113 protein-coding genes and 1 pseudogene (2 of these 114 running past the window's edge) are annotated in these 113629 nt (G+C 61.5%); 26 read left to right on the top strand and 88 right to left on the bottom strand.

The features are described 5' to 3' along the window. From HNQ36_RS02145 to coxB, 5 genes are all read right to left on the bottom strand, one after another. A protein-coding gene (locus HNQ36_RS02145; RefSeq protein ID WP_184082303.1) for a cytochrome C oxidase subunit IV family protein crosses the window boundary here: on the bottom strand, positions 1-96 show its 5' end (the start). Its footprint begins 285 nt before the window's first position; only the first 96 of its 381 coding nucleotides appear in the window; the start codon lies at positions 94-96; its stop codon lies beyond the left edge, outside the window. Between the two features lie 9 nt (positions 97-105). After that, positions 106-831: a heme-copper oxidase subunit III family protein gene (locus tag HNQ36_RS02150; RefSeq protein WP_184082304.1), complete on the bottom strand. Its 726-nt coding sequence runs from the start codon at positions 829-831 to the stop codon at positions 106-108. A gap of 9 nt (positions 832-840) precedes the next feature. Continuing rightward, positions 841-1545 (bottom strand): cytochrome c oxidase subunit 3, encoded by a 705-nt coding sequence (locus HNQ36_RS02155; RefSeq protein ID WP_184082305.1) that lies wholly within the window; start codon positions 1543-1545, stop codon positions 841-843. Next, the gene (ctaD, locus tag HNQ36_RS02160) at positions 1542-3317 is read right to left on the bottom strand and encodes a cytochrome c oxidase subunit I (protein ID WP_184082306.1); all 1776 of its coding nucleotides are present in this window, start codon (positions 3315-3317) and stop codon (positions 1542-1544) included. The genes HNQ36_RS02155 and ctaD overlap by 4 nt, the downstream gene beginning before the upstream one ends. 77 nt (positions 3318-3394) lie before the next feature. Beyond that, positions 3395-4228, bottom strand: a complete 834-nt coding sequence (gene coxB, locus HNQ36_RS02165) for a cytochrome c oxidase subunit II (protein ID WP_184082307.1) — start codon at positions 4226-4228, stop codon at positions 3395-3397. A gap of 572 nt (positions 4229-4800) precedes the next feature. On the opposite strand from coxB, the gene HNQ36_RS02170 reads away from it, so the two are divergent. After that, positions 4801-5703, top strand: a complete 903-nt coding sequence (locus tag HNQ36_RS02170) for a DUF2189 domain-containing protein (RefSeq protein ID WP_046830141.1) — start codon at positions 4801-4803, stop codon at positions 5701-5703. A gap of 118 nt (positions 5704-5821) precedes the next feature. Here the strand turns inward: HNQ36_RS02170 and HNQ36_RS02175 are convergent, their stop codons facing one another. Then, positions 5822-6364: a TetR/AcrR family transcriptional regulator gene (locus HNQ36_RS02175; RefSeq protein WP_184082308.1), complete on the bottom strand. Its 543-nt coding sequence runs from the start codon at positions 6362-6364 to the stop codon at positions 5822-5824. A 158-nt stretch (positions 6365-6522) separates the two neighbouring features. Here HNQ36_RS02175 and HNQ36_RS02180 point away from each other — a divergent pair, with 158 nt between their 5' ends. Beyond that, the gene (locus tag HNQ36_RS02180) at positions 6523-7758 is read left to right on the top strand and encodes an MFS transporter (protein WP_184082309.1); all 1236 of its coding nucleotides are present in this window, start codon (positions 6523-6525) and stop codon (positions 7756-7758) included. A gap of 29 nt (positions 7759-7787) precedes the next feature. Here the strand turns inward: HNQ36_RS02180 and HNQ36_RS02185 are convergent, their stop codons facing one another. The 8 genes from HNQ36_RS02185 to HNQ36_RS02220 all read right to left on the bottom strand — a co-directional run bounded on the left by HNQ36_RS02185 (position 7788) and on the right by HNQ36_RS02220 (position 21360). Next, positions 7788-9410, bottom strand: a complete 1623-nt coding sequence (locus HNQ36_RS02185; protein ID WP_184082310.1) for an ABC-F family ATP-binding cassette domain-containing protein — start codon at positions 9408-9410, stop codon at positions 7788-7790. 103 nt (positions 9411-9513) lie between these two features. After that, positions 9514-12087: a putative Ig domain-containing protein gene (locus HNQ36_RS02190; protein WP_184082311.1), complete on the bottom strand. Its 2574-nt coding sequence runs from the start codon at positions 12085-12087 to the stop codon at positions 9514-9516. 33 nt (positions 12088-12120) lie between these two features. Next, entirely contained in the window at positions 12121-13689 is a 1569-nt protein-coding gene (locus HNQ36_RS02195) for a GNAT family N-acetyltransferase (protein ID WP_184082312.1), read from the bottom strand. Between the two features lie 82 nt (positions 13690-13771). Then, entirely contained in the window at positions 13772-15130 is a 1359-nt protein-coding gene (locus tag HNQ36_RS02200) for an HlyD family type I secretion periplasmic adaptor subunit (protein WP_184082313.1), read from the bottom strand. A gap of 65 nt (positions 15131-15195) precedes the next feature. After that, entirely contained in the window at positions 15196-17376 is a 2181-nt protein-coding gene (locus tag HNQ36_RS02205) for a type I secretion system permease/ATPase (protein ID WP_184082314.1), read from the bottom strand. 61 nt (positions 17377-17437) lie between these two features. Further along, complete coding sequence (locus tag HNQ36_RS02210) at positions 17438-19375, bottom strand: hypothetical protein (RefSeq protein WP_184082315.1); 1938 nt, start codon at positions 19373-19375, stop codon at positions 17438-17440. Positions 19376-19491: 116 nt separating this feature from the next. Then, the gene (locus HNQ36_RS02215) at positions 19492-20301 is read right to left on the bottom strand and encodes a hypothetical protein (RefSeq protein WP_184082316.1); all 810 of its coding nucleotides are present in this window, start codon (positions 20299-20301) and stop codon (positions 19492-19494) included. A 489-nt stretch (positions 20302-20790) separates the two neighbouring features. Further along, on the bottom strand, positions 20791-21360 hold the full coding sequence (locus HNQ36_RS02220) for a hypothetical protein (RefSeq protein WP_184082317.1): 570 nt from the start codon (positions 21358-21360) through the stop codon (positions 20791-20793). Positions 21361-21380: 20 nt separating this feature from the next. Between HNQ36_RS02220 and HNQ36_RS02225 the strand changes: the two genes are divergently transcribed. Beyond that, entirely contained in the window at positions 21381-22043 is a 663-nt protein-coding gene (locus HNQ36_RS02225; RefSeq protein WP_246395205.1) for a hypothetical protein, read from the top strand. 241 nt (positions 22044-22284) lie between these two features. Further along, positions 22285-23343: a LuxR C-terminal-related transcriptional regulator gene (locus HNQ36_RS02230; RefSeq protein ID WP_184082318.1), complete on the top strand. Its 1059-nt coding sequence runs from the start codon at positions 22285-22287 to the stop codon at positions 23341-23343. A 55-nt stretch (positions 23344-23398) separates the two neighbouring features. Here HNQ36_RS02230 and HNQ36_RS02235 read toward each other — a convergent pair whose 3' ends face one another. The 7 genes from HNQ36_RS02235 to HNQ36_RS02265 all read right to left on the bottom strand — a co-directional run bounded on the left by HNQ36_RS02235 (position 23399) and on the right by HNQ36_RS02265 (position 34082). Further along, entirely contained in the window at positions 23399-26719 is a 3321-nt protein-coding gene (locus HNQ36_RS02235) for a carboxyl transferase domain-containing protein (protein ID WP_184082319.1), read from the bottom strand. Positions 26720-26798: 79 nt separating this feature from the next. Next, positions 26799-28517, bottom strand: a complete 1719-nt coding sequence (locus tag HNQ36_RS02240; protein ID WP_184082320.1) for an AMP-binding protein — start codon at positions 28515-28517, stop codon at positions 26799-26801. A 34-nt stretch (positions 28518-28551) separates the two neighbouring features. After that, positions 28552-29427: an ABC transporter permease gene (locus HNQ36_RS02245; RefSeq protein ID WP_184082321.1), complete on the bottom strand. Its 876-nt coding sequence runs from the start codon at positions 29425-29427 to the stop codon at positions 28552-28554. 1 nt (position 29428) lies between these two features. Next, on the bottom strand, positions 29429-30382 hold the full coding sequence (locus HNQ36_RS02250; RefSeq protein WP_046830155.1) for an ABC transporter permease: 954 nt from the start codon (positions 30380-30382) through the stop codon (positions 29429-29431). Positions 30383-30450: 68 nt separating this feature from the next. Beyond that, positions 30451-32004, bottom strand: a complete 1554-nt coding sequence (locus HNQ36_RS02255; protein ID WP_046830156.1) for an ABC transporter substrate-binding protein — start codon at positions 32002-32004, stop codon at positions 30451-30453. 18 nt (positions 32005-32022) lie between these two features. Further along, on the bottom strand, positions 32023-33045 hold the full coding sequence (locus tag HNQ36_RS02260; RefSeq protein ID WP_184082322.1) for an ABC transporter ATP-binding protein: 1023 nt from the start codon (positions 33043-33045) through the stop codon (positions 32023-32025). After that, entirely contained in the window at positions 33045-34082 is a 1038-nt protein-coding gene (locus HNQ36_RS02265; protein ID WP_246395207.1) for an ABC transporter ATP-binding protein, read from the bottom strand. Before HNQ36_RS02265 ends, HNQ36_RS02260 begins: the two co-directional genes overlap by 1 nt. A gap of 369 nt (positions 34083-34451) precedes the next feature. Between HNQ36_RS02265 and HNQ36_RS02270 the strand changes: the two genes are divergently transcribed. Beyond that, positions 34452-35243: a GntR family transcriptional regulator gene (locus HNQ36_RS02270; protein WP_347339936.1), complete on the top strand. Its 792-nt coding sequence runs from the start codon at positions 34452-34454 to the stop codon at positions 35241-35243. 89 nt (positions 35244-35332) lie between these two features. Here HNQ36_RS02270 and HNQ36_RS02275 read toward each other — a convergent pair whose 3' ends face one another. From HNQ36_RS02275 to HNQ36_RS02290, 4 genes are all read right to left on the bottom strand, one after another. Next, complete coding sequence (locus tag HNQ36_RS02275; RefSeq protein WP_184082323.1) at positions 35333-35791, bottom strand: carboxymuconolactone decarboxylase family protein; 459 nt, start codon at positions 35789-35791, stop codon at positions 35333-35335. 54 nt (positions 35792-35845) lie between these two features. Continuing rightward, complete coding sequence (locus HNQ36_RS02280) at positions 35846-36643, bottom strand: enoyl-CoA hydratase/isomerase family protein (protein WP_184082324.1); 798 nt, start codon at positions 36641-36643, stop codon at positions 35846-35848. 210 nt (positions 36644-36853) lie between these two features. After that, the gene (locus HNQ36_RS02285) at positions 36854-38227 is read right to left on the bottom strand and encodes an MFS transporter (RefSeq protein WP_184082325.1); all 1374 of its coding nucleotides are present in this window, start codon (positions 38225-38227) and stop codon (positions 36854-36856) included. A gap of 162 nt (positions 38228-38389) precedes the next feature. Next, the gene (locus tag HNQ36_RS02290; RefSeq protein WP_184082326.1) at positions 38390-39490 is read right to left on the bottom strand and encodes a substrate-binding periplasmic protein; all 1101 of its coding nucleotides are present in this window, start codon (positions 39488-39490) and stop codon (positions 38390-38392) included. 236 nt (positions 39491-39726) lie between these two features. Here HNQ36_RS02290 and HNQ36_RS02295 point away from each other — a divergent pair, with 236 nt between their 5' ends. The 3 genes from HNQ36_RS02295 (at position 39727) to HNQ36_RS02305 (ending at position 44979) form a co-directional block, all read left to right on the top strand. Continuing rightward, complete coding sequence (locus HNQ36_RS02295) at positions 39727-40695, top strand: zinc-binding dehydrogenase (protein WP_184082327.1); 969 nt, start codon at positions 39727-39729, stop codon at positions 40693-40695. 99 nt (positions 40696-40794) lie between these two features. After that, the gene (locus HNQ36_RS02300; RefSeq protein ID WP_184082328.1) at positions 40795-42162 is read left to right on the top strand and encodes a cation diffusion facilitator family transporter; all 1368 of its coding nucleotides are present in this window, start codon (positions 40795-40797) and stop codon (positions 42160-42162) included. Positions 42163-42522: 360 nt separating this feature from the next. Continuing rightward, a complete protein-coding gene (locus tag HNQ36_RS02305; protein WP_246395210.1) occupies positions 42523-44979 on the top strand; it encodes a sensor histidine kinase in 2457 nt (818 codons plus the stop codon). On the opposite strand, the pseudogene HNQ36_RS02310 reads toward HNQ36_RS02305, so the two are convergent. The 19 genes and pseudogenes from HNQ36_RS02310 to HNQ36_RS26395 all read right to left on the bottom strand — a co-directional run. Next, positions 44900-47797: pseudogene (locus HNQ36_RS02310) on the bottom strand (bifunctional [glutamine synthetase] adenylyltransferase/[glutamine synthetase]-adenylyl-L-tyrosine phosphorylase); the annotation flags it as partial. The gene HNQ36_RS02305 and the pseudogene HNQ36_RS02310 sit on opposite strands and share 80 nt — an antisense overlap. Further along, entirely contained in the window at positions 47794-49221 is a 1428-nt protein-coding gene (locus HNQ36_RS02315; RefSeq protein ID WP_184082329.1) for an ATP-binding protein, read from the bottom strand. The gene HNQ36_RS02315 and the pseudogene HNQ36_RS02310, both read right to left, overlap by 4 nt. After that, the gene (locus HNQ36_RS02320; protein ID WP_184082330.1) at positions 49205-49930 is read right to left on the bottom strand and encodes a response regulator transcription factor; all 726 of its coding nucleotides are present in this window, start codon (positions 49928-49930) and stop codon (positions 49205-49207) included. The genes HNQ36_RS02315 and HNQ36_RS02320 overlap by 17 nt, the downstream gene beginning before the upstream one ends. A 321-nt stretch (positions 49931-50251) precedes the next feature. Further along, a complete protein-coding gene (locus tag HNQ36_RS02325) occupies positions 50252-51832 on the bottom strand; it encodes a Do family serine endopeptidase (RefSeq protein ID WP_184082331.1) in 1581 nt (526 codons plus the stop codon). Between the two features lie 193 nt (positions 51833-52025). After that, the gene (locus HNQ36_RS02330; protein WP_184082332.1) at positions 52026-52526 is read right to left on the bottom strand and encodes a cytochrome c-type biogenesis protein; all 501 of its coding nucleotides are present in this window, start codon (positions 52524-52526) and stop codon (positions 52026-52028) included. A 5-nt stretch (positions 52527-52531) separates the two neighbouring features. Beyond that, the gene (locus HNQ36_RS02335) at positions 52532-54523 is read right to left on the bottom strand and encodes a heme lyase CcmF/NrfE family subunit (protein ID WP_184082333.1); all 1992 of its coding nucleotides are present in this window, start codon (positions 54521-54523) and stop codon (positions 52532-52534) included. Continuing rightward, positions 54520-55017 (bottom strand): cytochrome c maturation protein CcmE, encoded by a 498-nt coding sequence (gene ccmE, locus HNQ36_RS02340; protein ID WP_184082334.1) that lies wholly within the window; start codon positions 55015-55017, stop codon positions 54520-54522. The genes HNQ36_RS02335 and ccmE overlap by 4 nt, the downstream gene beginning before the upstream one ends. Positions 55018-55081: 64 nt before the next feature. Then, the gene (gene ccmI / locus HNQ36_RS02345) at positions 55082-56182 is read right to left on the bottom strand and encodes a c-type cytochrome biogenesis protein CcmI (RefSeq protein WP_184082335.1); all 1101 of its coding nucleotides are present in this window, start codon (positions 56180-56182) and stop codon (positions 55082-55084) included. Positions 56183-56467: 285 nt separating this feature from the next. Next, on the bottom strand, positions 56468-57280 hold the full coding sequence (locus HNQ36_RS02350) for a nickel-binding protein (RefSeq protein WP_184082336.1): 813 nt from the start codon (positions 57278-57280) through the stop codon (positions 56468-56470). Positions 57281-57493: 213 nt separating this feature from the next. Next, positions 57494-58909, bottom strand: a complete 1416-nt coding sequence (locus HNQ36_RS02355) for a hypothetical protein (RefSeq protein ID WP_184082337.1) — start codon at positions 58907-58909, stop codon at positions 57494-57496. Positions 58910-59019: 110 nt separating this feature from the next. Then, entirely contained in the window at positions 59020-59454 is a 435-nt protein-coding gene (locus HNQ36_RS02360) for a hypothetical protein (protein ID WP_184082338.1), read from the bottom strand. Next, positions 59432-59905 (bottom strand): hypothetical protein, encoded by a 474-nt coding sequence (locus HNQ36_RS02365; protein WP_184082339.1) that lies wholly within the window; start codon positions 59903-59905, stop codon positions 59432-59434. The genes HNQ36_RS02360 and HNQ36_RS02365 overlap by 23 nt, the downstream gene beginning before the upstream one ends. Continuing rightward, positions 59902-60720, bottom strand: coding sequence for a TIGR04255 family protein (locus HNQ36_RS02370; protein WP_184082340.1), 819 nt, complete (start codon positions 60718-60720; stop codon positions 59902-59904). Before HNQ36_RS02370 ends, HNQ36_RS02365 begins: the two co-directional genes overlap by 4 nt. Before the next feature lie 198 nt (positions 60721-60918). Further along, on the bottom strand, positions 60919-61392 hold the full coding sequence (locus HNQ36_RS02375) for an RT0821/Lpp0805 family surface protein (protein ID WP_184082341.1): 474 nt from the start codon (positions 61390-61392) through the stop codon (positions 60919-60921). Between the two features lie 84 nt (positions 61393-61476). After that, entirely contained in the window at positions 61477-62877 is a 1401-nt protein-coding gene (locus HNQ36_RS02380; protein WP_184082342.1) for a sensor histidine kinase, read from the bottom strand. Between the two features lie 158 nt (positions 62878-63035). Further along, the gene (locus HNQ36_RS02385) at positions 63036-63713 is read right to left on the bottom strand and encodes a response regulator transcription factor (protein ID WP_046830177.1); all 678 of its coding nucleotides are present in this window, start codon (positions 63711-63713) and stop codon (positions 63036-63038) included. 101 nt (positions 63714-63814) lie between these two features. Beyond that, a complete protein-coding gene (locus HNQ36_RS02390) occupies positions 63815-64387 on the bottom strand; it encodes a 3TM-type holin (protein ID WP_184082343.1) in 573 nt (190 codons plus the stop codon). A gap of 159 nt (positions 64388-64546) precedes the next feature. Continuing rightward, positions 64547-65350, bottom strand: coding sequence for a glycoside hydrolase family 108 protein (locus tag HNQ36_RS02395; protein ID WP_184082344.1), 804 nt, complete (start codon positions 65348-65350; stop codon positions 64547-64549). 1 nt (position 65351) lies between these two features. Beyond that, positions 65352-65483: a hypothetical protein gene (locus HNQ36_RS26395; RefSeq protein ID WP_283813982.1), complete on the bottom strand. Its 132-nt coding sequence runs from the start codon at positions 65481-65483 to the stop codon at positions 65352-65354. 66 nt (positions 65484-65549) lie between these two features. Between HNQ36_RS26395 and HNQ36_RS02400 the strand changes: the two genes are divergently transcribed. The 3 genes from HNQ36_RS02400 (at position 65550) to HNQ36_RS02410 (ending at position 69510) form a co-directional block, all read left to right on the top strand. Then, entirely contained in the window at positions 65550-66488 is a 939-nt protein-coding gene (locus HNQ36_RS02400; protein ID WP_210311890.1) for a class I SAM-dependent methyltransferase, read from the top strand. 318 nt (positions 66489-66806) lie between these two features. Continuing rightward, entirely contained in the window at positions 66807-67523 is a 717-nt protein-coding gene (locus HNQ36_RS02405) for a class I SAM-dependent methyltransferase (RefSeq protein WP_184082346.1), read from the top strand. A 178-nt stretch (positions 67524-67701) separates the two neighbouring features. Then, positions 67702-69510, top strand: a complete 1809-nt coding sequence (locus HNQ36_RS02410) for a hypothetical protein (protein ID WP_184082347.1) — start codon at positions 67702-67704, stop codon at positions 69508-69510. Here HNQ36_RS02410 and HNQ36_RS02415 read toward each other — a convergent pair. The 5 genes from HNQ36_RS02415 to HNQ36_RS02435 form a co-directional block, all read right to left on the bottom strand. Then, on the bottom strand, positions 69505-71274 hold the full coding sequence (locus HNQ36_RS02415) for a DUF2793 domain-containing protein (protein ID WP_184082348.1): 1770 nt from the start codon (positions 71272-71274) through the stop codon (positions 69505-69507). The two genes, HNQ36_RS02410 and HNQ36_RS02415, sit on opposite strands and share 6 nt — an antisense overlap. A gap of 6 nt (positions 71275-71280) precedes the next feature. Continuing rightward, positions 71281-75141, bottom strand: coding sequence for a baseplate multidomain protein megatron (locus tag HNQ36_RS02420; protein ID WP_184082349.1), 3861 nt, complete (start codon positions 75139-75141; stop codon positions 71281-71283). A 119-nt stretch (positions 75142-75260) separates the two neighbouring features. Further along, complete coding sequence (locus tag HNQ36_RS02425) at positions 75261-75704, bottom strand: NlpC/P60 family protein (protein WP_184082767.1); 444 nt, start codon at positions 75702-75704, stop codon at positions 75261-75263. Next, positions 75698-76600 carry a DUF2163 domain-containing protein gene (locus tag HNQ36_RS02430; protein WP_184082350.1) on the bottom strand — a complete coding sequence of 301 codons (903 nt, stop codon included), beginning with the start codon at positions 76598-76600 and terminating at the stop codon, positions 75698-75700. Before HNQ36_RS02430 ends, HNQ36_RS02425 begins: the two co-directional genes overlap by 7 nt. A gap of 182 nt (positions 76601-76782) precedes the next feature. After that, entirely contained in the window at positions 76783-77427 is a 645-nt protein-coding gene (locus HNQ36_RS02435; RefSeq protein WP_184082351.1) for a DUF2460 domain-containing protein, read from the bottom strand. Positions 77428-77523: 96 nt separating this feature from the next. On the opposite strand from HNQ36_RS02435, the gene HNQ36_RS02440 reads away from it, so the two are divergent. Next, on the top strand, positions 77524-77760 hold the full coding sequence (locus HNQ36_RS02440; RefSeq protein WP_046830185.1) for a hypothetical protein: 237 nt from the start codon (positions 77524-77526) through the stop codon (positions 77758-77760). 118 nt (positions 77761-77878) lie between these two features. Here HNQ36_RS02440 and HNQ36_RS02445 read toward each other — a convergent pair whose 3' ends face one another. The 7 genes from HNQ36_RS02445 to HNQ36_RS02475 are packed head-to-tail and all read right to left on the bottom strand — an operon-like array spanning position 77879 to position 80716. Continuing rightward, entirely contained in the window at positions 77879-78466 is a 588-nt protein-coding gene (locus tag HNQ36_RS02445; RefSeq protein ID WP_430641338.1) for a phage tail tape measure protein, read from the bottom strand. Continuing rightward, positions 78463-78663 carry a rcc01693 family protein gene (locus HNQ36_RS02450; RefSeq protein WP_184082353.1) on the bottom strand — a complete coding sequence of 67 codons (201 nt, stop codon included), beginning with the start codon at positions 78661-78663 and terminating at the stop codon, positions 78463-78465. Before HNQ36_RS02450 ends, HNQ36_RS02445 begins: the two co-directional genes overlap by 4 nt. Then, the gene (locus HNQ36_RS02455) at positions 78660-78986 is read right to left on the bottom strand and encodes a gene transfer agent family protein (protein WP_184082354.1); all 327 of its coding nucleotides are present in this window, start codon (positions 78984-78986) and stop codon (positions 78660-78662) included. Before HNQ36_RS02455 ends, HNQ36_RS02450 begins: the two co-directional genes overlap by 4 nt. Positions 78987-78988: 2 nt before the next feature. Beyond that, a complete protein-coding gene (locus tag HNQ36_RS02460) occupies positions 78989-79396 on the bottom strand; it encodes a phage major tail protein, TP901-1 family (protein WP_184082355.1) in 408 nt (135 codons plus the stop codon). Between the two features lie 10 nt (positions 79397-79406). Beyond that, on the bottom strand, positions 79407-79817 hold the full coding sequence (locus HNQ36_RS02465; protein WP_184082356.1) for a DUF3168 domain-containing protein: 411 nt from the start codon (positions 79815-79817) through the stop codon (positions 79407-79409). 15 nt (positions 79818-79832) lie between these two features. Beyond that, positions 79833-80153: a phage head closure protein gene (locus HNQ36_RS02470; protein ID WP_184082357.1), complete on the bottom strand. Its 321-nt coding sequence runs from the start codon at positions 80151-80153 to the stop codon at positions 79833-79835. Next, positions 80150-80716 (bottom strand): head-tail connector protein, encoded by a 567-nt coding sequence (locus HNQ36_RS02475; RefSeq protein WP_184082358.1) that lies wholly within the window; start codon positions 80714-80716, stop codon positions 80150-80152. The genes HNQ36_RS02470 and HNQ36_RS02475 overlap by 4 nt, the downstream gene beginning before the upstream one ends. A gap of 235 nt (positions 80717-80951) precedes the next feature. On the opposite strand from HNQ36_RS02475, the gene HNQ36_RS02480 reads away from it, so the two are divergent. From HNQ36_RS02480 to HNQ36_RS02490, 3 genes are all read left to right on the top strand, one after another. After that, positions 80952-81719: a S1 family peptidase gene (locus HNQ36_RS02480; RefSeq protein ID WP_184082359.1), complete on the top strand. Its 768-nt coding sequence runs from the start codon at positions 80952-80954 to the stop codon at positions 81717-81719. 107 nt (positions 81720-81826) lie between these two features. After that, the gene (locus tag HNQ36_RS02485) at positions 81827-82237 is read left to right on the top strand and encodes a YbaY family lipoprotein (protein WP_184082360.1); all 411 of its coding nucleotides are present in this window, start codon (positions 81827-81829) and stop codon (positions 82235-82237) included. Between the two features lie 49 nt (positions 82238-82286). Continuing rightward, complete coding sequence (locus HNQ36_RS02490; RefSeq protein WP_184082361.1) at positions 82287-82568, top strand: hypothetical protein; 282 nt, start codon at positions 82287-82289, stop codon at positions 82566-82568. A gap of 77 nt (positions 82569-82645) precedes the next feature. Here HNQ36_RS02490 and HNQ36_RS02495 read toward each other — a convergent pair whose 3' ends face one another. The 16 genes from HNQ36_RS02495 to HNQ36_RS02570 form a co-directional block, all read right to left on the bottom strand. After that, a complete protein-coding gene (locus HNQ36_RS02495) occupies positions 82646-82888 on the bottom strand; it encodes a hypothetical protein (protein ID WP_184082362.1) in 243 nt (80 codons plus the stop codon). A 125-nt stretch (positions 82889-83013) separates the two neighbouring features. Next, positions 83014-83865 (bottom strand): outer membrane protein, encoded by an 852-nt coding sequence (locus tag HNQ36_RS02500; RefSeq protein WP_184082363.1) that lies wholly within the window; start codon positions 83863-83865, stop codon positions 83014-83016. Positions 83866-84068: 203 nt separating this feature from the next. After that, positions 84069-84212, bottom strand: a complete 144-nt coding sequence (locus HNQ36_RS26625; protein ID WP_184082768.1) for a DUF2019 domain-containing protein — start codon at positions 84210-84212, stop codon at positions 84069-84071. Positions 84213-84215: 3 nt separating this feature from the next. Continuing rightward, positions 84216-84593 carry a DUF2019 domain-containing protein gene (locus HNQ36_RS02510; protein ID WP_184082364.1) on the bottom strand — a complete coding sequence of 126 codons (378 nt, stop codon included), beginning with the start codon at positions 84591-84593 and terminating at the stop codon, positions 84216-84218. After that, the gene (locus HNQ36_RS02515; RefSeq protein ID WP_184082365.1) at positions 84590-84889 is read right to left on the bottom strand and encodes a hypothetical protein; all 300 of its coding nucleotides are present in this window, start codon (positions 84887-84889) and stop codon (positions 84590-84592) included. Before HNQ36_RS02515 ends, HNQ36_RS02510 begins: the two co-directional genes overlap by 4 nt. 214 nt (positions 84890-85103) lie before the next feature. Then, a complete protein-coding gene (locus HNQ36_RS02520) occupies positions 85104-86375 on the bottom strand; it encodes a phage major capsid protein (protein WP_184082769.1) in 1272 nt (423 codons plus the stop codon). Positions 86376-86590: 215 nt separating this feature from the next. Next, positions 86591-86827 carry a hypothetical protein gene (locus HNQ36_RS02525; protein ID WP_184082366.1) on the bottom strand — a complete coding sequence of 79 codons (237 nt, stop codon included), beginning with the start codon at positions 86825-86827 and terminating at the stop codon, positions 86591-86593. A 5-nt stretch (positions 86828-86832) separates the two neighbouring features. Then, positions 86833-87612, bottom strand: a complete 780-nt coding sequence (locus tag HNQ36_RS02530) for an RNase A-like domain-containing protein (RefSeq protein WP_184082367.1) — start codon at positions 87610-87612, stop codon at positions 86833-86835. Further along, positions 87612-88259, bottom strand: coding sequence for an HK97 family phage prohead protease (locus HNQ36_RS02535; RefSeq protein ID WP_184082368.1), 648 nt, complete (start codon positions 88257-88259; stop codon positions 87612-87614). The genes HNQ36_RS02530 and HNQ36_RS02535 overlap by 1 nt, the downstream gene beginning before the upstream one ends. 221 nt (positions 88260-88480) lie before the next feature. After that, positions 88481-88672, bottom strand: coding sequence for a hypothetical protein (locus HNQ36_RS02540; RefSeq protein WP_184082369.1), 192 nt, complete (start codon positions 88670-88672; stop codon positions 88481-88483). Between the two features lie 3 nt (positions 88673-88675). Next, a complete protein-coding gene (locus HNQ36_RS02545) occupies positions 88676-88891 on the bottom strand; it encodes a hypothetical protein (RefSeq protein ID WP_184082370.1) in 216 nt (71 codons plus the stop codon). 121 nt (positions 88892-89012) lie between these two features. Further along, complete coding sequence (locus HNQ36_RS02550) at positions 89013-90185, bottom strand: phage portal protein (RefSeq protein ID WP_184082371.1); 1173 nt, start codon at positions 90183-90185, stop codon at positions 89013-89015. A 199-nt stretch (positions 90186-90384) separates the two neighbouring features. Further along, on the bottom strand, positions 90385-91653 hold the full coding sequence (locus tag HNQ36_RS02555; RefSeq protein ID WP_184082770.1) for a DNA-packaging protein: 1269 nt from the start codon (positions 91651-91653) through the stop codon (positions 90385-90387). Then, on the bottom strand, positions 91640-92299 hold the full coding sequence (locus HNQ36_RS02560) for a hypothetical protein (protein WP_184082372.1): 660 nt from the start codon (positions 92297-92299) through the stop codon (positions 91640-91642). The genes HNQ36_RS02555 and HNQ36_RS02560 overlap by 14 nt, the downstream gene beginning before the upstream one ends. 195 nt (positions 92300-92494) lie before the next feature. Beyond that, complete coding sequence (locus tag HNQ36_RS02565) at positions 92495-92659, bottom strand: hypothetical protein (RefSeq protein WP_184082373.1); 165 nt, start codon at positions 92657-92659, stop codon at positions 92495-92497. Positions 92660-92858: 199 nt separating this feature from the next. Beyond that, on the bottom strand, positions 92859-93236 hold the full coding sequence (locus tag HNQ36_RS02570; protein WP_184082374.1) for a response regulator: 378 nt from the start codon (positions 93234-93236) through the stop codon (positions 92859-92861). Between the two features lie 137 nt (positions 93237-93373). Here HNQ36_RS02570 and HNQ36_RS02575 point away from each other — a divergent pair, with 137 nt between their 5' ends. The 3 genes from HNQ36_RS02575 to HNQ36_RS02585 all read left to right on the top strand — a co-directional run bounded on the left by HNQ36_RS02575 (position 93374) and on the right by HNQ36_RS02585 (position 94362). Then, positions 93374-93541 carry a hypothetical protein gene (locus HNQ36_RS02575; protein WP_246395212.1) on the top strand — a complete coding sequence of 56 codons (168 nt, stop codon included), beginning with the start codon at positions 93374-93376 and terminating at the stop codon, positions 93539-93541. 125 nt (positions 93542-93666) lie between these two features. After that, on the top strand, positions 93667-93912 hold the full coding sequence (locus HNQ36_RS02580; protein ID WP_184082376.1) for a hypothetical protein: 246 nt from the start codon (positions 93667-93669) through the stop codon (positions 93910-93912). Between the two features lie 102 nt (positions 93913-94014). Further along, positions 94015-94362, top strand: coding sequence for an SH3 domain-containing protein (locus tag HNQ36_RS02585; RefSeq protein ID WP_184082377.1), 348 nt, complete (start codon positions 94015-94017; stop codon positions 94360-94362). A gap of 41 nt (positions 94363-94403) precedes the next feature. On the opposite strand, the gene HNQ36_RS02590 is transcribed toward HNQ36_RS02585, so the two are convergent. The 6 genes from HNQ36_RS02590 to HNQ36_RS02615 all read right to left on the bottom strand — a co-directional run bounded on the left by HNQ36_RS02590 (position 94404) and on the right by HNQ36_RS02615 (position 98793). Further along, entirely contained in the window at positions 94404-94787 is a 384-nt protein-coding gene (locus tag HNQ36_RS02590; protein WP_184082378.1) for a PTS sugar transporter subunit IIB, read from the bottom strand. Between the two features lie 64 nt (positions 94788-94851). Next, positions 94852-95568, bottom strand: coding sequence for an RES family NAD+ phosphorylase (locus HNQ36_RS02595; RefSeq protein ID WP_347339937.1), 717 nt, complete (start codon positions 95566-95568; stop codon positions 94852-94854). After that, positions 95559-95957, bottom strand: coding sequence for an MbcA/ParS/Xre antitoxin family protein (locus HNQ36_RS02600; protein ID WP_184082379.1), 399 nt, complete (start codon positions 95955-95957; stop codon positions 95559-95561). The genes HNQ36_RS02595 and HNQ36_RS02600 overlap by 10 nt, the downstream gene beginning before the upstream one ends. A gap of 141 nt (positions 95958-96098) precedes the next feature. After that, positions 96099-96338 (bottom strand): hypothetical protein, encoded by a 240-nt coding sequence (locus HNQ36_RS02605; RefSeq protein WP_184082380.1) that lies wholly within the window; start codon positions 96336-96338, stop codon positions 96099-96101. Positions 96339-96487: 149 nt separating this feature from the next. After that, positions 96488-98068: an MDR family MFS transporter gene (locus HNQ36_RS02610; protein WP_184082381.1), complete on the bottom strand. Its 1581-nt coding sequence runs from the start codon at positions 98066-98068 to the stop codon at positions 96488-96490. Positions 98069-98274: 206 nt separating this feature from the next. Continuing rightward, a complete protein-coding gene (locus tag HNQ36_RS02615) occupies positions 98275-98793 on the bottom strand; it encodes a YcgN family cysteine cluster protein (protein ID WP_184082382.1) in 519 nt (172 codons plus the stop codon). 314 nt (positions 98794-99107) lie between these two features. On the opposite strand from HNQ36_RS02615, the gene HNQ36_RS02620 reads away from it, so the two are divergent. Genes HNQ36_RS02620 through HNQ36_RS02630 form a run of 3 tightly spaced genes read left to right on the top strand, consistent with a single transcriptional unit; the run spans position 99108 to position 102553 of the window. Beyond that, complete coding sequence (locus HNQ36_RS02620) at positions 99108-101387, top strand: PBP1A family penicillin-binding protein (protein ID WP_184082383.1); 2280 nt, start codon at positions 99108-99110, stop codon at positions 101385-101387. Positions 101388-101411: 24 nt separating this feature from the next. Further along, complete coding sequence (locus tag HNQ36_RS02625) at positions 101412-101990, top strand: DUF1214 domain-containing protein (RefSeq protein ID WP_046830209.1); 579 nt, start codon at positions 101412-101414, stop codon at positions 101988-101990. Further along, positions 101987-102553 carry a DUF1254 domain-containing protein gene (locus HNQ36_RS02630; protein ID WP_184082384.1) on the top strand — a complete coding sequence of 189 codons (567 nt, stop codon included), beginning with the start codon at positions 101987-101989 and terminating at the stop codon, positions 102551-102553. Before HNQ36_RS02625 ends, HNQ36_RS02630 begins: the two co-directional genes overlap by 4 nt. A gap of 4 nt (positions 102554-102557) precedes the next feature. Here the strand turns inward: HNQ36_RS02630 and HNQ36_RS02635 are convergent, their stop codons facing one another. Continuing rightward, on the bottom strand, positions 102558-103487 hold the full coding sequence (locus HNQ36_RS02635; protein WP_184082385.1) for a LysR family transcriptional regulator: 930 nt from the start codon (positions 103485-103487) through the stop codon (positions 102558-102560). 108 nt (positions 103488-103595) lie between these two features. Between HNQ36_RS02635 and HNQ36_RS02640 the strand changes: the two genes are divergently transcribed. Further along, positions 103596-104099 (top strand): ester cyclase, encoded by a 504-nt coding sequence (locus HNQ36_RS02640; protein ID WP_184082386.1) that lies wholly within the window; start codon positions 103596-103598, stop codon positions 104097-104099. A gap of 49 nt (positions 104100-104148) precedes the next feature. After that, entirely contained in the window at positions 104149-104754 is a 606-nt protein-coding gene (locus tag HNQ36_RS02645) for an NADPH-dependent F420 reductase (RefSeq protein ID WP_184082387.1), read from the top strand. A 54-nt stretch (positions 104755-104808) separates the two neighbouring features. Here the strand turns inward: HNQ36_RS02645 and HNQ36_RS02650 are convergent, their stop codons facing one another. From HNQ36_RS02650 to HNQ36_RS02665, 4 genes are all read right to left on the bottom strand, one after another. Further along, complete coding sequence (locus HNQ36_RS02650; RefSeq protein WP_184082772.1) at positions 104809-105444, bottom strand: TerC family protein; 636 nt, start codon at positions 105442-105444, stop codon at positions 104809-104811. 238 nt (positions 105445-105682) lie between these two features. Beyond that, positions 105683-106084 carry a hypothetical protein gene (locus HNQ36_RS02655; protein ID WP_246395214.1) on the bottom strand — a complete coding sequence of 134 codons (402 nt, stop codon included), beginning with the start codon at positions 106082-106084 and terminating at the stop codon, positions 105683-105685. Positions 106085-106156: 72 nt separating this feature from the next. After that, the gene (locus HNQ36_RS02660) at positions 106157-106885 is read right to left on the bottom strand and encodes a hypothetical protein (RefSeq protein WP_046830214.1); all 729 of its coding nucleotides are present in this window, start codon (positions 106883-106885) and stop codon (positions 106157-106159) included. A 66-nt stretch (positions 106886-106951) separates the two neighbouring features. Continuing rightward, a complete protein-coding gene (locus tag HNQ36_RS02665; RefSeq protein ID WP_019197873.1) occupies positions 106952-107158 on the bottom strand; it encodes a hypothetical protein in 207 nt (68 codons plus the stop codon). Positions 107159-107302: 144 nt separating this feature from the next. Here HNQ36_RS02665 and HNQ36_RS02670 point away from each other — a divergent pair, with 144 nt between their 5' ends. Then, the gene (locus tag HNQ36_RS02670; protein WP_184082388.1) at positions 107303-108298 is read left to right on the top strand and encodes a DUF2336 domain-containing protein; all 996 of its coding nucleotides are present in this window, start codon (positions 107303-107305) and stop codon (positions 108296-108298) included. 194 nt (positions 108299-108492) lie between these two features. Here HNQ36_RS02670 and HNQ36_RS02675 read toward each other — a convergent pair whose 3' ends face one another. The 3 genes from HNQ36_RS02675 to HNQ36_RS02685 form a co-directional block, all read right to left on the bottom strand. Beyond that, entirely contained in the window at positions 108493-108840 is a 348-nt protein-coding gene (locus tag HNQ36_RS02675) for a DUF1491 family protein (protein WP_184082389.1), read from the bottom strand. A 100-nt stretch (positions 108841-108940) separates the two neighbouring features. After that, positions 108941-109573 carry a peptidoglycan-binding protein gene (locus HNQ36_RS02680; protein WP_184082390.1) on the bottom strand — a complete coding sequence of 211 codons (633 nt, stop codon included), beginning with the start codon at positions 109571-109573 and terminating at the stop codon, positions 108941-108943. Further along, positions 109566-111326, bottom strand: a complete 1761-nt coding sequence (locus HNQ36_RS02685) for a PAS domain-containing sensor histidine kinase (protein WP_246395216.1) — start codon at positions 111324-111326, stop codon at positions 109566-109568. The genes HNQ36_RS02680 and HNQ36_RS02685 overlap by 8 nt, the downstream gene beginning before the upstream one ends. A gap of 522 nt (positions 111327-111848) precedes the next feature. Between HNQ36_RS02685 and HNQ36_RS02690 the strand changes: the two genes are divergently transcribed. Both HNQ36_RS02690 and HNQ36_RS02695 read left to right on the top strand, forming a co-directional pair. After that, positions 111849-112322 (top strand): DUF5330 domain-containing protein, encoded by a 474-nt coding sequence (locus HNQ36_RS02690; RefSeq protein ID WP_184082392.1) that lies wholly within the window; start codon positions 111849-111851, stop codon positions 112320-112322. Positions 112323-112466: 144 nt separating this feature from the next. Further along, entirely contained in the window at positions 112467-112895 is a 429-nt protein-coding gene (locus HNQ36_RS02695) for a SufE family protein (protein ID WP_184082393.1), read from the top strand. A gap of 3 nt (positions 112896-112898) precedes the next feature. Here HNQ36_RS02695 and HNQ36_RS02700 read toward each other — a convergent pair whose 3' ends face one another. Both HNQ36_RS02700 and HNQ36_RS02705 read right to left on the bottom strand, forming a co-directional pair. Continuing rightward, positions 112899-113510, bottom strand: coding sequence for a DUF6456 domain-containing protein (locus tag HNQ36_RS02700; RefSeq protein WP_184082394.1), 612 nt, complete (start codon positions 113508-113510; stop codon positions 112899-112901). Then, positions 113507-113629: the final stretch of a helix-turn-helix domain-containing protein gene (locus tag HNQ36_RS02705; RefSeq protein WP_184082395.1), read on the bottom strand. It continues 255 nt past the right edge of the window; the window shows 123 of its 378 coding nt (coding positions 256-378); its start codon lies beyond the right edge, outside the window — the gene reads right to left on this strand; the stop codon is at positions 113507-113509. The genes HNQ36_RS02700 and HNQ36_RS02705 overlap by 4 nt, the downstream gene beginning before the upstream one ends.

The raw sequence follows: 113629 nt of genomic DNA on the forward strand, positions 1-113629 counted from the left end.
CAGCTTGATAGGATGTTGCTGTCCCTCGGCATGCGAGGTTGCCGACGTGGTCGGATGCGCTGCCTGAGATACTCCGTTCATCGTGACTTCGGCCATGCCGTCACCTCACCAAAGATAGAAGAAGGCAAAGATAAACACCCACACCAGATCGACGAAGTGCCAGTACAGTCCGGTGATTTCGACGATTTCGTATTGTCCCTTCCGGCTCGTGAAAAAGCCGCGCCGCTCAGTATCAAAGTCCCCCCGCCAGACCTTTCGCGCGATGATGATCAAAAAGATCACGCCGATGGTCACGTGAGTGCCGTGGAAACCCGTGATCATGAAGAAGCTCGCGCCGAATTGCGCCGCCCCCCACGGGTTTTCCCACGGCCGGGCGCCTTCTGTGATCAGCTTGGTCCACTCGAAAGCTTGCATGCCAACGAACATTGCACCAAACACAGCGGTCACCAGCATCAGTATCGCAGTTTTGCGGCGATCCCGGCGATAGCCGTAGTTGACCGCCATCGCCATGGTTCCGCTGCTGCTGATCAGGACAAAAGTCATGATCGCTATCAGGATCAGCGGCATGTGATGTCCTGCGATCTCCAGGGCGAACACCTCACTTGGGTTCGGCCAAGGCACCGTCGTCGACATGCGCGCCGTCATATACGACAGCAGGAAGCAGCCGAAAATAAAGGTGTCGCTGAGGAGAAAGATCCACATCATGGCCTTGCCCCACGAGACATCCTTGAACGCGCGCTGATCCGAAGACCAGTCGGCGGCGATGCCTCGCAGCCCTGCAGGCCGCGCTCGGGTTTGTTGTCCGGCGTTTGTCAGCGCAGTTTCAGCCATTGCGCGCTCCTAGGTCAGCAACTGGCGGCAGATGGCGGCAAAATCGTCCGCCCAGCCCGTCAGCAGCGCAAGCAGGATCAGCCAAACCAGAAGCAGGAAGTGCCAGTACATGGTGCACAGTTCCACGCTCAGACGCAGCCGCGAAACTTCCACACCGCGCCATGCCTTCGTGGTGGTTCTGCCCAGCACCGCGAGGCCGCCGAGTACATGCAGCCCATGAACTGCAGTGATGAGATAGAAGAATGCATTGGCCGGATTTGCCGCCAGAAGGTAGCCGGCGGCGTTGAGCTGCTGCCACGCCAGAAGCTGACCAATCACAAATACTACAGAGGAAACACCTCCCGCAAGCAGACCAATCAGCACATTGTCGCTGTCATCCCGGCGTGCGGCGACCTGCGCCCATTGCAGCGCCGCGCTGCTCACGATCAGAACGCCGGTGTTGAACCACAACAGCTTGGGCACGGGCAGCGAGCGCCAATCAGTCAATTCCATGCGCATGGAGTACGCACTGATAAAGAGCGCGAACAGCGAGCCGACGACCGCGAGAAACACACCCAGCCCAATTTTTGCCGGCGGTAGCAACGAAGCGCCTCCACCAGGAAAATCGCCGATAGCCCCTTCCTCCAGCCAGGGCTTCGCCGCCAGCCGTTGCTGCGAGAGCCACCATCCCGCAATGGCCGCCAGTCCAGCCATGAACAGGATGATCGCGGTCATGAATGAACTCCCTGCCCCGTCAACGCGGATGGCGGCTCATTCTGCGGGATGAAATCCCGCGCAGCTCCCGGAACGCTGTAATCGTAAGCCCAGCGATACACGACGGGGAGCTCCTTGCCCCAATTGCCATGCGCCGGCGGAGTTTCCGGTGTTTGCCACTCCAGCGTGGTGGCTTTCCACGGATTCCCGCCCGCCTCTTTCCCTTTGCGCAGGCTCCAGAACATATTGAACACGAACACAAGTTGAGCGAAGCCGACGATCAAGGCCGCCACGCTCATGAACGCGTTCAGGTCGTGCGCGGATGCAGGGACGAAAGCCGTATCGCCAATATCGTGATAGCGGCGCGGTACACCCAACAGGCCGAGATAGTGCATGGGGAAGAAAATTGCATAGGCTCCGAGGAACGTGACCCAGAAATGGAACTTGCCCATCCAATCGTTGAGCATCCGTCCAGTGACTTTCGGATACCAATGATAGATCGCGCCAAACACGACCATGATCGGCGCCACGCCCATCACCATATGGAAATGAGCGACGACAAACATCGTGTCGGATAGCGGAACGTCGACGACGACGTTGCCAAGGAACAGGCCGGTCAACCCGCCGTTGACAAAGGTGACAATGAAGCCCAGCGCGAACAGCATCGGCACTGTCAGATGGATATCGCCGCGCCACAGAGTCAGTACCCAGTTATAGACCTTGATAGCTGTCGGGATGGCGATGATCAGCGTTGTCGTTGCGAAGAAGAATCCGAATTTCGGATTCATGCCGCTGACATACATATGGTGCGCCCACACCACGAAGCTCAGCGCGCCAATTCCGACGATCGCCCACACCATCATGCGATAGCCGAAAATATTCTTTCTCGCATGGGTACTGATGAGATCCGAGACAATTCCAAACGCCGGCAGCGCAACGATATAGACCTCGGGATGGCCGAAGAACCAGAACAGGTGCTGAAACAACAGCGGGCTGCCGCCGCCGTACTTCATCTGCTGGCCCATCTCCACGAGTGTGGGCATGAAGAAGCTGGTGCCGAGAAGCCGGTCCAGAAGCATCATCACGGACGCGACGAACAACGCTGGAAAAGCGAGCAGCGCCATGACTGTCGCCGTGAAAATTCCCCACACCGTCAGCGGCATGCGCATCAGCGTCATTCCGCGCGTGCGAGCCTGCAGCACGGTCACCACGTAGTTCAAACCGCCCATGGTGAATCCGACAATGAACAGGATCAGCGACAACAACATCATGATGATGCCCGCTTCCTGCCCCGGCGTGCCGGAGAGAACTGCCTGCGGCGGGTACAACGTCCATCCGGCGCCGGTCGGACCACCGGGAACGAAGAAAGTCGCAACCAGCACCAGCACAGCAAGCAGATAAATCCAGTAACTCAGCATGTTCGCGTACGGGAACACCATGTCGCGCGCGCCCACCATCAGCGGGATGAGGTAGTTTCCGAAGCCGCCCAGAAACACCGCAGTGAGCAGGTAAATCACCATGATCATGCCGTGCATGGTGATGAACTGGAGATATTGGCTTGGGTCGATAAACGAGAACGTGCCGGGGAATCCGAGCTGCAGCCGCATCAGCCACGAGAGCACCAGCGCGACCATTCCGATCGCCATCGCGGTGAGCGAATACTGTATGGCGATGACTTTGGCATCCTGAGAGAAGACGTACTTCGTCCACCAGCTGTGCGGATGATAAAGATCGACCTCTCCCACCTCAGCCGGCGGAATGCGTGCAATGACGTCAGACGGGACATCAACCATCGAAATGTCCTCCTTGGTCTTCCTCTCGTCGGAGAAGAGTTCGCCTCACGATATGCGGCGTTTCTTCATCGATATTTTCATTCACTGCCTGTCGTGTAAGTCGCCTTCATAATGTTGCGCGGACCAGACAGTTCCGCGAAAGTCTGCTGCTGCTCCAGCCACGCCCGATAGTCTTTCTCTTCCTGAACGATGACCTTGCCCCGCATCTGCGAGTGCGCGAGGCCGCAAAGCTCCGCGCAGAGAACCTCGAACGTTCCCGTCCGCGTGGGGGTGAACCAGAAGTAAGTGACCGAACCAGGCACCATATCCATTTTAGCGCGGAACTCCGGCACATAGAAATTGTGCAGGACATCGATCGATCGCAGCAGCACCTTGACCGGCTTGCCGATTGGCAGGTGCAGGTCGCCGTTCTCGATCACGATGTCGTCCTGTCCGGCGGAGTCTTTGGGATTCAAACCCAAAGGATTTTCAGCGCTGACGTTGCTGGCGTCGGACGTCCCCATGCGGCCGTCCTTGCCTGGCAGCCGGTAGCTCCAGCGCCACTGCTGACCCATGACCTCGATCTCGGTCGCATCCGCAGGGACTGTCACGAACTGATGCCAGACGACAAGACCGGGCGCCAACATCGCTCCGACGCCAACGGCGGTTCCGATTGTGAGCCACCATTCGAGCTTTTTGTTTTCCGGCTCGTAGGCTGCCTTCCTGCCTTCCTTGTGATGAAAGCGGTAAACGCAATAGGCCATGAAGGCGACGACGGCGAAAAAGACGGCACCCGTGATCCAGAAGGTCATGGTGATGGTGTCGTCGATGTAACTCCAGTTTGAGGCAATCGGCGTCCACCACCATGGACTCCACAGATGGAACGCCACCGAGGCGACCGCGACCAAAAGAAATATGAGCGCTACAGCCATCCCTTGTTCATCCTTGCCTCTAGAGGCTACGGACTTTAAGGGGCATGGATCATGTCGACATCGGATGGCATGCCTGAAGCTAGCCACCGCAATGCTGGCCGCCTTGCCCCCTTAACCGGTCGCAACGTTGAACTCGACATTAAGTGGTTCAAGTCGGTCGGGTTCAATTCAGCGAGATGTTGCGATCGCTGGTGTCATCGAACTATGGGCATTACCACTACAGGATGTTCCTCGGTGGGCTTGGTTGTCAATAGACCGGCTTAGGCGAGCGGACGCCGTGAGCAACTTGTTGAGACATTCACGTGTCGTCGCCGCGCGATACCGCATCGCAATCTAGAAGACTACGCCGCATCAGACTCAGACAAGGGAACCCAAGGCTACTGGGAAGATGTTTTGCAGATGCACAATCGATCTAACAGCGCGTGCTATTCTTCCCGGATTGCGTTATACTTGCCCTACAGGTCGCGCCCTGTTTCGGATTCTATCGCGACTTCTGCGCACGAAGGCGATTGAACGCCGCTCCAAAAGTGACGCCCAATCTCGCCGGTGCTAATGCATGGGAGATTGTGACCATGGCCACACCGTACTCCGACAACATTCCGCAGGTTGTATCTGATCTTGTCGCCACCCCTGTTGTTCGCAACATCGGCTTCTCCGATTTACGTGAAGCCTTGCGGCTGGGCTGGGAGGACTTCAAGGCGATTCCAAGCCACGCAATCATCCTGTGCATCATCTATCCCGTACTGGGTCTTGTGATCGCCAGAACGGTGTTGGGCTATTCGGTATTGCCACTCCTGTTTCCGCTGGCGGCGGGCTTCGCATTGATTGGCCCCTTTGCGGCTCTTGGCCTTTATGAACTCAGCCGCCGCCGCGAACGCGGTGAAGAACCCTCTGCCTGGCATGCATTCGGCGTACTGAGATCGCCATCGTTCGGAGCCATGCTCGGACTTGGTGTGATCCTGCTCATCCTGTTCGTGGTTTGGGTCGCCACCGCGGATTCGATTTACGTTGCCATCTTCGGCAATACGCCCGCCGCAAGCATTCCCGACTTCGCCTCACGCATTTTTACGACAAGTGAAGGACTGAAGCTGATGATTGTGGGATGCAGCGTCGGCTTCCTGTTCGCTGTTATCGCCTTGTGTATCAGCGTCGTGGCGTTTCCACTGATGCTCGACCGGCACGCGAATACGACCGATGCAATCCGAACCTCGCTACAGGTCGTTATGAAGAACCCGATTGCCATGGCAACGTGGGGCCTGATTGTTGCGGCGCTGTTGGTGATCGGGTCAATTCCGTTGTTCCTCGGTCTCGCCGTCGTCCTGCCCGTACTCGGTCATGCCACATGGCATCTTTATAGGAAGGTGCTCGAGCCAGACCCACATCCTTGGCAGGAACCTCCGCACCCGCCCAAAGGACGGCGCTATGCGGCAGACTTTCCCGCCTCGCTTCTCCCTTGGGGACGCGACAAGCCGTAGAACGAAGCGAATACTGAGACGAAAATCCATCCTCGCGCGCTAAGCGCTCGCGAGGATGTTCTGTCGAAAAGCCCGTCGCGCAATGCTTCGCCGACAGATTGTGGTGCAGCCTTCCTGACTATGCGTCGGGCAATTTGACGCCCGCATTCACCAGCAAAAGTCGAGCCATATCCTGCGCCGCTTTGGCAACCGAGCGATCACGCAGGACGAGGTTCTGCGCAATCGCACCATCGACAAGGACAGCCAGTTGCGTCGCCAGAAGCTCGGGATTCTCCACCCCAAGTTTGGTGACCTGATCGCAGAACCACTGGCGTCGGCTTTCCTTGAAGGCCTTGGAGATCTTCCTCACCTGCGGATCGGTCGCGCCCACCTCGGTCACGGCGTTGACGAAGGGACAGCCGCGCACGTCCTTGCTGGCAAATCCGCGCTCAAGCCTCTCGAACGAACGCAGGATTTGTTCGGCAGGCGGTCGGTCCGACGGCGGGATCGTCGAGAACCGGCCCTTGAGATAGGCGGCGACAAGCTGATCCTTGGACGGAAAATGGTTATAGAGGGTACGTTTGCTGATGCCGATTTCAGCTGCGATGGTATCCACCCCTACTGCCCGAATCCCCTGCAGATGAAACAACCGATCGGCGGTTTCGAGAATCCGCTGCTTCATCGGCTGTTTCTCGGGCTGTTTCTGAGATGACGGCATATGTCATGGACCGGGGTTTATCGCTGCTTGACAGCGTAAAACTTCGGCCCCAATCTAGTTACACAGGTCGGTGTAATCAACCGGCTTGCAGCGTAAAATAGAACAAGAAAAGGACGCTACCAATGAATGCGCTGCAAGCACTCCGTCCCGCTTTCCCTATCCTGTTCGGCGCATCGTTGATGCTCACCCTGAGTATGGGTATCAGGCAGAGCCTCGGCATTTTCATGCAACCGCTGACACAGGATGTCGGCATCTCGATCTCCGAGTTCACGCTAGCCATCGCAATCCAGAACCTGGCGTGGGGCTTCACTCAGCCGATTGCGGGTGCCTATGCAGCACGCTTCGGATTTCGGCCCATCATGCTGATCGGTGCGGGACTTTACATTGCCGGCCTCATCCTCATGGTGATCGCTCAGGGTTTTCTCAGCATCATGATCGGCGCCGGCATTCTGATCGGCACATCGCTGTCCTGTATCGCTTCGTCGGTGAGCATGGCGGTAGCGGCACGTGCCGTTGCGGCACCATCGCGCAGTCTGGTCCTCGGTATCGTATCTGCTGCAGGATCGCTGGGCGCACTGATCGCCGCGCCGCTTGGTCAGGCACTGAATCAGGAATATGGCTGGCGCTTTGGCGTTGCCGGTTTCGTGATCCTGTCACTGGCGCTGATCCCCGCAACATGGTTTGCCGGAAAAGTGGACAAGGTCCCGCTTCCTGCGGCGACCTCAACGGACATGGACAGTATCTCAGCGAAGACCGCCGTTGGCCGCGCGTTTGGCAACGCTTCCTTCATCGTGATGACGGGGGCCTATTTCGTCTGCGGAATGCAGCTCGTGTTTCTCACGACACACCTTCCAACCTATCTCGCAATCTGTGGCATGGACCCGATGTTGAGCGCCCAGACGCTCGGCGTGATCGGCGGCTTCAATGTGCTCGGCAGCCTGTTCTTCGGCTGGGCAGGCGGCAGATGGAATAAGCTCGCGCTGCTCGGCGGAATCTATTTTTCGCGGTCTCTGATTCTGGCGTGGTACTTCATGCAGACGCCAACGACCACCACGACCCTGATCTTCGCTGCCTTGATGGGCTTTCTGTGGCTTGGCGTCGGCCCGCTGGTTGCGGGTGCAATCGTTGAGATGTTCGGATTGAAATGGCAGGCGATGATTAGCGGCCTTGCATTCATGAGTCATCAGCTCGGCAGCTTCCTCGGCGCGCTTGGCGGCGGCCTGATTTACGACTCGCTTGGCTCCTACACCCTGGCGTGGCAGGTCGGCGTAGCCATAGGCCTGACGGCTGGCATCATCCAGATTGCGTTTGCGCTGATACGACCATCCGAACCACCGCTGGCTCTGCGGACGACATAGTTCGGAGTCGGTGAACGAATCCGGTTAATTCAGCTCCGCAGGCCGGGAGCCTCGTGGCCGGTGCGTGCGACATACTCCGTATATCCGCCGCCATACTGGTGAATGCCCTCGGGCGTCAGTTCCAGCACCCGGTTCGACAGCGCGGCCAGGAAATGCCGGTCGTGCGAGACGAACAGCATGGTGCCCTCGTACTGGGACAGCGCCGTGATGAGCATTTCCTTCGTCGCCATGTCGAGGTGGTTGGTGGGTTCGTCCAGCACCAGGAAGTTCGGCGGGTCAAACAGCATCTTCGCCATGACAAGCCGTGCCTTCTCGCCGCCAGAAAGCACGCGGCATCTCTTCTCGACATCGTCGCCCGAGAATCCGAAGCAGCCGGCCAGCGCTCGCAGCGAACCCTGCCCCGCCTGCGGAAACGAATACTCCAGCTCTTCAAACACGGTGCGTTCGCCGTCGAGCAAATCCATCGCGTGCTGGGCGAAGTAGCCCAGCTTCACGCTGCCTCCCACGGCCACCGTTCCGTCATCCGGCTCGGTCGAGCCAGTCACAAGCTTCAGCAGCGTGGATTTTCCAGCGCCATTTATTCCCATCACGCACCAGCGTTCCCTGCGGCGGATCTGGAAATCCAGCCCGTCGTAGATGCTCCGGCTGCCATAGCCTTTGTGGACGTTCTTCAGGCTGACGACATCCTCGCCCGATCGCGGCGCCGGCAGGAAGTCGAACGCGACCGTCTGGCGCCGCTTGGGCGGTTCGACCCGCTCGATCTTGTCCAGCTTCTTCACGCGGCTCTGAACCTGCGCGGCGTGGGACGCGCGCGCCTTGAACCGCTCGATGAACTTGATTTCCTTGGCAAGCATCGCCTGCTGACGCTCGAACTGGGCCTGCTGCTGCTTTTCGCTCAGCGCACGCTGCTGTTCGTAGAACTCGTAGTTGCCGGAGTAGGACGTCAAGCCGCCGCCGTCGATCTCCACCACCTTGGTGACGATGCGGTTCATGAACTCGCGATCGTGCGACGTCATCAGCAGCACGCCCTCGTAGCCTTTCAGGAATTCCTCCAGCCAGATCAGGCTCTCCAGATCCAGATGGTTGCTCGGTTCGTCGAGCAGCATCGCATCGGGGCGCATCAGGAGAATGCGGGCCAGCGCCACGCGCATCTTCCAGCCGCCCGACAATGCACCGACGTCCCCATCCATCATCTCCTGGCTGAAACTCAGGCCTGAGAGAACTTCGCGCGCCCGGCCCTCGAGCGCATAGCCGTCCAGTTCCTCGAACCGATGCTGCACCTCGCCGTAGCGCTCGATGATGCTGTCCATCTCGTCTGCCCGGTCCGGATCCGCCATGGCGGCTTCCAGTTCCCTCAACTCGGTGGCGACAGCGCTCACCGGGCCGGCCCCATCCATCACCTCGGACACGGCGCTACGGCCGGACATCTCGCCGACATCCTGGCTGAAGTAGCCGATGGTCACCCCGCGGTCGACGGCGACCTGGCCCTCATCGGGCAATTCACGGCCTGTGATCATCCGGAACAGCGTCGTCTTGCCTGCTCCGTTAGGACCCACCAATCCGACCTTCTCTCCCCTCTGGAGCGCTGCGGAAGCCTCAATAAAGAGAATCTGGTGGCCATTTTGCTTGCTGATATTGTCGAGACGAATCATATGCGCACGGGACCCGGAACAAGAAGTTTCGGCCGTGCTTTAAGCCATGTAGCGCATCAACGGAAGAGTGTTCCGGGCCGCCCCAGCGCCCTTAAATACCCGGCTAAACCAGGTGGAAATCGCTCTGATGCTTATGAAGTTCCACCGATGAGCTGAGCCGGGTGGTCCCCTGTTCGTCATGCGTGGTGAAAAAATCAAAGCTCGTCATCACGTGAACGAGAGCAGCCACATCAGGCCCGTCCCCGGACCACGATCTTACGGTCTGTATCAGATCGGAGGTTGAGCGTGCCTCGTGATCCGCGTCGCGGCCAAAATTCGATCTGAAAACGAAATGGTCCCCGCTCGGAGTATCGCGCTGATGTCCGGAACTGCTGTTCCATGAGAACGCCACGTTGTGACTGGTCACAAAGGAGCTATGACTATGGTGTGACGAACTCGTCTGGCTTGAATGTTCGGTGACGGTGCGGGACCAGCCCGTATCCGTAAAGCTCGAACGATCAGAATCAAAGTTCGTCGGAGCAGGTGTATGGGTTGATCCGTGCGCTCGTGCATCGTTCGCGCTGCTGTCGTGGGCACCGTTCGATGATACTTGATATGAAGTGTGCTCGCCGGAAGACGATGCAACTTCTCTTGACGACAACGAGCTTTCATCACTCTCCCGCATGGAGCCGCGGGAGCACTTTTCACCGCAATCGGCGGAATCGGATTTCCTCACTTCGGAATTATGACGGCCCTGACTCTCGTCGTTGGCAGTGTTGTCGCCGGCTTCTGCTGCCGCCGGATCGCGGCTGAGATCAGAGTCATTTGAGGCGATCGCTCCGTTTAAACCGTCATCGTGGTGATGATGATCATGATGGTGGTGGTGGTGATGATGACTGTCTGCAATGACAAGATCGAACTGATCGACGGCCGTGGCATTGTGCTCATCGCTTGCGACGACCTTGATATGAAGAACACATTCCTCGCCCTTGGGCGGTGTTCCCGAAAACGTCATCGTCACCGGATCGAACGTGAGCCAGCCAGGAAGCGGCTCACCATTCGCCAGCATCGCACGGTAGCTCAACGTATCGTTGGCATCGAGATCGGCAAATACACAGGCCGGAATGACATACTCGAATCTGCAGCCTTCCCGTACGCGCTGGTCCGGAATCGCGTGCTCGACAGTTGGCCGGTCGTTCAGCCCGTTGATGGTAAGAGTCAGTGTTTCTGGAACAACAGATGTTCCGGGTTGGCTATCAAAGCCGATCGTATAGATCGCTGATTCCCCAACGCCCAGAAATGCAAATCGGCTCGCGTCATAGGTCACGACGCCGGTTGCGGGATCGATCCGCACCAACTCGTCGAGATTGACCCCCTGAGGTGGCGGCACCGTGCTCTCAACACCGGTAATAGTGCCCGTGCCCGATACATAACGTCCGGTTGGTTCTCCGATAACCTGACCATCGACTGTGACCGTGACCTGATCGCTAATGGCAAAGTTTCGTTCGACAGGCCCCTGCGACGCCTGGACATCAACGACGTTGGCCACTGCGATTGCACGCACCTCTGGAGGTTCGGGAGCCTCCGGAAAAACCAGAAACTCCTGTAACGCCGCGGTGGCCGGTATGACGGAAAATCCGTTTGCGAGAGCGATCAGCGCGGGCACACCGGACTCGCTGCCCAGCGCGGCAAAGCCCCTGGTGGGATTTGCAAGCGGGTTCACACTGGAACCGGTCCGATCGTTTCCGGGGCCGTCCGGATTATAGTTGGGATAGTAAATCTGAAAGACCTGCTGAATAAGGCTCTTCTCACTTTGGATGTCGGCGAGCGTTTTCAGTTGATCGACGGCGGAGACTGGCTGGCCGGCGCCAAGCGGCGAGACAACCGTCACGAGCCCCGCTTGCGACACCACCCGGATCAGATCGCCGGTTACCTTGTCATAGAGATGAAACGATCCGATTTTTCCGTCCGGCTCCTTGAGCACGGAGAATTTGCTCGGTCCATCGTCCGCGGCGATTTCCACCATGACGGCGGTGCCTCGAATGCCCATCGTTGCAACAGGCGTTTCGACTCGCATATTGCCGAATTTGGCCGTGTGTCCGGCAACGAGGGTGATGGCCCCTTGCACCAGACTTAAAAGCGACGAGTTGGACGATCCATTGGGATCATACGTCATCTCGTCCAGAACAATGCGTGCATTGGACGCAAGACCCAAGGCCGTACCATCGACGAAACTGATTCCAATCGTGGTATCAGGCCCCGTCTGGATGACATCACCTTTGAGAAGTCGGTCGCCCTGTTTCAACTCTACAGGAACACCGTTCCGGGTAATCACCGCGCTGCCGCTCATCTTGACGACATTGCCAACGGCGGGCACTGCGCTCGCGATCTGGTCCGCCTGGGCGTACTGGACTCTTGCCGTCATCGCCTCAACGACCCGTCCCGACAGGCTGGCTCCTTCCGGCGACATTAATGTCGGGCGATCTTCGCCTTTGAAGTATTCCGGAACGGTGACGCTTTCGGTATCGTTGCAAATGATCAAATCGACGCCTGCCCGGCTATAGCTTCCGGAAAACAGCAATTCAGCGCCGACGAAGGCGGCCGCCTGACTTGCCGCAGGAGCCTCATCGCTCGTCGCGAATACAAAGCCGTCTACGACTGACAGCCCGACAAAGTCCTGTATGGTAGCGTTACTCATACGGGTTCTGGCCTCGGCTCCACGTTTCAGTAGCTACAGTGACGCTGCTTCGCCCTGGGCCATTGTGCGATCAGCGACACGCCTTGTTTTCAACTCGCTGCCATTCTTCTTGGTAGCCCTCGCCGTTTGTCCAAGAACAGCGACCAAAGCAGCATTGACCTCATCGATACGGCCAAGCTTGATCAGAATACCTGCGAGGTTTTTGAAGGTATCAGGCAGATCCGGCCTCAGCCGGATAACCTCGCGATAGGCGTGGGCTGCATCCAGATACTGTTCCAGCGCTTCGCATGATTGCGCGAGACAGAGCCACGACTTGTAAGCATCTGGCCTGATCGTGCTCAGAGTCCTGAAAAGCCGCTTTGCTGCGATATGATCGCCCTTGTTGGTAAAGAGTTGGCCAAGCCGATGGATCGCATCAGCATTCTTCGGCTGGACGTTAAGCACTTCACGGTATCCGCGTTCGGCTTCCACGATCTTGCCGGCCTGATGGAGTTCGGTTGCTTGCGCGAGCACGTCCGGGATGGTTCGCGGATCAATCTTGCCGCCGAGGTTCAGCCCACTCTTCGTTCCGACCACGGTGCACCGAATCCGACGCTCCTTCACACCGAATGAATACTTGTAAGGCTCGTTGCCGCGAAGGAAATCGTACTCGGTAAAACCATTGACAATGGCGTAACGAATACTGTGCGCGTGTAGGATGACACCCGGAGGCAGACCGTCAAAGGTTTCATCGCGTCCCGTCATGTAGAACAGGAACGAACGCTTGCGCGAATCCATCAGCGTGGCGAGGGCTGCCAGTGGGCGGTCTTCTTTCCAAAGCGTCGGGAGATACAGAAGATCCGCGTGGAAGCTGCGCGTCAGCATCGCCCGATTTGAGCGCACCAGCGTTTGAGTGAGATCGCCTTTCCGCGGCTTCCATTTCGTCTCCCAGAACTGGAGGAGCGTATTGAGATCCCGCTCGACGGTTTCAGGTGTCGCCACAGTGATACGATACTCACCCGTCGCATCGACCTGCCTGAGCAACCGCCTGATTTTCTGCCTGGTATTCGTGCTCAATGTATCGAGATACGAATCCCAGTCCGGCGGGAGCACTGCGAATGGGCACAGACTGTTGTCAATGCCATCGACTTTTCCGACGCGACTTATCTCACTTGTCTGAAAGTTCGCTTTTGGAAAGTGCGCTAGCAGAAGACGCATCCTGGATTCCGAAACACGGAAGTTCTCGAAATTCAGACGCGACCAATTCAACTGCTTCACGTATCTGGCGAACGCCGGTATCGCCAAATGCTCCGCGCCCGGTGCACACAGGAAGCCTGTATAATCCGCCGCGAAGTTGCCAGCCATATTCAGCTCATTGTGGATACGCCCGTTCTCCGTCTTGGTTTGAATCCGCATCGGAAGAAAGGCGACATACGGCCCGTCCGCCTTGTTATCCATCCTCGCCGCAAGAACAAACCACGGACCGGCGACTTGCCTGAGCCAACCCGAGAGCCATTTCCAGGACATGAAGAGCTGCGCATCCGGATCCGCATCATAAATCGCGTTCCAGTTGTCCTCGACCTTCGCCAGATCGGTCAATGTATCTATGACTTCGATGCGCATCTCATCACCTCGCCTGCGGGTTCATGTCTCGGCCTTTTCTGCTCGATTCTTGCAAACTCTTCCTCTCGGCCCTACGGTTTATTCATCGCTCGCGGAATGCCCGCAACATGCTGTCGTGTATCGGCTTGACGATGTACTGAAAGAACGTCCGTTCCGATGTCTTGATGTAAACTTCCGCTGGCATGCCGGGCGTGGGGCTGAATCCGGGAATGGTTGCCGCCTCCTCGATATTCAGCTTGACGCGGACAATGTAGATATCTGTCGGCCCCATTTGCTGCGATTTCCGCTCGTCCGCCAGCGTATCGGCTGAGAGATAGATCACATCGCCCGAGATCATTGGCGTGATGCGCTGGTTCATCGCGGTCAGGCGAACCGTTGCATGCTGCCCATGCTTCACGCTGTCGATGTCCTGCGGACGCACGCGCGCCTCTATGATGAGTTCATCCTTGAGCGGAAGAATCTCCATGATGCTCTTTCCTGCCTCGATCACGCCGCCCTGCGTGTGATACCTGAGCTTGACGACGACTCCCCTGACAGGGGCGGTGATGCGAATGCGATCGAGAACGCCCTTGGCGTTGAGCATTCGTTCGCGCACATCGACGAGCTCTCCGCGAACCTCATGCATCTGTTCGACCGCGGTTTTGATCGCGGTCTTTTTGACGCCATTGATCTGCTCGAGCGCTCTCGCGATACGCTCCTTGGCATCTCCAATATCGCCCATGATCCGGCCAACCTCTCCTTCGAGGTTCGCCTGCGTACGCTGCAGGATCAGAAGTTCCGGCTTTCGAACCAGTCCCGTCTTGAGCAGGTACTCTTTCGTTTCAACTTCCTCCTCGATAAACTTGATCTGGCGACGAACGCCGTCCAACTGAATCCTTGATCCCTGAATGCGCTCGTTCAGCGCGTTGATGCCCTCCTTTATGCCCGCAATGTCGCTGTTCATGTTGTTCCGGCGAGCCGTAAACGTCAGCCTTTGACTTTCGAGAATTTCCTTCACCTCGGGACCGTCAGAATCCGTCAGTTCTTCGGGGAATGTGATCTCCGGCTGCTCGCGCATTTCGGCGTGAAGCCGAGCGTCGATCGCGGTCAATCGCGTTCGCCGCAGGAACAGCCTGCGTAGTTCGGTGTTCGGCGCGGTGCTATCCAGTTCGACCAAAAGCTGCCCCTGTTCGACCACATCGCCTTCGCGCACGTGGATATCGCGAATAACGCCGCCTTCCAGATGCTGGATGATCTTGTTCTGCCCCGTCGCAACGAAGACGCCAGATGCAACCACCGCGCCGGCTATCGGCGCAGTGTTACCCCAGACGCCAAAGCCCATCACCATGCTGGCCATCACGACAACGCCCGCAATAGTCGGAAACCGCGTCGACCGCGGGAGAGAATCATACCAAGTCACATCCGCAACGGGTGCTTTCGCAGTGAGTTCTTTGCCAGGCATCTCGGCACCTCGATGATCAACTCGCTCGCTTCAAGTGCGCCACAATCCTTGTAACAGGATGTCCACTAAGAGTTCAGCATCGGCGGCCCATCGCCTGGGCCACCGGATCCATTCGGCTTCCGTCCGGTAATCATTGGAATGATATCGTCGCGGGTGCCGAACGCCTTGACCGACCCGTTATGGAGAATCATGATCTTGTCGACGCTCCTCAGCAGCGCGGCGCGCTGCGTAATGGTCACGACGGTGATCCGCTTCTCCTTTGCACGAATGAGCGCCCTGGCGAGCGCACGCTCTCCGTTCGCATCGAGATTGGAATTTGGTTCATCGAGCACCATGAGGCGAGGGTTACCGTAGAACGCGCGTGCCAGCCCGATCCGCTGCCTCTGTCCGCCCGACAACGGGCTCCCATCCATACCAACGACGGTTTCATACCCTTGAGCGAAGTTTGATATCATCTCGTGAACGTCGGCTGTTTCGGCGGCGTCGAATATGTCCTCGTCGATGGCATCCCGGCGCATGCGCGCGATATTCGCCTTGATCGATGCTGGAAAGAGCTGAACGTCCTGAGGCAGATAACCGACGCTTTCTCCGAACTGGCGGGGGTCCCAGTTGCGGAGATCCATCATGTCGAGCCGCACGTTGCCCGCCGTTGGAATGATGGAGCCAACGAGCATGCGCGCAAGCATCGTCTTTCCCGTTCCGGAATCACCCACGATTGCCAGTGATTCGCCTGGCTCCAACTGGAAGCTGATGCCATTCAGGATGACCTTCTTGGTTGGCGGCGGGACGTAGAGAATGCGCTCCACGCTCAGATGCCCCTGGGGACGCGGTAAACGTAGCCGATCAAAATTCAACGGTGAATTCTTCAGGAGTGTTTTCACGCGCCCGTAAGCTGATCGCGCCTGGACAAACCCGCGCCAACCTTCGATCGTGCCTTCCAGCGGAGCCAGCGCCCTGCTGGCCACGATCGAAGCGGCTATAATCATGCCGCTGGTCAACTGGCTTTCCAGCGCGAGCCAGGCGCCCCAGCCAAGGATTGCGATCTGGGTACATAGACGCAGGAACTTCGATACTCCGGTCATGATGATGTTGAGGTCCTGCCCGGCGACCTGTGCTTTCAGCGACTCGACGGTTTCGTGCCCCCAGACCTGAACGCCCTCGGGGATCATTCCCATGGCGTTGATGACCTGCGCGTTGCGCGCCATCGCTTCGGCTTGAAGATTGGCACGAGTCCCGAATGCATTCGCGCGCGTGAAGGGAACCGCGGTGACTCTTTGATTGAGCAACGCGACGCCCATCAACACCACTCCGGATGACAGAACGATCAGGCCAAGATGCGGGTGAATAAGAAACACAACCGCGAAGTATACCGGGGCGACCGGCGCATCGAACATCGTCAGCAAGACCGGGCCGGTAATAAAGGCTCGCAGATGCTGGAGATCTGCCAATGTCTGAAATTCGCGGCTCGATCCACCCTGCGCGGCTTTCGCGGCCGCGCTGAGGACGGGCCCGCCCAGCTTGGCTTCCGTCTCGACTGCAACCCGCATCAGGATGATACGCCGCATCATGTCCATCAGGACGTGCGCAGCTATCGCGACGACGACAATTATCGTCAGCATGACGAGCGTATCCGTGCTCCGGCTCGTCATCACCCGATCCGACATGTTGAAGAGATAGACCGGAATCGCCAGAACCAGGAGATTGACCGCGACGGAGAAGATTCCAACGGTCACAAGATTGCGCCGCGCGTTGGCCAGCCCTTTGCCAAGCACATCGCGGAATTCACTCTCGCTTGAGCGCTTGTGTAACGGTGGGGAACCGCCGCCACCTCCGCCGCCTCCTCCGCTGCCACTGGGAGGATCTCCGCCACCGCCGCCCGTCGCGACGACTGGAACTGAGGCGTTGTTTCCAGCTACGCCACCTTTTTCCGACGTTCGCCCCTCGATTTCTGGATGCGGGGGATTTTTCGCCGTCTCTGGTAGTGGCGAAGCGTCCGACCGTCTGGCGGTGCCGTCCGCAGCCAGCAAAACCTGTCGAATTGCGGCAGCCGAGCCGGCTTGATTCCCTCCCAGCATTGCGGTCTCAGGAGGGATTACCGGCGATGGATGGCTGCCAGACGCATCCTCATGCCGGTGGGGAAACGGAACGACTTCGGCAGTGTAAAGTTTTGCACGCTCTTCATCTGTCAAATGCGCTAGCGAATGATCATCTTCGTCATCAAATTCGTTGTCGCTGCCCCGGGTCATTCCCCCACCCTCCGTCGTCCAATACTTCAGTTCAAAGGTCCGCGCTTTTCTGATTCGGCCATTAATGCATGACGCTTGCAACAGGATCCTCATAGGCAGGCGCGGTCGCTACCGGCTGCGTCGCCGGCGCTTCTTCTTGGTCTTCATTGATGAAAGCGATAAGTTCCGAGACCAGCGACTGCACATCGCCGGTAAGCACTTGATCATCGCCCTCCGGCAGCAGATTAGCCTGTACGAGAATCGTGTCGCCATACACCTCGCCGTTGACGAAAGTATTCGTCGCGCCGACATCGACAATCGCAGCATCGTTGGTGAGAAGGTTCTTGCCGCTTGTCACTGACTGCGAATCGGCGCCGTTAGGATCAAGAGCAAGGGCATCCGCTGAGGGTGGATCGAGAAACTGCATGACGATGTTGACGTCGGTGACGATGTTGGTCTGCCAGATCGCGTTGACGTCGTAATAGTCCCCCGTGATGTACAACACGTTGAAAACGCTGCCGCTACCATCAACGAATTTTCCATAGGATGGATCGAGAGTGGTCGAACCGTTTTGGATCGCCGTAACGAGGCTATTCAGGTTGTTGTTCATCGGCAGGAAATTGTCGTCGCCATAGCTCGCTATTGTCGCCGTGTTAGTCAGTTCGTTCTGGCCCGACACGACAGACTGAGACGGATCTGATCCATCCGCGAGCATCTTGATCGTGTCATTGTTCAACAGAATGTTGTTCTGAAAAATCACATTCATGCCGTGATAGGCACCGGCGACGATGATCAGATCGTAATGAATCGTTCCGTCGAACACCGCGGTCAGATTGCCTTGCTCGTTCCCGCCGCTATACAGCTCGTAATGCGTGTCCGCACTTTTCTGGACGACGATGTCGTTGTCGGACAGATAGTTCAGCTGCACGATTGCGTGCACGCTGTAGTAGTTGCCGTCCACAACATCGACGTTCCATTGCGGCCCGGCGAATGTCGCTTTCAGTTCGGCATAAATCCCGGGATTCTGAATGAAATCGGCAATATTGTCGGTCTTGTTACCACCCTCCGCAACTGGAAACGCGACGCCCCCAGACATCTGGATATGGTCCTGATCCATGATGGAGTTGGTCTGGAAGATCGCGTTTGTCTTGAAGTAGTCGCCCATCACGATCATGGAACGCCCGGATTCGCTCAGGTCGACTATCAGGCTGGCGTTCCAGCTGTCGTTGGCTCCAGTTTCGGCCCATTGCCCGAGACCGTTACCAAGATCCGGCGCAGGTACGGGATCAGGAATCGGCGTCTCGGCCGGCGGCTCAGGTCGAGGTGTCTGAAGCTCGCCGTTCAGATAGTAGCCTGGCTCGACTGAATGCGCGCCCGGTTCACCGTCACGCGAGGCGAAGTCCTCATCGTAGGCTTTGACGAATTCCACAGCTCCCGCGCTGCTTTGAGGCATCAGCCATTCATTTGGGATATGCTCGCTGGCATTGTCCGCCATCTGCTGAAGAATCGCCCCGGTATCGGATGTGAGGCGCGCAAGATCCCCGGCGATATCATCGGCACATGCTCCGACGAGCAGGTTGTCGTCGTCCAACATGAAATTGTACTGATGAATCTGAACCTGAGTCTGCTCGCCGCCATCCTGATACTGAACCGTAATCTTGAATTCGGATCCGCCGCCGCCTCCACCTGACGCTCCGGGAAACTGGAACTGCGGGAGCCGGTCGGACAAATGGGAATCCAGATCCGGCTTTGGCGCCGGCGGGCTCAATGACTTGATCGGGAGGATCCGGGAATGGTGGAGCTCTTCAAGAGGCCCAATGAACGGAGTCAGCAAGCCGTGGCTGTCGAGAGGATTGAAATCAGGGTTGCTTAGGTAATTGGGGCGCGGCGTGATGTAATCGTCTTGCAGGTTGCGGAAAGCTGACTCGTCGTAGCCAATGCGATCCCGCGCAGTGTCATTTATGATCTTCAGATAGCCTGCGAAATGCCAGACTACTTCGGTTACGCCGCCAGGCACCATGGGAGCCTCCTGTGTCAGGCTCGGGGATCGACGATCCCCGGGGCTATTCACGACAGCCGGTCATTAGCTAGAAGGGAAGCGCCCGCGCGGCGTATGCCGCGCGGGCTCCATTGGGACTAACTCAGATCACTATCGATGGTCAGATCGCGTCCAGCCACAGACATCTCGATGCTGTTGAACTGGATGTTCGCGCCCTGAGTGATAGTCTGGTTGAATGCGTCCTGCGAGATGGCCGCATCCGCGCTTGCCGCAACGCCACTGGCGGCGTTTCCGGTGATGTCGTCGATCTTCGAATCGATCTTGACATCGCCACCATGGGCCTTCGCGTCCATAGTGAAGCTACCGCCCTGATACGAGACCTTCGCATCGTACAGGAAGTCAGCATCGATCATGTTGTTCACTTGATCGATATTGAACTGGTTACCGGTGCCGAGCTTCTGATCGACCACGTCCGGCATGATCACCGAACCGAGGACATTGTGGAGATTCGAAATATCGATGACTGGACTGCTGAGTCCATCGGCCTTGAGGTCAAGATCAATCTTGACGTCAACTGCGACATTGACCTTGTTGTCGATGGTATTTGAGATCTTGTTATCGACCTTGTTGTCGAGGCTGTTATCAACCGTGTTGTTGACCTTGTTGTCGACCTTGTTCTCGTTCCAGTTGCTGTTCTTGTTGTCGTTGCTGTTCTTGTTGTCGTTGCTGTTCTTGTTGTCGTTGCTGTTCTTGTTGTCGCTCTTGGAGTCGAGCGTCTGAACAGCGATCTGGGCTTGGGCCTGACCCTGGCCCTGGCCCTGGCCCTGACCCTGAAGCTGAGCCTGAAGCTGAGCCTGCAAGTTGGCTTGCTTCTGATCCTGATTCTGATCTTGCTTCTGATCCTGCTCGTTCTTCGGGTCGTGCGTTGGTAATGGGAAGATAGGCATGACGAACTCCTGTCCGCTCTGGAGCATCGCCGTCGCCTCGAAAATCGCTGATCTTCTACGTCTGCGATTGTCTCTGCGCTACGATGCGGTTGATGCCGGATTTTCCGACTGCGATCCCCTCGCAATTGTTTGCGAGACTCCGCATCGTCAGCGTTACTTATGTGGAAGTCAGGGAATAGCCGCACATTCGGGCATCGCCCGCAGCCTTAGGCATTATGGCGTGCGCGCCATTTGGACGCTTTCGAGACCACCCATCCGCCAGATGATTGAGCGCGCTAATCCTTTCGGTTAGCTTGACTCTCCAAACGCGACAGATTTTCGGGGCTTGCAACCCGCTTGTGTGGTGCTGCCTGCTTGATGCAGCACAATTGCGGCTCATCCCGAGCTTAGCGTACGTCGCACCGGAATGCGCGACGAATTGAGCCGCCTGGTGGCTTATCCACTGGAGATCATTTTGGCGTCACACTCAATCGCACGCTTAATACCCGGTCAGGGAGCTGGAGCGTTCGATCGAAGGTGAGCCTCAAGCCGCGGCAGGATATCCCAGATGTCGCGATTGATGCGCGTCATCTCCTTGATAGTCTTGACCATGCTCTTCAATCGGGCTTCGTCCATGGGCTTCGTTTCGCCGAACTGAAGGCTGTTCTTTGTCTGCACAATTCGCATCGACTGCGTATGGGTTATCTGCCCGCTGGCATCGACAATATACATGCAGTGATTGAACTCGTTTCGCACATGCGTCGTTTCATTGAACCGATCGATGATCTTCGAAAGCGACCGGTCGAGGCTCTTGTCCTTGATCGTGATCTTCGCCAGGCGCTGGATAAGATCGAGGCGCGCTCTGGTGGTGTTGAGCGTGGCGAATGTCAGCGCCGCCGATGCCTGGTCGGTTCTCATGAGGATCATGAGAACGTAAATGAACAGGCTTTCGTTATTGGACCAGCTCGAAACCAGATTTCCGATCAGCGCCAGGATCAACGTGCGGCGATCGGCGGTTGCCGGCGCAGATGCGTTGAGCGCCTCAAAATCCGGCTTTGGTGGAAGCTGGCTTAACACCATCAGGCTGGTCCACTCCTGAGTTGATCTGGAGCATCACGTATCTTGGATGTATGATCAGGCAGGTTCCCGAACAAAACAAGGGCGCCGCGCAGATTTTGGTTTCTTTTCGGATCGGCAGGAGCGGCGGTATGCTGCGCTGGGTTCTCGATCTCTCCAGAGTCCGCAGAGCTCGCAAGGCAGCTTGCGCAGCGCTCTCCCCCATGGTCGCGAAGAGTCGCCATCGTCTTGGCGCCATACCCGACGCCGCATGGTCGAGCCCCTACATCGTCGGCTTCATGGTCATGCTGATTACGATCATCGCCAAGATTGAAATCGGAAAAATCGAAGGGCAAACCTTGTGCCTGGTGCAGGCTAAGGCATGGGAGGACATCACCGCGATGAGATCCAACCTGATCGGTGAAGAGGTTCTTCTGCTCAGTGCTGCCCGAAATCGCGATTTCGAAATCGGCTGCCAGAACGCCATGACGCTCGGCTCCATGCTGATCGGAAATTCAATCTTGAAGGTGGGCCGCAGCGCGGAGTGGCAGGATCAAAATCTCGATCTGCGAGACGATGCCACTGCGATCTGGTCGGAGCGGGACGACGTGTCTTCTCTTTGGGAACGCTTCTTCGACGCTCACGTCTCAGTACACATTTGCGACATCGAACCGGGCCTCGGAAAATCGCCTTTCGAATACTCATGAGCAGAAACGCTGTTCTACCTCGACTTTTTGAGGCGGGTTCCATGTCTCGGAACGGTGCCTCGTTGTGCAACGCGCCAAAAGCCTATCGGAAAAGCATCACAGGCTTGCAATAAACGCAGGGTATCCTAAAGTTGGATGAATTATTTGAGCAGAAAATTACGAATTCCGCAGAGCTAGCAGATTCATACGAACGGAAATCGCTTCAAGACGGAGTATTAAGTATTACGAGTAGGGGTGCGTCATGAGTATCACCGGTTATTCGCATTCATTGCGCCAAAGGCAACAAAGCTCTGCTCGCTCCCAACAGCGACTACATGTCAGTGAAGTTGTATCTTGCCCCATTGATCAAAGTAGCAGCGATCCTCCCATCAAGCGCTCGGACCAATTGCCGCAATCCTCTGTATCGACACGACCTGCACTGAGCAGCCCTCGCCATCCCTCACAGATATTGTCTGACGAACTCCGTCTCAATGCGCGAGCGAATTGCTCGAACCGGCGCGAGACGAACGGCCAGGACAGCCATCCCTCAGCGCAGCACCGCGTCAACATCAAAATCCCGACAAGACCCAACGAGGTCACGCGCGTCAACGGAGCGGCGAGAACTGATGACCCGCTTGCCGTCCCAAAGAGACCCGGACTCGTTGTAATTCATCCGCGCGCTTTCTTCCGTGACTGCTTTGTTCGCTGCCTGGAGATTTCATACACAAGCCACAACATCATGGCGTTCGCCAATATCTGCACATGGCGGGCCTCGCCGCTGGAGAGCGCCGTCAACCCTTCAATTGTGGTGTACTTCGTCGATGGCAACGACGCGTCAAGTATCACCGATCTCCAGTTTCTCGAAGCAACCGCGATAGATACACCTGTGGTCATCGTGTCAGATATCGATGACGTGAACTACGTCGTGCGAGCTCTTAAAGGCGGAGCGCGCGGATACATCCCGACAAGTTTGTCGTTCAATGTCGCCGTCGAGGCCGTGCGGCTGGTTGAAGCCGGCGGCACCTTTGTGCCTGTGAGTAGCCTGGCGATGGATGGCAGCAAACAGGAGCCGACGGCGAAAACCGGCGATCTCCTGACCGAACGACAAATGATGGTCGTCGAAGCGCTCTGTCAGGGAATGGCCAACAAACAGATCGCTTATGAGTTAGGCATGAGCGAACATACGGTGAAGGTTCATCTCCGCCACATCATGCGAAAACTCAGGGCCAGGAACAGAACCGAGGTTGCTGTGCTGACCAAGGACTTTTTTGAACGGCCGCATGAGCAAAAGCGGCTCGGTGCGGACGACGGGCCTCACTAGTAGGTCCGTCTTCCTGATCGAAGTCGCGACGCAATCGCTTTCCGGAACGCAAGTCCTACCAGGTATCGATACACGGACGCTTGCGATGCTCCCGCGGCGCCGGCTTGGGCACCGAGCGAAGTCCGGCCATGATCCAGCTTCGCGTTTCCGCCGGATCAATCACATTGTCGATCTCGAACACCGACGCGATCGAGGTGGCCTTGCCGTTGGCATACAGCTCGGCGACCTTGGCTTTGTAGTAGGCCTCCCGCTCCGCCAGATCGGCAATCGCTTCCATCTCCTTGCGGAAGCCGAGCCGGACATACCCTTCCAGTCCCATCCCGCCGAATTCGCCGGTCGGCCAGGCCGCGGTGAAGAACGACGCATGGAATCCGCCGCCGATCATCGACTGCGCGCCGAGGCCGTAACCCTTGCGGAGCACGATACCGAACAGCGGCACCGTGATGCTTGCCCCGGTCACGAACATCCGCGCAACGTGACGCACGATCGCGGTCTTCTCCGCCTCCGGCCCCACCATGAATCCCGGCGTGTCGCACAACGACACGATCGGAATGTCATAGGCGTCGCAAAGCTGCAGGAAGCGCGCGGCCTTGTCGCCCGCGTCGGCGTCGATAGCGCCGCCCAGATGCTTCGGATTGTTCGCGATCAGGCCGAACGGCTTGCCCTCGACGCGAATGAACGCCGTGATCATGCCGACGCCGAAATCACGCCGGATCTCGAGAACGGATCCCTCGTCGGCGATCAGATCGATCACCGAGCGGATGTCGTAAACCCGCAGCCGGTTCTCGGGGATCGCGCGGCGCAGCAGGCGCTGGTCCGGCGCTTTCCAGTCAGCCAGCGCGCCCTGGAAGTATGACAGATACTTCTGCGCGGCGGCGGTCGCCTCTTCCTCGTCCTTGACCAGAATATCGACAACGCCATTTGGCGACTGGAAGGAGACCGGCCCGACTTCAGCGGGATGATAGACGCCAAGACCACCGCCTTCGATCATCGCCGGGCCACCCATGCCGATCGACGCATTCTCGGTAGCAATGATGACGTCGCAGCAGCCGAGCATCGCGGCGTTGCCAGCGAAGCAGTAGCCCGAGACCACGCCAACCACCGGCACGTGTCCGGACAATCGCGCAAACTGCACGAAGGACGGGCCGTCGAGGCCGGTCATGCCCAACCGGTCGGTGTCGCCAGGCCGTCCGCCGCCACCCTCTGCGTAGAACACCAACGGCATGCGCCACTGTTCGGCGAGCGTCAGCATCCGGTCGATCTTCTTGTGATTCATGTGGCCTTGGGTGCCGGCCAGCACGGTGTAATCGTAAGAGATCACCATGCAGCGGGCATCCTGCTCGCCGAGCTTGGCGGCATTGACCGTCGCGACACCGGCGACAAGACCGTCCGCCGGCGTGTTCTTGATGAGATCATCGACCGCTCGCCGCCGGCGCTGGCCGGCAATGGCCAGCGAGCCGTACTCCATGAACGATCCCTCGTCGACGAGTTGCGCGATATTCTCCCGCGCGGTCCTCTGATTGGTCTTGCGACGGCGTTCAACCGACTGCGGCCGGTTTTCGTCCAGCGTATTGCCCTGACGCGCGATCATCTCGGCGAGATCTGGGCGAATGTAGTCGAGGTCGATCTCCGCTTCCTCCGCCGCCACCCGCTCGTCCATCTCGACCGGCTCGATGTAAAGAATGGGCTCGCCCTGCATCAGCGTGGTGCCGTCGGTCACCGCGATCCGGGTGACCTTGCCGCCCTGCTGCGCGGTGACCAGATGCTCCATCTTCATCGATTCAATAATCGCAAGCTGTTGTCCCGGATGAACCACATCGCCCTCAGCCACCGGAATCGCGACCACCGTTCCCTGCAACGGCGCGGACACTGCCACAGAGCCCGCAGGCGCAACGCCTGCATCATTCTTCTTCGTTGCCACCGTGGGGTCCGCGCCAGCGCCTGTAGGTGCGAAGAACAGCGGCGGCGCGGTTTCCCGTGCCGCGCCAACCAGCGCAGCCACGTTGGTATCTATGAAATTCGTGCTGATCTTGTTGGCGATGAAATCTGGGTTCGCCAGCAGCGCCTGCATGAAGGGAACGTTCGTGGCGACCCCGTCGATGCGAAATTCGCGCAATGTGCGTGCCGCCTTGGTCACAACGTCTGGCCAGCGCGCGGACGGCGCGTGGACAATCACCTTGGCCAGCAGCGAGTCGAAGGCCGCGCTGGTCTTGTAGCCAGCGTAACCGAACGTATCGACGCGTACCCCGGGCCCGGACGGCGGCTCGAACACCGCCAGCACGCCGCCGGTCGGCTTCGTCGCCCCGCTCTCGTCCATCACTTCCATGTTGATACGCAGTTGCATCGCGTAGCCGCGCGGCGCGGGAACAGCGGATTGCGCCAGTCCGAGCGACCCCAGCGTCGCACCATCCGCGACCGCGAGCTGCGACTTCACCAGATCTACGCCCAGCACCTCTTCCGTAACAGTGTGCTCGACCTGCAGACGCGGATTTGCCTCGATGAAGGCAAAGGCGCCATCGCCCTCGCCGGCTTCGCCATCCACCAGAAATTCGAAGGTACCGAGGCTGTCATAGTTTGCAGCCGCTGCCAGCTGCCTCGCGGCCTCAAGGATACGCGCGCGAAGGCCATCGCTCAGGGATGGACTCGGTGCGACCTCGACCAGCTTCTGGTTACGGCGCTGGATCGTGCACTCGCGTTCCCACAGGTGGCTGATCGCGCCGTGCCGGTCGCCGATGATCTGCACCTCGATATGCCGGGCCTTGCGGATCAGCCGCTCGACATAGACACCATCGCTTCCGAACGCCGCCTTCGCCTCGGACTGGCAGCGCGCATAGGCTTCCGCCAGATCGGATGCATTCTCGACGGCACGCATGCCACGGCCACCGCCACCGGCCATCGCCTTGACCATGACCGCGCCGCCCTTGCCGAGCGACGCAAAGAAGGCCTTCGCTTCGTCCAGTGTCGTCGGGCCGACCGTGCCTTCGATCACGGGAACGTTGCAGCGCTTCGCCAGCGCCTTCGCCGCGACCTTGTCTCCGAACAGTTCAAGCGCCACTGGCGATGGGCCGACGAAGACGATCCCCTCTTCCGCGCAGCGCCGCGCCAGCACAGCGTTCTCGCTGAGAAATCCGTAACCCGGATGCAGCGCGTCGCATCCGGTGGATTTTGCCGCCGAGATGACACCTTCAATATCGAGATAGGCGCGCGCGCCACGTCCGGGAATTTCGCAGGCCTTGTCCGCGGCGCGGACGTGAAGCGACAATGCGTCGTCAGCCGGATAGATCGCAACCGTGGCGAGCCCGGCGTCTGCGGCGGCACGCGCGATACGAATGGCGATCTCGCCGCGGTTGGCGATCAGCAGCTTGCGAAAGGACATAACACTCTCCGTCAGGGAACAACGTCAGTCCGGCGCGGCCACTGTGACACCGCACCGAACAAAAATTTCAGCAATCAGCTCAGGCGGCAGGCGCGGATGCGTCCAGTTCCTGCTTCTTGACCTTGCCGGTCGCGGTCATCGGCAGCGCCTGGATGATCCTCACTTCCGGCACCTTGTAGGTGGCCATCCGCTCGGCGCACCACGCGCGAATGTCTTCCGGCTTGGTCGTTCCGATCGCCTCGGGCTTGAGCTGGATGAACGCCACCGGCACCTGCCCCTTATCGGGATCTTCGCGGCCGACGACCCCCGATCCCAGCACAGCCGGATGCTGGCCGAGCAGCGCCTCGATCTCCGGCGGAAACACGCTCATGCCCTTGACCTTCAGCATCTCCTTGCGACGGCCAAGGAAGTGAATGAAGCCATCGGTATCGATGCACCCAATGTCGCCAGTGCGCAACCAGCCGTCGACGAGAGATTCAGCAGTCGCTTCCGGCTTGTTCCAGTAGCTTTTCAGAAGCGACGGTGTGCGAACGCGGATTTCACCCTCGCTTCCGAGCGGAACAAGTTCGCCGGTCTGGAAGTCCGTGATCTTGAACTCTGCACCCGGAACCGGAAGTCCGACGAAAATCGGCTGCGAAATCAGATCGAAATCGCCGTCCTGGAAACCCGCGGTGAAGGTGTTGGACGTATGGGTTTCGGTCATTCCATACGACGCCTCGGTCAGGATCGTGCCAGTGAGATCCTTCCAACGCTTGCGGTAATCCGGATTGAGCTTCTTGACGAAGGAAACCACGCGCACCTGTGTCAGTGACGACAGGTTAAACTCCTTGAAGCGCGGGTGATCCATCAACTCGACAGCGCCATCGACCGGCATCGCCGTGATGTTCACCTTGTACTTGTCGATGGCCGCGAGCGTGCTGACCGCGTCCCAGCGCGCCAGCAACACCAGCGTCGCGCCGGTGAATAGCGGGAAGATCAGGCCGAAATTTTCGCCCGCGATCCAGAACTCCGGGAAGAAGGACAGGAAGATGCTGTCTTCGTTCGACGTAACCGAAATGCCCTGATTGGCTGCCGCCGTATAGACCATATCGCGCTGCGTATGGACGCAGCCTTTCGGCATGCCCGTGGTGCCGCCGGTGTAGTTGAGCGCCGCGACATCATCAAGACCGGCGGGCGGCAGCGGCGTCGGCGCGGGTATCGCCGCGAGCGCCGGCAACAGGTCGGTCGCGCCCTGAACTGCAAGGCGCGGCCCCGTGATCGAATCCGGAACCGGAATCGAGGGCTTTGCGGGAAGCACATCGGCGAAGCTGGTGACGATGACCTCGCGCAGCTTGGTCTCGCCGCGCACTTGATCCACCGTCGCCGCAAGCTGGTCGAGCGCGACGATCACTTCGGCATCAGTATCATTCAGTTCATAGGCAAGTTCGAACGCACGCGACAGCGGGCTCACCGGCACATGAATCGCACCGAGTTTGAGGATGCCGAAGAACACGATGTGAAACTGCGGACAGTTCGGCAGGAACACCGCAACGCGATCGCCTTTGCGCACGCCCTTGGCCTGCAGCAACGCAGCGAAACGATCGCTCTGCTGATCCAGTTCAGCGTAAGTCGTCACATGACCGTAGAAAATCACCGCAGGCCGTTGCGGCCGGTCCTTCGCCCAGGCGCGCAGATACTCGGTCAGAGCCACCTCGCCGTGAGGGTAATGCGGCTTCCGAGCGATGCCCTTCGGCCACGCCTTGTCCCACAAGGCGTGCAACTGCTCGAGGTATTCCTTTTCGTTGAGGCCTGCGGCCATTCCCGTCTTCCTTCTTATTTTCAGAAATCAAATATCAGCGGCGCTTCATGGTCGGATCGAGCGCAACACGCATCGACTCGCCCAGTGTGTTGAAAGCAAGCGCCGTGAACAGAATCGCGAGTCCCGGCGGGTACATCTGCTCGGGCGCGATCTCCATGTTCTGGTAAGCGCGCGCAAGCATCGCACCCCAGCTCGGGTCCGGCGGCTGAATGCCGAGACCGAGGAAGCTGAGACTCGCTTCCGCGAGCAACGCAGCGGCCAGCAGCAGCGTCACCTGTACGATCACCGGCTGGATCGCATTCGGCAGAACGTGGCGCCACAGAATGCGGCCGGTGGACACGCCGAAGCATCGCGCCGCATCGACATAAAGCTCGTTGCGCACTACCAGCGTCCGCGCGCGCACCAGCCGCGCCAGCTGCGGCGCGAAGACGATGCCGACCGAAATCATGCCGTTGGTCAGGCCGATACCGAGCGCGCCCGTGACCGCGATTGCCAGCACGATGGCGGGAAACGACAGGAAGCTGTCGACGACACGGCTGATCGCCTCGTCAACCCAGCCGCCGAGATAACCAGCCAGCACGCCCACCGGCACGCCGATCGCCACCGCGATGGCGACCGCCAGGAAGCTCGCATAGAGCGACGCCATGCCGCCGTAGATCAGCCGGCTCAGCGTATCGCGCCCGAGATCGTCGGCGCCGAGCCAATGCTTCGCCGTCATCGGCGACAGCGCTGCATCGAGATCCTGCATCGTCGGTGAATAAGGAGATATCCACGGCCCCAGAGTCGAAATCACAATGAGGGCGAAGAGGAATGAAAGGCTCAACGCGCCGCGCAGATCGGACCGGAACCAGCGACCGAAACCAGCGAACCAGCTCGGCTTGCGTTCTGACATAACGACTGTGTCCGCCATCTCAGGAAATCCTCGGATCGAGAACGCTGTAGAGAATGTCGGTCAACAGGTTGAGACCGACCACAATCAGCACCATCGCGAAGACGACCCCCTGCACCACCGGAAAGTCCCGGTTCATCGCGGCGTTGACGATCAGGCTGCCCATGCCCGGAATGGCGAACACGGCTTCCACGACGACCGTCGCCGCCAGCATGCGATTGGCGAGCAGGCTCACCACGGTCAGAAGATTGACGCTGACGTTCTTCAGTCCATGCCGCCACAGGATCGAGGACGGCGGCAGGCCCTTGGCGTGCAGCGTGCGCACCTGCTGCGATGACAGGATTTCGACAAGCGACGACCGCAACTGCCGTGCGACCTCGGCTATACCGCCCGACGCCAGCGCTATCGCGGGCAGAAGCGCGTGACGTAAAGCGCCCCATGGATCCTGCGCGAAGGCCACTGCCCCGGTGGCCGGCAGCCAGTTCATCTCAAGTGCGAAAAAGGCCACCAGCAACATGCCGAGCCAGAAATTGGGCACGGCCACACCTAGGGAAGCAACGGCCATGACGAAGCTGTCGATCCACGAGCCCGGTCTGCTTGCCGCTGCGATCCCGAGCGGGATACCCACGAGCAGCGCCAGCATCAGTGCCATGGCGACGATCAACAACGTGTGTGGCAGGCACCGCTTGATCGAGGTGAGAACAGCCTCGCTCGACACCAGCGAATTCGAAAGATCACCATGCGCGGCTTTCCAGAGCCACGTCCCGTATTGAACGAAGAACGGCCGGTCGAGGCCGTAGATTTCACGAATTTCCGCGATCCGCTGCTCCGACGCATTGTCCCCCGCCAGCGTCACGGCGACATCGCCCGGCACAAGCTTGAGCAAACCAAAGACGATGAAGGTCGACAACACGATCACTGGCAACGTCTGAAGCAGACGGCGGCCGATGATGCTGAGCTTGGCGGCGGTAATCATGACGAAACCAGACCTTCGATGACCGAATGACCGGCGCCGCGCTCATCGCAGCGGCGCCGGTATGGGTGTTATCCCAGCGAGATGTTTTCGAACTTCGGCTTGCCGAGCAGGTTTGGCTTGAAGCCCTTCACCTTCTCGGACAGCGCGTCGATCTCGAACTGGAACGCGAGCGGAGCGGACAGCGCGTTTTCCATCGTGAAGCGCTGGATTTTCGCGAACACGGCAGCGCGCTTGGTCAGGTCTTCGCTTTCGCGGCTTTCCTGAATCATCGCCGACAGTTCGGGAGCCGCGAGACGACCGGCGTTGTAGTAAGCGCCCTTATCGAAACCGAGCGCATAGGTCATGCTCGGGTCCGGCCGCCCGGTCCATGCGGACACCAGCAGATCGAACTTCTTCTCGGTGGCGAAGAACTGCGAACTGATTTCCGCGATCGTGCCCCGCGAGAACTTGAGCCGGATTCCGGCCTTGCCGAGCTGATCCTGAATCACCTCGCCGCGGCGAACCGAGTCCTGATCCATGTAGCCGCCGATGGTCAGTTCAAGACCATCCTTGAAGCCCGCCTCCGCCAACAGCTTGCGCGCCTTGTCGGGATCATGCGGATAGAGATTGGCGATGGACTTGTCATAGGCCCAGTGCGTGCTGGGCAATGTCATTCTTGCCGGCTCGCCGAGGCCGTTCATCGTCGCTTTGACGAAGGCGTCGCGGTCCAGCGCGAAGTTGATCGCCTGCCGGACCTTGACGTTGTCGAGCGGCGCGCGGGCGTGATTGAAGTAGATCTGAATGCAGTACAACGTCGGCGACGTCACGGTCGTGAGGTTCTTCGCGCGATCGATCACCGGCTTCAGCCGCGCGGGCAGTGCGAACGACATATCGTTCTGGCCGGCAACCACCGAGCGCAGCGCAGTCGCAAGTTCCGGAATGATGTTGAACTCGATACCGTCGAGATACGGCCGTCCCGGACGCCAGTAGCTTTCGTTGCGGGTCACGACGATGATTTCGTTGTCAGCCCACCGCACGAATTTCCACGGTCCGGCGCCCACCGGCTTGCGGTCGGTGTCGTTGCCGAGCGCCTTGATGTTGGTCGGAGATACCATCATGCCTGCGCGGTCGGAGAAGATCGCCGGCAGCGCGCTGTCCGCGTTCTTGAGCTTCAGCGTGACCTGCAGCGGGCCAGTCACTTCGACCGATTCAACGCTGGTGAGATCTGCCTTCACGTTCGAGCGCTGGTCCTGACGGCCGCGATCGATGTTGAACTTGACCGCTTCGGCATCGAGCGGCGTACCGTCGTGAAACTTGATGCCGCTCTGAATGTCGAACACCAGAGTCTTGGGGTCCGGGTAGCTCCACTTGGCGAGACCCGGCTTTGGCTTCAGCGTCGGATAATCCCATTCGACCAGCGTGTCGTACATGGTCCAGAGAATGCTGTGATCGGAGCCTGCACCGCCCGTCGCCGGATCAAGCGAGGATGGGTTGGCCGGCGCGGCAATCTTCAGGATGCCGCCCTTCTTTTGCTCCTGGGCAAACGCCGGCAGCCCGAAGGTGCTTGCGGCAGCAGCGCCACCGATCAGCGCCAGCATCTCGCGGCGGTGCAACGCGCCCACCATGTGATCGAACTTCTTCATTTTTGTTTCCTCCTTTTGTTACTGCGCGCGAGGCGCATTTTGATTGTCTGGCGGCGGACCTTCCACCGTGGCGAAATGACAGGCGACCGAATGTCCGGGCTTTAGTTCGCGCCACGCAGGCACTTCGGCCGCGCAGCGCGGCTGAACCGAAGGACAGCGGGTGCGAAACCGGCAGCCCGACGGCGGAGCAACCGGGCTCGGGATTTCTCCCTGGAGAATGATCCGCTTATCAACCCGCATGCTGGACGGCAGCGGAACAGGCTCCGACGACAGAAGCGCCCGCGTATACGGATGAAACGGCCGCTCGATTACGTCTTCCGTCTGGCCAAGCTCCATCAGCCTGCCGAGATAGGTCACGGCGACGCGATCGGAGACATGGGAGACAACCGAAATATCGTGGGTGATGAAAACGTAGGTCAGCCCGAATTCGCGCTGCAGGTCGCTGAAAAGATTGAGCACGTCGCCGCGGATCGAGACGTCGAGCGCGGCCACGACCTCGTCGCAGACGATGACCTTGGGGCGCAGGGTCAGAACCCGCGCGATGTTAACGCGCTGCTTCTGGCCGCCCGAAAGCTGATGCGGATACCGGCCAGCGGTTTCGGGCGAGAGCCCTACCCGCTCCAGTGCCGCGACTCCGCGCTTGCGGCGCGATGCGTCGTTGCCCTCTCGCATCACTTCCAGCGGCTCGATCACGCTGTCGATGATCGTCATCCGCGGATTGAGCGCCGCATTGGGATCCTGGAAGATGATTTGATAATCGCGCCGGTGTTTTCTGAACTGGCTGGTGCTGAGCGATTCAGGATCGGTGCCGTTGTGCAGGATGTGTCCGTGCGTCGGTGCAATCAGCGACACGAGCGCCCGGCCCAGCGTGGTCTTGCCGGAGCCGGATTCACCGATCACGCCGAAGGTTTCTCCGGCCCGGACTTCAAAGTCCATTCCGTCGATCGCCTTCACCGTATCGCGGCCATCGCGCGTCGGAAAAAGAATGCGCAGATCGCGCACCGCAAGAATGTCTTTGGTTGCGGAATTGGTCTCGGCCATCAGTTCACCGCTCCCGGCAGATTGAGATCGGGCGCGCGCCAGCAACGCGCCAGACGGTCCGGCTCCACCTCGATCATCGGCTGTTCGCGCTCGCATCCGTCTGCCGCGTGCATGCAGCGGGGACGAAAACGGCAACCGGCGGGCATGCCGGTCGGCGACGGGACACGGCCCGGAATCGACGGCAGCACGCCGCGGCGCTGACTGAGGCCAGGCAACGAACGCAGAAGTCCCGACGTATACGGATGACGCGGCCGCAGCAGCGCGTCATCGACCGGCGCGTCTTCGACAACCTCACCGGCATACATGGTGATCATGCGGGTGCAGACTTCGGCGACCACGCCGAGATCGTGGGTAATGAAAATCAGCGCGGTCCCGGTTCGCTCGCTCAGCGAGCGTAGAAGATCGGTGATCTGGGCCTGCACCGTGACGTCGAGCGCCGTCGTCGGCTCGTCCGCGATCAGGAGCTTCGGCTTGCAGATCAGCGCCATCGCGATCATCACGCGCTGGCGCATGCCGCCGGATAACTGGTGCGGATACTCGTCGCAGCGCCGCTCCGGCGCGGGAATGCCGACTTCCGCAAGCGCGGCGATAGCGCGCTCGCGTCCTTCGGCACGGCTGGCCGGGAAATGCGCCCGATAGGCTTCGCTGATCTGGTCTCCGACGGTGAAGACGGGATCGAGCGCGCTCATCGGCTCCTGAAAGATCATCGCAATGTCGCGGCCTCGCACGGCCCGCATCTGTCGCGGCGAGAGCCCTGCGAGGTTAGTGCCTTCGAACAGGATTTCGCCTCGCACGCGCGCCGATTGTGGCGGCAGCAGGCGCAGCAGCGAAAGGCCCGTCACCGTTTTGCCGCAGCCGCTCTCACCAACAATTCCGACCCGCTCGCCGGGCTTGATCGAAAAGCTCACGTTCTTGGTTATCGGCAATTCACCTTCGTTCGTTGCGAAGGAGAGCGAAAGACCGCGCACATCGAGCAGCCGCGACGCGGACTGCGGACGCATCACCGTGGGGTCGGACAATTCCGTCGCGCTGACCATCGCGCGATCAGACGCAAAGCTGAAAAGAGCGGGACTTCAGAGCCGGTACGCACACCGCGCGGTCGTTACGGCAACCCTTTCCGGCCACCGGAGTCACAAATACCAAGGTCGCACGCGGTGCCGTCATCAGTTGCTCCATCCCTGTATTGCCCGGTCTTTCTGCCGGGTAACGATCGTCCGCCTTTTGAGCCCCAATCAGTTAAATCGAGACCTGAACAAGCGTTTGTCCCGGTAAAAGCGAGAGGCTCGCCTGCCGGGGTGACGTCTCAGGCATGAAAGGTCATCATTTGTCGATTGTCAACAATTGACTTTCTACAGTAAATAGAACCACGGGGCTCGATCCACGGGCCCCAGATAGAGAGTCAGACCGTGGCACCACTCCTGCGAGCACCAACGAGCCGAGGCGACGACGATTCCGAGAGAAAGTTCGCTGCGCGGACGATCCCCGATCAGGTCGCCGACGAACTCGGCGCCGAGATTGTCGCCGGCCGCCGCAAGGCCGGGGAACGCCTGGTCGAGCTAGACCTTGCGCGGGACTTTGGCGTCAGCCGGGGTCCGATCCGCGAGGCCATTCGCATTCTCGAACGCCGCCGCCTCGTCGAGTTGCTGCCGCGGCGCGGCGCTTATGTGCGGCCACTCTCGCTGAAATCTATCGCCGACCTGTTCAACGTGCGCATGGCGCTTTCGCTGCTGGCGGTTCGCGCGATGGCAACATCCCCTATCGAAAGCTATGTCGAAACACTGGCACGGCGTTGCGCGGAATTGAACGAACTGGTCGAGACCGGCGATCCGATGGCCTTCGCACGCGTCACGACACGCGCGGTCAAAACCGTTGCGCGCGGCTCGGGCAACGAACTTCTGGTGGAGTTGCTTACCGACCTCGCCAATCAAACGGTCTGGACGACGATCTGGAAGTCGCCGCTCGACTACCAGACTCGCGACCTGAGGCGACTGGCAACAGATCTAATGACGTCGACTCTGGAATCCATCAAGCGCCGAGATCCGGAAGCGGCGGTCGCAAGCCACGGCAAACTGCTTGAGGAAGACCGCGACCGTGCATTGGCATCGCTGTCCCAGTTGCGGGGAGAGGCGTTCGACCTCCGCGCAATTTCACAGCCGGACGCGCGCCCTGCCCCCGATGACATCGTGCGGGTTGGCTGATCACCGTTGCGTTTGCGCAAATTGACAAAGCAGGCCTGATCAGCCGCCGCAGAAACCCGCGGCGGCGGCATCTCCGGCGGGCATGACGGTCAGGCGACAGCCGCCGCCTTCACCGGATGGATGAACCTGAAGCTGATCGCGATCCTGTTCCAGGCATTGATGGTGGCCACCAGCATAGTCAGCTTGACGATTTCCTCGTCCGAGAAACTGCCGCGAAGCTGCTCGTACACGTCGTCGGGAACATTGGTCTGCGACACCAATGTCACGGATTCGGTCCAGGCCAGCGCCGCACGTTCGCGATCGGTGTAGAGCGGCGATTCACGCCAGGTGCTCAGCACATAGAGCCGTTCCTCGGTTTCGCCCAGCGCGCGGGCATCCCGGGTATGCATGTGGATACAGAACGCGCAGCCGTTGATCTGCGAGGCGCGTGTCTTGACCAGTTCGATCAGCGATTTCTCCAGCCCGCTGGCCATAACGGCAGCTTCAAGCGCGCCGAGCGCCTTCATGATGTCGGGCGCAACCTTGTGCGGGCTCAGTCTCGCTTTCATGAATCACTCTCCCAAATGTTTGCTTGTCCAAAATTCCGGTTGCGGATGGTATCTTCACTTGCCTTTGAAGGTCGGCTGCCGCTTGGCGAGAAACGCGCCGACACCTTCCGCGAAGTCCGCAGTCCCGATGCACGCACCGAACGCCACCGCCTCGGCCTCCATCTGATCGTGCATTGAATTGTCCAGCGAACCCCGCAGCAGCGCCTTGGCTTTTCCAAGCGCGAAAGTCGGCCCGTCGGCGAGACGGCGCGCGAGCTTTTCGGTCTCGCTCGCCAGATCGGCCGCCGGCACCACGCGATTGACCAGACCGAGCCGGAGCGCTTCCGGCGCATCATAGACGTCCGACAGCAGCGCAATTTCCATCGCCTTGCGCAGGCCGACGAGCCGCGGCAGCGACCACGACGACGATCCGTCCGGGCTGGTGCCGAGCTTCGAATAGGCCAGCGTGAAAATCGCGGTATCGGCAGCAATGGCGAGATCCGTGGAAAGCGCAATGCTCATGCCCGCCCCGGCCACAGGCCCGTGCAGGCTCGCGATCACCGGCTGCGGCAGCCCCGCCAGAATTTCGAGGCCTTCGTGCAGCGGCTCCATGATCGTCGGCACGCGCTTGCGAACTTCTTCCGCCGGTCCCTGAAACGTGGAGACATCGCCGCCCGCCATGAAGGCGCGGCCCTCGCCTGCGATGATGACGACGCGATTTCCGGAATCCGCAGCGACGCTTTTGCAGGCCGCGAGAAATGCCTCCGCGGCGGCCACGTTGAGCGCGTTCAGGACTTTGGGACGGTTGAAAACGATGCGGGTGATCGGCCCATCGACCTTCAGAAGCACCGGCTGTTCATCGGTCACTGACATCTCCCTTAGTGTGGTGGTCGCAAGTCCGCATCATTCCTACAGCGCGTTCTTTTGCGGACTTGCGAACCAAAACCACACTAAAATTATCATTTCTAGTGTCCTGTTGAATCCGAAGTTCGCTATGGAGCGCGCTGCAAAATAAGGCGAACTTCGGATTCAGGACACTAGACTGTTTCTTTTAACAATCGGTAGGCCGGAAAATCCGGAGCGTCAACGCACAGTCAGGCGCAGGAAGCTCATGACACAGCCGAGCGCTCCGAACCCCGCCCCCAGCGCCAGTGCCAGCGTCGCGCCCTCGCTACCCGCGAGCGCAAAACATAACGCAGCCAGCGCCGCGCCCGTCGTCTGCCCGATCAACCGCGCGGTGGCGACGATACCGCTCGCCCCGCCGCTGCGCCCGTCCGGTGCGCTGCTCATGATGGCCTTCATGTTCGGAGACTGGAAGAAGCCGAAGCCGCAGCCGCAAATCGCCATGCGCCAGACAATATCGAAAACGCTTGGTGACGGCGGCAGCATCGCCAGCAGCGCCATGCCGATACCGAGCATCAGCAGCCCCAATCCGCCAAGCATCCCGGCGGAATGACGATCCGACAGCCGCCCCGCGATCGGCGCCATGATGCCGACCACCACCGACCACGGCGTCATGAAGAAGCCGGTCTCAACGGGGGTCCGGTGCAACACATCCTCGAAGTAGAACGGGAGCGAGACGAAAGCGAGGCCCTGCACTGCGAACGAACAAACCGCGGTGGCGACAGAAAGGGAGAACATCGGCCTGCGAAACAGATCGACCGGCAGCATCGGGGCCGGATGGCCCGCCTGCCTGCGGATCAGCAACGCGCCGAAGATGACAGCGCCCACAAGCTCGACGGCGACAACGGCAGCGGACGCCCCGTGCGCGGCACTGCCGATCCCCACGATGAAAAGACAGAGGCTTATCGATGTCAGCAACGCACCGGGAAAGTCGAAGGTGTGGGCGGCGCGCGGTGTCTGCGGCAGTGTTTTCATGCCGATCAGCATCGCGGCGACACCGAATGGAATATTGATCGCAAACAGCCACGGCCACGACGCCACTGCCAGAATGCCGGATGCGAGCGCCGGACCGATCGTGAATGCCGTCGCCACCACCAGCGCGTTGTTGCCGAAGCCGCGTCCGTGAAGCCTTGAGGGATAAACAAACCGGACCAGCGCCGTGTTGACGCTCATCACACCAGCCGCGCCCAATCCTTGCAGCACGCGCGCAACCAGCAACGACGGCAACGACCATGCCAGCGCGCAGGCCAGTGAAGCCAGCGTGAACAGCAGCAATCCGCCAAAGTAGATGCGTTGATGGCCGACGATTTCGCCGAGCGCCGCCAGCGGCAGCAATGTCGCCACCATGGCGATCTGATAGACGTTGACAACCCAGATGACGTCGGCGGGCGTCGTACTGAGATCGGCCGCAATCGCCGGAAGCGCGATGTTGGCGATCGCGGTATCGAGCGCAGCCATCGCCAGAGCGGTGAAGATCGCAAGAACGGCCCATCGCCTTCGCTCGGGCGGAAGGCCATCCGTCACCGGAGCCAGCTTCGCTGAAATTGCGTCCATTCCGCGAAGTGTCCTGCAAGCAGCTCGCACGTGGCGTGATGTGCGTATGTAGCCGGAATAGGCTTCGGCCTGCACTGGCGGCGCTGCATGCGGCATATGCGTGCGCGATAGCAGTATCGAACGGCTACACGATCACGTGAGGATTCACCCTCGCATGCGCGCTCAGGGCGAACTCAGCGAATCCTCGCCGAGGTAGCGGATGCGCGCCTCGGTCCATTCCTCTTTCTGGATCGTATCGAGGATGGCAATCGACAGCATCTTGCGCAGCGGGCTATCGGGCGGCACGGCGAACGCGTAATTCTGCGCTTCGATGGAAATATCCAGCACCTTGAGCCGCGACGCATAACCCTGACGGATGGCCCACGCCAGCAGCGGTTTGTCATAGACGAAGGCGTCGAGGCGTCCCGCACGCAGCGCCTTCAGACCATCGCGGGCGGTTTCATAGGGCTGAAACTTAAGCTTGCGCCTGAGGAGATCGCCCTCCGACGACGTTCCCTTGACGGTGCCGACGCGAACGGATGCCAGATCGGAGATACCGGTAATTGTCCCCTGAATTTGCGATGTGGTCAGCACCGATGTGACGCCGGCCGTAAACACCGCAATCGTGATCACCGACACCACCAGCCAGATGGTCGCGACGAACCGGCCGAGAATGGTTTGCGGCCCCTTCTCCGCCGACGATCTCTGCGTCATCGCCAATGTCGACCACCATACGCTGGAGCTGATGCCCTTGGTGACGCCTCCGCCGAAATACTCGTTCTGCCGCCGCTCGAGCAACCAAACGAGAATGCCGGCGCCCAGCGTCAGCCCGATCAGCGCAACGATCGCCTGCAGAAAATTGAACGAGGTCATCGCCCGGCGCAGCGTGCCCCAGTTCATGACGCTCACGACCGGAACGGCGATGCCCGTACCGGTCGAATAATAAGCCTGCGTGAAATCGAGAATCTTCTCGCGGTCGACGGTGACCGTGATCGCGCCGATCGCGATGTCGAGATTTCCGGCAGCCGTTTCCCGGATCAACTCCGGCATGTCCTTCGTTTCGACGAAGCGATACTTCAGATTCTCAGCCTTCGCGACCTGACGCCAGAGCTCGACGCTGAGGCCCGACCACGCGCCATCGGCGCCCTTCACCGCGAATGGCGGCGCATCCTTCACGCCGACCACGAGTTCGCGCTGCGGAATCGCCGATGTCGTCTCCTCCGCCTGCGCGAACGGCAGGACCGAGAGCAACATGACCACCAGACAGGCCATCCGCAGGATCATCGTCTCTCCGCGCAAGGATGCTATCCGCAGGCAGGTGCCGCGAATCCGATAACGAAGCTGTGACAGAATTCGGTGAGCGCCGCCTTACCAAAATGCGGGTCATTGTCGGCTATTTCGCCGCGTCGGCCATAGGCGCTGTCTCGACAAGTGCCGGGGATGCTGGTTTTACGCGACCGCGAAAGTACTGCTATACCCTGAAGACCATCCTCAGCGCGCGTAACTCAGAGAGCAATCCGATGAAGGCTTATGTTTACGGCGCGAACGGCGCCGCGATCAACGATGTGCCGAAGCCCTCGCCGAAAGGTACGCAGGTTCTGGTGAAAGTCCACGCCTGCGGCATGAACCGCGCGGACCTTGGCATGATCAAGGGGCATGTTCACGGCGCGGCCGGCGGCGTCGGCACCGTGCTGGGCATGGAGTGGGCGGGAGAGATTGTCGAACTCGGCCCCGATGCAAGCGGCCTCAAGCCCGGCGACCGGGTGATGGGCTCCGGCCCCGGCGGCTACGCGGAATATGCGGTGACCGATCACGGCCGCCTCTTCCCTATTCCGGCGTCCATGAGTTTCGAGCAGGCGGCCACGCTGCCGATCGCCTTGTCCACGATGCACAATGCCGTGGTCACCAACGGCGCGCTCCAGCCGGGCCAGGCTGTTCTGGTGCAAGGCGCGAGTTCAGGCGTCGGATTGATGGCGCAGCAGATCGCGAAGCTCAAGGGCGCGAAGCTGGTGATCGGATCGTCCACGGATGCCGCGCGCCGCGCGCAACTCACCGCCCACGGTGCGGACATGGCGATCGACTCGAATGATCCGGCGTGGGTCGATCAGGTCCTGAAGGCCACCGGCGGCGCAGGCGTCGATGTCATCATCGATCAGGTCTCCGGCAAGCTCGCCAATCAGAACCTTGCGGCAACGAAAGTGCTCGGCCGCATCGTCAACGTCGGGCGGCTCGGCGGCAGCCACGGCGATTTCGATTTCGATCTGCATGCCGCGCGCCGCATCTACTACATCGGCGTGACCTTCCGCACCCGTTCGATCGAGGAAATCCGCGACATCTTCGCGAAGGTCAAACAGGACATCTGGCCTGCGGTGGAATCCGGCAAGCTGAAGCTGCCGATCGACCGCGTGTTCGCGTTCGGCGACATCGCGCAGGCTGTGGACTACATGTCGGCGAACAGGCATTTCGGCAAGATTGTCCTCAAGCTCTGACGTACTGTCGCTCCTGCGAATGATACGCATTTTGAATCGCGAACTCCCGCATTGACGTTCACTGCACGGCCGTGACAAGACCCGCGCATTGAGGAGCCGATGAGCGCAGTCAAGCAACGGGTCGCTGTCATTTCGATTGCCGCCAGCGCCAGCATGGCTGCGGTCAAATTCGCCGTGGGCGTCGCCATCGGCAGTATCGCGCTGATCTCCGAAGCGCTGCACTCGTCGGTCGATCTGATTGCCACCGTCGTGACATGGATCGTGGTGCGGGTGTCTGACAAGCCCGCCGACGCCGAGCATCATTACGGCCATGGCAAGCTCGAAAGCCTCTCGGCGCTTGGCGTGATCGCCCTGCTCTATATCCTGGCCGGCGGCATCGTGGTCGAATCCTACAGTCGCCTGCGCGAAGGCGCGGCACCGCCAACACTAACCGCTTTGCCGTTCGTTGTTCTGGTGGTGGACATCGTGGTGAACTTCTGGCGTGCGCGGGCGCTCCATCGCACGGCGATGGAAACCAAGAGCCAGGCGCTGGAAGCCGACGCGCTGCATTTTGCCTCGGATGTGCTGGGCTCGTTCGCCGTCATCATCGGCCTCGGCCTTGCGGCATTCGGCTATGCCTGGGGCGATGCCGGTGCGGCGATCGCGGTGGCAGTGCTGATTTCAATTCTGGGATTGCGGCTGGGAAAAACGACCATCGAGACGCTGCTGGATCGCGCGCCCGAAGGCGCCTCCGAGAAGGCCGAAGCGGCCATCCGCGCCATTCCCGGCGTCGTTGATGTGGAGCGGCTGCGGGTGCGCATGGTCGGCGCCCGGCACTTCGTCGATGCGACCGTGCAGGTGCCCCGTACCTACCCCATCGACCGCATCGATAGCATCAAGCGCAAGGCGCAGGACGCCGTGACCGGCGCGCTTTACGACGCCGATCTGACCTTTACCGCCGTGCCGGTGGCGCGCGACAACGAAAGCGTGCGCGAGCGAATCATGGTGATCGCCCGCAACTCGGGTCTGGCGATCCATCATGTCACCGTGCATGACCTCGGCGGGAAGCTGACCGTCAGCATCGACCTCGAGGTCGACGGCGACATGCCGCTAAACGAGGCCCACGACATCGCGCACGGGCTCGAACATGCCATCCGCGATGAATTCGGCGCCGACGTCGAGGTCGATACCCACATCGAGCCGCTCGAGCCCGAGCTGCCGCACGGCACCGACGCCGCCATCAGCCGCGTCGAGACCATCCAGCAGGCCCTGTCGCGCTTCGCGGCCGAGAGCGGGGCGATTCACGACGTGCACAATGTGCGGGTGCGCGACACCGACGCCGGCGAAATCGTCAATTTCCACTGCCGCGCGGTGCCGTCGATGAGCGTGATCGCGGTTCACGAGAAGGTCGACGAGATCGAGCGCGCCCTGCGCCGCGCGTTTCCGTCCGTGAAGCGCGTCATCAGCCACGCCGAGCCCGCGCGCTAGCGAGTCGTACCTTGCCGTCACCCTGAGGTGCCGAGCGAAGCGAAGGCCTCGAAGGGCGACGGCGACAAAATCGGAGAGTCATCCTTCGAGGCTCGCCGCAAGAGCGGCTCGCATCTCAGGATGACGACAGAAATTCCTCGATACTGAATTTCTGTCTCGATCACGCGCGCCGTTCTCGTTTCGGACTCAGCGTCACACGCAAAAACGAGTCTGAATTTCCTTGGGACAACATTTATTTCGCATTAACGATTCGTTGACTCTCGACAGCGTGGGAAAAGTGGATTCAAATCACATTCGATTCGGAGGGTTGGGGAAAACCTCCCGAACGGGGTGCAGACAAGAAAATTCGAGGGGCAAGGAATGGCGCGTTCGCACGCAGCGACAACGTGTGTCCAATCCGATTCTATCAAGGGATTGGCACAGTCGATCGCGAAGCCGGCATATCACCGGCTGCTGATTGCGGAGCCTGCGTTGCGACGCGCCGTTCCCACCCTGATCATCGCCTTCCTCATCACCATCTGCATCGGTGCATTCGTCCAGGTCATCGACCAGACCCGGCAAAAGCGCGCGTCCATCAAGCGTGACCTCTCAGCGCTGGCCGACCTGCTGGCGGAACGTCTCGACCGCGCGGGCCCTGTTCGTCAGGATCGCGCGGCGTCGGCCGAGCGGCTTCAGAGCCTGTTGCCCGGCTTGGTCCCCTCATGGGGCACCGCCGCCGGCCGCCATATCATCGTGACCAGCCCCGAACAGCGCATCATCGCGCGCATCCCCATCGACGATCCCGCCGAGAACGCAGGACGTATCCTCGACGTGCTCAGCGCCACATCCAAACTCAGCGCTCTTGGGCAGACCACTGTGATAGAGGTCGAACTACCGGGCGGCCCCCGCGCCCTCGCCACCCAGCGCACCGTGAAATCGCTCCCCGGCCAGGTGATCGTGGTTCAAGAGCAGGTTGAATCGCCCTGGCGATCCGACGCCGCGCTGCAGATCACGCTCTCAGCGACCACCGGCTTCGTGGTGCTGATCCTCGGCTTCGCTTTTCACTGGCAGTCAACCCGCGCCCGCGAAGGCGATCTCATCAACGACGCGGTTCGCTCGCGAATCGATACCGCGCTCAACCGCGGCCGTTGCGGCCTGTGGGATTGGGACCTGTCGCGCGGCCGGATTTTCTGGTCGCAATCGATGTTCGAACTGCTCGGGCTGGAAAGCCGCAGCGACCTGCTGACGTTCGGCGAAGTCAATGCGCTGGTGAAGTCCGACGACATCGACCTGTTCCACATCGCCGACCAGCTCGTCTCCGGCAACCTCGATCATATCGACCAGACATTCCGGATGCGCCATGCCAACGGGCACTGGATCTGGCTGCGGGTCCGCTGCGAACTCAGCCAGGGCCAGAACGGCGGCGGCAGCCACCTGATCGGGATCGCGGTGGACATCACCGAACAGAAGAGCCTCGCCGAGCGAACCGTCGAAGCCGACCTGCGGCTGCGCGACGCCATCGAGACCATCCCGGAAGCCTTCGTGCTGTGGGACGCCGACAACCGGCTGGTGCTCTGCAACTCGCACTTCAAACGCCTGCACAAGCTCCCCGACTCCGCCGTCAAGCAAGGCACCTCCTATGAGACCGTTATCGAAGTCGGCAGCATGCCGGAAATCCGCACCCGGCTGCCGAATTCACTGGCGCCTGGTGCGCGCACCTTCGAAGCCCAGCTGGAAGATGGCAGCTGGCTCAACATCAGCGAACGTCGCACCAAGGATGGCGGCTACGTTTCGGTCGGCACCGACATCACCCAGATCAAGCTGCATGAGCAGAAGCTGATCGAAAACGACATGCGGCTCACCGCAAACGTGATCGACCTCAAACGCTCGCAGGCCGAACTGGAACGTCAGGCGCAACTGCTTGCCGAACTCGCGCAAAAGTACGCCGATGAGAAAAACCGCGCCGAGGAAGCCAATCAGACCAAGTCGAAATTCCTCGCCAACATGAGCCACGAACTGCGCACCCCGCTGAACGCCATCATCGGCTTCTCGGAAGTGATGGGCAGCGGGATGTTCGGGGCGCTCGGCTCCGAGAAGTATCAGGAGTACTGCCACGACATCATGACCAGCGGAAATTACCTGCTGGATGTCATCAACGACATTCTCGACATGTCGAAGATCGAAGCCGGGCGCATGAAGCTCGATTACGAGCCGCTCGACCTCGCGCAAACCCTCACCGAATCCCTGCGCGTCGTCTCAGGCCGCGCCGAGAACAAGAACCTGACGGTGACTGCGGATATCCGCGGTGCGATCCCGATCGTCGCGGATCGCCGCGCCATGAAGCAGATCGCGGTGAACCTGCTGTCGAATGCAGTAAAGTTCACGCCCGACGGCGGTAAGGTCACGGTGCGCAGCCGGATGCGCAACGGATCGATCATGCTGACCATCGCGGACAGCGGCATCGGCATTGCCCCGCAGTCGCTGGCGAAACTCGGGCGGCCGTTCGAACAGGTCGAAAGCCAGCTGACCAAGAGTTATCATGGCTCGGGCCTCGGACTTGCTATCGCCAAGTCGCTCGCCAACCTGCATGGCGGATCGATGAAACTACGCTCAAGGCTTGGCGTCGGCACCATCGTCTGCGTGATGCTGCCGTGCGGACACGGCGAACAGACCGCGCCCAGCATTATTGCCGAGACGTCCCTTCAAGCAGCTTCAGGAAAACCTCGCGCACGTCGTTCTGGGTCTCTCGCACGCGCGCCTCAAGCGACGAGAAATCCGGCGCGTCGCCAGCCCGTGTCAGCACCCGCAGCAGATCCTCCCCAGCTGTTTCCGGTTTGAATTTCTCCGTCACGCAGAGCCGGATAATCTGGGTCAAATCATGATAGAGCCGTGACGCCGCACGCAGAATGTCGGCATCGGACTGCGACAGAACCCCAAGTCGCGCCGCACTATCCAGCACCTGCACCGTGCTGACGTCGAGAATGCCCGGCTTGTCCGCCGCGTGGATCAGTTGCAGATACTGCGCGATGAACTCGATATCGACCATGCCGCCGGCGGCATTCTTCAGGTCCCAGATGTCGCTCTCGCCCTTTTCCTCGGCAATAGCGCGGCGCATTTCCAGAACGTCATTGGCGATGATGCCGGTCTCGCGTTTGCGCGTCAGCACATCGCGAATAACTGCCTCGATCTTGGCCTGAAAAGCCGGCGACGCCGAAATAACACGGGCGCGCGTCAGCGCCATATGCTCCCAGGTCCAGGCTTCGTGTTCCTGGTATTCGGAAAATGAGTCGATCCGCGACGCCAGCGGACCAGCCCGGCCCGACGGCCGCAGTCGCATATCGACCTCGTACAGCACGCCGTAGTTGGTCCGCGTCGTGAAGGCACTGATGAGACGCTGGGTCAGCCGCGCGAAATATTGCGAACCGTGCAGCGGCCGCGTGCCATCCGAGTCCGGCGCTTCGTGATCGAAGTCATAGATCAGGATCAGGTCGAGATCGGACGACGCCGTCATTTCGCGGCTGCCGAGCTTACCCATCGCCACGATGGCGGTTTCCTGATCCTTGATCCGCCCGTGCTGCTCCGCGAACTGGTCCATCACCAGACCATTCACGGTGTGTGCGATGCCCTCTGCCACATCGGCGAACGCAACGCTCGCGTGCTGCGCCGACACCGTGCCGGAGAGAATGCGCGTACCGATCAGGAACAGGCTCTCCTGCCCGAACAGCCTTAGCCGATCCAGAAACTCCTCGTAGGAATTCGCGTCGGACAGGGTCGCCGCAAGACGCGCCGACAGTTCGGCCTGATCCGGCATCGCGCCGAAGAAGCGCGGATCGATCAGGCCGTCCATGATCTGTGGCTGCCGCGCCAGCATATCGCTCAGGCGCGGTGCCGCGCCGAGCACGAGCGCGACCAGCGCCACCAGATCCTTGTTCTGGCTCAGCAGCGAAATCAGCCGCCCGCCCCGCTGCAACGCCTGAAGAAAGCGGTCGAACGCCATCACGGCATCGTCCGGCTCCTCGGCGCGCGACAGTCCGCGCATCAGGTCAGGCACGAATTCGTTGAAGGCCTGCCGCGTCGCATCCACACGGAACACACGATAGTCGCCGCTCAGCCAGCGCTGGACGGTTTCCGCCACCATCCTCGGCTTCTTGAAGCCCAGCGTGAGGAGATATTCGAGCAGCCGCTTGTCGTCCGGGCCAGAGCTGTAGTCCACGTCCGGCAATTTCTCAGCGCCGGCCGGATCGCCCTCGAACAACCGGCTGTAGTGGTTCTGCACGCAGTTGAGATGCGCCAGCAGATCCCTGGCGAACGAAGCGCGGTCGTCATATCCGAAAAACCGCGCGAAACGCTCGACCGCTTCGGCCTCGGTCGGCAGCGTATGCGTCTGCTCGTCGGCGACCATTTGCAGGCGATGCTCGACCCGGCGCAGGAAATCGTAAGCCGCCGTCAGTTCGTCGCGCGCCTCGAAGGTGATCCAGTTGCTGCTCGCCAGGATGTTGAGCGCCTCCAGCGTCGGGCGCACGCGCAGTTCCGGATGCCGCCCTCCCGCAATCAGTTGCTGGGTCTGGGCGAAGAACTCGATCTCGCGAATGCCGCCGCGGCCGACCTTGACGTTATGGCCTTCGACGGAAATCTCGTTCTGGCCACGGAACGTCTGCATCTGCCGCTTCATGTCGTGGACATCGGCGAGTGCCGCGAAATCCAGATGCTTGCGCCAGACGAACGGCGCGATCTCCCCCAGCAGCGCATCGCCGGCCTTCAGGTCGCCCGCGCAGGGCAGCGCCTTGATCATCGCCGCGCGTTCCCAGGTACGGCCCTCGCGCTCGTAATAGTGCAGCGCTGCCGCGATGGAGATCGCCACCGGCGTCGATGCGGGATCTGGCCGCAGCCGGAGATCGACACGGAACACGTATCCATCAGCGGTGCGCGACTGCAGCAGCCGCGACAGCCCTTGCGCGACCTTGACGAAGAAAGGCGACGGCTCGATGCTTTCGGCCAGCGTCGGCGCCTCCAGCTCGTAGAACACGATCAGGTCGATGTCGCTGGAGTAATTCAGTTCGCCCGCGCCCATCTTGCCCATCGCCAGCACCACGAGGCCACTGCCGATTTCGGGATGTTCTGCGTCGGGCGGCAGCAGCCGACCGCGCGCGGCTTCCTGCTTGAGCAGGAAGCGAATGGCGCATTGAACGGAGGTTACGGCGATGTCGGTCAGCGCCCGGGTCACCCGCATCACCGGCCAGACGCCGCCGATGTCGCACAGCGCGATCAGCAGTGCGGCTTCGGATTTCATCCGGCGCAGTGCCGTCATGACCTCGGCATCGGTCGGTGCGGCGGCGACATCGGCCACCGCCTTGACGATCAGCGCCGCGAGATGGTCATCGGGATTGGACTGCAGCAGGCGCACGACGCGGCCGGCATCCGCGCGCATCAGGTCGAACAGATAGGGCGATGCTTCCGCGATCCCTTCTAGGATCGCTTTCGCCTGCGGGAACGAGCCGGATATGGCCTTGAGCGCGGTCGCGGCCTCGGGCGAGATATCGCCCAGCCAGTCCGCGAGCCGCCGTTCGGCATCGTCAGGCGCGAACAGTTTCGGTCCGGCCACGAAACGGGCCGCCAGGGTGGGTCGGTCCGCACCGCCCATCTCAGGTGAACTCATACTGTCTTCTGTTCCACGCCCCGGCTCGGGATCACAAGCGTCACGCGCAGCCCCGGCTGGCTGTCCGCGAGTCGCAGGTCGCCACCATGCAACGTCGCGACAGCCGATGCCAGACTCAAACCGAGCCCCGATCCGGGCTGGGTGCGGCTGGCCTCCAGCCGGACAAACCGTTCGACCGCGCGCTGCCGGTCGGCCTCCGGGATGCCGGGCCCGTGGTCTGTGACACTGAGAAGAACATTTTCCCCTTCCCGGTGCGCCTCGATCAGAATATCGGGAGTTTTCGCGGCGGCACCGGATGCAGCAGGGTCGTTCCCTGCGGGCTGGCCATATTTGATGGCGTTCTCGACCAGATTGGCCAACGCCTGACTGATCAGTTCGCGGTTGCCGTGAATGGTCGCGGCGTCGGCCGCCACTTCAAGGGTCAGGCCCTTGTCCTCGGCGAGCGGTTCATAAAGTTCATGGATGCCGTGGGCCACTTCGGCGGCATCGAAGTCGATCATGTTGTCGCGGGCCTGACCGGATTCGGCGCGCGCGATCATCAGCAGCGCGTTGAAGGTCCGGATCAGGCCGTCGGACTCGTCGATGGTACGCTCGAGCGCCGCGCGATACTCGCCCTCATTGCTCGCCTTCGCCAGCGCCTCCTCGGCGCGGTTGCGAAGCCGCGTCAGCGGCGTCTTCAGATCGTGGGCAATGTTATCGGAGACCTCCTTGAGGCCGACCATCAGCGCCTCGATGCGCTCCAGCATGGCGTTGAGATTTTCCGCGAGCCGGTCGATCTCGTCGCCGCTCCGCCCCACCGGCAATCGCTCGGAGAGATCGCCCGCCATGATCCGCTGCGTGGTGCCGGTCATGGCGTCGATCCGGCGCAGCACGCGCCGCGCCACGAACACGCCGCCACCGAGGCCGAGCACGACCACGATCAGGACCGACCATTGCGCGGCCTTGGCGACGATGGCGAACAACCGCCGCCGCTCCTCAAGGTCGCGGCCGACCAGAATCCGGAAACCGCCGGAAAGCTGCGACACCTTCACCAGCGCGTAATGGCTCTTGGTGTCGGTTTCTTCGAGCCGTTTGTAGAAGGTCTCGGCCCAGCCGGGATGGTCCATCACGCCGGGCTCGAGCGAGGACACGTTGCCGGCGACGCCCTGCCCCTGCGGCGTGGTCACGAGGTACAAATTCGCGCCCGGACGCAGCGCGCGGCCCTCGACCGCGGTGACAAGTCCGCGCAGACCGCCCCGCGTATATTGCTCGGTCAACTCGCTCAGTTCGGAATTGACGGTGTCGGTGATCTGCTCGGTGATCATGCGCCGCGTGTTCCAGGCGAAGTAGCCCAGCAGCGACGCGGCGAACAGCGCAAACAGCAGCAGATAGACCAGCGTCAGCCGGAACGCTGTCGTTCGTATCAGTTTACCGAATGCCGTCACGAACCATATATCCTGCACCACGAATGGTGTGCAGCAGTGGCTTGTCCTGCCCCTTGTCGATCTTGGAGCGCAGCCGCGAGATGTGCACGTCGATCACGTTGGTCTGCGGATCGAAATGATAGTCCCATACGTTTTCGAGCAGCATGGTGCGGGTCACGACCTGCCCCGCATGTTTCATCAAATATTCCAGCAGCCGGAATTCGCGTGGCTGCAACGTGATCTCGGTTGCGCCGCGCGTCACGCGATGCGACAGCCGGTCGAGTTCGAGATCGCCGACGCGGTACGTCGTCTCCTCGGACGGCCCGCCGTGACGGCGCGACAACACCTCGACGCGCGCCAGCAATTCCGCGAATGAATAAGGCTTCGGCAAATAGTCGTCGCCGCCCGCACGCAGTCCCTTGATGCGGTCATCGACCTGGCCGAGCGCAGACAGGATCAACGCAGGCGTATGGTTGCCCTTGCCGCGCAGGGTGCCGATGATCGACAGCCCGTCGCGCTTGGGCAGCATGCGATCGATCACGAGCACGTCGTACTCGCCGGACTCGGCGAGCGCGAGACCCTCCTCGCCGTCGCTTGCGTGGTCGGCAACATGACCGACCTCGCGAAACGCCTTCACGAGATAGTCGGCCGACTCGCGGTCGTCTTCAACGATGAGCAGTCGCATCTGTGATTCGGTCTGGATTTGAGCAGCGGAACTTTGTGTCACCATGGCGCGATGATCGTCCTCATGCAAGGCAGCGAATGACGTGCCTGCGACCGCCAGCCCCTAGTGGTCCGCGTACGAGCAAGAAAACGGGCGGCGAAGCTGGGGGACCTCACCGCCCGCATTGCACGACCGACTGGAGTGCGATCGCGCCGCTTTCGACGGAGGGGGGCGTTTTCCATCGAAAGCATCTCTGCATGATGCAAAAAGCAGCATCACGCCTGGATTTAAGGGACGGGCTTTTGGCCCGCCCCCCGGGAAGGAGCCGTCGGCGGGGGCTACTATGCCGGCGACAACTCCCCATTCCTCACCCGCTTGCGCGGATGTTTAGCCTTTGGCGACCGGCATCGCGATGAAGCGCGACGAGTCTCCGGACTTCACGCGAACCAGAACGCTGTTCTTGTTCTCGGCGCGCGCGGTGTTGATCGCGTCGCGAACTTCGGCGGGGTTGGTCACCAGCTTGCCGGCGACTTCGAGGATGACGTCGCCTTCCTTGAAACCGCGCTCTGCCGACGGGCTGTTCGGATCGACGTCGGTCACGACCACGCCGTCCTTGCCCGCGCCGGCAACGCTGTTGGCCGGAGCCAGCGTCAGGCCGAGGTTCGGCACCGTCACGTTGCCGCGACCCTTGCCACCATCTTTCTGGTTCGTGTCGGCCTTCGCAGCCTTGGCGTTCGGCAACTCGCCGAGCGTCATGTTGAGGATCTTGTCCTGGCCCTTGTGGACCACGACCAGCTTGACGGTCTGACCGGGGGCCATGCCGCCGATGGTGCGGGCGAGTTCGCGCGCATCCTTCACCGGCTGATCGTTGACCCGGGTGATGACGTCACCGGATTCGATGCCGGCCTTGGCGGCAGGGCCATTGGCCTGAGGTTCGGCGACCAGCGCGCCTTCGGTTTTCTTCAGGCCGAGGCTGTCAGCGATCTCAGGCGTCACCTGCTGAATCTGGACACCGATCCAGCCGCGGCTGACCGTACCCTTGTCCTTCAGCTGCTCGACGACGCTTTTCACGGTCGACGCCGGGATCGCGAAGGCAATGCCGACGCTGCCGCCCGACGGCGAATAGATCGCGGTGTTGACGCCCATCACGTCGCCTTCGGTGTTGAAGGTCGGGCCACCGGAGTTGCCCTTGTTCACCGGCGCGTCGATCTGGATGAAATCGTCATAAGGTCCGTTGCCGATGTCGCGACCGCGTGCCGAAACGATGCCGGCGGTGACGGTGCCGCCGAGGCCGAACGGATTGCCGACCGCAAGCACCCAGTCGCCGATGCGCGGCTGACCGTCGGAAAGCTTGGCGTAAGGAAGATTGCTGACGCCATCGACCTTGATCAAGGCGAGGTCGGTGCGCGGATCGGTGCCGATCACCTTCGCGGTGTGGACCTTGCCGTCATCGGTCGTGACTTCGACCTTGTCGGCGCCATCGACCACGTGGTTGTTGGTCACGGCAAAACCGTCAGCCGAGATGAAGAAGCCGGAGCCCTGCCCGGTCTGGCCGCCACGGCCACGCGGACCACGTCCGCCCGGAGAACCATCCGGACCACCGAAGCGGCGGAAGAAGCGCTCCATCGGCGAGTTCGGCGGGAACGGATTATCTTCCGGGCTCACCTCACCGGTGGTCGCCGGCTTCTCTGCGATCTTGACGCGCACCGAAATCACCGACGGCTTCACGCGCTCGACGATGTCGGCAAAGCCGACCGGCTGCTGAACCTGACGGACTTCCTTGTTGACCTGCGCATGCGCGGTCGTGGTGAGCACATCGAAGTTATTCGAGGGGCTGAGGCCATAGGCGGCAACACCCAGACCCGCGACCACCGACGCCATCAGCGCGAACTTGCGCGCGGAGAAAATGGAACGGCGTGGAGCGGTGTAGGACGGGAGCTTGGAAAGATCGGTGGGGCGGTCTGTCATGAATTATCTCCAGGAGAACGGCGAAACGGATGAGAATCTCGCGGTGCATGTGTGCACCTGTGCTCTGGAAGATGGGGCACGCGGCCTTACCGCGCTCTGACGGGGGAATTAATGTTTTGTAATAAAATCAGGGCGCGAGCGGACTTCCAAGGTCACGCGGAACGTCATCCCGGAACCGCCCAAAAACAGCTGTTCAGCGGTGCTTTTCAGGCGATTCCTGAGCGGCGATCAGCTTCTCCAGCCGCGCCTCTTCCTCGGGGGTGAGTTGGAATGACGCACCCTCCTCGCTTGCAGCCGCACGATTGCGGCGGCGATTGCCGAACCACAGCACCAGCCCGCCTCCGAGCAGAACCAGCGGGGGAACCAGCCACAGCAACAGAGTGCGGCTTTGGACGCGCGGCTTGAGCAGAACGAACTCGCCGTAACGCGCGACGAGGAAGTCCATCACCTGCTGGTCGGTGCTGCCCGCCGCGATCCGCTCACGCACCAGCAGGCGCAGATCGCGCGCCAGCGGCGCATCCGAGTCGTCGATAGATTGGTTCTGGCAAACCATGCAGCGCAGTTCGCGCGACAGGTTGCGCGCCCGCGCCTCCTGCGCGGGATCGGCCATGATCTCGTCGGGCTGCACAGCGTAAAGCGCGGACGGCATCAGCATCAGCATGATCGCGAACAGAGCCGGCAGGACGCGTTTCATCGCGACTACTCCGCCGCCTGCAACGCGCCAGTCTTCTTGCCGGCCTTGGCCGGCTTCGGTGCTCCGACGCGCAGCCGCCGGTCGGTGAGCGACAGCAAGCCGCCGAACGCCATCAGCACCGGCCCGAACCAGATCAGCAGCACCATCGGCTTATGATAGATGCGCACCGCGACCGATCCATCGGCATGGGCATCGCCGAGAGAAATGTAGATCTGGCTCGCGCCCCGCGTCAGCAGAGCGGCTTCCGTGGTCGACATGTCGCGCGTCGCGAAGTTGCGCTTCGACGGCGACAGGATGCCGATGGTCCTGCCGTCCAGCATCACGGTGAAATGCGAAATCGCCTCGCGGTAATTCGGGCCCTGCTGTTGCGTCACATCATCGAGCCTCACCTGATAGCCACCGACGGTGACAATGTCCTTCGGCCGCATCGACGCGATGCTCTCGCTGTTCCACGTCGTCTCGCAGACGATCCCGATCAGCGCGATGCCAAGTCCGGCATGGGCAAACGCCGAGCCCCAGGTCGACCGCGGCAAACCGCGCGCACGATGCAGCGAGGTGGTCAGCGGTGCGCGGAACAGTTGGGTGCGCTCCACGATGTCGGTGAGTGCGCCGAGCACGACGAACACCGCGATGCCGATCATCAGCGGTGCGAACGCGCCGCCGCCGCGGGTCCAGGCCCACAGCACAGCCATGGCTACCAGCGCAACGATGCCCGCCGCGGTGAGGCGCTGCGACGCGCCGACGATGTCCCCGCGCTTCCACGCCAGCAGCGGCCCGAACGGAACAGCAATCATCAGCGGCAGGAACAACGGTGCAAACGTCAGATTAAAGAACGGCGCGCCGACCGAAATCTTGTCGCCGGTCAGAACTTCAAGCGCCAGCGGATACAGCGTGCCGACGAAGACGGTCGCGCAGGCTGTCGTCAGCAGCAGGTTGTTGAGCACCAGAGCGCCCTCGCGCGAGATCGGCGCGAACAATCCGCCCTGCTTCAGCGTCGTCGCCCGCCACGCATAGAGGCCGAGGCTGCCGCCGATGAACAGGCACAGGATCATCAGAATGAACACGCCGCGCGAGGGATCGCTGGCGAAGGTATGCACCGAGGTCAGCACGCCCGAGCGCACCAGGAATGTGCCGAGCAGCGACAGCGAGAACGTCAGGATCGCGAGCAGAACGGTCCAGACCTTGAGCGCGTCGCGCTTTTCCATCACCACGGCGGAATGCAGCAGCGCGGTGCCCGCGAGCCACGGCATCAGCGAGGCATTCTCCACCGGGTCCCAGAACCACCAGCCGCCCCAGCCGAGTTCGTAATAGGCCCAGTACGAGCCCATCGCGATGCCGAGCGTCAGGAATATCCACGCCGTCAGCGTCCATGGCCGAACCCACCGCGCCCACGCCGCATCGATGCGGCCTTCGATCAGCGCGGCAACGGCGAACGAAAACGAGATCGAGAAACCGACATAGCCGAGATAGAGCATCGGCGGATGGATCGCGAGGCCGATATCCTGAAGGATCGGATTGAGATCGCGGCCCTCCATCGGCGGATTGGCAATCCGCGCGAACGGGTTCGATGTGGCGAGGATGAAGAGATAGAACGCCGCCCCGATCCAGCCCTGCACCGCCAGCACATGGGCGCGCAGAGAGCGCGGCAGATTATTGCCGAACGCCGCCACCAGCGCGCCGAACAGCGCGAGGATCAGGACCCACAGCAGCATCGAGCCTTCGTGGTTCCCCCACACGCCCGTGTACTTGTAGATCAGCGGCTTCAGCGAATGGGAATTCTCGAAGACGTTCGCGACCGAGAAATCCGACGTCACATGCAAATAGGTCAGCGCCGCGAACGACGCAGCGGTGAACGCGAACTGCGTCAGCGCGGTGGATCGCGCGACATTCATCAGCGCCGGGTCGCGCAGGTGCGCACCGACCACCGGAACCACCGACTGGACCAGCGCCAGAACCAGCGCCAGCACCAGCGCGTAATGTCCCGCCTCGGCGATCACTTCCGAATTCCTTCCGAAACACTGCCCTGCACGCCTGGGGCTTTTTGCGGCTTCTTGTCGTAGTCGTCCTTCCAGTGGCCAGTCTTCTTGAGTTCCTCGGCGACGGCCTTGGGCATGTAGTTTTCGTCGTGCTTGGCGAGAACCGTGTCGGCCTTGAACACGCCTTGCGCGTCGAGCGCGCCCTCGGAAATGATGCCCTGCCCCTCGCGGAACAGATCTGGAAGGATACCTTGGTAAGTCACCGGCAGGATTGCATTTCCGTCCGTGACCTCGAATTTCACTTTAAGCTGTTCGCCGCGCACCAGCGATCCCTCGCGCACCATGCCGCCGAGACGGAACCGCTGGCCCGGCTGGATCTGCTTTTCAGTGGCCATCGTCGGCGTCGAGAAGAACAGGATGGAGTCGCGGAGCGCATTGAGCACGAGCGCAGCCGCGATCGCCAGCACTGCGAGCGAGCCTCCGATCAACGTCAATCGCCGCTGCTTGCGTGTCATGCTTTTTCCTTTGTGAGCATGACGTTATCCGAAAACCGCTTCACACTTTTCGGCGTCATGCTCGTTACCCATCCAGTCCAAGACTTTTGAGACCGTCGTTCAGCAGTTGCAGCCGCGCCGCGTCGCCGCCGACGGCCTGACGCGCATCGGCGAGCGCAGCCTGCGCCTTGTCGCGTTCGCCGAGCACCATATAGGCACGCACCAGCCGCAACCACCCTTCGACATCGTTGCCGTTGTCCTTCAGCCGCGTCGCGAGGCGATCCACCATGCCGCGGATCATCGTGTTGCGGTCGCCCTCGGTCATATCTTTCGTGGCCGCGATGGTCTCATCGGACAACTTGGGCGCGACGACGCCGGCGCGCACCAGCGCCTCCTGCACCAGCGGGCGCCATGGCGCATCGGCGGGCGCCGACGCCAGCATGCCGCGCCAGATGTTCACGGCGTCATCCTTGCGGCCGTCCTGCTGAGCGGCGATTCCCATGAAATAGCGCGCCTTCACCTCATTGGGATCGAGCGCGATGGCCCGGTCGAATTCGGCCTTGGCTGCGGCAGTCACCACGCCCCCGCTCGACGCTGCGATGGCCTCGCCGAGATCGGCGCGGCGCGGCGCGCTCTCGCCGTTGTAGGTGATGGCATTGCGCCAGGCGCGCGCCGCGTCGTCGTAGCGGCCGATCCGCGCCAATACGGGTGCCAGCACTTCCCAGCCCCGGCCGTCGGTCGGGTTTTTCTCAAGATGAGTCTCGACCTGCGACACCAGCTTGTCCATCGACGCGGTCGCGACCGCCGCGCGGCTGCGCTCTGCAAGCGGAAAATCGCCCAGCGATGGCGAGCCGAATGTCGCGTAGAGCCCGACCGCGACCAGCGGCAGACCGGCAAGCGCGATCAGGGCGACGGCGCGGCGAAACCAGAGGCTCGACGGCGACGATGCACCCGCCTCGGCGTCCGACGCTGCGAGCAGCCGGCGGCTGATTTCGACGCGCGCGGCTTCCGCCTCGTTCGCACCGATCATGCCCGCGGCCACATCGCGCTGAACCTCCGCGAGCTGGTCCTTGTAGACCACCGTTTCGCTGCCCTCGCGCGCCGAGGCGTTGCCACGGCCGAGCGGCCACAGCACGGTAAATACCGCAGCGGCAGTCATCAGCGCTAATACGAACCAGAGCGTCATTCCACGGAGTTCCCGGCGAAACTAGAACCGTTACAAGTGGCCGGTTTACACCATGGCTGGCGAACGCGCGCAATTGACATTTCCGTCACGGATTCAATGCGTTTTGGAGCCAAAGCTCGGCCTTTTCCGCAGGAACTGATGTGTGGTGGGATTAAAGCCGCTTGGCCTTGGGGCGGCCTTGCGCTGGATCAACCGGCGCGCGGCTGCTTGGCGGGCTTTGCGGGCTCGGCCGCCTCGCGCTCGACCGGCCGCGCCGTCTCGGCTGCCTTGCTCGCGCCGCGACAGTTATCGCCATTCGATTCCGTATACATCAACAGGCTGCTGGAAGCCCTTGAGATGGCAGGGACCAATGTTCGTGACATGCAAGCGATCCTGGATGCGATCCTGGATGGCACTTGATACAAGAATGGCATCGGGCTCGGCCAACTGACACAAACGAGCAGCTAACTGAACGGTCGCACCAAAAAGGTCGTTGCTGTCCGCAATCGGTTCTCCGACGTCAATACCAATCCGCACTTGAAGCTTCTCCTTGCTTGCGAGGTTGAAGGCTTCGAACGCTTGCTGGATGGCGCGGGCGCATTGCACGGAGGCTGCCGCGTCGGCGAAGGATGCCATGATCCCGTCGCCAGTGTGCTTGACCACATGCCCACCCTTGTCCTTCAACGCGCGGCGAACCAGCGCGTCATGCGCCCGAACCATCTCCACAGATCGGACGTCCCCAAGACGCTCAGTCATGCTGGTAGAGCCGACGATGTCGGTGAACATAATGGCCCTCAAGGCCGAGTCGATTATGGCCTTGTTTTCCTCGCCGCTCGGTTCCGGATCAGACACTCTCCCCAGAAACGCCTGGACAGCTGAGAGGTCCACTTCGATCACGTCCTTCGCCACTTCGCCGTGAGCTTCGTCATGAACCCGCATCGCAGTTTGGATATCCGGTGCGTCGATGAGACAGAAGCCCGTACCGCGCGTTTCATCAAACCAATACGTCAGGAAACGAACTCCGTACTGATCTTGCACTTCCAGGTCTTTTCGATGGGCCTCAGCGATATCGGAAGCTGTCAGGCCCGAGAGATCGTGTCGGTCCAGGAAAATTGGCATTGGCGTTACCCCGTTTCTTCAGACGGAAATCTGCATCGAGCATGGTGTTTCGCCGAAATCGCCATTCAATGTACCAGCTTGGTAAGGCCATGGAAGTGCAGGAAGCTCGAGCCGGACAAATCGTGCGCTCTAATGTCTGCTTTGGATCATTCGCGCCGATTTTGGCATGCCTGCCGCTGTCCGGTGAAGGCAGCCGGGCGGCCTTGCGCTGGATCAACCGGCGCGCGGCTGCTTGGCGGGCTTTGCGGTCTCGGCCGCCTTGCGCTCGACCGGCCGCGCCATCTCGGCGGCCTTGCTCATGAGCGAGGCGTAATCGGGGCCATACATCACCTCGCAGAAGCGGATCGCGACCTTCATCTGCATCATGCGGAAGGCGCGAACCTTCTGGTCGTGGGTGCGCAGCGATTCCACCAGCGTCTCGGTGGCCTTCTCGACATAATGCTGCAGCTCGGTATGGGCGCGCAGCGACACCTCGTTGATCGCGAGTTCGCTGGCGTAGTTGCGGCACACCGCGACGAAGTCGATCAGCGCCGCGGTCTCCTCGACGTCCACCGGATCGATCCGGTTCGCCGCGGTCACGTCCTTGTCAGGCCCCTGCCGCAACAGCCGGCGCACGCGGCCGGGCACGCCGTCGATTTCCGATTGCAGCGAATTGGATATTTCGGCGCGGATCGCCGCGAGCTGCCTGCCCCACGCCGAATCTGAGCGGATGTCGAGTTCGGTCCGCAGGCCGCGAACGCCGTCATGCAGCGTCTTGAGATGATTGGAGGTATCCGCGAACTGGCCGCGCTTGATGTCGTTGCGCAGTTCCGAGGCGACGCGCGACAGATCATGGATCGCCATCGTCACGGTGGCGCCGAACGGCGTGCTGGCCACCCGGATTTCGTCGTCGGAGGCCGCGACCATGATCCCGAGGCGGACGATCTGCCATGGCGCGGCCAGCCGCTGCATCACCAGCGAGACGGCGAACGGCAGAACTTGCGGGGTTTGCAGCGCGGGCTGGTTCAGCGCAGCCATCGCCGAGGCGACGTGAGAGTCCGCGAACACCCGGATCTGCCCGGGCAGTTTGGCGCTGAGCTTGTCGAGCACATCGCTGGCATTGAGGACAGCGCCGATCGGCGCAATATCCTCGACCACGCTCGGCGCGCCGAGACGGCCAAGCGTACGCTGGCGCTCTCCGCTGGAGAGTGCGCCCGTCACATTTGCGATGGCGTCGGAGGCGGCCATCTGCATGGTGCGGACCGCCGCGTTGATGTCCGGTGTCGAGCCCTGCGCCAGCGCGGCCTCGAAGGCTTGAACGGCGTCGGGGCTGCCCTCGCGGCCGAGCCACATCCAGATCGGGGCCAGCGACGACCGCCTGATCTGGCCGGGCCGGATATGGGCAACATTCTCGACCAGAAACGGCTCGATCGGACGGAACACCCGCCGCATCGGGTCATCGGTGCGCGGGGTCATGTCCTCGCTCGAAGAGCGGACGATCATGCGCAACTGCTCGAGCACGAAATTCGCGACGGTCACGTCCTCGCCGCGCTCGATCGCACGCTCGAACTCGCGCATCAGCAACGCCTGCGCCTTCGGCGGAAGCTGCCCGAGATACTCTCTCAATCGCTCGATCGACGATTGGCTCATGCGCCCAAACGCTCACCTTGACTGGAAGCCGACAGGGCCCCACCGGGTGTCTTAGCCGGGACGTCGTTAATTTCGCGTTGAGGAACAGGGATTTGGGGGCGGACACTCAGTTAACCCACTAGAACACCCTGCATAGGCACAAACCAAGTGCAGGCACGTTGAAGTTGCTTGCGTCTGCCCGTGGTGAAGTTTCCCCATACTTCACCGTGATGCGGATTCTCGGGAAGAGGATCACAGCCAACCAGAAAACCCAACGCTCGGGCTGCATCTGCCTTGAATGTGACCGAGGAAGGCCATTCCGCCGAGGTGACGAAAGCATCCGGCTCAAAACCTGCTTGTTCAATGGATTTTTTAATGTCGACTGACATCCCTCCCCCAGGTTCACTTGAGGGCTGGAAGGCCATTGAAGAAAGACGGCGATTTCCTTCGATCTCTACTACAAACTGCGCGGAAATGCGCCGAATGAGGTCATCCTCAGCGAGGATTTCCGGATGATCGTGTGGGATCACGCTACCGTCGTCCTTACGCGGCGGCGGCGTCAACACCTGTTACTTCTCCCAACACTTGGTTTACCCAATCAAGCACCGGCAAAAAATCATTCGTTAGCTCAAGTTCAATTCCGTGGGGCTGGTCCGGGCTAGAGAACCAAGCAACCACTTCGTTGGGAGCCTTTACATGCAATTCAAGCGAACGGTTTGCGGTGTGCCATTCGACTTGCAAGTCACCGTCTGGACCAGGCACGATCTGAGGTGCAGGAGTTGTTTCTGGACAGATCCTCTTCAGCATAAGGAGAGCGAAGTGCGCGTTGTCGAATAAGACAGGATTGCCACGATATCCGTCCCACCCCTTGGGAAGAAGCGTAAGCTCTTGCAGCCTGCGCTTAACAGGGTTTATCCAAGCCGAAGTTGCTTCTTCAACAATAATTCGACTCGGCTGCAGCGCCACAAACGAGGCGCCAGCGCCAGAAAACGCCGAATTTGCTGTGATCGGGCTCATTTCGTGCGCCCCCATTTCTCGTGGGCTGCGGTCGTAGTTATCCGGATAAATTCCTCAGCAATCATATAGCGACCTCTCTTGATAAATTCGAGAGCTGCGGCATCTGTATCTGAGGGAGGCTTCCCTCTCACAGTAAGATTCAACGTCAAAATCTTCCTTCCAGCTGCATCAGCAGAAATAGCAGATTCGCGATGAAGACGGCCAAAAGCTCGCCCTTCTTCATCCTTGAGTATTGTGCGAATCGCGTAGTTCAATTCATCGACTGCAGGATGATCCGGCGTTAGGAATGAGAACCAGTCTTGCGGATAGAATGTTGTAGTGAGTGCCCCAATGGGGATGTGATTTATATACGAAATCTCGCACTGATTGATCATCAATCGCTCATTGCCACGGCTGCGAAAGTACTCCTGCAACAAAGATATTTCGCGCTCAAACTGAACAATAATAGCTTCAAACCTCGGGTATTCATTTGTACCCGTACCTACCTTCCGCCAGTTATGAAGCAGTCTATCCGGCTGGAATTGAAGAAGTTGTGCACCAGTCTCTTCTAAAAACCAGAAGCGGTCATGAGCTGCACCCGTCACAAAGCTGAAGGGTATTTGTTGGACTTGGGGCAGTCCGAACGTCTCGAAAACAGGCGCTAAAGGAGGCTGCTCCTGGACTGTGGGAAAGCCGGCACGAAATAGCTGCCAAACTTCGTACGCGAAAATTTGTTGGTAGTTCTTGGGAGGCTGGAACTGGATGCCCAGCACCACCTCGTTCAAAGGTGGCATACTGAATTCTGGCAGCTCTGCTGACGGCTTGGTCACGGCCATTACCAAATCACCATGAGCCAACGTGGTTAATAAATTGGAAACTGGTCATTTGTAAGCAAAGGTCAATTGTAGGTTCACGACCATACCGAAAGCACATAGCCCTTCAAAAGGCTAGAGCGCGGGGCGATCTGCATACTATTGTCCTAAGCTTCCCAAGGTCGAGCTATAAAGAAGATCTGCCCGAGACGGCTTCGGGCCCTAGCCCACCGCCGTCCAGGTGCCGTCGGGGTTGCGGCACGCCGTTCCGCGCTCGGCGGTCGGTTGGCCGTTGATATAGACGGTATGGGTGAAGGCCCGGCAGCGCGTCCCGCGCTTCGTATAGGCCGGTCCCGGCACGATGTTGCCGTAGCGACCGGACTCCGGATTTCGCCAATCCATGGGGACGCCGGGCGCACCCCGGTCGAGGGCATTCATCTCGGCCTCGTAGGCGTACTGGCGATCCTGATCGTCCATCGACGCGCCGATCCGGTTACCGATCAGACCGCCAATCGCCGCACCCGCCATTGCCGCCCCGACGCGCTCGCCGGTGCCACCGCCAATGGCCGAGCCGATCAGCGCACCGCTGACCGCACCAAGCACCGTGCCGGAATTTTCCTTCGGACCGCCGTCCGCGGCGCAGCCGCCGAGCGCAAGCGTGGCCGCGAGCAAAATAGCTGTCTTTGGATAGAGCATGCGGTCGTCCCCAAATTCGTGGCGGACGAAGATCGTCCGGCGGGCGCCGTTGGAACGGACGAATGGGGCGACAGAGCGGCGGTTTTACACCCCTGGCAACACGAGTTCCGCCCGCAAACCGCCGATCGGGGCGGCGCCGAGCGTAAGGCTGCCGCCGTAAAGCTGGGCCAGATCGGTGACGATCGACAGGCCGAGGCCCGAGCCCGGCTTGGTCTCGTCCAGCCGCTGGCCGCGGCGGGCCACCTGGGTTCGCTCGGTGGGTGACAGTCCCGGGCCGTCGTCATCGACAATGATGCGCAGGACAGGATCGGGCGCATTCGCGGCCGAGCGCTCCACCATCACCTCGACGCGCACTTGCTGACCGGCCCACTTGCAGGCGTTGTCGACGAGGTTGCCGGCCATCTCCTCGAAATCCTGCCGCTCGCCGCGAAACTTCGCGCCGGCATGGATTTCGCTGTCGATGAGGATATCCCGGTCGCGATGGATTTTCTCCATCGTCCGCGCCAGCGCCTCGATCACCGGCGCGACCTCGGTGACAGTGCCGATGGTGGTGACACGCGCAGCGATGCGCGCGCGCTCCAGATGATGCGCGACCTGATCGCGCATGATGTTGGTCTGTTCCAGAACCTTGGCAGCGAACGGATCGCCGCGGTTGATCCCCGCCTCATTGACGATGACAGAGAGCGGCGTCTTGATCGCGTGCGCCAGATTGCCGACATGGGTGCGCGACCGCTCCACAATGGCCCTGTTCGCATCGAGCAGTGCATTGGTCTCGCGCGCCAGCGGCGCGATCTCCTCCGGAAACTCGCCCTCCAGCCGCTCCGCCTGCCCCGAGCGGATGGCGGCGAGCGAACTGGAAATCCGCTTGAGCGGCGCGAGGCCGAAACGCACCTGAAAGATCGTGGTCAGCAGCAGGCCGACAGTCAGCGCTGCGAACGTCCCAGCCAGATACGTGTTGAAGGCCCAGGTTTCCTCGGAAATCTCGGTGGCGTCGCCTGCCACGCTCGCGAGATATTTTCCCTCGGTGCCGAGATCGACCGGCCGCTCCACCATGCGCAGATTCTGGTTTTCCGGACCTGTCACGTAGCCCAGCCGCACGCCGGACTGATCGAGTTCGACGCCTTGATCTTCGAGCTTCGGCAACGAGGCATCCCAGAGCGAGCGTGACGCGCGCACCTCAGGCTTGTCGCCGTCGGTGCGCGCCATGCGCCAGTACCAGCCGGACAGCGGCAGTTCGAACAGCGGTTCGCCGAGCGACTGCACGGATCTTTCGGACTTGTCGCTCTTGTCGTTCGGATCGTCAGGCTGCGCCGCTTCGGCGATCAGCGTGCGGAGATAGAAGTTAAGCCGGCGGTCGAAGGCGCGCTCTGTCGAGCGCTTGTAGACCGTCGACAGCACGACGCCGGTGATGACGAGGATCAGGACCACCCAGGCCGTCGCGGACAGGAACAGGCGTGTCGCGAGAGATTTCGTGCGACCGTTCAAGAATTCTCCCCGTGCTTGAAGCGCGTCCAACCGCGCGTCATTGCGAGGAGCGCTCGCGACGACGCAATCCAGCTTTTCGGGCTCCGGGACTGGATTGCTTCGCTCCGCTCGCAATGACGGCGTGGCAGGATTTCACTCCAGCCTGAACAGATCAAGCTTTAGCTCGCATTGGTCACGGGCGGCGGCGTCAGCAGATAGCCGAGGCCGCGCACGGTCTGGATGATGTCGACGTCGAGCTTCTTGCGGATGCGCCCGACGAACACCTCGATGGTGTTGCTATCGCGGTCGAAGTCCTGGTCGTACAGGTGCTCGACCAGTTCTGTGCGTGAGACCACGCGGCCGGAATGGTGCATCAGATAGGCCAGCAGCCGGTATTCGTGCGACGTCATCTTGATGGGATTGCCGTTGACGCTGACGCGGTTGGTGCGGGTATCCAGCATCACCGGCCCGCAGGTCAGTTCGGACTGGGCATGCCCGGCGCTTCGCCGCAGCAACGCGCGAATCCGAGCCAGCACTTCCTCGAGATGGAAAGGCTTGGCCACGTAGTCGTCGGCACCGGCATCGAAGCCCTGCACCTTGTCGCTCCAGCGGTCGCGCGCGGTCAGGATCAGCACCGGCATGGTGCGCTTGTTGCGCCGCCAGGCCTCCAGCACCGAAATGCCGTCCATCTTCGGCAGGCCGATGTCGAGCACCACCGCGTCGTAAGGCTCGCTGTCGCCGAGGAAATGCCCCTCCTCGCCGTCGAATGCACGGTCAACGACATAGCCCGCATCCGACAAAGCCGTCGTCAGCTGGCGGTTGAGATCGGGATCGTCTTCAACAACGAGAAGGCGCAACGTCGTCTCCGGATGGTAAGCCTGCGATAGGCTAACATGAACGGTACGGCGGTGAATGCCTCATGAACAAAGTCGTGCCGGAGATTACTTTTTCTCCATACTCACTTCTTCGTCACCACCGCCTTGACCAGCTTGTCGAGCACGCCGGGCGTACTTTGACCTGTAGCTGCGCAGACCTTTTCGCGGGTCCGGCCGCTCATGTAGACGCCTAACACGCCGAATCGGAAGCCCCAATAGCTGACCAGGAGGCCGGTCGCGCCGATCAGCGCGTTGATCGCCGTCATGTCACCGGTCCAGAATTCGTGCACCAGAACGACCCAGAGAGCTGCGCACTCAAGAGTCAATTCCAGCGCGTAAAGCGGACGCCACCAGCGCTGCAGCGCATCCTCGCTGGCGAGTTCCGCGCGGATTGTCGCCTGCGTTTCGGCGACCGAACCGCGCACGGCCTCGGCTTCGGCGCGGACGGCTTCGGCCCAGACATTCTCTGCCTGCGCAATCTGGTCCGCACTGCTCGTCGTCAGCGCCTTGCCGACCGCTTCGGGCGTCGCGTCGGACGCGCCGACCACCTCCGCGAGAATACGACCGGCTGCACCACCCAGCGGACCGCCGAGCGCCGTCCCGAGAATAGGCGCGCCGAGCCCTATCACCTGCTTCGCAATGTCACCCCAATTCATTGGATGTCCCTTCCACCAAAATCCGAATGAGAGTTGAACAGCGAGCCCAAGCAAAAACGTCATCGGCGGGCACGATGCGCTCCCTCTCCCCGCTGGGGAGAGGGTTGGGGTGAGGGGCTCGAGATGTCAGAATGAAAATTCGCTCCCCTCACCCGCTCACTACGTTCGCGACCTCTCCTCACCGGGGAGAGGTGAAACCGTGAGCGCCGCTTCCTGATGCGTGCGATGCCGCCAGCGCCAGATGAAAAAGATCGCGAGCGCCGTAATCGCCGCCGCGGCAACGACCAGCGCCGCGATCTCAAGCCGCGAGGTCGCGACGGCGCTTACCGCGCCCGCCGCGATCACCGCACCTGCGGACGCCGGCCCCGCCGGAATTTTCACAGGCACCACGGCTTTGCCCGGCGACGCTTCAGCGGATGCTCTCGCAATCGGCGCAAGCGGACGGCTCTGCGCCATCGCCAATGCCGCGGCGCGCACGCCGTTGACCCGCGCGGTCCAGCCGCGCCCGAACACCGGAAATGTTTTCAGGGATTTGAGAAACGCGATCCGCTCCGCGCAGATCGCAATCACAAGACCGTCCGCCGCGCGTTCTCGCGCCGCTGCGATCACCTCATCGCTGACGACGCTGGTGCTGTCGGACAGCTTCAGCACCCGGCGCAGCACTTTCCCGGTGCGGCCGACGCCCGAATTCACGCCGTAGTCGAACACCGCGTAATCGACGCCGGCCGGAAGCTCATCGCAGCGCATCGCATTCCAGTAGCGCTCGCGATAAATCCTGCGCGCGACGCTTTGCGGCAATGCGCGAACATCGTCGGCCGTGGCGTTGCCCTTCCAGTAACGCCGCGCATCATTGAGCGTGATGCCGAAATTGGTCGGCCCGCCGGGATCGGACGGATGATCGGTGTAGCCGCCCTCGTCCTTCAGCAATCGCGTCAGCGCCATTTCATAGGACGCAGCCGCCATCTCAGAAGACCCACGCGACGAGCGCGAGCGACGCGATCCACACCATCAGCGCGACCTTGGGCCGTGCCGCGACCTGCGTCGCGAGCCATGCCGCAGACGCGGAAAGACGATCACGCAACGACGTGAGGTTCATACCGGTTCTCCATGTGAAAACGGCCCGCAAGGGCGGGCCGTTGGTGCGATATTCGCAGGGGTTATCGTGGTTCGGCCGTCTTGCTCACGTAGATGGCCCGTTCTAAAGGTAGGCCTTCATCCAGGGCTCACAGGCGGGCGACGAGAGGATATTCGCGTGGAATTGACAGGCCAGAACTCACTCGACCACTACCTTGGAGGCGGAATCAAAGAGGTTGTCGGCTGGCTTTCGCTCACGTCCGCTGAATTTATCGCGCACCTGGCGCGATTCCAGACAAGCATCGGCATCACCGGCGACACGTGCGAGATCGGAATTCATCACGGGAAACTGTTTCTCATTCTTGCAAATGTGACATCCGGCAACGAACGCGCCGTCGCCGTCGATATCTTCAGCGATCAGCACAAGAACGTTGACCAATCCGGCTACGGTGACCGCGAGATATTCGAGGGCCATCTCCGGAAGTTCGCGCCTCACTCGGCTGTCGATATCGTTCAGGAGTCGAGCCTCGATCTGACAAACTCGGACTTCGCGAAGCGCAAGTTCAGGATGTTCTCGGTCGACGGGGGGCACACATCCGAGATCACGCAAAACGATCTCGCTCTGGCACAGACTTGCGCGATCCCCGGCTCAATCGTTGTGCTCGACGATATCCTCAATTCGCACTGGCTCGGAGTAATCGAAGGTACCGCGAGGTACTTCATAGCCTCAGGCGGCCTGGTGCCTTTCGCCATTTCTCCCAACAAACTCTATCTAACGACGTCAGATGACTTCGCCAGACGGTATGCGGATGAACTCAAGCGCGCCTTTAAGGACGCCATCAGCAAGGAGCCGGTTGAGTTCTTTGGTTCACAACTGGTCGTCTTTGGCGAGCGCCCTTCGCATTGGCACGTCCCCCCGGCTGAGCTTGAACTTGCCAGGGCGCGGCACGAACTCACCACGATCCGGAATACCATTTCCTGGAGAATAACCGCGCCGCTGAGGTGGGTCAGGTCAGCGTTCTCGTAAACTGGAGCCAGCGCATTTAGCGGAGCGCGGCTGGGTCTCCCGGTTGCGCGCCGCTAGGCCTCGCATCATGGCGATGATGCCAGGCGCTAGCGAGAGTTCAGAGGCAGATGAACCAGCCGAACACGGCCACAAGCGTCAGAAGGATTCCGATGGCAGGCCAGCGCATCGGCTTGGCTCCATAGGTTCGCGATCCGCGAGGGCGTGGTTTGCTTCAATGTTGGGGCTATTGCGATCCGGTGAGATTGCCGCTTGCGCGACGCGTGCTAAGGTGATCACGCGCTGGGCGGCGTAATTGACGCCGCAGTCAGAGGAACCCAGATGCCACAATCTACAAGCAGCTTGAACGAAGTTTTCGCACGGCGAGCAATAGCGAACTCAAACTATCCATCAGAGCTTGTGACTGGATTGAATCAGAAAACCATCGAAACTTTCGCGCGCTCAGGCTGCAAGAGATTTGCCGAATTTGGCGTGAATCTTGGAGCAACAACATTAGAAATCGCGAAGCATCTAAAAGGTGATGGCGAGATCTATCTCTTTGATTACCAGTACAATGTGGACTACGTAGGCGAGCTTCTTCAGTCCAATGGTTTCTCGAATTTTTATCGATTTGGATCGAGCTCAAAGCTTCTGGACAGTTACAACTGGCCCCTTTCCCAACTATTAGAAAAACAATCCGGCCCGCGGTTCGATTACTGTTTTCTGGATGGTGCCCACATTTGGAACATCGATGCATTGACCTTTTTCTTGGTTGATCGACTTCTGGCAGTGGGCGGCTATGTCGATTTTGACGACTACAATTGGAGCCTAGCAATATCTCCTACACTTGCACCGCACCTTTTTCCGAAGACTTCCGAATTCTACACCGACGAACAGATCAAGGACCGCCAAGTGAAGCGGGTCGTCGATCTACTTGTTAAAACTTGCCCTCGCTACGTCGAGATCGTCGAAAACAAAATCTATCAAAAAATCGCCAACGAAGGAGAATCCTCCTCGTTCGCTAAGCTGCGCTCAATTTGGCGACGGCTCGTGAGTTAGTTTGTCCGCGACCTTTGATTATCATTGCTCGCTGCGCCTCGACAACATTGCGCGCCTCTCAATTCCAGCGACGGACCGGCCAGCGCATGAGGCTTGGCTCGATAGGTTCGGGGGCCGGATGGAAGCTTCCCGCTATAGCTGGGCTGGTCTATGTTCAGGAAACTCTTTGGGGCCGCCGATGAATCTCGTGAGCAAAGTCCTGACCGGACTTGGCGTCAAAAACGCTGGAGCAAAACCTTTCAACGAGCGACCCGAGGCCGAGCGAGCACTCAAGGCCCGTGCGGCAACCGAAACCCTCACCGAGCTAGAAATTCCGACTTCCGCCTCCCAGAGCTGGGATTACCGCGCGCAGTTAGCCGCCGAGATGCTGGCTAGCGTTAAATCCGTTACAGACATCGGCTGCGGCGCGATGGCGCTAGAGAGTCACCTTCCGGACGCGATCTATAAGCCGGTTGATTGTGTGAGCAGGGATGCTCGGACCCTTGTCGTTGACTTAAACCGAGAGAATGCGCCCACGCTCGGAACGGATGCAGTGTCGCTGCTTGGCGTCCTTGAGCACATTCACGACGTTCCGAAGCTGCTGAAGGAACTAGCCTCATCATACCCGCTGGTATTGGTTACCTATAATCCGACAGATTTGTCAGCCGACCATGCCAGCCCGGCCAATGTCTGGGTCAACGCTTATTCCATCGCCGAGATGGAAGCGGAGTTCACTAGGGCCCGGCTGCGCATCAAAGATATGAAACAAGTCGGATCGCAAGTGCTGTGGTTGCTCGCGTCGGAATCTCAACCCCTTCAATTTCGTGACGCCTTCGCTGCAAACTATAACGATCAAATCCAGGTCTCTCAGTATCAGTGCCAGGCCATCGGAGGAGCGATTCGATCGCGGTCGCCGGGATGCAGGATGCTCGTATTCGGAGTCGGCAATGATACTCCGCTGTGGCTTGCGCTGAATCCCGACGGTGAAACGCATTTTCTCGAAGGCGACCAAAACTGGATCGCTGCGATCAAGGAGAAGATTCCAGATATTTCCATCGCCCTGTTCCCCGACCACGGCACGACGGTCCAGGGTTCGGCGACGATGGGCGCCGGCGATCTTTCTCGTTTTCCTCCACCGCCACATCTGTCCAACCGCGAATGGGACGTCATCCTTGTCGATGGCCCGTTGGGATATGCACCTGACGATCCGGGACGCGCCATCTCGATATACTGGGCCTCGAAACTTGCGTCAGATCGAACGCATGTTTTTGTCGATGACTACGACCGCGATATCGAGATGAAATTCGCAGACGAGCTGCTGAAGGCGCGCGATACCGCTTCGATGATCGTTCCGTCCAGCGACAAGGCATCGTACCGGAAAATGTTCTGGTCGATGGGGTCCATTGTCCGATCAGACGAGAAGCCTGTCGTCCTGTCCGTTGCAACCCCTGACTATGCGCGCCAATGGCGCTTCTGTATCGACAGCCAGAAAACCTATTGCTCCAGAAACCAGTACGACCACCGGGTCATTGACCCGACCAGATCAAAGCTTCATCCAAAATGGACGAAGCTCGAACTGGCAATTGACCAGCTCACACGCGGAAACGACGTTTTACTGATCGATGCGGATGCCGAAATATCCAGGACGTGCCCGCCCTTCACCCGTGTTCTCTCCGATCATCCCCGTCATGATATTTTCTTCGTCCGCGGGATCTCCGGACGCCCAAACTCCGGTGTCATGATACTGCGCGGCGGAAAGGACAGCATCGCAGTTCAACTTCTGAATGCCTGTCTCTCCACGCGTCTGGAAACCGTACCTCCAGACGATTTTGTGACAGCAGAAGGCGAGAACGGGCACATCATCTGGCAACTCCAGAAAACCCCTTTCGCGCAAAGCGCTCATGAACTCGATCGAAGCTGGAATTGTTCGATCCCGGAGCAAGCGGAGACCGCATTTGTCCGGCACTATACGAACCGGCTACGGGATCACCTGAACGCTAAGCTATAGATACTGCCCACCGGTCGCCGCCGATCCCGCAACGCTGCCCGGAAAGAAATTCGCTCCGCCGCCGTTGGTGTTGATGACCGCGTTGCTGTTTGCTGCGTAACGCGCTCCTGTGGCGGAACCTGAATATATGACGTTTGTATTTGTGATGAAGCCAAGCCTGTCCGCGAAAGCGAACACACTGGAGAAAGCCGGAGTGCCGGTGAGAGTCACGGTCAAATTGACCAGATTGATGTATCCAGCCGGGGATGCGGAATGATGCCGAACGGCGGAGCCGTTGATGGTGTAGTTCACAGCGTTAATCAGGATAGAGCCATATTGGGTCGCACGCAGATGGTTGGCTGCGCAGGCTCCAAAACTCACATTGCCGCTGACGGTTATGAATCCGCCTGTCGATGCGTCGAGCGCTGACCCCGATGTCGTTGTCCTGAATTCAAATCCCTCAACGTTGAGACGTCCGTTGGAACTGCAAGAGATGCAGGCTGCGCCTGTTGTGGAGATGATGCAGTTCGCAGGCGTTGTCGTATCCCCCCGCAGCGTGACCGTGCCGGCGCCGATCCATGCGCCATTGACCGCAGCACCGCTGGTGTACGTGCCGGAGCCAACCTGGATCGTCACATTGTAAACTGACAGATCGAGTGCGGCGACAATGTCGATGGCCTTCTGTATCGTCAGAAATGCGCCGCCGGACGCATTCGATAATCCGTCGTTGCTGTTGCTGCCGTCAGTGCGCACATAATAGGTACGGTTCGCGGTGAGCACCTCGCGACCGCCGGACCGCGCGACCGCATACCAGCGCGCCGCCGTGCCATCGTAGCGCAGGATCGCCGCCTGCTTCGCGCCGATGGCGAGGTCGTTCCCGAGCGTGAAACGATTGGCAGCCGCCGACGATGCGCTCTCATTCAGCAGCAAGATAATCTGGCTGCCGGTGTTGACGAGCGCGATGACCCGCCCCTCCGCCCCGCCCGCTAAACCCGACACGCTGCGCGAGGCATCGGACGACAGGTTGAGAACGGCGGCCGAAACCAGTCCGGTGGGGCTGTAGTCGTTCTGGTTCGATGTGATCTGCGACGGCGAGATCACGCTGGTGAGCGCAAGACCGCGCGGCAACGCCGCGTTGCCTGAGATCTGGTCGATCAGCAGCGCCTCGACAAACACCGATCCGTCGTTCGAGACCTTGAGCTTGAACGCGTCCGACCCGATCAGGCCGAATTCCGCGCGGCCCGAGAATGCGTCGGAGAACACCACCGACGCCGTATTCGCGCCGGCCTCCTTGGAGATTTGTAGCCGCATGTCGCCGGTGCCGCTGTCGGCGACATCGATGGCGCTGAACAGCGCCGCGTTCGATCGCACCGTCAGCAGATTCGGGTCGCTCGCGGTGTCGTTGATGCCGAGTTGCGCGACGCTGCCTGACATGGTGCCGACACCGCCCGTGACGTCTGTCCACGCCGCGCCGTCGTAAACCAGCAACGTGCCGTCGGCATCGCACCACGCACACCAGCCAAGTTTCGGGGTGAGAAAGCGCCACGCGCTGTCTTCATAGACGGCCACCGTGTCCGCATGTCCGGCCCACGCTCCGGTCGCGCCGCTCGCCACGATATGACGATCGCCGTTCGCGGGCGTGAGCGGTGGCGCGGTTTGATCGGCATCGAGCACCCCGATCTGCACCACGGCGTCGAGAATCCGCAGCGCCTCGTTGTGCGTGACATGCTTCTGCGCCTGGCTGCCTTCGATGAAAGGCATCCCGAGATGGACTGTGTCTGTCATGATTGCTCAGAGTGTGAGGGTGAATTCGGATGGATGACCCCGCCCGACCGTGCTCGACATCTGCGACACCCGGCCGTGCAGCGTCGTCAGCGGCGCACCGAAATCTGCGAGTTCGTCGGCGGTGGCGTAAAGCGTCGATGGCGCAGAACACGATAGGCTCCGCACCACAGAAGCACCGGACAGGATATCGAGCGTGTAGGCCTCGGCGTCTTCGCCGAGCGGCACTTCGACGCCCCAGTTGTCGCCGTCGCGACGGGTGCGCCGTATCCACGACACACGGATGCCGCCGCCTTCACGCGACGCTTGGACATGCACCGGCGACAGCGGCATCAGCGCGGTCGGCTGCGGCGTCACCGTCATGGCCAGCGCCGAGGGATCGTCATGGCTGCGGCCGGTGGCGACGATACGCAGATCGATGGCGCGGTCGAGCGCGCCAAGTCCGCGCGCGATCGTCACCACATGATCGTCGAGCAGCACGAGCGGCGAGCCAGCGGGCAACGGATCGGCGATGGCGTATTCACTGCCCACCTGCCCGCGCAACAGCCGCGACAGCTTGTAGGTCTTGTCGCCCACCAGTTCGGCGTTGGCGAATTGCAGGATTTCCCATGCGCCCGATGCATTCAGCACCGCTGCCGCGTTCGCGCCTTCGAGCACCCGCGCGTCGCCCACTGAAGCCAGCGCGCCGCCATAAAGCCTGACACGCATCTCGCCGCCCCGATCCCAGCAGCTTGTCGGGCCAGCCGGAAGCGAATCGAGCGTTTCGCCCATGACCGATGGCACGAACGCTGTCGCCGCCTTCTCAAAGCTCAAACCGTCGGTCGAGCGCCACACCGTTACCGAACCCGGCCAGGGATCGGCGAAGATCGCCAGCCGCGTCAGCGCCGGCGGCTCGGATGAATCGATGCTTGGCAAATCGAGCACCAGCGCCTGCACCGGACCTAAAGCGGGCGGAATCGCGGGCGGCTTCACACGCGGCGCAAACAGCGGCACCGAGAACACCTCCGGATCGATGCTGCGCGCCTTGATCTGCCGCGATGTGGTATCCACCAGTTCGGAAATCTCGAACAGCCGCCGCCGCGCATTGATGGTCACGCCGATCACATCGCCCGGCGTCAGCGGCAGCGCCTTCATGCCGAGCGAGGCCGCGATGCTCTCGCGCCCCGCCCACAGATCCTGCAGCCAGATATCGGCGCGACGCGTTGCGGCGGCATCGTCGGTGATGATCGCGAAATCAGAATGCAGCGTGCGGTTCGATCCACCAACCAGCCGCCGCGACGTCACCGCCGAGCGGCGATAGTCTCCAGCACCGTCCGTGAAACCAAACGACACCTCGCGCGGCAGTTCGGTCTCCTGTCCGCGCGTCAGCCGCGCCAGTGCGCCTTTCTGCGGATCGACCAATTCGTCTTCCGCGATTTCAGCGACCGGCGCAGCGCCGCGCTGAATGAACGTCAGTTCTCCGCCCGCCACCGTCGCATCGAACGCATAGGCCATCGCCAGCGGATCGATCATCGCACGCGGCGACATTGGACGATCCACCACATAGCCGTCGCAGCTTTCGCGCAGATTGTCCGTGCGCGCATCGGCCACGTCCGCATCGTTGAGGATCGTACCGACCAGTGCATCGAGCGGCGCCGCGCCCAGCCGTCCGGTCAGCCAATGCCCGGTTTGCCAGTTCGGTCCGTCGCTCCAGACGTCCACCGCCGCCGGAAACACCGGATAAGGCCGCGCGTCCCAGGTCCACAGGTGCAGCCCGGACACATCGATCATGCGGCCGCCATAGACCGGCGATACGGGATTGAGCGTGTCCGCACCGAACGCAGGATCGAAGGCACTGATAATCGCCTCGATATAGCGGCGCTGGATCAGATCGTCGCGCTGGCCGTTCGAGAAATAGGGAATCGTGCCTTCGATCGACCGCGCGTCCGGAAACGCGCTCGGCTGGTTGGCGCCCTTGTCTACGGCGGGGCACCCCACTTCAGTGAGCCAGATCGGCTTGCTGCGCGGAGTCCACGCCGTTGCGCTGCCAAGCTCGACGCCACCGACGCGCTCGATGTGCGGATTGGCCCACCAACTCCAGAGATCCTTAGGCCGATAGATCCACGGCTTGCCGAGGCCGTCAGTGATCGGCGCCCGTGTCTGCGCGGCGCGCGCGACATCGTCGGCGTAATACCAATCATAAGCTTCGCCGCCGTTGAGGTTGGCTGCGAGATAGTCGCGGTCATGGATCGAGGTTGCCAGCGATGCGTCGAGGTGCCCCGCATCGTCGCGCCAGTCCGAGAGTGGCGCGTAGTAATCGATACCGATTGCATCGATGGCCGACGAGGCCCACAGCGGATCGAGCGGAAAGCGCACCTCGCTGCCAACGACATGCGAACCATATTCGGTCCAGTCCGCGCCATAGGTCACAACTGTGCCTGCGCCGACGACAGCCTTTACATCCGAGGCCAATGTCGCCAGCGCATTCACAGCCGGATACACGCCTGATGCTGAACGAACGCGTGTCAGCGCTTTCAGTTCCGAGCCGATCAGGAATGCATCGACGCCGCCACACGACTCCGCGAGGTTGGCGTAATGCAGGATCATGCGGCGATAGTTCCAGCCGCTGACACCGCCGCCGGAAAAGAAACCCGCGATCTGCGTCGCCGCCGTGCCGGTGCCGTCCGGCGATCCGACCACGCCCGGCGCGGGGCTGCATGTGATGCGTCCGCGCCAGGGATAGACCGGCTGCGAAGAAGCGCCGGTCCACGGGTCGGTCAGCGTGTTGCCCGCCGGAATGTCCATCATCAGGAACGGATAGAACGTGATCTTCAGGCCGCGTGCTTTCAGTTCCGCGATCAGATGGCGCAAGCTGTCGTCGGATGGCGTGCCGCCGTAGGCCGGACGCCCCTCCACCGTCGAGACCACCGCCGCACTCGCACGGCTCAACCCGGCGACCGACCACGTTCCGCCGGACGTCACTTTGATGGCGTTATCGACGCACGGACGCACGGTGCAGGTTCCTGCACGAAGGTCGTTGCCGAACCACGCGACGACGATAGCGACGCGCTCGAGATTGGGACAGGTCGCCTGCAGGTCGTCGAGCGAGGCGATGACATTTGCGGCCGCACTGGTGACGTGACGGTTTTCCGGTGCGGATTGTCCGGGGCCGAGCACGCGCACCACGGCGGATGTCTCGTAACCGAACTCGGTCGCGCCCGGGATCAGCGTCACCGCGCGCGTCATCTGTTCGAGCTTGCCGATCGGCCGCACGATCTCGAACGACAGCTGCGGAATGCGGTTGCCGAAGTCCGCCAGCGGCAGCCGCTCGAACACGACGTAAGCGAGACCGCGATAGGCCGGTGCATTGCCCGCGCCTTCCTTCGCGACGATCAGATCGTCCGCCGCCTGATCCTCGCCTCCGCGATGGACGCGCACGTTGAGGCCGGAAATATCGAGCGGCTTGCCGTCGGCCCAGATCCGGCCGACGTGGCCGATCTCGCCTTCGCACAACCCGACCGCGAAGTTCGCATAATAAGAGTAAGTCGTCGTGGTGACCGTGCCGCCTCCGCCCCCGCCAATGCCGCCTTTGCCTCCGTCGCTACCGCCCTCGGTGCGGGTGGAAACGGCTTCCTCAAGGCGCGTCGCCCAGATCACCTGGCCCGACAGCCGTGCGCGGCCATAGACGCGCGGAATCGGCGCGCCTTCGGTCGAGGCCATGACATCGAGATCGGCGAGGCGCGGCCCCTGCACGCTGCGGTCTTCCGCGAACAACGAACGGTCGATCATGTTGCCGACGAGCGCACCGGCGATGCGGCCCGCGATCGCGCCTGCCGGGCCGAACACCCCGCCCGCGGCGCCGCCGGCAACTGAAAGAACAAGTGCGGCCATGAGAATGATCCAAGAAGTTGAAAATTCTGAACTCGTCATTGCGAGCGAAGCGAAGCAATCCAGAGCTACAAGCAAGGGACTGGATTGCTTCGTCGCTACGCTCCTCGCAATGACGGTGGTTAGTCCGTCACTCCGGGAAACCGAAACACATAGGCGAGGCGCCGCCGCCACCATGGCGACAACGCGACCTCGCTCACCGCAGCCCCATCGTGCGCGTGAATCATGGTGCCTTCACCGGTCGCAATCGCCGCATGCTTGGCCACGTATCCGTCGCGCCAGCGAAACAGCAGCACGTCGCCGCCGCCGATGTTGTCGCGTGCGACCGGCACGAGATGCCGCATGGCGGCTTCCACCAGCGTCTCCGCTCCGGATGCTTCGGCCCAGTCCGGCGCGTAAGGCGGCGGCGTCTCGGGCTCGGAGCCGACGCAATTGCGCCAGACCCCGCGCACGAGGCCGAGGCAATCGCAGCCGACGCCTTTCAGCGAGCCCTGATGACGATAACGCGTGCCGATCCAGTCGCGCGCCTCGGCGACGATGGCGGCGCGGGTGAGAATGGTCATGATCCTGATCCACCCACGAATGACCCGCCATCATTGCCAGCGCCCGCGTCCGGAGACGCGATAACAAAGTCATTGCCCGGAATGTGCGGAAAGCCGCGAAAATTGACGATGTTGTTGAACCGCTCACGGCAGGTCGCAAACCGCTTGTCGCATCCCGCCGTCACCACAAACGCATCGCCGCTCGCGACAGGCTCCGGCATCGCCTGCCACAGCGACAGCCGCGCGTGTCCGGACGCCGTGCGATGCTCCTTGATCTCGACGGACAGACCGTCGTTGGCGCCGGATGTCCAGGTCAGCTTGCCGCCCGTGAAAATGCCCTCGGAAAAGCCATCGAGCCCCGCCGCGACAATGGTGGACGTGGACTCGGTCGACGTCACACTGCCCTCGACCTGCAACCCCGCAGCGACAAGGTTGAACTTGCACTGCGCATCGCCAAGATCCGCGCCGCATCGCGCCGTGAACAAACGTCCGCTCTGCTGCGACAGTTGATCGGCCAATCCGCGCAATTCCGCGCTGAACGCCTGCCCCTCGCGCTTGACTTCCCCCAGTGTGGAACGGGCCGTCAGCACACGCAGCGACACGTCGCTCCAGTCCACCAGCCAGCTCTCGACAGCCGCCGCATCATAGCGGCCGGCTGCGAGATCGCTTTCGAGCAATGCCTCATCCGACAACGCGCCCGCAATCTCCGCGCCGTCGACCGACAGGTCGAAGCGGCTGGTGGCCTCGGACGAAGTGAAGCTGGTGCCGGCGCGATAGGTCACGCCCGCAATGACGAGATCGTCGTCATGATCGGTGAAGCCTTGCACGACGCCATCACCCCGCGTCAGCTTCCAGCAGTGACATAATGTCGTCACGCCGGAATCGAGCTTCGCCTGCAAGGCGGAAGGAATGTCTCGCATGTTATCTTCCTTCCACCCTCCCCTTGAGGGGGAGGGTCGACGCGAGTGCAACGAGCGTCGGGGTGGGGTGAGGTCTTACACAGATGGGTCACCCCACCCCGGCTCGCATCTCGCTTCGCTCGCTGCTTGCCGACCCTCGCCCTCAAGGGGAGGTTAAAGTCATCGTCTGATTTCCAGAATGATCACGGCCGGATCTCCACCAGCGGGATTTTCGGGATCGCTCCCGCCGCGAAGGCCGACAGATCGACCTCGAGATAATCGGTATCGAACCGCACCGGCACGTCGAACAGATAGCCTGCCGTCACCGCCGCTCCGCTCGCGGGAATATGCCCGCCGAGAAACGTCACAACGCCGGTCGTATGATCGCATGTGAACACCGTACCGGACGCGACTTCGCTGCCCGCGACCGCAACGCGCACGCTGCCCGGCACGGGCTTCGCGATGCTGCGCGTGTAAGGCGCATAGGTACTGCCGTAGGTCTTGATCAATTGGAACGCCGCGCGCGCACCGTCTCCCGCACCCAGCGCCTGATCGAGCGGCGAGATGTCCGACGCAGGCGGCGCGGAGGAATGATCCAGCCGGTCGCGCCAGCGGAAGCCATAGAGCTGCCCCCGCCGCTCCTCGAAGAACGCCACCACTTCCTGCAAGGCATCAAGCGTTTTGACACCATAACCGGCATCGAACCGGCGGCGCGAATGCGCCCAGCGCGCGTTGCGTTCCTCGCGACCCGAGCCGAACGTAACAATGTCAGTGCGCCGCTCCGGCCCGCCCGCGCTTTTCAGCGCGATGTCGAGCGGAAACAGAATTTCGTGAAAACTGGCGGGCATGGTTCATCCCGGTGTTTGTTGAGGGCGACCGGGAACCGATACGCCCGGCGGTGATTGACTGATCGGATGCTCACGTAACCGAACGGAGATCAGGCCATGGCCCAGTGCGAAACCTGCGGAAACGACTACGACAAGGCATTTCAGGTGACGTTGGGCGGCAAGACCCACACCTATGACAGCTTCGAATGCGCCATCCACGCCCTGGCGCCGACCTGCGCCAACTGCGGTACGCGCATCGTCGGCCACGGCATGGAGAACAAGGGCACGTTCTATTGCTGCGACCACTGCGCCGAGCACAAGGGCGTCAAGGGATTGCGCGATCGCGTGAACTAGAGGCCGTGTTGCTGCGTCATCCTGAGGTGCGACATGCGAAGCATGGAGCCTCGAAGGAGGCGCAGCCGTTCATCCTTCGAGGCTCGCAAGAGCTCGCGCCTCAGGATGACGGCGATACCTACAAACTCCGCTGCCCGCGCGAAACCGCGCGCGCGATCTGGCCGGTGATGTAATTTTCCGAGCGGCGGAAACTGTCGAGGTCCGGCGTCGCGATGTGAATCGTGACGCTGCCGCCGCCGCGCCCGGCCACGCCAAGCTTGCCGTCCGGCCCGCGCGCCAGCGGCATGATCGCTTCCGGTCCCGCCTCGCCCGCGAGTCCGACGCCGCCCTGCATCAGCGGAAAATAAGTCGGCGTGCCGATCACGCCGCCGCTCGCGAACGGTTTCACAGCACCGGACGCTGCCGTAAGCGAAGGACCATTTCCACCTCCGACGCCGGCGAGTCCGGACAACAAACTCTCGATCCCGCCCGAGATGCCCTTCTCGAGCGGCTTGAATGCAAGCCGCACCGCCATATCCGACAACCGCAGCGTCAGCGATTTCAGCACGTCGTCGAACTGCCTGCCGCCGACGACCGACGCACGGAATGCGCCTGTCATCGCGCGCGAAAACGCGTTCGCGCCTATGGTCAGTTCGCGCGTTCGCAGGCCGACACTGTCGAGCGTCTGCGACGACTCCTCGTTCGAGGCCTCGAAAGCCATGCTCATGCTCCACGCGGTTTGTCAGGAAATCTTTGCATCAGGTGCTCCAGCGACGTGCGGTTCATCGGCTCGCGGGACGGCCCCCGTACCGCCGCCACCGCATACGCCAGTTCACGCGGCGTCATCCGCCAGAAATGCTCTGGTGGCAGCCGCAGCACGCCGATACCGAAGCCGATCGCTTCGGCCCACGGGAACGGTTTCATGGCGCCTCGCCGATTGCGCCGTCGAACGTCGCGGCGATCAGGTCCGCGGCAACGCGCACGTAGCCCGCTGCGCCGCCATCGACGGTCATGGCCGCAACCTCGTCATCTGAAATCGTCTCACCCGCGCCGCGCAATCCCGCCGCGATAATCCGCACCAGATCGCGCGCCGACAGCCGTCCGGTGCCGAACCGCTCCGCCAGCGCCATCAGGTCGCTCGCGCCGAATGCGGATTCCAGTTCGGCCAGCGCGCCGAGGGTCAGCACCAGCGTGCGCCGTCTGCCGCCGAGGTCTGCCGAGATTTCCCCGCGATAGGTGTTGGGCATGATCAGGCAGCCGTGAACGTGAGCGCGCCGGCAGATTCCAGCGAGAGGTCGAACGTCACCTCGCCGTTATGTTCGCCGGAAAACTCGAGGCTCGAAATCTGGAACAGGCCTTCAATGGTGCCGAAGTCCGGCACCACGACCTGGCATGATTTCAGCACGCCGTCGAAGAATGCCTGACGCACCATCGCATCCGACGCCGAGTCCTTGAACAGTCCCCTGCCCGAGACCGACGCGCGCTTGACTCCCGCGCCCGCGAGCAGCTCGCGCCAGCGCTCGGTGGATTCCGCGTGGGTGACGTCCACGGTTTCCGCGTTGAACGCGATACGGCGGCTGCGCATTCCGGCGACGGTGACGAAGCTTGCGCCGTCACTCATCTTCAGCAGCAGGTCCTTGCCTTTCTGGGCGGCCATTGGTCTCTCCTTAGCTCAAGGGTTCAGTAACCGCGCGAAACCGCACCAGCGCGTGATAGGTGCGTCCGTCGGACTCGCGGCGAATGTCGGCGATTGAAAATCTCAGATTGACCAGCCGGTGCCCGTCGGGCGACAGCGGCGCATCGTCCAGCGCCTGCAGCAATGCGCCGGCAATGACATGCGCCTCGCGATGGCCGCCTTTGCGCGACCAGGCGTGCAGCGTGAGTTGATGCTCCTGCGTCTGCCCGCCGTCGGATGACGCATCGATCAGCCGCGCTTCCCCGAGCGTCACATAGGGAAACTCGGCGTCGCGCGGCGGCTCGTCGTAAACCCTGTCGCCGCCGAGTGCCGTGGTGAGCGCGCCGTCCGCCAGCAATGCGTCATGGATCGCGGCGCGCAGCGCCACGTTGGCAATGGTCATGTCAGGGTTCCGTGGTTAGGAGATGCGGACGTCCGCATCGATCTCGATAAAGCGGCGGTCGTCGCGCTCCCGAATCGCAACGATCCGATAGATCCGCGCACCGTCGCTGAAGCGATGCTGCAGCGTGAGCGAGAGATTGCTGCGCAGGACAATGCGATAATCCTGCGTCGCGCCGTCGGCATCGGCCTGCACGTCCCGCCGCGCGGCAAGCGGCGTCACCTGCGCCCACACCGTGGCGAATGTCGTCCAGGTGCGAACCACGCCGCCCTGACCGTCGGGTGTCTCGATGGGGTGCTGGATCACCAGCCGTGTCTTGAGTTGTCCGGGATCGATCATAGCGACAGCACCCGGTGCGACGAGATCATGGCGTTGACGCTGGCCGGCATCATCGCGACGCTTGAGCCGATGGCGATGAGACCACGGTTCTCATACCAGTGGGCCACCAGCATGCGGATCGCCTGCCGCAACGTCTGCGGCACATCGCTCGCTGCTCCGAAGCCGACTTCGATATCGAGCTCGATACCTGCGACGCTGCGTCCCGGCACCGGCAGCGACCATGCCGGCGCGGCGAGAACCCCCGCTGCGACATCGACCACGAAGATGTCGGGATCGATCACGCTGGCCTCACCCGCCGGATCGAACACGCGAACGGCGGTAAGCGTACGCAGCGGTCCGATCCGCGGCGCGATGCGCCCGCCGTCGGGCCATCGATCCAGCACCAGCCGCCAGGTTTGCGTGATCAGAGCGCAGCGCGTGAGCGCTTCGACATGGTTGCGCGCGGCGGACACCAGCGACGTGATGATGGCGTCGTCGTCGCCGTGTTCCACACGCAGGAAATTCTTCGCATCGGTGAGCGACAGCGGCTCTGCCGCCGGCGCGGTAACGAGGTATGCGGGCATTGGTGAGACTTTCGTGTGAGCTGAGATCACGTTATCTGCGTCGTCCCGGCGCAGGCCGGGACCCATAACCTCTGGACTCTCAGTGGCAACGGATCGCAAATTCTCGTTATCAACCGCAATGACAGGGAGTATGGATCCCGGCCTTCGCCGGGACGACCATGAATAACGATCACGTACAGTTGCTTCGCCATGACGTCGGTTGACAAAGCACGCGGGCCAAGGCTCAACCTTGTGGATGATCCCGTTTCCCCGCCTCTGCGCCGCTCTCATCATTTCATTTGCATTCGTGCAGCCGTCGCATGCCATTACCGGCAGCCGCTCTGCGCCGAGCAGCGGCGTTGCGCAATCCATCGTCACGGTCGTTGCCGCGGGTGGCGGCGTCTGCACCGGCACAATGATCGCGCCGAACATTATTCTGACCGCCGCGCATTGCATCGCGCCGGGCACGGCCAATCGTGTGATCGACTACTCGACGAAGCCGCCGCAGCTGATCGCGCCGCAGCAGGTCGCAGTGCATCCCCGCTACAACGCGCAATCCATCGCGGCCCATCGGGCGACGGCGGATGTCGCGCTGCTGCGCTTGTCCGCGCCGATGCCCGGCAAATCGGCCGCGCTTCTCGGCGTGCCGCGCATTCCCTTTACGCCCGTGTCGCGCTTCACCGTCGTCGGCATCGGATCAACGGTCGCAGGAAGCGACTCCGGCGTCGGCACGGCCCGCGCCGCGCCGCTCGCTGTGACCGGCCAGCCCGGGACCTTGCAGGTGCGCCTGGTGGATCCGCAAACCCAGAACAAAGCTGCGGGCATGGGCGCCTGCACCGGCGACTCCGGCGCACCCGCGTTTGAAGATCAGGATGGCCGCAGCGTCATTGTCGGCGTGGTGAGCTGGTCGACGGGCGCGAACAATTCCGCGGGCTGCGGCGGCCTCACCGGCGTGACCCCGCTCACATTGTATAACGACTGGATCGTAAAGACCGCGCGAAGCTGGGGCGCGGCGATTCCGTAAAGTTAACTGGCTACCTCCGCAGTGCATCTCGGGTTCCCGCGCCGAGGCCTGACAAATGTCAGACGATCCCCTACTCTCCGATTCATGAAACAAAACCGGAGACCATCATGATTTCACGACGTGGTATCATTGGACTTCTCACCACATCGCTGCTGCTGCCCGCCGCAAGCGCGGCGGCGCGGGACACGATGCTGATGGGAACCGTGAATTATCGCGAACGGATGGCGCTGCCGCCGAATGCGACCGTGCTCGTGCAACTTGTCGATATCTCCCTTGCCGACGCGCCGGCACAGATGATCGCGGAAGATCGCATCACCGGCGCCACCGGCAGTCCGATCCCCTACCGGCTGCGCTTCGACATCACGAAGATCGAGCCGCGCCGCACCTACGCGATGCAGGCCCGCATCTCCGACGGCGATCGCCTACTGTTCATCAATACCACCCGCCACGAGGTCTTTGCCGGCGGGCGCAACAACACGCGGATTCTCGTGCAGCGCGTCAGCGAGCAGCCGCGTTAAGCTCTGTTGCCGCGCCTGTCTGCTTCATCAACCAACCGGATTGACGACGATGCCTCAAGCTCTCGCGTATCTCCTCCGATTGATCGCGATTGCGACGGTCTCCGCCGCGTTGGTATCCGCCGCCCAAGCGCAGCAGATGGACACAAAAACGCAGCGTCAACGCCCGCATGCGGCGAAGCCGGATCACACCGCGAAACATAAGCCGCTGGCGCGTCCGCGCACCACGACGTCCTGTTCTGAATTCGGCGCGGGCTTCGTGCGTATGCCGGGTTCGGACAGTTGCGTCCGTTTCGGCGGATCGGTCGGCATCGGTGTGGGGACCGTGCCCTAAGGCCCGATCCCGCATCGTCGGGATCGGTTTCTGGCGCTATAAAGATTTGCGCGACTGCCCGTAACGATCCGCCTGGTTCAGTGACGCTGTCCGCGATGCCGATACTTCTTGCGCGGATGCACCGACTGCGGATGCACATAGGGCTGGCGGTAAGATTCCCGATAGCGTTTCCGCGATTCCTCGAGCGCCCGCTGATAGCCGGGCGAACCCATGATGTTCGCCGCTCCTCCGCCGCGCGCTGAGGCGGGTGTAATGCTCGGGAGCGCCGCTGCGATCACAAGTAGAAAGAAAGCTGCGGCCCGCTTGGTGTGACAGTTCATGTTCGGCCTCTGCACACGCCGGTTCCGGACACCAACCGCGCATCGGCCTGAATGTTCCGCTGCCGCAATACAAAGGCACAAACCCGGAAGCGATCAGGCGGCGCTTCGCACGGAAAGCCGGAGCATCAACCGCCGAACCTGTAGTTCAAGCCGATCCGCACGATGTTCAAGTTGGTGGTGAAATTCGCGGAGTATGATGCCGGCACGGTGCCCGCCTGCGACGTTACCGCAACCACGTTCATAGTCTCCTTGAACTGCGCGAAAAGATACTCGCCCTTCACGGACCATTTCTGCCCAAGCGCGTATTCAAGCCCGCCCCCCGCCGTCCAACCCGGAGTAATGCCGTTTGACGCCCCGGAAAAACACAGATCTGGAGCCGCATTAATGCTGCCGCAAGCGAACGTGTAGACCACTCCATTCGGACCAGCCAATGCTCCAAGGAAGCCTGTGTTAGTGACGGTGGACGCCGCGTTGTTCAGATGAGCGTAGGCAAAGCCGCCGGTGGCGTAGATCAGCAGCCCGTCGTCGGCCAGATAACCGAGCCGGGCGCGCACCGTGCCGAAATAGTCGATACTCTGACTTGTCGAGGTCGATACTTGCCCGACTAAATACGAAGTCGTGCCTCTCCCATCGATGCCCGCGCCCTGGAAGTCCGCTTCAAAGCCAGCCACCCATCTCGGGGCGAACTGATAATTGTAACCGACCTGAATGCCGCCAAGCGCTCCGGAGGAGCGATTGCGGTCGCCGTTGGTTGAGAGCGGGAAGAAGTTCGGGGTAGAAAATACAAACGACATAAGAGCATCGTTTGCGGCGTAGCCAACATCCGTGTTGGCCCAGCCTCCACCCACGTTCAGACCGGCATACCAACCGCTCCAGTTCGCCACCGGCGCTGGCGGCGCCTTGCGTATGAGATCGGCACCTTGCGCGGTGGATGCCGCTCCGAGCGTCAAGGCTGCAGCAATCAACAAGTGCTTCATGAAATGCCCCCTCGGAAATATCGCAACTGTAAAGCTTCATTCTAGGTCGAGTCTGCGGGCATCGGATGTAGCAGCCGCGCAACACCCAAAGGTATTCAAGGATATGCTGCGGTACAACAGTAGCGCACCTGTCAAAATCCCTATCTTTGAGAAATTCTCTCGGGGGCGCTGTGCCCGGAGGCGCGCGAGGCGATGTTACCTTATCACTCCGGCACTTGTCTTGCGCTCTCCATATCCAGAGCAAGTGTCGTCATCGCGGACTTCAGACGCACTTGAATATTCTGATGAGCATAGAGCGGAATAAGAAGCCGCCGCTGGTCGCGGGTCCTTAGCGATGTGGTGCTTATAACTTATCGACGCAAAAGATCGGATAGTTCGCCATCAAGCGAGCTCAGGTACAGGCCGGCATCAATAGACTGCGGGTACGATCCAGAGTTTGCAATGGCTTGAATTTGCTGTCGAGCCTCCTCCGGAAATACACTCATTAGACTTCTTGCGGCGTTGAGCCGGACCTGAACATTTGGATGATCGAATAGTTTCATCAATGCTCTGCCGCGATCGTCCGGACGACGTTTCAGTTCCTTGCTGATTTCATAAATTTGATCACCCAGCCGATTTACCAGCGAAGTCTTCACTAAATCAGCTGCAGCACCCTGCCGTATGCTCAGTTGTGCATACCGTTCGAGCAGGCCTTCAATAGTCAAGCTCGCGACGTCAAATCTCGTCATTTGAGCACTCCATAATCCCGGAGTATTTTGAGGCCGTACAGCCTTCGTGTCTCAAAATCTTTGCCTTTCAATTGATCCCGAGGCGAAAGCTTGGTCCCGTCCGGCTGCTCGACCTTCGTCGAATAATAGCGAGTAATTTCAATATGCTTCAAGACCGGGACCAATACCAAGTTGTCTCGGCCTTGAATCAGACTTTCGGGGTCTCCGGCATTTCGCGCCGCCGCTTCCTCGGCGGTATGATGCTTTTCGTAACCTGGGCCACGTGATGTGCGAACTCGATCCTGAAGTTCTTCCAAGTCTCTAGGCGGATCGTTTGCTGACTTGATCGCCGCCGTCAGCCGGTTGATTTTCTCAACTTGATCAAGCGCTTCGAAATACGCCTGGACGGCAGGCGTATATGCGAAGTGATCTCTACAATTATGATTGGGAGAAACTGGCGCCGGCAGCGCTCACCTCTCCCCGCAAAAGCGGGGCGAGGTAGAAGACCGTACCGCGTCCAGAACGCCGCGCTCAACTCGCCGCGAACTTGACCAGCTTGATGGCATCGAAATCCTGGACGCCGCCGCCGACGCGCTTGGTGGTATAGAACAGCACATAGGGCTTGGCGGAATACGGATCGCGCAGCACGCGCACGCCAAGACGATCCACAATCAGGTAGCCGCGGCGGAAATCGCCGAACGCGATCGACAGCGAGTTCGCGCCGATGTCCGGCATGTCCTCGGCCTCAACGAGCGGAAACGTCATCAGCGATGCGCGTCCGCCCGCCTGCGCCGGCGGTTGCCACAGATACGCGCCGCCGGAGTCCTTGAACTTGCGGATCGCCGCCTGCGTCTTGCGGTTCATCACGAAGGCGCCGTTCTGGCGATAGCCCGCCTTCAACGCGTAGATCGTATCGACCAGCACGTCTGACGGATTGCTCGATGGAAACGCGCCCGCCGAGCCGCTCGCGACATAGCCGAGATTGCCCCAGGTCCATGAGCCGTTGGCCACCGCCGTGTAGTTGAGGAAGCCCTTCGGCTTGTTGGTGCCGTCGCCATTGACGAAGGCCGCGCCCTCCTGCACCGCGAAGGTCAGCTCGACCTCGGAGGCGATCCACTCGTCGATGTTCACCGCCGAGTCGTCGAGCAGCGTCGCGGTCGCCGCCGGCATCGCGTAAAGCTCCATCGCCGGGAAGCTGAGCGCATCGAGCGTCGGCGACGTGGTCTGTGCGCGCGCGTCGGTCTCGCCGACCCAGCCGGTCGCGGGACCTGCGGTCATGAACGGCTTCTTGTAGACGTTGCCGGAGATCTCCCGCACTGATGAGATGGCGCGAATCGGCGAGATCGCCGCGAGCCGCGAGCCGATTTCCTGCTCGAGCTGCGCAGGCACCAGATAGCCGCCGTCGGCGTTGGAGCCGACCGACAGCGCCTTGGTCTCCATCAGGCGCAGACCCGAACTCTCGCCCTGGCGCACATAGGCATCGAACGCGCTCTTGTGCTCGCGCGCGGATGCATCGGTGAAGCGCACGCGGCCGCCGTCGAGCAGCCCTCCGTCAAGCAAGGGGCGCGCGCCCTTGAGAGCGAGATCGTCGATCCGCTTCATCTGCGCGTCGAGCGCGCCATTGATGCGGTCGACCTTCTCGTCGAGCAGCACGTCGGCGCGGCGGCCGGCGGCTGCGAGGCGTTCGTCGTTCGAGGCCTTGAACTCCTCGAACATCGCCATGATGGCGTCGTGCTCGCCGCGCGCGGCGGACGAGATGCCGGACTTGTGCTCCGGCGCAGTGTCGGTGATGTCGTAGTCCAGATTCCTGTCGAAACTCATGTGGTTCTCCTGGGTGGGATCGGGTTGAAAGTGAGATGCACAAACAAAAACGCCGCCTGAGAAGGCGGCGACGGGAACTGAATTTGGGATTATCGCCTTGGGCGAGTTGGCTGTGGTCAGCGCAGCGTGAGTCCGGACCGAGCTTCGTTGTCGGTATCAATCAAGCGTAATACGCTACTAATCGGCATGATAGAAAGTTACGAATTTCCGTCCCTCAACCTTTGTCTGAAGTTCATCAGAGCCTCGTACTGCTGCTCTGTCTCAAGATAATAGAAGTCTGGCTGATCCGGATGCAGCTTCTTGGTGTAAACGGGACCGCCGGCCAGTTCCCGCAGGAATGCTTCTCCCATACGGAATTCCTTTTCGTTACGCCAGGACAAGAAAAAACTGACTCCACTAGCGGCATTATGAAATTCCATTTCGAATTTGAACATTATAATCACCGGCCGATATTTTGAGGAAATGCCGTTTCAATCCGAAACCCCTTCGACACTGATCTATCGGGTACGATAACAACGCGGACTCCGTAAGTATCACGTATGTATGGCTGCGATCGCTCCGTGCGGGCATATGCTTCATAACCTGTCGGCGCGCTAAATTCAGCATCAAGGGTGGCTCTTGGCAACAGGCCATTCGCAACCCGCGCAACAGTCTCCGCATCTTTCGCGATGACTGAGTTGACTAACTTGTTAGCCGCCTCCAGCGACGGGAACGAGCCTACCCTCAAGCCACCCGCAGATCCGTAATCTCGGGCAGTCGCGGCCTCTTGGCGTACACGATCCAACAGGGCCTCAGAGCTTCTGCCGACATGTCCCTCAATTGCATGACCACCGAGCTCTCGCTCCTCCAACAGATCGACCGGATAGCCTTGCGCCTGGTCATTTTGCGCAAGCTGCGCTCCCGGTTGCCAAAAATTGTCCGGCGTCGCATCCGAAATAACGCGTGGGTCGTTGATGCCGATATTGCCCATCGGGCTGGCGAGTGAGCCAATTCCGCCTCCCCCATCCGTCCAACGTCCGCTTTCGCGGCTGCCCGCCGGCACGCGCGGCTGGTTGGGGCTGTACTTGGTTTCGGCAGCGATAAGCGCCGGGTAGACCGATGCCGGGTCCGTGCTGGGTTTGAGAAAGTGTGCGGCGGCGGGCCGAATCCAGCGGTGCGCATCGGGCCGCATGAAACGCGCGCGCTGGTGTGCGTCGAAGGCATCCTGATGTTGCGACATCAGCGTGCCTCCAAACCAGACGACGCGACGTTGCGCAACGCATGCTTGCGGCCGGTGCGCGTGTCCAGCCGGGTCGCAACTGGACCCCCGCGTCGTGTGGGCGGCGCCGGTGCGTCCGAGACGCTGTTCAAACCCCGCCACTCTTGTTCAGCACGCATCCGCAGCGGTGACAGCTTTGGCTTGGGGAATGCCTGCTTCACCGCGCGGACGCGCGCCCCCGCCAGCAGCGGGAACGTGACGATCGAAATCTCCCAGAGATCGACCTGATACAATTTTCGGATACGTGTCTTCGGATCGATCTGGCCGCGCACGGTGCGGTAACCGATGGACAGCCCGTCGATCGCGCCCTCGCTCACCAGCGCCAGCAGTTCGCGCCCGCGCGCGACATCGGGGATCAGCCGTCCCCTCGCCCACAGCCCGCGAAAATCCTCATGCAGATCGAGCCAGACGCCGACCGGCTCGGCCGGGTCGTGCTGAAACAGCATCGGGATCTTCCGCAAGCCCCGCTGCGCCAGCGTGCGCGTGAACGCGCCGGGCATCACCATGTCGCGCGCCTGGTCCACCTCGCCGAACAGGCTGGCGTAACCTTCCACCGTGCCGTCGCTCGCGAGCGAGACGCGGGATGTCGATGAAATGGGCGCGTGCATGGGCATCCTCGCGAACTGCGCGTGGTTGGGTCGGGCTAAACATTTCGGGAAAGCGTGACGTTCTAACTGTGTCGTCCCCGCGCAAGCGGGGACCCACACCGGGCATCGTTGCCGGGGTATGAGTTACGCAAATATCACGCGATGATAGACAACCAGGTAGTATGGGTCCCCGCTTGCGCGGGGACGACATCGGAAAACAACTGCGGAGTTCTCGTGCTTCCCTACTTCACGCGCTTCGCACTCTTTCGCCGCGTCGGTTTGCTGCGCGGCGATTTCGCCGATGCCGCTTTCACCGGCGCCTTGTGCTGGATCCTGTCGAGATGTGCGAGAAACTCGCGAAACACCGTCAGATGATCCGGCGCCGATTTCCGCTCCGGCTGTATCGCGCGCATGACCGTGTGCAACGTATCCATAAATTATTCCTCGTTGATGAAATGAGTAAGACTGCGTTGGACCTTCGCCCTGCGATTGAAGCGCGAGAGCTGACGGACAAACTCATCGAAGCGCCGCGACGCTGCCGCCAGTTCGCGCAGCGTGAACAGAAATGCGGCGCTCGCCGCCAGCGCCCACAGCAGCAGCGCCAGATGCGCGAGATCGCCGCGCTCGGTAAACGTCTTGATCAGGTCGGTCATGATCTTCTTCTTTCCGTCACCCTGAGGTGCCGCGCCTCTTGCGCGGCCTCAAAGGGCGACGGCCTTTCATCCTTCGAGGCTCGCAAGCGCTCGCACCTCAGGATGACGGCCTATTGAGAATTCACCCCAGCCGGTCGCCATCGGCCACGGGCGCGTAGCCGGTCGCCTCGCGCTTCTCGTTCAGCGTCAGGAACGGCGCGTTGGCGACACGGTCCCACAGCGCCGCGCGGTCGCTCGCCAGCGCGTCGATCCGGTCGGTATCCACCACGATCCGCAGCTCAGCGCCGAATTGCGGCGACAGCCATTGCGCCAACGAACTGCCGACGCGCGAGGCCAGCGGCAGGATCGTCTGCCGCCAGAACACGCGATTGGCTTCCTGGAAATTCGCATAGGTGTTGTCGCCGGGAATACCGAGCAGCATCGGCGGCACGCCGAACGCCAGCGCGATTTCGCGTGCGGCGGAATTCCTGGCTTCGAGAAAATCCATATCCTTCGGCGTCAGCGACATCGCCTTCCAGTCGAGCCCGCCTTCCAGCAGCAACGGACGCCCGGCATTCACCGCGCCCTGATAGGTGTCGGTGAGTTCGCGCTTGAGCCGGTCGAATTGCTGGTCCGACAGCACCGCGCCTTCCGGCCCGGAATAGACCAGCGCGCCGGAGGGCCGCGCGGCGTTGTCGAGCAGCGCCTTGTTCCATGCCGAGCTGGCATTGTGGGTGTCCACGGCGACGGCTGCAGCCTCGATCGGCGCGAGGCCGTAGTGATCGTCGAGCGGATGAAAGAATGTCAGATGCAGGATCGGCGGCACGTTTGACGCAAGCTGATCGAACCGCATGCTGCGTCCCGCGACGCTGTACTCGTAAGCCTCGGCCCAGCCGTCATGACCCGGCACCACCTTCATGCGATCCGGCCGCAGCGCATGAAGCTCACGCACCTGGTCGCCGAGCGCGACAGCTTCCACATAGGCATTTCCCGCGAGCAGCATATGCGCATACAGCGCCTCGAAGAAGCTCGCACCGTCCTGCCGCGCATTCGGCTTGGTCAGCAATTGCAGGAGCGGATGACCGTCCCGCTCCTGCGCGCCTTCATAAAGCAGGAAGCCGCAAGACGCGGCGTTTTCCGCGATCAGCCGCACCGCGCGATGCACGATGGCATTGGTGAGATAACCCTCGCGCGCCAGCGCCGCATAATCGCGCGGCGTCCATCGCGCCCTCCCGCCGGACTCGAACGCCAGCACCTTCGCCGTACGGCTGGCCTTGGCTTCGGGGGCGCGGAAGAGATTTTTGAAGTTGAGCATGACTGTCCGTTCTCCGGAGAGAAAGAGAAACGCAGGTGGCATCATAATCAGGGTCGTCCCCGCGAAAACGGGGATCCATACTCCCTGAACCGTCATTGTGGACACAGCCGTTTCGGCGCGCCATCACATCATCCGGTGGTTATGGGTCCCCGCTTTCGCGGGGACGACATCGTGGAGACCACGTCGCCACGCTTTCAGTTCACAATCCCCGCACCCTCGGCGCCGCGCGCGTCGTGAACGTCAGCGACGCAATCGCCCACACCAGCGCGTCGAGCCGGTCCGGCGAACGGCCCGACGACAAACCGGACGGCCCGAAATCGCACATCTCGTCTTCAAGCGCGGAAAACATGCCCGCATGTTTGACGCGGCCTTGTTCGTAGAGCGTAGCCACAGGTTCGGCGCGCAGCCACTTGCCGCGCGACGCGCGCACTGAGACCACTGGCACGCTCGCATCGACTTCGTTGATCACGGAGCGCACCATCTCGCCGCCCTGATTGACTTCAGCAACCAGGGCATCGGCCTCGAGCCGCCGCCACAGCGCGATGGCCCTCAAAGCCCATACCGCAGGCGTCGCCTGCGACACCGTCTCATCGGCGATCACATAAATCGCGCCCTCGCCCGTGATGCCCGCCGCGACAATGCCGCAGGCATCGGCGCGCTTGCCGGACGAGGCCGGCGGATCGACCGCGACCACGATGCGCGCGAGCGGCTGCGCTTCCGAAACGCGGCAACTCTCGACCAGCGCGCGCGACCATAGCGCATCGGGACGGTCCTCGATGATCTCGCCGTCCAGTTCCTGCCGTCCGAGCCGCGTGTCCCTGTAGCGCGCCAGCACCCCTTTTAGAAACGTCGGCGCGAGATGATAGGCGTTGGCCTCTGTCCCCGCACGAGTCACAACACTGGTCGGCTCCAGCATCAGCCGCTTGATCAGCGCGGTCGGCCGCGGCGTGGTCGTAATCAGTTGCCGCGGCTGATGGCCGAGACGCAGACCGAACTGCAGCATGTCGAACGTCGCCTCTGCATAGCGCCACTTCGCCATCTCGTCGGACCACGCGCAGCCGAACTGCGGTCCGCGCAAACTCTCCGGATCTTCGGCAGAGAACGCATAGGCCACCGCACCATTGCTCCATTCCAGCCGACGCCGCGACGAGGTCCACACAGGGCGCTCGTCGCGACGATGCACCGCGAGTAATCCCGACACTCCTTCGATGACAACTTCCCTCACGTCGTGCTCAGTCTCACCCACGAGCGCGATGTTAGTCACGGGCGCATCCGCTAATGGCGGAATCCCGAGCGCCTGTGCCCTCACCCATTCCGCGCCCGCGCGTGTCTTGCCGGCCCCTCGCCCGCCGATCAGCAACCACGTCAGCCATGGCTGGCCGTTCGGCGCGAGCTTTGGCGCCACCTGATGATCGTGCGCGAACACATCCCATCGCGCGAACAGCAACTCCAGCTCAGCCCGGCTCATCCCCTCCAGCAGGAAGCGCCGCTGCGTCCGCGACCAGCCCTTCCAGGCGGCGCGAAAGTTCGCGGCGGAATTCGTCGAGGTCTCGGGGAATGGCGTCGTCATCGGCGGCCTTCGCGTTGTCGTCTCCCGCCCCGCGCTCCTGCTCGCGCAACCGCATCACTTCCTTCAGCGTGCGCGCGAGCGAGGCCAGCACACGGGCGCGGCTTTCGGTCTCGATGCGCCGGGCTGGAGCCATTCGCGTCGGGTTGCCGACGATGCGCTCGATCTTTGTGAGTTCGCGCTCGATAGCGTCGCTGACACGCTCGACCATCGAGGTTGCGGGAGGCTGATCCGACGGCGGATCGTTGATGCGATCCACGGCGGATCGCCGGTTGCTGACACGGACCGGTCCGGACGCTTTCGCATTCGCGCTTTCGATCGCATCAATCGCAACGTGATCGCTCGCATCCGCGACGAGATTGCCCGGATGCTCCTTGAGGACCTTGGCGCGCGAGCGCTTTGCTTTCTCGGGCTTCGTCGCAACCGGCTTTTTCGCTGTCGTCTTTCTGACCGCGACTTTGCGAACTGCCGTTTTGGCAGCCGTCTTGCACGCAGCCTTCTTCGCTACCGGCTTTTTCACCGGCGTGGACGAAGGCTTCCTCGGCATCGTTGGAGACTCTCATATTGATACGACAATGCCGCGCTGGAGGCGCGGCGTTCATCAATTTGGAATGAATTTTGCTGTCATGGCCGGGCTTGTCCCGGCCATCCACGTCTTTACTCATGGCTGTCATCTAGACGTGGATGCCCGGCACGAGGCCGGGCATGACGAAAATTTTGAGTTCTCGTCGTGGGGCTCGGGCTACGTCCGGAAGAAAACGAACCAGACGATCGCCAGCACAAAGATCGCCGCGATGGTGCTGACGGCCAGCAGCGCCAGGATGGACGGCCCCGGCTCCGCCCCGCGTGCTTCGGTCGACGTTTCGACGATCCGGCGTTCGCCCTCCACGTGTTCGACTTTTGCCATTGCGTCCTCATTCATTCGAATGCGCGAAACATCTCGCGCAGCGCATGAAGGGCAACGCCCTATGTCCGGTGAGGTTCCTGACTCGATGTCGCCTCGCGGCGAGGCCTCAAGTAGTGCTCGAGGGCACAACTCTGGAGCATGCCGAAACCCTACTGCGGGAGCGTTACGCTGTCAAGGATTATTTTCCTAGTTCTTAATCTCAATGCACCGTATGTCGCTGGCGCGATATTTCGGCCTGCCGCAGCAGCTCAAGCGGCAGCCATGGCTTCTGCATGAACAGCACATTGTCAGGAACGTGTTCGACGCTCTGTCCCGACGTGAGGATGACATCGATATGCGGGAATCGCTCCCGCGCCATTGAGGCAAGCTCGAGGCCCGAGATGTCGCCGTCGAGGTCCACATCGGTGAACATCAGCATCAGTTCGTTTCCTGCTTTTTCAAGAACGACGGCGGCGGCTTCCCCACTCATGCACTGAATGACGTTCAGATCGCTTTCTTCAAAAATCAGGCTGACGAGTTCCCGTTGCAGCTGATCGTCTTCAACGACCAGAACGGTGTGCTTCAGAGCGCGTCCCATGGTTGCCTCCCATTCCATGATGGAAGGCAATGCACAAATACCTTTGAAGTTCAGGGCAAATGGGCCGGAACGAACGGCATCGCTGCACGTTTGAACGAAAACGGGGGTGAGTCATGAAGGAAGTTGTGGAGCGTGTGATGAAGGCGTTCGCGCAAAAACATCAAGCGATGACGCCGGAACAGGAACGCAAGGTCCGCGACGAGGTGTCTGAATTCGTTGCCGAACTTCTGGAGAAGCGCGCAGCTCAACTGACAAGGTTTGCCGATCGCAGACTGCGTGAAACCGAACCGGAGCCGCGCATTTGAGTCTCATTGAACCGAAGTTGTGACAACCCGCCTTACCACGGCGGGTTTTTTCATGACGGCACGAACCCCGCACGGAACCGCAATGCCTTCGAGGAGGTTTCCACCTCACAGTGTGGAGATCCGTCATGACACCCCAAGAGAGTGTGCTCGATGCGGTTCTGCGGGCACGAGGCATTCTGGCCGAGTATATCGAGCCAGGCCCACGCGATTGCGCTCAGACACTGAGCCGGCTTTTTGTGATCTTCGACGACGAGAAGCTGACGACTGCCATCAACATCCTGAGTCTGGAAGCGGTCAGCGCGGCGATGGCCGAAGCGGACACGACCAAGCGATCACCCGCCTCTCCTCGCCGTCGTCGAACAACCGGCTGAAGCGCAGACAACAGTCTGACATTGTTCCTTCCGCCATCTTTGTTTCCCGGTTAGCATCGGCGCGCGGGCAAAATGGCCGCAGGACAATTGCACGGAATGTCAATGAGCCGGACCATCGCCGCCAGTATGCTCGCAATCTGCCTTGCTGTCCCCTCGCTGGCGAGAGCGGAAGCGGACGGCCCAGACAGTTGGGCCGTGACCGGCGTCGCAGGCAACGATGTGCTGAACATTCGCGCGCAGCCCAATGCGACCGCCCGCATTGTCGGTGTTATCCCGCCAGACGGCCGCGACCTTGCCAATCTCGGCTGCACAGGCATCCCGAGCTTTGCGCAGTGGGAACAAATGAGCGAGCGCGCCAGGCGCGCGGCCGGCGCCAACCGCTGGTGCCGCATCCGCTATCGGGACACCGAGGGCTGGGTGCGCGGCAAGTTTCTGGCTGAAGGCAGCTAGAGAAACGGCGCGCTCTCCATAGACGATGCGGGGTGATGTCCCTAATCGCCTTTGAGCCCGCGCATGACGGCATTGGCCGTATCTTCCGGTCGCGTATTAAATGCGATGGATGCGCGAGGGGCAGCTTTGTGCACCACGTTGATCAGCGCCTCGAACAGCAACATGCTCTTGGGCGGCAAGCGAATCCCGGCGCCGATCACGACGCAGTCATATGGATGGGTCGCAAGCTTGCTTTCAAGCGCAGGGCCAGCGGTGTCGTCCGCCCGGACCAGACAAAGATCCGCGTGCCACCCCAGCTCGTTCATTTGCCGCATGACAATGGCAATCCCGGCATGAATCTTTTCCGGGCTAAGGCCAGGCGGTAGCGCAGGATCGGAGAAATCGACAGTGTCCGGTTCCTGTCCGACGAACAGAACTTTCGGCATCTCGTTGTCTCCAAGCCGGGATGATCCGACCTGAAGGTAGCGGTTCGATGGACGATTGGTAGCGCTAAGACGCCTCCACCCACCTCTCCTCCTTGTAGTCGAACCAGCGGCTGAAGCGCTTGCCGTCCCATTCGTATTGCAGGTGCCGCTCCTGCATCGGCACGCCGACGACATCCGGCCAGAACGCCGCGATGCATGAGCCGCCCGCGTCGCGGACGCTCGGATAGACGATGCCGTCGCTGCCGTCGTCGCGCAGGCCAGCCGCGAACGGCCGGCTGTGCGTGTAGCTCTCGCTGTTCAGGATCCGCCGCCTCAACTTGTCGTCGAGCTTCGCCACATCGTGCAGCGTGGCGTTCACACTTCCCAACAGCACACGCATGTCCTCGCGGCGCGGCGGATCATCTGAATCCGCCGCGAAGCGCGCGAAGTGATAGCCGGTTTCCCTGATCGCGGTGTGCAGCGTGCGCGCGGAGTAATAGACCCCATAGCTGCCGTCCGAAAAACGCGAGCCGTTGCGGTTCACATGGGTGAACGGCGCCATCACCCAAGATGCGTTCGGCCCGGTCACCCGCCGCTCCGGCGGCACCAGCGCAATCTCGCCTGCCTCATCGCGCAGGCGCGGATTGGTCGCCTGTTCAAGGTCGGTCAGAACGTCCCACACAGCGGGATCATCCGAAACCCGCTCGAACAGCGCGATCGGCGGATAGCGGGACGCGATGATGCGCCAAGCCTCACGCCAGCGCACCCGCGTCGTGCCAGCACCGGCTCCGGTCACGACCACGGCGCGCGGGCGGCATCGACATAGGCGCGCACCGCCGCGAGATCCGTGACGTCGCCGGCGGTCATCCTTGCGAGAGGAGTCTGTCCCGCGAAAGCGCGGTTCGGGCGCAGCACCCAGCCGTCGGCGAGCGCGGCGTCGGAGTAGACGATCTGCAGCGCCTTCCAGATACCCGCGACATAGCCGATCCGGCGCAGCGTATCGTCCGGCACGCGCGCGCCCTTGCCGCTTTTCCATTGAAAAAACGTGCGCTCCGCAGGATTGCCGAGAATGCGCCGCGCGTCGCCATTGCCGATACCCCACAGGGCCATGATGCGGAAGAAGCCTTCCAGCGCGAGGCCGTGGCGGTCGGCAGGAATAAGTTCCGGAGCTATCTGCGGTTTTGCAGGCATTGGCCTATCCTCTGCAATCTTGCATAAGATAGGAACCTTGCCTGCGAGCGTCAATGGCTCACTTGGCCCGTGTCAGGGCCGGGAAAACACAATTCTGGAGCTTGCAGGAACCCTAACCCGGCAGCGTCACGTTGTCAAGGATTAATTTCCTATATCGTCATCGGCGAGACCGCCGCCGCCCTGCGCGGCGCAGATGCCGACGCTGACCCGCTGCGGAATCTTCGCGTCGCAGTAGCTGTTGCAGATGGGTCCGTTGAGCCGGGAGCACTTCGCCATGCACGCCTGATAGCTGCAGGTCACGCCCGCGGGTCCGGCCGCAGCGGCGGTCCCCGGCATTGCGCTTGCGATCAGATGGACGATCAGCCACGCGGTGTTCAACATGCACTGCTCCGTTTGGGGAGAGTGCAGCACGACGCGATGTCCCGCGCAACGCGGACACGTTCTCCCGAACTGCCGCCCACCTTCGCCTTATGCGCCGGAGTTTGTCACCGTTTCGCCTTTTCGCGCGAAGCGGCGTTCAAGGTCGCGCCCTACTCCGCCATTTCGGCGGCGGCCGCTTGCGGCGGCCCGGCGAGCGGGCGCTCTTCCATCAGCATCACCAGTGTCGCAGCGGTTGCAAGCAACGCCGCGGCAGCCCCGAACACATAACGGAACGCGACGATCATATCGCTCGCGGCGATCGCATGCTTCGAGCCGATCTGATGCTCGGCGCCGATGGTGAGATTGCCGCCGAGTACCATCAGAAGGATCGCCGTGAAGACCGCGACGGTGAACGATGCCAGCAGCGAGCGGAAGAAATTCATCGCGCCCGTCGCCGTGCCGACCTGCGCACGCGGCACGGCATTTTGAATCGACACGACGCTGACGGGAAACACGGTGCCGAGACCGACCGCCATCAGCGACAACGCCGCGAGCAGTTGCCACAGCGGCAGCGGCGTCGCCAGCGCGAGCGCAAACGCCGCGCATGTCGCGAGGCTCACGCCGCCGATCGCCGCGCGCTTGTAGTGCTTGGTGTACATCATCGCACGGCCCGCGGCCCATGCGCCAAGCACCGACACCGCAACCAGCGGAATCAAGGCGAGCCCCGCTTCGCTCGCGGTGAGGCCATACACGACCTCATAGTACAGCGGCATGTGCACGGTGAGACCGATCATGGTGCCGATGGCGCAGCCGCCAGCAGCCATTGCGTACGGCACCACCGTTCCCGACAGCAACGGGATCGGCAGGAACGGCTCCTGCGCGCGGCGAACGTGCCAGACGAAAGCCACGCCGAGGAACAGCGCCGATCCGATCATCGCAAGGATCGCGGGCGATGCCCACGCGAAGCGGTTGCCGCCCCATGTCAGCACCAGCATCACGATCACGGCGGACGCCATCAGCAGGATGCCGCCGAGCCAGTCGACCTTGCGTCTGCGATGGAAGACCGGAATCTTTTTCATCCTCGGCAGCAGCAGTCCGAGCGACAGCGCGCCGAGCGGCAGATTGATCCAGAAGATCACCGACCAGTGCAGATGTTCGGCGAACAAGCCGCCAAGCACAGGTCCGCCGATGCCCGCGGCCACCCACACCGATGAGAAATAAGCCTGATACTGGCCGCGTTCGCGCGGCGACACCACGTCGGAAATCACGATCTGCACCAGCGGGAGGATACCGCCGCCGCCGATGCCCTGAAGCGCACGCGCGAGAATCAGCGTCAGAATGTTCGGCGCGATCGCGCACAGCACCGAGCCGAGCAGGAACAGCGACATCGAAACGATGATCATCGCGCGGCGGCCGTAGATATCGCTCAGCGTGCCGTAGACCGGCGCGACCGCCGTCGCCGACAACAGATACGCGGTGATCACCCAGGACAGGTTGCTGACATCGTGAAACTGGCGGCCGATGGTCGGCAATGCGGTTGCGACGATGGTCTGGTCGAGTGCGGTCAGGAACATCGTGAGCATCAGGCTCAGCAGGATGGTCCGCACTTCGCTTTTCGACAGCGGCGGCGCCGGCACGATCGGCGGCGCTTCGGAAAGATCGATGACTTCGGTGGCGATGTTGGAAACGTCGTCCGGGTCCAGCGCCTGCGCTTCGTCCGCGTCGCCGCGCTGTCGATGTGTCTCGGTCATGAGCCTGAAAAGGTGGTCCGGGAAAGGACGTTATAGCGAATGGTCCAGCCTCGACCGGCCTGACCTTGAAATGCACGGGATGACGCTAGGTTTATCCTGTTTCGCGCGGCTTCATAAGCAGCGCAGGCGCATGGGTGCACCGCGCAGATGGATCATCACCTGCGCGTTATCCCGTGCCTGAAGGATGTTTAAGGAAGCAGCGCGAGTTATTTGGACGCCGGGCGCTTCTTCAGCCGCGCGCGTTTCGGAATCACGCCGGGCCATTGCACGATATGGTCCTCGAGGTCCGCCTCTTCGACCTCATCCTCGGTTCCCCACACCCGCCCCTGCACCGACACGCCGGCTTCGTGGACCGTGTTGGGATCGCCCGAAATCAGCGGGTGCCACCAATAGAGGTCGCGGCCCTCGGCCACGAGCTTGTAGCCGCAACTCGGCGGCAGCCAGCTCAACGTCCGGACGTTCTCCGGCGTCAGCCGCACGCAATCGGACACCTTGGCCGACCGGTTGGGATAGTCCTTGCAGGCGCACAGCCCCGCATCGAGCAGCGTGCAGGAAATGTGGGTGAAGTAGATCTTGCCGGTGTCCTCGTCTTCGAGCTTTTCCAGGCAGCAGCGCGCGCAGCCATCGCACAGGCTTTCCCATTCGCTGTCGGACATCTCCTCCAACGTCTTGGTTTTCCAGAAAGATTCGCTCTGGGTCGAAGGCGGCCGAGGCCGGACTGTCATGGCTTTGAACCTGTCGGGGTCGCGGGACGTACTTACGTTATATGGAGGCTTTATGAGCCTTGGCGCAGGCGGTGCAAGCGGCAAGGTGGAGGCCGGCGTTTTCCGTGCCGAAAAGCGTGGGCAGCGTTCACCCTCATCATCAAAAAACCAACGCGGCCATTGGTTTATGGTTCATGGTCGGCTAGAAGTTTGCAGATTCCCGACGGTGAAATCGGCTCTCCGGTCGCCTTGGGGATGCCGCAAATTGATCAGCATCGTCTAACCAGCGCTTTTCATCCGGCGACTCGGTCGTCGCGTTATTTTCAAGGGTTCCGGTGCGCCAGATCGTACCCAGCGAGTGGAAAAAGCGGTTCCGGCATTTTCTGCTGGACCTCGACGCGCGCATCGATTCAACGCTGTTCTCGTCGGGCGCGGGACTGCGCGAACTCTGGGAGCGCTATTCGACCTTCATGGATCGTTTCTATGTCGGCCGCTGGAAGCGCTGGGTCTTCGTCGAACCGATCTCGGAAGGCGCAACCATCGGCCTTGCCGGTCTGGTGCTGATGCTCGCGCTGGCGGTTCCCGCCTTTCGCGAAACCTCCGACGACGACTGGCTGAAGAAATCCGATCTTGCTGTGTCGTTCCTCGATCGCTACGGCAATCCGATCGGAAACCGCGGCATCAAGCACAATGACTCGATCCCGCTCGAGGATTTTCCCGACAATCTGATCAAGGCGACGCTCGCCACCGAGGACCGCCGCTTCTACGATCACTTCGGTATCGACATTGCAGGCACCACGCGCGCGCTGGTCACCAACGCCCAGGCCGGCGGCGTGCGGCAAGGCGGCTCGTCGATCACGCAACAGCTCGCCAAGAACCTGTTCCTCAACAACGAGCGCACCATCGAGCGCAAGGTGAAGGAAGCGTTCCTCGCCATCTGGCTGGAAACGCGCCTGAGCAAGAACGAGATTCTGAAGCTCTATCTCGACCGCGCCTACATGGGCGGCGGCACCTTCGGCGTCGACGGCGCGGCGCACTTCTATTTCAACAAGTCCGCGCGCGACGTGAATCTGGCGGAAGCCGCGATGCTCGCCGGACTGTTCAAGGCGCCGACCAAGTACGCGCCGCACATCAACCTGCCCGCCGCCCGCGCCCGCGCCAACGTCGTGCTCGACAATCTGGTGGATGCAGGCTTCATGACCGAAGGTCAGGTGTTCGGCGCCCGCCGCAACCCCGCCAACGCGGTCGACCGGCGCGACGAGAATTCGCCGAACTACTATCTCGATTATGCCTTCGACGAGATGCGCAAGCTCGTCATGACGTTCCCGAAATCCTACACCGAGCGCGTGTTCGTGGTTCGCACCGCGATCGACATGAATGTGCAGCACGCCGCGGAAGCCGCTGTCGAAAACCAATTGCGCCAGTTCGGCCGCGACTATCACGCAACGCAGGCCGCGCTTGCCCTCGCCGATCTGGACGGCGGCGTGCGCGCGATGGTCGGCGGCCGCGACTACGGCGCCAGCCAGTTCAACCGCGCCGTCGACGCGATGCGCCAGCCGGGCTCGTCGTTCAAACCCTATGTCTACGCCACCGCGCTGATGAACGGCTTTACGCCGAAGTCCATCGTCGTCGATGGACCTGTCTGCATCGGCAACTGGTGCCCGCAGAACTACGGCCGCTCCTATTCGGGCTCAATGACGCTGACGACAGCGATAACCCGCTCCGTCAACGTCATTCCCGTGAAGCTGTCGATCGCGATGGGCAAAGGCAGCCCCAACCCGCCGAGGGCTGGCCGCGCCAAGATCGTCGAGACCGCGCGCAAGATGGGCATCACCGCTCCCCTCGTCGATACGCCATCGTTGCCGATCGGCTCCACCGAAGTCAGCCTCGTCGAACATGCCGTCGCCTACGCCGCCTTCCCGAACAAGGGACGCGCGGTGAAGCCGCACTCCGTTCTCGAAGTCCGTACCGGCACCGGCGATCTGGTCTGGCGCTGGGATCGCGACGGCAAAAAGCCGACGCAAGCGATCCCTGCCTCGGTCGCCGCGGACATGTCGGAAATGATGAGCCACGTGGTCGACGAAGGCACAGCGCGGCGCGCCAGGCTCGACGGCATTCCCGCTGCCGGCAAGACCGGTACGACGAACGCGTTCAGGGACGCGTGGTTCGTCGGCTTCACCGGCAACTTCTCGATGGCCGTCTGGTACGGCAACGACGACTATTCGCCGACCAACCGCATGACCGGCGGCTCGCTTCCCGCACAGACATGGCATGACGTCATGGTGGTTGCGCATCAGGGCGTCGAGGTCAGGGACATTCCCGGCGTCGGTCCCGGCAAGAGACTTCCGCCGGATGTCCTTGCGGCTGCCAATGCAAACGCCAAGGCTCCCGAAGTGAACCCCGGTCCGCCGCCGATCCTGACCCGGCGCGGCGCGAACATTCTGGTACGCGTCGAAAAGCTGTTTGACGACGCAGCAAAGACCGTAAACGTGCCCGGCAAGACGACCTCGAACGACGCCGCCAAGCCGGCATCCCCTTCCAGCGTGGCCTTCCCGGACAGTTTCGCATCGGCTACTTCCGATCCGGCGGCGCCTGTGCCGCCGCGCAAGAACTAACCGCGTCATGATAGCGCTTCCACCGTGCGGCTGATCCTCATCACTCTCGTCACACTGACCATCGCAACCATCGTCGGCCTTGGCACGACATGGATGACGGCGACGCGCGGCGTCAACGTCGGCACCATCAAGATCGGCGCATGGACTGCACGTCCAAAGACCGGCACGAGCGACATCGACCCCTACTCGCGCGCCTCGGTCGCGCGCAGCGGCGAACTTCCGGTCGGCACCGGCGATGGCGTCATGTTCACGGCGACGACCGACGATACCGGCCGCCAGCTCGACGGACGATGCGATGTCGTCGTGAAGGGCGTCACGCCCGCCGCGCGGTTCTGGACCCTGACGTTCTACGATCCCAAGGGACGGCTCGTCGCCAATTCGCTGCAGCGTTACGGTTTCACCAGTCAGGAAATCGTCCGCGGATCGGACGGCGGCTTCGAAGTGCGGATCACATCGCGGTCGCGCGCCGGAAACTGGCTGCCGACCGGCGGTCTTGACCACTACATGCTGGCGCTGCGGCTTTACGATACGCCGGTCGGCGTCGGAACGCGCACGCAGAAGGATGCGCCGATGCCCTCCATCGTGACGGTGGGGTGCCCATGATCCGCTGGCTGTTCGCAATCATCGGCGGCGCACTGCTCGGCGGGGTCGTGCATCTCGTCAGCGTGCTTGTGCTTCCCCGCGTCGCCACCCTCGATGCCTATTCGCGCCTCGCGCCGATCACCAAGCTCAATGCCGTCACCGCACTGCCCGCGGCAGAGCCCGGCAAGGCGCCGATGCCGTTCATGGACCCGGCTTTCGCAAGCGCCGCCTGCCGCTACGATCTCTCGAACGGCCCGATCAAGCTCACCGTGCCGGTAAGTCAGGCCTACACATCGGTGTCATTCTACACGCGCAACGATGTCGCGTATTACGCGATCAATGATCGCTCGGCTGGACGGCGCGTGATCGAACTCGACCTGATGACGGCGGCACAACACGCCGAACTGCCGGAAGACGAGGAAGTCACCGCCGCCGACCGGCTGATCATCGACTCGCCGACCACAACCGGCCTGATCCTGCTCAAGGCACTGGCCGCAGAACCCGGCCTGATGCCGCAGGCGCAAGCGTCGCTGGCCGCTGCGAATTGCCGCGTACAAACCGACACGCCGCAAGCCAAGCGATAGTCCATTAGCTGATGCTCCCCGCAAACCGCTCGGCGAGACGTTCGCGGCGGAAAGCTTCAGCGACGAAATCGACAAACGCGCGCGTCTTCGCCGGCAGCAGCGTGCGGGTCGCATAATAGACCGAGATCGAGCCTGCGTCGGCGTACCATTGCGGCACGACGCGCACGAGCGCGCCGCTTTCGAGGTGGTGCAATGCATCCGGCACCGCGATCAATGTCACGCCGAGACCGAGCAGCGCGGCGCGGCACATCGCGGAGGGATCGTTGAACGCGATCGTGCCGGGCAATGGCACATCGGCTTCCGAACCCGCGGCGTTGCGCATGGTCCACTGCCGCACCCGTCCAGTCCGCGCAGCGCGCATCAGGATGCCATCGAACGCGGCAAGTCCCGTAGGATCTTGCGGTAGTGTGCGGCCTTTCAGATAGGCCGGCGATGCGACCGCGATGATGTGCAACGGCGCGAGCGGCCTTGAGACGACGCCCGGTGCGAGTTCGATACCACCGCCGATCGCCGCATCGAATCCTTCGGCGATCAGGTCGACCTGCCGGTTGTCGAATTGCCAGTCAGCGCGAACGCGCGGATAGCGCGCGAGAAACGCGGGCAGCAGCGGCAGAACGTAGTCCACGCCAAATGTCGGACTGAGGCTGACCTTGAGCACGCCGGCAGGCTCGCCGTGGTCCGTCGCCGCTCCGGCGATGGCGGCCTGAAGACCTTCGAGATTTCCGCGAATCTCCAGCAGAAAACGCTCCCCGGCTTCGGTGAGCGTCAGCTTGCGCGTGCTGCGCTGGAACAGGCGGATTCCGAGATTCCGCTCCAGCATCGCGACGTTCCGGCTGACCGCAGCCGGCGTCAGCGCCAGACGGCGGGCTGCGGCAGAAAACCCACCATTTTCAGCGCTTTGAACGAAAGACTCGAGATTGGCCAGCGTTTCCATGTTGTCATTTTATACTATTGCTTGAAAATAAATACAGCAATTCCCGGCTAATCAGTTGCCAATAAACAGGCGATATCGGGTCCGTCACCAGCCAAACGGAGCCACCCAATGTCCCAGCCAATCTCCTCCACCTGCCGCGGTTTTCTGATCGCCCTGGCCCTCGCCGGCAGCGTTACCCAGGCTTTTGCCCAGAACACCGGCGCACCCCTTGAGGCCAACAAGGCCGTGGTGCGTACGGTCATCGAGGAAGTGCAGCGCGACGGCAACTTCGCGAATTTCGAAAAGCTGTTTGCGGCAAGCTACGTCGACCGGACCGCGTTCCCGGGATTCGCCAACGACCGCGAGGGCACCCGTAACGTCTACCTCACGCTTCGCAAAGCCTTCCCCGGCTTCCGCGCCGTCATTCATCGTCAGGTTGCTGAGGGCGATCTCGTAACATCGCACAAGACCTACCACGGCAAGCATCTCGGAGAATTCAACGGCGTCGCCCCGACCGGCCGCGATATCACCTTCGAGGCCATCGACATCATGCGCGTCCGCGACGGTCAGATCACCGATCACTGGGGCGTCACTGACATCGGTTCGCTGATGCGCCAAATCAGCGCCCGCTGAACCGGCTTTGAAATCAACTCACACATCCAAAACCTGAAAGGAACACACGATGACCAAGACAATCGGAATTATCGGATCGGGCTCAATCGGTTCAGCCTTCGCACGCAGGCTCGCCAGCGCCGGAATGGAAGCAACCATCGCCAACAGCCGTGGCCCTGCTTCACTCAAGGATCTCGTTCGCGAGATTGGCCCCTCCATCAGGGCCGGCACGGTGACGGAAGCCGCGAGCAAGGACATCGTCCTCGTCGCCGTGAACTGGTCGAAACTCCCGGCCGCGCTTGCCGGCCTGCCCGCCTGGAACGGCCGCATCGTGATCGACGCCAACAACCCGATTGAAGCGCCGCTGTTCAAGCCCGCTGAACTGAATGGCCGGATCTCGAGCGAAGTCTTTGCTGGATTTGTGCCGGGCGCACGCGTGGTCAAGGCTTTCAATCACCTGCAAGCGCACGTGCTCGCGAGTGACCCGCAAGCCGACGGCGGCAAGCGCGTCCTGCTCTATTCCGGTGATGACAACGCCGCGAAGGCGGACGTCGCAGCGCTGATCGACCAGCTCGGCTTCTTCGGCATCGATCTTGGGTCGCTCGCCGTCGGTGGAAAGCTTGTCCAGTTTCCCGGCGGGCCGCTGCCGGTGCACAATCTGGTCAAGGTCGCCTGAACGCACGACAACGCCGCCCGCAATCAAAACTGCGGGCGGCGTTTTCGGCATCCCTTACTTCATATTATTCATATGCGGCCAGATCTCCAGCGCGCCGCGGTAGATCATCTCGCCGGCAACGTACAGAATGACCGCGAGGCCGACATAGGCGATCCAGCGGTGCTTCTGCAGCAATTTCGCAATGAACGACGCGGCAATACCCATCATCGCGATCGACAGCGCCAGACCGAAGACCAGAACCCATGGATGCTCGCGGGCCGCGCCTGCAACAGCCAGCACGTTGTCCAGCGACATAGAGACGTCGGCGACGATGATTTGCCAGGTGGCCTGAGCCAGCGTTTTGGTCGGCATACCTTCGACCGCTACGCCCTCCTCCGTCACGGCATTTTCTTCGTGGCCAGCGCCAGAGCGCAGTTCGCGCCACATCTTCCAGCAGACCCACAGCAGCAAGATGCCGCCCGCAAGCAGCAGGCCGACAATGGCCAGTAGCTGAGTTGTAAGACCCGCGAACACGATGCGAAGCACCGTGGCGGCGATGATGCCGATCAGGATTGCCTTGTTGCGCTGTTCCTTTGGCAGGCCAGCAGCAGCGAGGCCGATAACGATGGCGTTGTCGCCAGCAAGAACCAGGTCGATAAGGATGACCTGAAAGAGTGCAGTCAAAACTTCTGGTGTGATGAAATCAAACATAAGCCGGGCTTCCCTTTTTGTTGAGGAAGAGCGGCCTCCTGTCACAGGCGATTACGGATCTTCGCTGCCAGTCACCCACCAACTCACTTAAGTTAGTGCATCACGGGCGGACGTTGCCGCATATCCAAGGGGCCACTCCAAGTGAATTCCAGTCCGACATCGCAGCTTCAAAGCTGCCAGAGGGGCCCGGCCTGGTCGTCTACATTCCAAGTCTACGATCTAAGTTCTGCGTATCTCCCTATTGTTCATAAGTTCGGCGTTCGAACAGATGCTCGAACAGTTGGACGACTTGTTCCGGTTCGCCCATCACGGACGCAGCGCAACCGGTAATAACCAGACCACCGGCGATATCCCAGAGATTCAGGTTCTCCGTGTTCCGCCTCGCCCTGGTCGAGAACGCCACCACCGCGGCAAGCGCCGCTGTTCCGAAAAACAGCACGCTCAGCGCAGGCAACACGAGACGCTGTTCAAGCGCATAGACGATGAAAAACGCAGGCACGGCAACGGTGAAACTCAGCGCGATCAACGTTCCGAAGTTCCGACCGAAGAGAAACACCTTGGCAATTGGGGAACCTGTCATTCCATCCCCCATTTTCATCTCGCGGCAAATCAGCTGGCGTGTTGTCTCAGGAACAAACAACCGATTGCGGGCGGACTCAACGCGACGTTCTGCCGCACATCTGAGTGCAAAGAGGCCGAAACCGCAGTAAAATCAACCGCCTACGCGCAGTGCGCGGCCAACGACCGGCGTGGCCTTAATCCACGTCTCTGACGCCCGCTTGGATAACTGGACGATCAGGCGATCGGCATCCGCGGCCATCGCATCCGGCGCGTGGATCACCAGCCGGTCCAGCGCCCATCGATAGGACGCCACGCGCTGCTGCAGGCATTGCTGCACCCACTGCACCACCAGCACATTCTCACGCATGCGCGCCTGCGCATCGGCGTATTCGCGCGGCGACAGTTCCGAGACGATGCCGAGCGCCTTGTTGCGCTTGATGTCGAGATCGTTGACGCGCAGAGCGACCGGAATGAACTGATCGAGCATGACGCCGTCGTTGCGCACGTCCTCCATCAATCCGCCATAGGCCGCGGCCTGCGACCGGTGCGGTTCATCGATCATGCGCCGTCCATAAATCGTCCGGTCGAAAACCACCGTCTGCCGCCAGGGCGCCGGTATCGTTTTGTAATCGCCGAACACCGCTTTCCACGCCGGGCGCGAGTGCGGCGGTTCGATGAAGTAGTAGGCAAGATCGCGCAGCGATCGTTCCAGATCGGTCAACTGGAATTGCGATGGCTGACCGCCCAGCGCCGTGGTGGCCTCGACGCCGACCCACTTGTGCATGTCTTCATGATAAAATGTCGAGCGCGTGCGGCCGAAATCATCACTCGCGCATGCGAGGCTCGCCACGAACGGCAAAAGATAAAGCGGATTACACATCGCGGTCCGGTGTCACAGCGTTGCCGATCCGGCGAGGCTCTCGCCGGCAGAGACTCTGAACGCTGGTCAGGAACGCGCCCGGCGCTTGCGACGGCGGCCTGGTGCCGTTCCCTCCTCCGGTCCGATTCCATCGCTGGCTTCGTCGGCGTAACGCTCGATCCGGATGGCGGGGAGAATCAGGATGGTTGCCGTTCCCTCGCGCGGGGCCATGTTCACATCCGGCCCGGCGCGACGCGCCGCTGCATCGACCGGAAATTCAACAATGGTGCCCATATCAATCTCTCCTGGCCGCCCTGCTTTTCCCCAAGGATTGGCTCAAGGATCGGCGGCACCCGGTCATTAAGAGTGAGCATGGTTAATGGCTTGTTAACAGGCGCCGGATAACGTCAGGCCGAGACTTAACCTCGCGTATCCGGCATGACGACACTCCCGATGTTTCACGGCTTTGATGGCCTGATGACTCTGTCCCGGCGCGAGGGCGTTGATATTCGCCCGACGCTGCTGCGCGTGCTGACGGACCTTTACGTCCAGACCGCCGATCATACCCGCGACGAGGAACGGCAGTTCGCCGAGCTGGCTTCGCGCCTGATCGATGAAGTGGACGACGCCACGCGTGCCGCCGTGCGGGCGCGGCTTGCGATCTACCCGAACACCCCGCGTGAAATCGCCCGGAAGCTGCAGTTGAAATACACGACGGGCAAACCGCAGCCCGTTTCAGCGAACGATGAGCATATTCTCGACGATACACTGATTGATCCGGCGGATCTGGAGATCGTATCGGAGTCCGAGGTCTCGGTCGCTCCTGCGATGATGCCCGCGCCGACCATGTCGATGCAGCCGGACGATGCGGCGCAGCTGATCGAGATGTTTCTGGCGGCCGACCGCACCCAACGCGCCCAGATGCTCCATGGCCTGACCGACACGCCGCTGAAACCATCAACACCGGTCGACCCGCGCCGCGCTACGCGCGCTGTTGCGAACCTGGAACAGGCTGCGCTGGCGGCCGATGCCTCGGACTTTACGGCCGAGCTGGCCGATGCCCTGATCCTGACCTCCAAGGTTGCGGCCCAGATCGTCAATGAACCGGGCGGCGAACCGCTGGCCTGCGCACTCAAGGCGCTCGGCATGCCGGGCGAATCGTATCAACGCGTGCTGCTGTTTCTGAATCCGTCGCTCGGCGCATCGGTCATGGATGTCTACCGGCTGGCGCGCCTCTACGAGGTGATCGAATTGCGAACTGCGCTGATCATGCTTGCGGCGTGGCGCGGCGCCGCACTGGCCGCCACGCGGGCGAAATATCGCCCCGCACTCTACGACGACGAGCGCCAGCGCGCCCGTTCAACGCCGGCGCAATCGCGTCCCGCCGCTCAGCCGGGCACGCACGTCATCACGCGCGAAACATCGCGCGGTTAGAGCGTTTTCGTTTTTGATGGAAGCACCCTACGTCCGCGATGTGCCCCTCTCCCCGCTGGGGAGAGGGTTGGGGTGAGGGGCGCTAGATCTATCGATAGTTTCTACGCCCTCACCCGGATTGCTTCGCAATCCGACCTCTCCCCACGGGAGAGGTGGAGCTAAACGATAGGCCGGCCTCTTTAATCGAAACCGCCTTATGTTTTCGCCAGATCGAGGAAGTGCCGCCCTTCCCTGTCCTCGATCTCGACAATCCAGACATCCGGATCGAAACCGATTTCCTTGGTGAGGCGCGCTTCGATGGCGGCTTCGTCCACGGCCTGCGGCGGCGACTGCGTGAAAACGCGCTCGACCGGCCGGCTGTCATCGTAGGCGGTTTGCGGCGCCGGAACGAACAGCAGCGCCGTGCCGTCCATCAGAGCGACCTTCACGAAGACCGCGCCCGCTTCTTCCGCGCCGCGACGCCGGACCGCGCCGAACATACCGGCGCTCTGGCATCGCCGCAGATAACCCGCGACCCAGATAGACGATTTCAGGCGAGACATGAGGCAGGACCGATCAGGCGGATGGAAAGACAGGCAGGTGCTACCACAGTCGGAGCCGACGATGTTAGCCGCCTGTCTCACCATTGATGGGTGACGCCGCTTAGTCGATCGGGCGCCCCGTCAGAACCGTCAGGTCCCGGATCAAGCGATCGGACAACTGACCCGTGAGCGGCATCTTGCGATCCCGCTCGAATTTCTGAATCGCCGCCTGCGTATCCGTTCCGATCACGCCGGTCGGCTTGAGCTGGCCATAGCCAAACTCGGTCAGCGCACGCTGGACCGCGGCAATGCGACGGGTCGAAACAATCAGATCGCCGACCGGATCGCTCTTTGCCGTGTGAACCGGCGCGGGAGGCCGCGGCACGGCAGGTGATGCGACCGGCTTCGCAGGAGCCGGCGCTACCGATTCCTGCGGCTTGTCGATAACGCGAGCCTCGGCTTCAACCGGACGGACCCGCGGCAACGGCGCGGGCGACGGTGCCACGGCGGGTAGCGACGAGACCGCAGCGGTGCTGAACATCGGCGATGGGTGACGGCCGGCCTGCAGGAACATCGCATTGGTGACGATGGCGATCACAGCCGCGAGCGCCGCGGTTGCCGCCAGTGTATCCTTCGGGCTGTGAAGCAGGACGCGCATGATCAGACCGCGCTCCGGCTCCGGCTCAACCGCAACTGCGGCGGCGCGACGGCGGCGGCGGGGTTTCTCGTCGTCTTCTGCAATCTGTCTAGGCACGTTTCTTCACCTGATAATCTTGTGGTTCCGCGCGCTGCGGCGCGAGGGTGGCGATATTGCTGGGCTTTTCGGCCGGCGGCGTAAACACCATCGGCAAGGCAACGGTCACGGTCGTACCGACGTCGATCTGGCTTTGTACCGTCATCTCGCCGCCATGCATCGCGACCAGGCTCTTGACGATGGAGAGTCCAAGTCCGGTCCCTTCGTGGCGGCGCTGATAGGTCTTTCCGGCCTGAAAGAACGGATCGCCGATCCGCTTCAGGTCCTCGGCGCCGATACCGACGCCGCTGTCGACCACACGAACCAGCAGGCGCGATCCTTCCACGCCCGCGGAAACGGTGACGGTGCCGCCCCGCTCCGAGAACTTGATGGCATTGGACAGCAAATTCAGAATCATCTGCTTGAAGGCGCGCGGATCGCCGGTGATCTGCGGCAGGTCCGCCGGGGCACGCGTGGCAATCTCGATGCCGTTTTCGCGCGCTTTCAGAACCATCAGGTTGCAGCAGCCGATCAGGGACTCGCGCGGGGCAAACAGCTCGGGAACGATCTCGAAGTTGCCGCTTTCCATCTTCGACATGTCGAGAATGCCGTTGACCACCGAGAGCAAATGCAAGCCGGAGTCGTTGATCAACTGCGCGTATTCCTGCCGGCGCGCCGCATCGATCATCATTTCCTTCTCGCGAACGATCATTTCCGAGAACCCGATAATGGCGTTCAGCGGCGTCCGCAATTCATGACTCATCGTGGCGAGGAAGCGCGACTTGGATGCACCCGCGCGCTCGGCTTCCATATGCGCCATCTCGAGCGCCTGTTCCTGGAGCTTGCGCTCGGTGACGTCGCGCATCACGGCCACCACGTCGACATCGGGACCCGCGAGCGACCGTGACGTCGCATCGATCGGCCGGCACCGCATTTCGATCCAGACGAAGTCGGCGGACGGCGTGCGTGCATGATCGGAGTCACGCGCGACATCCCGCCTCACGCGGAATTCGACACTGCGTTCGTCGCCGCTGCGCGCGGCTTCCGACAAGGCAGTCAGGTAAGCCGGACGATCGGCCACATGAACGCGGTCGAACAGTCCGTGCTCCAGCAGCAGCGCCGCGGGCGTACCGAGCAAGGCCTCCGCGGCCGGCGAAATGAACCGGATCGCGCCGTTACGGCTGTGCCGGGAAATCACATCGCTGATGTTGTGCGCGAGAAGGCGATAACGCTCCTCCTCGACCATCAGCAGCTTTCTGCTCATCCGGCCCAGCGATTCCGCGCTGAACGCCAGCGCCGATGCGTAGATCGTCGCGGTTGCAATCCCAAGCGCCTCGAACAGCGAACTGTACGAGGCAGGAATCTGCGACACCGGCAAGGCTCCGAAGGCGTCGATCACCACGAGTCCCAGCGCACAGCCGAGCGCAAGCGCAACGGCGATGGCGACCGCACGCCGCGAGGCCGACAGCGCCGCATCGAGCGGAACGGCCACCAGCCAGATCGCAGCGAACGACGAGATTCCTCCGGTATTGATGCACACCGCCATGACCACCGCCGCCAGTGCGGTCGAGGACAGGATGTGCGCGCGCTCGTATTGGCCTGTGCGCGACAGATAATATGAGACGAGGATCGGCGCGATCAGCCATGCGAACACCATGACTTCGACTTCCTGCGGCGCTCCGCGCACCGCAAGATAAAGTGGCAGCGAAGCAAGCGCGGCAAGGCCGCCCAGCAGCCGCGGGCCGATGAAGGCGCGATGACGGGCTCTCGTCATCAGATCCCGCCGCGCTGATGGATGCAGCAGCGAGTCCAGATGATCGCGTATGATGCCGGACAATCTCACGTTGTTCTCACTGCTCGGCCGGTCGTCGTATCGACGGCCGGAACGCCCCCGTTTTTCGTTTGGCCGATGGTGTCAGAGTGAACTTAAGCGAACGCTAAGGCGCGGGGCCGATTGCGAGTTACACCATTCGGATGTGCTGTTTCGCGCGAAATCGGCGATTTCATTCGGCCGGAATGGTGAACGCGAAGTTTCCATGCCGCGTCGTTATGGTTTCGAAATCGTGCATGGCCGATGAGCGCTCCAGCAGGCCCATGCGCGGCATTCAAAACAAAATAACTTCTTATCAATTGAAAATTTACGCCAAATCAAACCATTCAAATTTTACACAGCACAAGAACCGGGGATTTATCCGCGTCTGCTACGACTGACGATGATTGCGAGATCAATCGCAACGGGGCGGAGCGCTTCACAGCGGTGAAGCAACTCCGGTGAAAGCGATCGACGGGGTGTGTGATGTTCTTCCTTCTTCGCATGGCATTCTGGCTGGGGCTCGTGCTCGTGCTGTTGCCGACCGACAAGTCGTCCGCTCCGGACCAGGGTCCGCAGATCGGCGCATCGGAAGCCATTTCGGCGGCCACTGCGGCCGTGTCCGACATGAGCCAGTTCTGCAACCGGCAACCGGCGGCATGCACGGTGGGCGGACAGGCTGCGACCGTGATCGGCGAACGCGCCCAGTCCGGCGCCAAGAAAGTTTATCAGTTCATCACGGACAAGGCCGAGAAGAACGAGAAGACCGACAAGAAAGCGCCTGAACCCGCCGACAAGGCCAACAAGAAGGCGCCGGATCATACCGGTTCGATCGGCACGCCGGATGACCGAGATATGAGCGAAGCCCAGACCGTTGCGATCGTCCATCAGACGTTGTCGCAGGACGATCTCGCCATCGACTGGCAGCCGCCGGCTTCGGGAACGACGACGGGACCATAAAGCCGCCCGGAACGGCCGATATTTCGGGCCGAAAAGGCCCGGAACTTATGGCTTTCGACACTCCGCGATCTCATATAAGGCTCGTGCGAGGATCCTTGTCAGCATCCTTGGCACAAGACATTTGACACGAGTTTGCGGGCGGCCATGACCACCATCGACGAGATCAGGGACAATTTCGAACTGCTCGAGGAGTGGGACGACCGCTACCGCTATGTCATCGAGCTTGGCCGCACGCTGACGCCGATGTCCGACGCCGAGCATTCAGCCGAGAACAAGGTTCAGGGCTGCGCCAGCCAGGTCTGGCTGTCGCGCAGCATCGACCGCAGCGACGGCGAACCCGTGCTGAATTTCAAGGGCGACAGCGACGCGCATATCGTGCGCGGGTTGATTGCAATCCTGCTGACCATCCAGTCCGGAAAAACACCGCAGGACATTCTAAAGACCGATCCGATCACCATCTTCGACGAATTCGGATTCCGCGAGCATCTGACGCCGCAGCGTTCCAACGGCCTGCGGGCCATGGTCGAGCGCATCAAGAACGACGCCCGCGAAACGCTAGCGTCTGCCTCCTGAATCTTACGGTTTGAAGATCGCGTCGTCGGCCAGCCATGTCCTGATGGCCACGCCGGTGCCGCTTACATCGCTGCGCAGTCCGTAATGACGCGCCAGCCGATCCAGCGCCAGTTGCAGCACGACTTTCGCCGACCGTGACGGCCAGCCGCGCTCGCGCTCGACGTCCTCCAGACCGCGCAGGAAACAGCAGACGTCGAGCAGCAGCCCGGAAAACTCCGGACCGCAGGCTTCGAGCGCCAGACGCACACGCTGACGCGACGCGACGATCAGGTCCGTCATCTCAAAACCACCGCCGGCGCCGCGCGTTCGCCCGATGCCGGTCCAGCTCGACGTGACGCGCGGCGTCAGGTGTCCGCGCGTGAAGTCCGCGCGCAGCCGTTCACCTGCGATGAACTGATCCGGCCCGATCATGGCGCGGCCATCGCGGCCCTTGCGGCGCGCCAGCCATCCGAGCGGGCTTTCGCTGTCATTGACGAGCACCTGCGTCATGCCGGTTTCAGTCATGAGATCGCGCACCGACAGGTCGAGGTGCAGCGCGCGGAACCGATCGATCTCATGGCCGGGAGTTTGGCGTGTAGTGCCGGAGCCGGGCGAGCGGCCTTGCTGTCGTTTCATCGGCCGTCTCCACCGGCCGCCGCGCGGCACATCAGCTCGAGTGTCGCGACACGGCAGTCGAACCAGATGTCGTCGCGAGCATCTTCCACGACGCGGCATGCGTGGGCGATGGTGGTGCG

Source organism: Afipia massiliensis (assembly GCF_014203115.1).
Lineage (GTDB): Bacteria > Pseudomonadota > Alphaproteobacteria > Rhizobiales > Xanthobacteraceae > Afipia > Afipia massiliensis.

Coding starts and splice junctions, on each gene's coding strand:
- HNQ36_RS02150 (WP_184082304.1), bottom strand. CDS start 831: ATGGCTGAAACTGCGCTGACAAACGCCGGACAACAAACCCGAGCGCGG.
- HNQ36_RS02495 (WP_184082362.1), bottom strand. CDS start 82,888: ATGAACTGTCACACCAAGCGGGCCGCAGCTTTCTTTCTACTTGTGATC.
- ccmE (WP_184082334.1), bottom strand. CDS start 55,017: ATGACACGCAAGCAGCGGCGATTGACGTTGATCGGAGGCTCGCTCGCA.
- HNQ36_RS02390 (WP_184082343.1), bottom strand. CDS start 64,387: ATGAATTGGGGTGACATTGCGAAGCAGGTGATAGGGCTCGGCGCGCCT.
- HNQ36_RS02395 (WP_184082344.1), bottom strand. CDS start 65,350: ATGGCGGCTGCGTCCTATGAAATGGCGCTGACGCGATTGCTGAAGGAC.
- HNQ36_RS02535 (WP_184082368.1), bottom strand. CDS start 88,259: ATGCACGCGCCCATTTCATCGACATCCCGCGTCTCGCTCGCGAGCGAC.
- HNQ36_RS02205 (WP_184082314.1), bottom strand. CDS start 17,376: ATGACCCGGGGCAGCGACAACGAATTTGATGACGAAGATGATCATTCG.
- HNQ36_RS02180 (WP_184082309.1), top strand. CDS start 6,523: ATGAATGCGCTGCAAGCACTCCGTCCCGCTTTCCCTATCCTGTTCGGC.
- HNQ36_RS02650 (WP_184082772.1), bottom strand. CDS start 105,444: ATGTTTGATTTCATCACACCAGAAGTTTTGACTGCACTCTTTCAGGTC.
- HNQ36_RS02485 (WP_184082360.1), top strand. CDS start 81,827: ATGATTTCACGACGTGGTATCATTGGACTTCTCACCACATCGCTGCTG.
- HNQ36_RS02170 (WP_046830141.1), top strand. CDS start 4,801: ATGGCCACACCGTACTCCGACAACATTCCGCAGGTTGTATCTGATCTT.
- HNQ36_RS02450 (WP_184082353.1), bottom strand. CDS start 78,663: ATGAAACCGTTCCCGTGGGCCGAAGCGATCGGCTTCGGTATCGGCGTG.
- HNQ36_RS02525 (WP_184082366.1), bottom strand. CDS start 86,827: ATGTTCAAATTCGAAATGGAATTTCATAATGCCGCTAGTGGAGTCAGT.
- HNQ36_RS02320 (WP_184082330.1), bottom strand. CDS start 49,930: ATGGTGACACAAAGTTCCGCTGCTCAAATCCAGACCGAATCACAGATG.
- HNQ36_RS02280 (WP_184082324.1), bottom strand. CDS start 36,643: ATGTCAGTGACCGATGAACAGCCGGTGCTTCTGAAGGTCGATGGGCCG.
- HNQ36_RS02570 (WP_184082374.1), bottom strand. CDS start 93,236: ATGGGACGCGCTCTGAAGCACACCGTTCTGGTCGTTGAAGACGATCAG.
- HNQ36_RS02285 (WP_184082325.1), bottom strand. CDS start 38,227: ATGGACGCAATTTCAGCGAAGCTGGCTCCGGTGACGGATGGCCTTCCG.
- HNQ36_RS02305 (WP_246395210.1), top strand. CDS start 42,523: ATGGCGCGTTCGCACGCAGCGACAACGTGTGTCCAATCCGATTCTATC.
- HNQ36_RS02700 (WP_184082394.1), bottom strand. CDS start 113,510: ATGAAACGACAGCAAGGCCGCTCGCCCGGCTCCGGCACTACACGCCAA.
- HNQ36_RS02560 (WP_184082372.1), bottom strand. CDS start 92,299: ATGCCGAGGAAGCCTTCGTCCACGCCGGTGAAAAAGCCGGTAGCGAAG.
- HNQ36_RS02250 (WP_046830155.1), bottom strand. CDS start 30,382: ATGATTACCGCCGCCAAGCTCAGCATCATCGGCCGCCGTCTGCTTCAG.
- HNQ36_RS02460 (WP_184082355.1), bottom strand. CDS start 79,396: ATGGCCGCCCAGAAAGGCAAGGACCTGCTGCTGAAGATGAGTGACGGC.
- HNQ36_RS02580 (WP_184082376.1), top strand. CDS start 93,667: ATGACACCCCAAGAGAGTGTGCTCGATGCGGTTCTGCGGGCACGAGGC.
- HNQ36_RS02330 (WP_184082332.1), bottom strand. CDS start 52,526: ATGAAACGCGTCCTGCCGGCTCTGTTCGCGATCATGCTGATGCTGATG.
- ctaD (WP_184082306.1), bottom strand. CDS start 3,317: ATGGTTGATGTCCCGTCTGACGTCATTGCACGCATTCCGCCGGCTGAG.
- HNQ36_RS02510 (WP_184082364.1), bottom strand. CDS start 84,593: ATGACGAGATTTGACGTCGCGAGCTTGACTATTGAAGGCCTGCTCGAA.
- HNQ36_RS02410 (WP_184082347.1), top strand. CDS start 67,702: ATGAATCTCGTGAGCAAAGTCCTGACCGGACTTGGCGTCAAAAACGCT.
- HNQ36_RS02185 (WP_184082310.1), bottom strand. CDS start 9,410: ATGATTCGTCTCGACAATATCAGCAAGCAAAATGGCCACCAGATTCTC.
- HNQ36_RS02605 (WP_184082380.1), bottom strand. CDS start 96,338: ATGTTGAACACCGCGTGGCTGATCGTCCATCTGATCGCAAGCGCAATG.
- HNQ36_RS02685 (WP_246395216.1), bottom strand. CDS start 111,326: ATGACGAGAGCCCGTCATCGCGCCTTCATCGGCCCGCGGCTGCTGGGC.
- HNQ36_RS02545 (WP_184082370.1), bottom strand. CDS start 88,891: ATGACCGACCTGATCAAGACGTTTACCGAGCGCGGCGATCTCGCGCAT.
- HNQ36_RS02475 (WP_184082358.1), bottom strand. CDS start 80,716: ATGCCCGCATACCTCGTTACCGCGCCGGCGGCAGAGCCGCTGTCGCTC.
- HNQ36_RS02470 (WP_184082357.1), bottom strand. CDS start 80,153: ATGATCGATCCCGGACAACTCAAGACACGGCTGGTGATCCAGCACCCC.
- HNQ36_RS02540 (WP_184082369.1), bottom strand. CDS start 88,672: ATGGATACGTTGCACACGGTCATGCGCGCGATACAGCCGGAGCGGAAA.
- HNQ36_RS02630 (WP_184082384.1), top strand. CDS start 101,987: ATGATCCGCTGGCTGTTCGCAATCATCGGCGGCGCACTGCTCGGCGGG.
- HNQ36_RS02355 (WP_184082337.1), bottom strand. CDS start 58,909: ATGAGCCAATCGTCGATCGAGCGATTGAGAGAGTATCTCGGGCAGCTT.
- HNQ36_RS02695 (WP_184082393.1), top strand. CDS start 112,467: ATGACCACCATCGACGAGATCAGGGACAATTTCGAACTGCTCGAGGAG.
- HNQ36_RS02530 (WP_184082367.1), bottom strand. CDS start 87,612: ATGTCGCAACATCAGGATGCCTTCGACGCACACCAGCGCGCGCGTTTC.
- HNQ36_RS02500 (WP_184082363.1), bottom strand. CDS start 83,865: ATGAAGCACTTGTTGATTGCTGCAGCCTTGACGCTCGGAGCGGCATCC.
- HNQ36_RS02435 (WP_184082351.1), bottom strand. CDS start 77,427: ATGCCCGCCAGTTTTCACGAAATTCTGTTTCCGCTCGACATCGCGCTG.
- HNQ36_RS02635 (WP_184082385.1), bottom strand. CDS start 103,487: ATGGAAACGCTGGCCAATCTCGAGTCTTTCGTTCAAAGCGCTGAAAAT.
- HNQ36_RS02175 (WP_184082308.1), bottom strand. CDS start 6,364: ATGAAGCAGCGGATTCTCGAAACCGCCGATCGGTTGTTTCATCTGCAG.
- HNQ36_RS02215 (WP_184082316.1), bottom strand. CDS start 20,301: ATGCCTATCTTCCCATTACCAACGCACGACCCGAAGAACGAGCAGGAT.
- HNQ36_RS02235 (WP_184082319.1), bottom strand. CDS start 26,719: ATGTCCTTTCGCAAGCTGCTGATCGCCAACCGCGGCGAGATCGCCATT.
- HNQ36_RS02405 (WP_184082346.1), top strand. CDS start 66,807: ATGCCACAATCTACAAGCAGCTTGAACGAAGTTTTCGCACGGCGAGCA.
- HNQ36_RS02690 (WP_184082392.1), top strand. CDS start 111,849: ATGTTCTTCCTTCTTCGCATGGCATTCTGGCTGGGGCTCGTGCTCGTG.
- HNQ36_RS02370 (WP_184082340.1), bottom strand. CDS start 60,720: ATGGCCGTGACCAAGCCGTCAGCAGAGCTGCCAGAATTCAGTATGCCA.
- HNQ36_RS02350 (WP_184082336.1), bottom strand. CDS start 57,280: ATGCCAATTTTCCTGGACCGACACGATCTCTCGGGCCTGACAGCTTCC.
- HNQ36_RS02585 (WP_184082377.1), top strand. CDS start 94,015: ATGAGCCGGACCATCGCCGCCAGTATGCTCGCAATCTGCCTTGCTGTC.
- HNQ36_RS02590 (WP_184082378.1), bottom strand. CDS start 94,787: ATGCCGAAAGTTCTGTTCGTCGGACAGGAACCGGACACTGTCGATTTC.
- HNQ36_RS02600 (WP_184082379.1), bottom strand. CDS start 95,957: ATGCCTGCAAAACCGCAGATAGCTCCGGAACTTATTCCTGCCGACCGC.
- HNQ36_RS02575 (WP_246395212.1), top strand. CDS start 93,374: ATGAAGGCGTTCGCGCAAAAACATCAAGCGATGACGCCGGAACAGGAA.
- HNQ36_RS02300 (WP_184082328.1), top strand. CDS start 40,795: ATGAGCGCAGTCAAGCAACGGGTCGCTGTCATTTCGATTGCCGCCAGC.
- HNQ36_RS02290 (WP_184082326.1), bottom strand. CDS start 39,490: ATGATCCTGCGGATGGCCTGTCTGGTGGTCATGTTGCTCTCGGTCCTG.
- ccmI (WP_184082335.1), bottom strand. CDS start 56,182: ATGACGCTCTGGTTCGTATTAGCGCTGATGACTGCCGCTGCGGTATTT.
- HNQ36_RS26395 (WP_283813982.1), bottom strand. CDS start 65,483: ATGAACCTCACGTCGTTGCGTGATCGTCTTTCCGCGTCTGCGGCATGG.
- HNQ36_RS02295 (WP_184082327.1), top strand. CDS start 39,727: ATGAAGGCTTATGTTTACGGCGCGAACGGCGCCGCGATCAACGATGTG.
- HNQ36_RS02210 (WP_184082315.1), bottom strand. CDS start 19,375: ATGGTGCCTGGCGGCGTAACCGAAGTAGTCTGGCATTTCGCAGGCTAT.
- HNQ36_RS02420 (WP_184082349.1), bottom strand. CDS start 75,141: ATGGCCGCACTTGTTCTTTCAGTTGCCGGCGGCGCCGCGGGCGGGGTG.
- HNQ36_RS02220 (WP_184082317.1), bottom strand. CDS start 21,360: ATGGTGTTAAGCCAGCTTCCACCAAAGCCGGATTTTGAGGCGCTCAAC.
- HNQ36_RS02365 (WP_184082339.1), bottom strand. CDS start 59,905: ATGAGCCCGATCACAGCAAATTCGGCGTTTTCTGGCGCTGGCGCCTCG.
- HNQ36_RS02615 (WP_184082382.1), bottom strand. CDS start 98,793: ATGACAGTCCGGCCTCGGCCGCCTTCGACCCAGAGCGAATCTTTCTGG.
- coxB (WP_184082307.1), bottom strand. CDS start 4,228: ATGGCTGTAGCGCTCATATTTCTTTTGGTCGCGGTCGCCTCGGTGGCG.
- HNQ36_RS02665 (WP_019197873.1), bottom strand. CDS start 107,158: ATGGGCACCATTGTTGAATTTCCGGTCGATGCAGCGGCGCGTCGCGCC.
- HNQ36_RS02565 (WP_184082373.1), bottom strand. CDS start 92,659: ATGGCAAAAGTCGAACACGTGGAGGGCGAACGCCGGATCGTCGAAACG.
- HNQ36_RS02200 (WP_184082313.1), bottom strand. CDS start 15,130: ATGCCTGGCAAAGAACTCACTGCGAAAGCACCCGTTGCGGATGTGACT.
- HNQ36_RS02555 (WP_184082770.1), bottom strand. CDS start 91,653: ATGAGCCGGGCTGAGCTGGAGTTGCTGTTCGCGCGATGGGATGTGTTC.
- HNQ36_RS02255 (WP_046830156.1), bottom strand. CDS start 32,004: ATGAAGAAGTTCGATCACATGGTGGGCGCGTTGCACCGCCGCGAGATG.
- HNQ36_RS02660 (WP_046830214.1), bottom strand. CDS start 106,885: ATGTGTAATCCGCTTTATCTTTTGCCGTTCGTGGCGAGCCTCGCATGC.
- HNQ36_RS02640 (WP_184082386.1), top strand. CDS start 103,596: ATGTCCCAGCCAATCTCCTCCACCTGCCGCGGTTTTCTGATCGCCCTG.
- HNQ36_RS02670 (WP_184082388.1), top strand. CDS start 107,303: ATGACGACACTCCCGATGTTTCACGGCTTTGATGGCCTGATGACTCTG.
- HNQ36_RS02240 (WP_184082320.1), bottom strand. CDS start 28,517: ATGGCCGCAGGCCTCAACGAAAAGGAATACCTCGAGCAGTTGCACGCC.
- HNQ36_RS02490 (WP_184082361.1), top strand. CDS start 82,287: ATGCCTCAAGCTCTCGCGTATCTCCTCCGATTGATCGCGATTGCGACG.
- HNQ36_RS02325 (WP_184082331.1), bottom strand. CDS start 51,832: ATGACAGACCGCCCCACCGATCTTTCCAAGCTCCCGTCCTACACCGCT.
- HNQ36_RS02430 (WP_184082350.1), bottom strand. CDS start 76,600: ATGCGAGACATTCCTTCCGCCTTGCAGGCGAAGCTCGATTCCGGCGTG.
- HNQ36_RS02440 (WP_046830185.1), top strand. CDS start 77,524: ATGGCCCAGTGCGAAACCTGCGGAAACGACTACGACAAGGCATTTCAG.
- HNQ36_RS02645 (WP_184082387.1), top strand. CDS start 104,149: ATGACCAAGACAATCGGAATTATCGGATCGGGCTCAATCGGTTCAGCC.
- HNQ36_RS02455 (WP_184082354.1), bottom strand. CDS start 78,986: ATGCCCAACACCTATCGCGGGGAAATCTCGGCAGACCTCGGCGGCAGA.
- HNQ36_RS02155 (WP_184082305.1), bottom strand. CDS start 1,545: ATGACCGCGATCATCCTGTTCATGGCTGGACTGGCGGCCATTGCGGGA.
- HNQ36_RS02260 (WP_184082322.1), bottom strand. CDS start 33,045: ATGGCCGAGACCAATTCCGCAACCAAAGACATTCTTGCGGTGCGCGAT.
- HNQ36_RS02195 (WP_184082312.1), bottom strand. CDS start 13,689: ATGCGCATCGAAGTCATAGATACATTGACCGATCTGGCGAAGGTCGAG.
- HNQ36_RS02265 (WP_246395207.1), bottom strand. CDS start 34,082: ATGGTCAGCGCGACGGAATTGTCCGACCCCACGGTGATGCGTCCGCAG.
- HNQ36_RS02675 (WP_184082389.1), bottom strand. CDS start 108,840: ATGTCTCGCCTGAAATCGTCTATCTGGGTCGCGGGTTATCTGCGGCGA.
- HNQ36_RS02445 (WP_430641338.1), bottom strand. CDS start 78,466: ATGAGCATGGCTTTCGAGGCCTCGAACGAGGAGTCGTCGCAGACGCTC.
- HNQ36_RS02480 (WP_184082359.1), top strand. CDS start 80,952: ATGATCCCGTTTCCCCGCCTCTGCGCCGCTCTCATCATTTCATTTGCA.
- HNQ36_RS02190 (WP_184082311.1), bottom strand. CDS start 12,087: ATGAGTAACGCTACCATACAGGACTTTGTCGGGCTGTCAGTCGTAGAC.
- HNQ36_RS02465 (WP_184082356.1), bottom strand. CDS start 79,817: ATGACCATTGCCAACGTGGCGCTGCGCGCCGCGATCCATGACGCATTG.
- HNQ36_RS02245 (WP_184082321.1), bottom strand. CDS start 29,427: ATGGCGGACACAGTCGTTATGTCAGAACGCAAGCCGAGCTGGTTCGCT.
- HNQ36_RS02415 (WP_184082348.1), bottom strand. CDS start 71,274: ATGACAGACACAGTCCATCTCGGGATGCCTTTCATCGAAGGCAGCCAG.
- HNQ36_RS02550 (WP_184082371.1), bottom strand. CDS start 90,185: ATGCTCAACTTCAAAAATCTCTTCCGCGCCCCCGAAGCCAAGGCCAGC.
- HNQ36_RS02375 (WP_184082341.1), bottom strand. CDS start 61,392: ATGCTCTATCCAAAGACAGCTATTTTGCTCGCGGCCACGCTTGCGCTC.
- HNQ36_RS02275 (WP_184082323.1), bottom strand. CDS start 35,791: ATGAAAGCGAGACTGAGCCCGCACAAGGTTGCGCCCGACATCATGAAG.
- HNQ36_RS02610 (WP_184082381.1), bottom strand. CDS start 98,068: ATGACCGAGACACATCGACAGCGCGGCGACGCGGACGAAGCGCAGGCG.
- HNQ36_RS02230 (WP_184082318.1), top strand. CDS start 22,285: ATGAGTATCACCGGTTATTCGCATTCATTGCGCCAAAGGCAACAAAGC.